This window comes from Paenibacillus sp. FSL R10-2736, assembly GCF_038000245.1.
In the GTDB taxonomy this organism is placed as follows: Bacteria; Bacillota; Bacilli; order Paenibacillales; family Paenibacillaceae; genus Paenibacillus_AQ; species Paenibacillus_AQ phytohabitans.
Genome location: NZ_JBBOBN010000002.1, coordinates 1,148,560 through 1,263,902, shown reverse-complemented (window position 1 = coordinate 1,263,902; position 115,343 = coordinate 1,148,560). Strand labels below are relative to the sequence as shown.

At 52.9% G+C, this 115,343-nt stretch carries 94 protein-coding genes, 2 tRNA genes, 4 rRNA genes and 3 riboswitches; of the genes, 21 read left to right on the top strand and 79 right to left on the bottom strand.

Features of this window, described 5'->3' with window-relative positions; translation table 11 throughout:
- Positions 1–44 precede the first annotated feature (44 nt).
- The gene (locus NSQ73_RS33625; RefSeq protein ID WP_052421655.1) at positions 45–1,298 is read right to left on the bottom strand and encodes an MFS transporter; all 1,254 of its coding nucleotides are present in this window, start codon (positions 1,296–1,298) and stop codon (positions 45–47) included.
- Between the two features lie 485 nt (positions 1,299–1,783).
- The gene (locus NSQ73_RS33620) at positions 1,784–3,925 is read right to left on the bottom strand and encodes a DNA topoisomerase III (RefSeq protein ID WP_340990504.1); all 2,142 of its coding nucleotides are present in this window, start codon (positions 3,923–3,925) and stop codon (positions 1,784–1,786) included.
- Between the two features lie 126 nt (positions 3,926–4,051).
- On the opposite strand from NSQ73_RS33620, the gene NSQ73_RS33615 reads away from it, so the two are divergent.
- Positions 4,052–4,501, top strand: a complete 450-nt coding sequence (locus NSQ73_RS33615) for an SAM-dependent methyltransferase (RefSeq protein WP_340990503.1) — start codon at positions 4,052–4,054, stop codon at positions 4,499–4,501.
- A gap of 21 nt (positions 4,502–4,522) precedes the next feature.
- Positions 4,523–5,428, top strand: coding sequence for an AraC family transcriptional regulator (locus NSQ73_RS33610; protein ID WP_340990501.1), 906 nt, complete (start codon positions 4,523–4,525; stop codon positions 5,426–5,428).
- Between the two features lie 73 nt (positions 5,429–5,501).
- Here NSQ73_RS33610 and NSQ73_RS33605 read toward each other — a convergent pair whose 3' ends face one another.
- The 20 genes from NSQ73_RS33605 to NSQ73_RS33510 form a co-directional block, all read right to left on the bottom strand.
- Complete coding sequence (locus NSQ73_RS33605; protein WP_340990499.1) at positions 5,502–6,638, bottom strand: DUF4179 domain-containing protein; 1,137 nt, start codon at positions 6,636–6,638, stop codon at positions 5,502–5,504.
- Positions 6,613–7,206 (bottom strand): RNA polymerase sigma factor, encoded by a 594-nt coding sequence (locus NSQ73_RS33600; protein ID WP_340990729.1) that lies wholly within the window; start codon positions 7,204–7,206, stop codon positions 6,613–6,615. The genes NSQ73_RS33605 and NSQ73_RS33600 overlap by 26 nt, the downstream gene beginning before the upstream one ends.
- Before the next feature lie 153 nt (positions 7,207–7,359).
- Positions 7,360–8,106 (bottom strand): acyl-[acyl-carrier-protein] thioesterase, encoded by a 747-nt coding sequence (locus NSQ73_RS33595; protein WP_340990498.1) that lies wholly within the window; start codon positions 8,104–8,106, stop codon positions 7,360–7,362.
- A 275-nt stretch (positions 8,107–8,381) separates the two neighbouring features.
- Positions 8,382–8,498 (bottom strand): 5S ribosomal RNA (rrf, locus tag NSQ73_RS33590).
- 78 nt (positions 8,499–8,576) lie between these two features.
- A 23S ribosomal RNA gene (locus NSQ73_RS33585) occupies positions 8,577–11,507 on the bottom strand.
- A 200-nt stretch (positions 11,508–11,707) separates the two neighbouring features.
- Positions 11,708–11,783: transfer RNA gene (locus NSQ73_RS33580), tRNA-Ala, on the bottom strand.
- Between the two features lie 29 nt (positions 11,784–11,812).
- Positions 11,813–11,889, bottom strand: a tRNA-Ile gene (locus tag NSQ73_RS33575).
- A 44-nt stretch (positions 11,890–11,933) separates the two neighbouring features.
- Positions 11,934–12,050 (bottom strand): 5S ribosomal RNA (gene rrf, locus NSQ73_RS33570).
- Between the two features lie 125 nt (positions 12,051–12,175).
- A 16S ribosomal RNA gene (locus NSQ73_RS33565) occupies positions 12,176–13,733 on the bottom strand.
- The 16S, 23S and 5S rRNA genes sit together here with 2 tRNA genes alongside, the layout of an rRNA operon.
- 366 nt (positions 13,734–14,099) lie before the next feature.
- Positions 14,100–14,891 carry a transglutaminase-like domain-containing protein gene (locus NSQ73_RS33560; RefSeq protein WP_246354543.1) on the bottom strand — a complete coding sequence of 264 codons (792 nt, stop codon included), beginning with the start codon at positions 14,889–14,891 and terminating at the stop codon, positions 14,100–14,102.
- 32 nt (positions 14,892–14,923) lie between these two features.
- A riboswitch (cyclic di-GMP riboswitch) is annotated at positions 14,924–15,004 on the bottom strand.
- 73 nt (positions 15,005–15,077) lie between these two features.
- Positions 15,078–15,158: riboswitch (cyclic di-GMP riboswitch) on the bottom strand.
- A gap of 127 nt (positions 15,159–15,285) precedes the next feature.
- Entirely contained in the window at positions 15,286–15,939 is a 654-nt protein-coding gene (locus NSQ73_RS33555; protein WP_042133377.1) for a class D sortase, read from the bottom strand.
- A gap of 72 nt (positions 15,940–16,011) precedes the next feature.
- Positions 16,012–16,416: a GtrA family protein gene (locus NSQ73_RS33550; RefSeq protein ID WP_340990496.1), complete on the bottom strand. Its 405-nt coding sequence runs from the start codon at positions 16,414–16,416 to the stop codon at positions 16,012–16,014.
- A complete protein-coding gene (locus tag NSQ73_RS33545; RefSeq protein ID WP_081956361.1) occupies positions 16,406–17,383 on the bottom strand; it encodes a glycosyltransferase family 2 protein in 978 nt (325 codons plus the stop codon). The genes NSQ73_RS33550 and NSQ73_RS33545 overlap by 11 nt, the downstream gene beginning before the upstream one ends.
- Before the next feature lie 81 nt (positions 17,384–17,464).
- Complete coding sequence (locus NSQ73_RS33540) at positions 17,465–21,304, bottom strand: phospholipid carrier-dependent glycosyltransferase (RefSeq protein WP_340990494.1); 3,840 nt, start codon at positions 21,302–21,304, stop codon at positions 17,465–17,467.
- Positions 21,301–23,295, bottom strand: a complete 1,995-nt coding sequence (locus tag NSQ73_RS33535) for a hypothetical protein (RefSeq protein ID WP_340990492.1) — start codon at positions 23,293–23,295, stop codon at positions 21,301–21,303. Before NSQ73_RS33535 ends, NSQ73_RS33540 begins: the two co-directional genes overlap by 4 nt.
- A gap of 291 nt (positions 23,296–23,586) precedes the next feature.
- Positions 23,587–24,987, bottom strand: coding sequence for an NCS2 family permease (locus tag NSQ73_RS33530; protein WP_340990490.1), 1,401 nt, complete (start codon positions 24,985–24,987; stop codon positions 23,587–23,589).
- A 124-nt stretch (positions 24,988–25,111) separates the two neighbouring features.
- A riboswitch (purine riboswitch) is annotated at positions 25,112–25,211 on the bottom strand.
- A gap of 381 nt (positions 25,212–25,592) precedes the next feature.
- Positions 25,593–27,131 (bottom strand): glutamine-hydrolyzing GMP synthase, encoded by a 1,539-nt coding sequence (gene guaA, locus NSQ73_RS33525; protein WP_171719925.1) that lies wholly within the window; start codon positions 27,129–27,131, stop codon positions 25,593–25,595.
- 693 nt (positions 27,132–27,824) lie between these two features.
- Complete coding sequence (locus NSQ73_RS33520; protein WP_340990486.1) at positions 27,825–30,422, bottom strand: DUF4129 domain-containing transglutaminase family protein; 2,598 nt, start codon at positions 30,420–30,422, stop codon at positions 27,825–27,827.
- A gap of 28 nt (positions 30,423–30,450) precedes the next feature.
- On the bottom strand, positions 30,451–31,950 hold the full coding sequence (locus NSQ73_RS33515; RefSeq protein WP_340990484.1) for a DUF58 domain-containing protein: 1,500 nt from the start codon (positions 31,948–31,950) through the stop codon (positions 30,451–30,453).
- A 158-nt stretch (positions 31,951–32,108) separates the two neighbouring features.
- Positions 32,109–33,530 (bottom strand): polysaccharide deacetylase, encoded by a 1,422-nt coding sequence (locus tag NSQ73_RS33510; protein WP_340990482.1) that lies wholly within the window; start codon positions 33,528–33,530, stop codon positions 32,109–32,111.
- 109 nt (positions 33,531–33,639) lie between these two features.
- Between NSQ73_RS33510 and NSQ73_RS33505 the strand changes: the two genes are divergently transcribed.
- Positions 33,640–34,332 carry a DedA family protein gene (locus tag NSQ73_RS33505; protein ID WP_340990480.1) on the top strand — a complete coding sequence of 231 codons (693 nt, stop codon included), beginning with the start codon at positions 33,640–33,642 and terminating at the stop codon, positions 34,330–34,332.
- 13 nt (positions 34,333–34,345) lie between these two features.
- On the opposite strand, the gene NSQ73_RS33500 is transcribed toward NSQ73_RS33505, so the two are convergent.
- Positions 34,346–35,623, bottom strand: a complete 1,278-nt coding sequence (locus NSQ73_RS33500) for an MFS transporter (protein ID WP_340990479.1) — start codon at positions 35,621–35,623, stop codon at positions 34,346–34,348.
- 133 nt (positions 35,624–35,756) lie between these two features.
- On the opposite strand from NSQ73_RS33500, the gene NSQ73_RS33495 reads away from it, so the two are divergent.
- Complete coding sequence (locus NSQ73_RS33495) at positions 35,757–36,740, top strand: helix-turn-helix transcriptional regulator (protein ID WP_340990478.1); 984 nt, start codon at positions 35,757–35,759, stop codon at positions 36,738–36,740.
- A 119-nt stretch (positions 36,741–36,859) separates the two neighbouring features.
- A complete protein-coding gene (locus tag NSQ73_RS33490) occupies positions 36,860–37,156 on the top strand; it encodes a zinc ribbon domain-containing protein (protein WP_340990477.1) in 297 nt (98 codons plus the stop codon).
- 91 nt (positions 37,157–37,247) lie between these two features.
- Here the strand turns inward: NSQ73_RS33490 and NSQ73_RS33485 are convergent, their stop codons facing one another.
- Together NSQ73_RS33485 and NSQ73_RS33480 are read right to left on the bottom strand one after the other, a co-directional pair.
- Positions 37,248–38,780: a DHA2 family efflux MFS transporter permease subunit gene (locus NSQ73_RS33485; protein WP_340990475.1), complete on the bottom strand. Its 1,533-nt coding sequence runs from the start codon at positions 38,778–38,780 to the stop codon at positions 37,248–37,250.
- Positions 38,777–39,229 (bottom strand): MarR family winged helix-turn-helix transcriptional regulator, encoded by a 453-nt coding sequence (locus tag NSQ73_RS33480; RefSeq protein WP_039310060.1) that lies wholly within the window; start codon positions 39,227–39,229, stop codon positions 38,777–38,779. Before NSQ73_RS33480 ends, NSQ73_RS33485 begins: the two co-directional genes overlap by 4 nt.
- 209 nt (positions 39,230–39,438) lie before the next feature.
- On the opposite strand from NSQ73_RS33480, the gene NSQ73_RS33475 reads away from it, so the two are divergent.
- Positions 39,439–40,128, top strand: coding sequence for a DinB family protein (locus NSQ73_RS33475; protein ID WP_340990473.1), 690 nt, complete (start codon positions 39,439–39,441; stop codon positions 40,126–40,128).
- 384 nt (positions 40,129–40,512) lie between these two features.
- Here the strand turns inward: NSQ73_RS33475 and NSQ73_RS33470 are convergent, their stop codons facing one another.
- Both NSQ73_RS33470 and bcp read right to left on the bottom strand, forming a co-directional pair.
- Positions 40,513–44,799 carry an acyl-CoA dehydratase activase-related protein gene (locus NSQ73_RS33470; protein ID WP_340990472.1) on the bottom strand — a complete coding sequence of 1,429 codons (4,287 nt, stop codon included), beginning with the start codon at positions 44,797–44,799 and terminating at the stop codon, positions 40,513–40,515.
- 120 nt (positions 44,800–44,919) lie between these two features.
- Positions 44,920–45,381, bottom strand: a complete 462-nt coding sequence (gene bcp / locus NSQ73_RS33465) for a thioredoxin-dependent thiol peroxidase (protein ID WP_340990470.1) — start codon at positions 45,379–45,381, stop codon at positions 44,920–44,922.
- A 102-nt stretch (positions 45,382–45,483) separates the two neighbouring features.
- On the opposite strand from bcp, the gene NSQ73_RS33460 reads away from it, so the two are divergent.
- Positions 45,484–46,542, top strand: coding sequence for an LCP family protein (locus NSQ73_RS33460; protein ID WP_340990469.1), 1,059 nt, complete (start codon positions 45,484–45,486; stop codon positions 46,540–46,542).
- Between the two features lie 105 nt (positions 46,543–46,647).
- The gene (locus NSQ73_RS33455; protein WP_340990468.1) at positions 46,648–47,973 is read left to right on the top strand and encodes a glutamate-1-semialdehyde 2,1-aminomutase; all 1,326 of its coding nucleotides are present in this window, start codon (positions 46,648–46,650) and stop codon (positions 47,971–47,973) included.
- Positions 47,974–48,045: 72 nt separating this feature from the next.
- On the opposite strand, the gene NSQ73_RS33450 is transcribed toward NSQ73_RS33455, so the two are convergent.
- The 10 genes from NSQ73_RS33450 to NSQ73_RS33405 form a co-directional block, all read right to left on the bottom strand.
- Positions 48,046–48,663 (bottom strand): hypothetical protein, encoded by a 618-nt coding sequence (locus NSQ73_RS33450; RefSeq protein WP_340990466.1) that lies wholly within the window; start codon positions 48,661–48,663, stop codon positions 48,046–48,048.
- Positions 48,664–48,695: 32 nt separating this feature from the next.
- Positions 48,696–48,947 carry a hypothetical protein gene (locus NSQ73_RS33445; RefSeq protein ID WP_340990464.1) on the bottom strand — a complete coding sequence of 84 codons (252 nt, stop codon included), beginning with the start codon at positions 48,945–48,947 and terminating at the stop codon, positions 48,696–48,698.
- On the bottom strand, positions 48,947–49,513 hold the full coding sequence (def, locus tag NSQ73_RS33440; protein WP_042140716.1) for a peptide deformylase: 567 nt from the start codon (positions 49,511–49,513) through the stop codon (positions 48,947–48,949). Before def ends, NSQ73_RS33445 begins: the two co-directional genes overlap by 1 nt.
- A gap of 105 nt (positions 49,514–49,618) precedes the next feature.
- Positions 49,619–50,911 (bottom strand): stalk domain-containing protein, encoded by a 1,293-nt coding sequence (locus tag NSQ73_RS33435; RefSeq protein ID WP_340990463.1) that lies wholly within the window; start codon positions 50,909–50,911, stop codon positions 49,619–49,621.
- 106 nt (positions 50,912–51,017) lie between these two features.
- Complete coding sequence (locus tag NSQ73_RS33430; RefSeq protein WP_340990461.1) at positions 51,018–51,308, bottom strand: hypothetical protein; 291 nt, start codon at positions 51,306–51,308, stop codon at positions 51,018–51,020.
- A 15-nt stretch (positions 51,309–51,323) separates the two neighbouring features.
- Positions 51,324–52,211, bottom strand: a complete 888-nt coding sequence (locus NSQ73_RS33425) for an inositol monophosphatase family protein (RefSeq protein WP_336101134.1) — start codon at positions 52,209–52,211, stop codon at positions 51,324–51,326.
- A 165-nt stretch (positions 52,212–52,376) separates the two neighbouring features.
- Complete coding sequence (gene uvsE, locus NSQ73_RS33420) at positions 52,377–53,384, bottom strand: UV DNA damage repair endonuclease UvsE (RefSeq protein ID WP_076246268.1); 1,008 nt, start codon at positions 53,382–53,384, stop codon at positions 52,377–52,379.
- On the bottom strand, positions 53,381–53,698 hold the full coding sequence (locus tag NSQ73_RS33415; RefSeq protein WP_039308646.1) for a hypothetical protein: 318 nt from the start codon (positions 53,696–53,698) through the stop codon (positions 53,381–53,383). Before NSQ73_RS33415 ends, uvsE begins: the two co-directional genes overlap by 4 nt.
- Positions 53,699–53,745: 47 nt before the next feature.
- Positions 53,746–54,837, bottom strand: a complete 1,092-nt coding sequence (locus tag NSQ73_RS33410; RefSeq protein WP_340990460.1) for a D-alanine--D-alanine ligase — start codon at positions 54,835–54,837, stop codon at positions 53,746–53,748.
- Between the two features lie 19 nt (positions 54,838–54,856).
- On the bottom strand, positions 54,857–55,885 hold the full coding sequence (locus tag NSQ73_RS33405) for an amidase domain-containing protein (RefSeq protein WP_340990459.1): 1,029 nt from the start codon (positions 55,883–55,885) through the stop codon (positions 54,857–54,859).
- Positions 55,886–56,328: 443 nt separating this feature from the next.
- Here NSQ73_RS33405 and acnA point away from each other — a divergent pair, with 443 nt between their 5' ends.
- On the top strand, positions 56,329–59,073 hold the full coding sequence (gene acnA / locus NSQ73_RS33400; RefSeq protein ID WP_340990457.1) for an aconitate hydratase AcnA: 2,745 nt from the start codon (positions 56,329–56,331) through the stop codon (positions 59,071–59,073).
- A 115-nt stretch (positions 59,074–59,188) separates the two neighbouring features.
- Here the strand turns inward: acnA and NSQ73_RS33395 are convergent, their stop codons facing one another.
- The 3 genes from NSQ73_RS33395 to NSQ73_RS33385 form a co-directional block, all read right to left on the bottom strand.
- Positions 59,189–60,223, bottom strand: coding sequence for an ABC transporter substrate-binding protein (locus NSQ73_RS33395; RefSeq protein WP_340990455.1), 1,035 nt, complete (start codon positions 60,221–60,223; stop codon positions 59,189–59,191).
- 200 nt (positions 60,224–60,423) lie between these two features.
- A complete protein-coding gene (locus tag NSQ73_RS33390) occupies positions 60,424–62,640 on the bottom strand; it encodes a helix-turn-helix transcriptional regulator (protein WP_340990454.1) in 2,217 nt (738 codons plus the stop codon).
- A gap of 168 nt (positions 62,641–62,808) precedes the next feature.
- Positions 62,809–63,558, bottom strand: a complete 750-nt coding sequence (locus NSQ73_RS33385) for an IclR family transcriptional regulator (RefSeq protein ID WP_042133334.1) — start codon at positions 63,556–63,558, stop codon at positions 62,809–62,811.
- A gap of 348 nt (positions 63,559–63,906) precedes the next feature.
- On the opposite strand from NSQ73_RS33385, the gene NSQ73_RS33380 reads away from it, so the two are divergent.
- Positions 63,907–64,902 carry an alpha/beta hydrolase gene (locus tag NSQ73_RS33380; RefSeq protein ID WP_042140714.1) on the top strand — a complete coding sequence of 332 codons (996 nt, stop codon included), beginning with the start codon at positions 63,907–63,909 and terminating at the stop codon, positions 64,900–64,902.
- Positions 64,903–65,106: 204 nt separating this feature from the next.
- On the top strand, positions 65,107–66,300 hold the full coding sequence (locus NSQ73_RS33375; RefSeq protein ID WP_340990453.1) for a Fe-Mn family superoxide dismutase: 1,194 nt from the start codon (positions 65,107–65,109) through the stop codon (positions 66,298–66,300).
- Between the two features lie 87 nt (positions 66,301–66,387).
- Here NSQ73_RS33375 and folE read toward each other — a convergent pair whose 3' ends face one another.
- The 6 genes from folE to NSQ73_RS33350 all read right to left on the bottom strand — a co-directional run bounded on the left by folE (position 66,388) and on the right by NSQ73_RS33350 (position 70,450).
- Positions 66,388–66,981 carry a GTP cyclohydrolase I FolE gene (gene folE, locus NSQ73_RS33370; RefSeq protein WP_039308661.1) on the bottom strand — a complete coding sequence of 198 codons (594 nt, stop codon included), beginning with the start codon at positions 66,979–66,981 and terminating at the stop codon, positions 66,388–66,390.
- Positions 66,982–67,035: 54 nt separating this feature from the next.
- Entirely contained in the window at positions 67,036–67,287 is a 252-nt protein-coding gene (locus NSQ73_RS33365) for a YneF family protein (RefSeq protein ID WP_039308663.1), read from the bottom strand.
- A 106-nt stretch (positions 67,288–67,393) separates the two neighbouring features.
- Complete coding sequence (locus tag NSQ73_RS35030; protein WP_445669715.1) at positions 67,394–67,972, bottom strand: methylated-DNA--[protein]-cysteine S-methyltransferase; 579 nt, start codon at positions 67,970–67,972, stop codon at positions 67,394–67,396.
- Positions 67,972–69,165: a tRNA epoxyqueuosine(34) reductase QueG gene (queG, locus tag NSQ73_RS33360; RefSeq protein WP_445669714.1), complete on the bottom strand. Its 1,194-nt coding sequence runs from the start codon at positions 69,163–69,165 to the stop codon at positions 67,972–67,974. The genes NSQ73_RS35030 and queG overlap by 1 nt, the downstream gene beginning before the upstream one ends.
- Positions 69,166–69,203: 38 nt before the next feature.
- The gene (lepB, locus tag NSQ73_RS33355; protein WP_171715683.1) at positions 69,204–69,821 is read right to left on the bottom strand and encodes a signal peptidase I; all 618 of its coding nucleotides are present in this window, start codon (positions 69,819–69,821) and stop codon (positions 69,204–69,206) included.
- 209 nt (positions 69,822–70,030) lie between these two features.
- Positions 70,031–70,450: a GNAT family N-acetyltransferase gene (locus tag NSQ73_RS33350; protein ID WP_039308670.1), complete on the bottom strand. Its 420-nt coding sequence runs from the start codon at positions 70,448–70,450 to the stop codon at positions 70,031–70,033.
- Between the two features lie 480 nt (positions 70,451–70,930).
- Between NSQ73_RS33350 and NSQ73_RS33345 the strand changes: the two genes are divergently transcribed.
- On the top strand, positions 70,931–71,539 hold the full coding sequence (locus NSQ73_RS33345; protein WP_039308673.1) for a superoxide dismutase: 609 nt from the start codon (positions 70,931–70,933) through the stop codon (positions 71,537–71,539).
- 141 nt (positions 71,540–71,680) lie between these two features.
- On the opposite strand, the gene NSQ73_RS33340 is transcribed toward NSQ73_RS33345, so the two are convergent.
- From NSQ73_RS33340 to acpS, 3 genes are all read right to left on the bottom strand, one after another.
- On the bottom strand, positions 71,681–71,947 hold the full coding sequence (locus NSQ73_RS33340; protein ID WP_340990450.1) for a hypothetical protein: 267 nt from the start codon (positions 71,945–71,947) through the stop codon (positions 71,681–71,683).
- Positions 71,948–72,278: 331 nt separating this feature from the next.
- The gene (gene mutY / locus NSQ73_RS33335; protein WP_340990728.1) at positions 72,279–73,736 is read right to left on the bottom strand and encodes an A/G-specific adenine glycosylase; all 1,458 of its coding nucleotides are present in this window, start codon (positions 73,734–73,736) and stop codon (positions 72,279–72,281) included.
- 134 nt (positions 73,737–73,870) lie between these two features.
- Positions 73,871–74,263, bottom strand: coding sequence for a holo-ACP synthase (gene acpS, locus NSQ73_RS33330; RefSeq protein WP_340990449.1), 393 nt, complete (start codon positions 74,261–74,263; stop codon positions 73,871–73,873).
- A 165-nt stretch (positions 74,264–74,428) separates the two neighbouring features.
- Here acpS and NSQ73_RS33325 point away from each other — a divergent pair, with 165 nt between their 5' ends.
- The gene (locus NSQ73_RS33325; protein ID WP_340990448.1) at positions 74,429–75,247 is read left to right on the top strand and encodes an alpha/beta hydrolase family protein; all 819 of its coding nucleotides are present in this window, start codon (positions 74,429–74,431) and stop codon (positions 75,245–75,247) included.
- A gap of 112 nt (positions 75,248–75,359) precedes the next feature.
- On the opposite strand, the gene nadE is transcribed toward NSQ73_RS33325, so the two are convergent.
- The 3 genes from nadE to NSQ73_RS33310 all read right to left on the bottom strand — a co-directional run bounded on the left by nadE (position 75,360) and on the right by NSQ73_RS33310 (position 78,450).
- A complete protein-coding gene (nadE, locus tag NSQ73_RS33320; RefSeq protein WP_039309932.1) occupies positions 75,360–76,169 on the bottom strand; it encodes an ammonia-dependent NAD(+) synthetase in 810 nt (269 codons plus the stop codon).
- 125 nt (positions 76,170–76,294) lie between these two features.
- Entirely contained in the window at positions 76,295–76,729 is a 435-nt protein-coding gene (locus tag NSQ73_RS33315) for a BrxA/BrxB family bacilliredoxin (protein ID WP_039309930.1), read from the bottom strand.
- A 176-nt stretch (positions 76,730–76,905) separates the two neighbouring features.
- Positions 76,906–78,450, bottom strand: a complete 1,545-nt coding sequence (locus NSQ73_RS33310) for an ATP-binding protein (protein WP_340990447.1) — start codon at positions 78,448–78,450, stop codon at positions 76,906–76,908.
- A gap of 337 nt (positions 78,451–78,787) precedes the next feature.
- Between NSQ73_RS33310 and NSQ73_RS33305 the strand changes: the two genes are divergently transcribed.
- Positions 78,788–80,056 (top strand): BaiN/RdsA family NAD(P)/FAD-dependent oxidoreductase, encoded by a 1,269-nt coding sequence (locus NSQ73_RS33305; protein ID WP_340990446.1) that lies wholly within the window; start codon positions 78,788–78,790, stop codon positions 80,054–80,056.
- A gap of 79 nt (positions 80,057–80,135) precedes the next feature.
- Here NSQ73_RS33305 and NSQ73_RS33300 read toward each other — a convergent pair whose 3' ends face one another.
- Together NSQ73_RS33300 and NSQ73_RS33295 are read right to left on the bottom strand one after the other, a co-directional pair.
- Positions 80,136–81,404 carry an ABC transporter permease gene (locus NSQ73_RS33300; RefSeq protein ID WP_340990445.1) on the bottom strand — a complete coding sequence of 423 codons (1,269 nt, stop codon included), beginning with the start codon at positions 81,402–81,404 and terminating at the stop codon, positions 80,136–80,138.
- A complete protein-coding gene (locus NSQ73_RS33295; protein WP_340990444.1) occupies positions 81,383–82,126 on the bottom strand; it encodes an ABC transporter ATP-binding protein in 744 nt (247 codons plus the stop codon). The genes NSQ73_RS33300 and NSQ73_RS33295 overlap by 22 nt, the downstream gene beginning before the upstream one ends.
- 401 nt (positions 82,127–82,527) lie before the next feature.
- Between NSQ73_RS33295 and NSQ73_RS33290 the strand changes: the two genes are divergently transcribed.
- Positions 82,528–82,995: a MarR family winged helix-turn-helix transcriptional regulator gene (locus NSQ73_RS33290; protein WP_039309924.1), complete on the top strand. Its 468-nt coding sequence runs from the start codon at positions 82,528–82,530 to the stop codon at positions 82,993–82,995.
- A gap of 125 nt (positions 82,996–83,120) precedes the next feature.
- On the opposite strand, the gene NSQ73_RS33285 is transcribed toward NSQ73_RS33290, so the two are convergent.
- From NSQ73_RS33285 to NSQ73_RS33275, 3 genes are all read right to left on the bottom strand, one after another.
- On the bottom strand, positions 83,121–84,626 hold the full coding sequence (locus NSQ73_RS33285; RefSeq protein ID WP_340990443.1) for an MDR family MFS transporter: 1,506 nt from the start codon (positions 84,624–84,626) through the stop codon (positions 83,121–83,123).
- Between the two features lie 26 nt (positions 84,627–84,652).
- The gene (locus NSQ73_RS33280; RefSeq protein ID WP_171715677.1) at positions 84,653–85,213 is read right to left on the bottom strand and encodes a GNAT family N-acetyltransferase; all 561 of its coding nucleotides are present in this window, start codon (positions 85,211–85,213) and stop codon (positions 84,653–84,655) included.
- A 177-nt stretch (positions 85,214–85,390) separates the two neighbouring features.
- A complete protein-coding gene (locus NSQ73_RS33275) occupies positions 85,391–85,690 on the bottom strand; it encodes a hypothetical protein (RefSeq protein WP_039309934.1) in 300 nt (99 codons plus the stop codon).
- 221 nt (positions 85,691–85,911) lie between these two features.
- Between NSQ73_RS33275 and NSQ73_RS33270 the strand changes: the two genes are divergently transcribed.
- Positions 85,912–86,391: a GAF domain-containing protein gene (locus NSQ73_RS33270; RefSeq protein ID WP_039309920.1), complete on the top strand. Its 480-nt coding sequence runs from the start codon at positions 85,912–85,914 to the stop codon at positions 86,389–86,391.
- A 146-nt stretch (positions 86,392–86,537) separates the two neighbouring features.
- On the opposite strand, the gene NSQ73_RS33265 is transcribed toward NSQ73_RS33270, so the two are convergent.
- From NSQ73_RS33265 to NSQ73_RS33255, 3 genes are all read right to left on the bottom strand, one after another.
- Positions 86,538–88,970: a glycogen/starch/alpha-glucan phosphorylase gene (locus NSQ73_RS33265; protein ID WP_171715676.1), complete on the bottom strand. Its 2,433-nt coding sequence runs from the start codon at positions 88,968–88,970 to the stop codon at positions 86,538–86,540.
- A gap of 105 nt (positions 88,971–89,075) precedes the next feature.
- Complete coding sequence (gene glgD / locus NSQ73_RS33260; RefSeq protein ID WP_171715675.1) at positions 89,076–90,179, bottom strand: glucose-1-phosphate adenylyltransferase subunit GlgD; 1,104 nt, start codon at positions 90,177–90,179, stop codon at positions 89,076–89,078.
- A gap of 22 nt (positions 90,180–90,201) precedes the next feature.
- A complete protein-coding gene (locus NSQ73_RS33255) occupies positions 90,202–91,365 on the bottom strand; it encodes a glucose-1-phosphate adenylyltransferase (RefSeq protein ID WP_171715674.1) in 1,164 nt (387 codons plus the stop codon).
- Between the two features lie 481 nt (positions 91,366–91,846).
- Between NSQ73_RS33255 and NSQ73_RS33250 the strand changes: the two genes are divergently transcribed.
- The 3 genes from NSQ73_RS33250 (at position 91,847) to NSQ73_RS33240 (ending at position 94,950) form a co-directional block, all read left to right on the top strand.
- A complete protein-coding gene (locus NSQ73_RS33250) occupies positions 91,847–92,533 on the top strand; it encodes a response regulator transcription factor (protein WP_039309913.1) in 687 nt (228 codons plus the stop codon).
- Positions 92,530–94,158 carry a sensor histidine kinase gene (locus NSQ73_RS33245; RefSeq protein WP_340990440.1) on the top strand — a complete coding sequence of 543 codons (1,629 nt, stop codon included), beginning with the start codon at positions 92,530–92,532 and terminating at the stop codon, positions 94,156–94,158. Before NSQ73_RS33250 ends, NSQ73_RS33245 begins: the two co-directional genes overlap by 4 nt.
- A gap of 225 nt (positions 94,159–94,383) precedes the next feature.
- Positions 94,384–94,950, top strand: a complete 567-nt coding sequence (locus NSQ73_RS33240; protein WP_340990439.1) for an FAD-dependent oxidoreductase — start codon at positions 94,384–94,386, stop codon at positions 94,948–94,950.
- Positions 94,951–95,522: 572 nt separating this feature from the next.
- Here the strand turns inward: NSQ73_RS33240 and NSQ73_RS33235 are convergent.
- The 10 genes from NSQ73_RS33235 to NSQ73_RS33190 form a co-directional block, all read right to left on the bottom strand.
- Entirely contained in the window at positions 95,523–96,506 is a 984-nt protein-coding gene (locus NSQ73_RS33235; protein ID WP_340990437.1) for a glycosyltransferase family 2 protein, read from the bottom strand.
- Between the two features lie 30 nt (positions 96,507–96,536).
- A complete protein-coding gene (locus NSQ73_RS33230; RefSeq protein ID WP_340990435.1) occupies positions 96,537–98,615 on the bottom strand; it encodes a glycosyltransferase family 39 protein in 2,079 nt (692 codons plus the stop codon).
- 261 nt (positions 98,616–98,876) lie between these two features.
- Positions 98,877–99,422: a DUF1697 domain-containing protein gene (locus NSQ73_RS33225; RefSeq protein ID WP_042133295.1), complete on the bottom strand. Its 546-nt coding sequence runs from the start codon at positions 99,420–99,422 to the stop codon at positions 98,877–98,879.
- A 28-nt stretch (positions 99,423–99,450) separates the two neighbouring features.
- Positions 99,451–100,266 (bottom strand): phosphotransferase family protein, encoded by an 816-nt coding sequence (locus NSQ73_RS33220; protein WP_042133294.1) that lies wholly within the window; start codon positions 100,264–100,266, stop codon positions 99,451–99,453.
- A 17-nt stretch (positions 100,267–100,283) separates the two neighbouring features.
- Positions 100,284–100,580, bottom strand: a complete 297-nt coding sequence (locus tag NSQ73_RS33215) for an antibiotic biosynthesis monooxygenase family protein (protein ID WP_039306615.1) — start codon at positions 100,578–100,580, stop codon at positions 100,284–100,286.
- Between the two features lie 15 nt (positions 100,581–100,595).
- Positions 100,596–101,216: a hypothetical protein gene (locus tag NSQ73_RS33210; protein ID WP_076246237.1), complete on the bottom strand. Its 621-nt coding sequence runs from the start codon at positions 101,214–101,216 to the stop codon at positions 100,596–100,598.
- Positions 101,217–101,340: 124 nt separating this feature from the next.
- Complete coding sequence (locus NSQ73_RS33205; protein WP_340990433.1) at positions 101,341–102,435, bottom strand: GerAB/ArcD/ProY family transporter; 1,095 nt, start codon at positions 102,433–102,435, stop codon at positions 101,341–101,343.
- 26 nt (positions 102,436–102,461) lie between these two features.
- Positions 102,462–102,665 (bottom strand): hypothetical protein, encoded by a 204-nt coding sequence (locus NSQ73_RS33200; protein ID WP_076246233.1) that lies wholly within the window; start codon positions 102,663–102,665, stop codon positions 102,462–102,464.
- 2 nt (positions 102,666–102,667) lie between these two features.
- Positions 102,668–103,822, bottom strand: a complete 1,155-nt coding sequence (locus NSQ73_RS33195) for a Ger(x)C family spore germination protein (protein WP_340990431.1) — start codon at positions 103,820–103,822, stop codon at positions 102,668–102,670.
- A complete protein-coding gene (locus NSQ73_RS33190; RefSeq protein ID WP_340990430.1) occupies positions 103,819–105,366 on the bottom strand; it encodes a spore germination protein in 1,548 nt (515 codons plus the stop codon). Before NSQ73_RS33190 ends, NSQ73_RS33195 begins: the two co-directional genes overlap by 4 nt.
- A 282-nt stretch (positions 105,367–105,648) precedes the next feature.
- Here NSQ73_RS33190 and NSQ73_RS33185 point away from each other — a divergent pair, with 282 nt between their 5' ends.
- Complete coding sequence (locus NSQ73_RS33185; RefSeq protein ID WP_340990429.1) at positions 105,649–106,041, top strand: MGMT family protein; 393 nt, start codon at positions 105,649–105,651, stop codon at positions 106,039–106,041.
- On the opposite strand, the gene NSQ73_RS33180 is transcribed toward NSQ73_RS33185, so the two are convergent.
- From NSQ73_RS33180 to NSQ73_RS33140, 9 genes are all read right to left on the bottom strand, one after another.
- Positions 106,017–106,718: a DUF1361 domain-containing protein gene (locus tag NSQ73_RS33180; RefSeq protein ID WP_042133288.1), complete on the bottom strand. Its 702-nt coding sequence runs from the start codon at positions 106,716–106,718 to the stop codon at positions 106,017–106,019. The two genes, NSQ73_RS33185 and NSQ73_RS33180, sit on opposite strands and share 25 nt — an antisense overlap.
- Before the next feature lie 215 nt (positions 106,719–106,933).
- Positions 106,934–108,712, bottom strand: coding sequence for a SulP family inorganic anion transporter (locus tag NSQ73_RS33175; RefSeq protein ID WP_340990727.1), 1,779 nt, complete (start codon positions 108,710–108,712; stop codon positions 106,934–106,936).
- Between the two features lie 108 nt (positions 108,713–108,820).
- Positions 108,821–109,147, bottom strand: coding sequence for an ArsR/SmtB family transcription factor (locus NSQ73_RS33170; protein ID WP_039306638.1), 327 nt, complete (start codon positions 109,145–109,147; stop codon positions 108,821–108,823).
- A 112-nt stretch (positions 109,148–109,259) separates the two neighbouring features.
- Complete coding sequence (locus tag NSQ73_RS33165) at positions 109,260–109,637, bottom strand: hypothetical protein (protein ID WP_340990428.1); 378 nt, start codon at positions 109,635–109,637, stop codon at positions 109,260–109,262.
- 65 nt (positions 109,638–109,702) lie between these two features.
- Positions 109,703–111,331 (bottom strand): phospholipase D-like domain-containing protein, encoded by a 1,629-nt coding sequence (locus tag NSQ73_RS33160; RefSeq protein ID WP_340990427.1) that lies wholly within the window; start codon positions 111,329–111,331, stop codon positions 109,703–109,705.
- A 242-nt stretch (positions 111,332–111,573) separates the two neighbouring features.
- Complete coding sequence (locus NSQ73_RS33155) at positions 111,574–112,761, bottom strand: pyridoxal phosphate-dependent aminotransferase (protein ID WP_340990426.1); 1,188 nt, start codon at positions 112,759–112,761, stop codon at positions 111,574–111,576.
- A 27-nt stretch (positions 112,762–112,788) separates the two neighbouring features.
- The gene (locus NSQ73_RS33150; protein WP_076246217.1) at positions 112,789–113,085 is read right to left on the bottom strand and encodes a putative quinol monooxygenase; all 297 of its coding nucleotides are present in this window, start codon (positions 113,083–113,085) and stop codon (positions 112,789–112,791) included.
- A gap of 58 nt (positions 113,086–113,143) precedes the next feature.
- Positions 113,144–113,779, bottom strand: coding sequence for a nitroreductase family protein (locus NSQ73_RS33145; RefSeq protein WP_171719688.1), 636 nt, complete (start codon positions 113,777–113,779; stop codon positions 113,144–113,146).
- Positions 113,780–113,818: 39 nt separating this feature from the next.
- Entirely contained in the window at positions 113,819–114,247 is a 429-nt protein-coding gene (locus NSQ73_RS33140) for a MarR family winged helix-turn-helix transcriptional regulator (protein ID WP_171719687.1), read from the bottom strand.
- Positions 114,248–114,356: 109 nt separating this feature from the next.
- Here NSQ73_RS33140 and NSQ73_RS33135 point away from each other — a divergent pair, with 109 nt between their 5' ends.
- Positions 114,357–115,136, top strand: a complete 780-nt coding sequence (locus NSQ73_RS33135; protein WP_340990423.1) for a carbon-nitrogen family hydrolase — start codon at positions 114,357–114,359, stop codon at positions 115,134–115,136.
- Positions 115,137–115,343: the final 207 nt, after the last annotated feature.

The following is a 115,343-nucleotide window of genomic DNA, read 5'->3' as shown; positions in this document are numbered from 1 at the left end:
GATCACTCAGGTACTTTGCGGGGACCCCTTCTATTACAATAAACCTAACCCTGCCTGCCAAGTATCCGCCGCTCTTGTCTGCTCCCTGTGCCCGGTTCCCCGGCCTCTCTGATCCATAGCCAGGACAACACTGCAGCAAGCAGCGCCGCAATTCCGCCAAGCCAGAAACCGCCGGTCAGTCCATACGCCGCACTCATCCATCCTGCAACAAATGGTCCCCCTGACATCCCTATGGCATACACCGCCTGATAGAAGCCCATAGCCGTTGCCCGTTTGAACGGAGCGACTCCCGACACCGATTTACCCAGCAGCAGCGGGAAAATAAGACCCTGCATGAAGCCGTTCCCAATCTGCGTTGCACAGAGAGCGGCTAGAGTAGGCATAGAGGGAATCAGCAGCGTGAATACCGCACTCCCGGCAAAACCCAGCATTAACGTTCCCCGGTCCCCAAGCCATTTGCCGAATAGACGTGAGCCGTACAGTGTGGCAATCGCATGCGGCAGCATGAAAGCCAGCGTCAGCCAGCCGAGACTTTCTTTGCTCGCTCCAATATCCAGCGCCTGATTCGGCGTATAGCCGAACATCGTAATGAACAGTACACAATGCGCCAGCACGGACAAAAGCGAGACCTTGACCAGCAGCGGTTCCCGGACTACTCCGGCAAGATCTTTTATCTGAATCGCATTCCGCTTCTCCTGCTTCTGTTCAGGCAGACGTAGTGCAAGCAGCAGCGCTGCCGCCGCCACAATCCCGCCGATAATAAACGGAGTGTTCCAGCCCCAGTGATCGACCATATAGCCGCTGATCATCATACTGGTCAATTGGGCAATAACCGTTGTGAACTGCAGCATGCCCATCGCTTTACCAGCCTCTTCTTTCGGAAAATACCCCGCGAACATCACCGAGTACACGACCCACGCGGAGGCCGCAATCCCTGAGACGGCACGTGCAGCCAGCGCCCAGCCCGGATGAGCACCAGCCAGGAACAGCAGACAGCTTGCTCCGCTGGCGATCAGCCCCAGATAAATAAACGGCCGCCGCCGGTTAAGATAATCCGAACCGATTCCGATCGGCAACCGGAACAAGATCTGCATCAGGCCGTATACGCCCAGCACCGCTCCAACCATGACATAAGAAGCTCCCAGATGCTCCACATACGGAGACAACACAGGCACATAGATATAAGAAGAGAACCAGAACATAAAGACAATCACCAAAAAGAAAAACCGGCTGCCCCCCCTCTTGCCTGAGCCTTGTACCGATTGAATTTGATCCTCTTGTTGCTTAGCCGCCGCCACTTCATCACCCGCTCCACTATATTTGCCGGAACCCTAATAACCCTGTCCAGCTTCAATCTTCTAAGTAAAACATATCTGCCGCCCCTTGGACAGCCTTCGTAAAGTAACATTACACTTAATCTTCTGTCATACACCAGCCAGCTCCGCGATTTCCATAAACACAACAAAACCACCGGATGCTCCGGCAGTCTTGTTGTTCTCGAGGCATTCCCTCTCTGGAAGGGAAATTAACTTCTATATAACAGAGCTTAGAATAAACGTGCTGCTCTTACGTTAACTAGTCTTACGCTTGTATCTTCGTTTGTATCTTTGCTTTTATCTTCGTTGTATCTTCGTTTGTATCTTGGCTTGCATCTTCGTTGTATTTTGTTTTTGTCTTCGTTATATCTTTGTTTTTATCTTTGTTTTTATCTTCGTTGTATCTCCGCTCGTTTTTTGCCACTTACTTCATCTAATGCACTGTTGCCCTTACACTTTAGGCTATTTTATTTCCCCTTCTGCTTGGCTTCCATCGCTGCCTTCAGCAATTCACCAAGGTTAGAGCCGCCGGCGCTTTCCGGCTTGCTGTACTGCTGGACCAGTTTCTGCTGTTCACGTTTGTTGATATGCTTGTGGTCCTTATCCATCGTCTCCGTAATCCCGCAGCCGAGGCACTGCACATACATCCCTGCCTTGCCTTCCTTAAGCTCCATCTTCTTATGGCACTGCGGACAGCGGCGGTTCGACAGCTGCTTCTCCCCTGCCCGGGTATAGCCGCAGTCCTCTTTGGGGCAGACCAGCAGCTTGCCGCGTTTGGTCTTCTTCTCCAGCATTCTTGTCCCGCATTCCGGACAATGGCTATTAGAGACATTATGCGGCTTGTATTCCGCTGCGCTATTCTTGACTCCGGACACCAGCTCCTGTGCCATACTGCGGATGCCCTGCAGAAAAGGCTCCGGACGCCCTTGCCCGCGCGCGATCTTCTCCAGCTCCGCTTCCCATCGTGCTGTCAGCTCCGGAGTGCGCAGCTGTCCTGAGACCAGTCCGATCAGCTGCTTGCCTTTGCCGGTCGGATGCAGCAGATTACCCTGCCGCTCAATCGTATCCGAGCTGACCAGCTTCTCGATGATATCCGCACGGGTTGCCGGTGTTCCCAGCCCGTACTTCTCCATCTGCGTCAGCAGCGAAGCTTCATTATAACGCTTCGGCGGCTGCGTCCGGCCGGGTTTGATGATGCAGCGCTCAATCTTCACACTGTCACCTTCACGCAGCTCCGGCAGCTTCACACTGCCCGCTGCCGGTTCGTCAGCTAAGCTCTCCTCATCCTCATCCGAACTCATATCCCCGCCATAGACTTCGCGCCAACCCGCGTCCTTAACCGTAGTGCCTTTAACCTGGAACGTTTCTCCCTCCACGCTCACCGTTACAGCCACTGCATCATAACGTGCCGGAGGATAGAACAGGCTGATGAACCGCCGTACAATCAGATCATACAGCTTCCGTTCTTCCGCACTTAACAGATTAAGCAATACCGTCTGCTCTGTTGGAATAATTGCGTGATGGTCACTGACCTTACTGTCGTCAACAATCCGTTTCGTAACCGGCAGCGGTTTGCGCAGTAGCGGTCTAGCTAGGGCCGCATACGGTCCGACTGCTACGCTGTCCAATCTTTCTTTTAGCGTACCCGTCATATCGGCAGTCAGGTAGCGGCTGTCCGTACGCGGATAAGTAACCAGCTTATGCTGTTCATACAGCTTTTGCAGCAGGCTTGAGGTTTGTTTGGCCGAGAAGCCAAATTTACGGTTTGCATCCCGCTGCAGCTCTGTCAGATCATAGGCCAGCGGATGGGGTTCACTTTTCTCGCTTTTGTGCACCTTGGTAATCCGTCCACTGCGGCCGGTCAGCTTCTCCTTCAGGATACCCGTCTTGTCTCTGTCAAAAATCCGGCCGTCCCCGCCCTGCGCACGCCATCCTGCCTGGAAATTGCCGAAATCAGCAGTCAGCAGATCGTATTCCTGGGAACGGAAGCCTGTAATTTCATTCTCCCGGTCCATAATCATGCCAAGCGTAGGTGTCTGTACACGTCCTGCCGAGAGCGGCGCACCGAACTTACAGGTTAAGGCGCGCGTAATGTTCAGCCCGATCATCCAATCCGCCTCTGCACGGCAGCGGGCAGACTCATACAACCGGTCGAAGTCCTTGCCCGGACGAAGCGCGGCGAAGCCTTCCTTAATCGCCTTATCCGTCTGCGAGGAGATCCACAGCCGCTTGAACGGCTTCTTCCAGCCAGCCATATTCATGATCCAGCGTGCCAGCAGCTCCCCCTCACGCGCAGCATCCGTCGCAACGATCAGCTCCTCAATATCCTGCCGTTTCATCAGCTGCTGTACCGCTTTGTATTGCTGGCTGGTCTCCCGCAGCACCTTCAGCTTGGCCTTCTCCGGAAGAATCGGCAAATCCTCCAATGCCCAGGTAGCATATTTATTGTTATAGTCCTCAGGCTCAGCCAGGCCAACCAGATGACCCAGAGCCCAGGTAACCACATATTTCGGACCTTCCATATAGCTCTTTTGCTTATTTCCGCAGCCCAGCACCCGGGCAATCTCCCGGGCAACCGATGGCTTCTCCGCCAGTACCAGTACCTTCATAATTCTCTCCCCTCCATATCAACAACCTATTATACCACGGGATAAAAGACAGCAAATATCATCAGGCTGATTTCATTTCATTCAGATAGACTAGAATTATTCCCCAGCCGAAAGGAGTCACAGCCAATGCTCACAACAGAACCGTATAATGTTATATCAGTAGGTGTAGTATCCGTATCCGGATCACAGCACAACCTGCGTCTCGAGATTAAACCGCAATACAGACCTGCCTTGAAGGGGCTGGCTGATTTCAGCCACTGCCAGATTCTCTGGTGGATTCATGAATTTGCAGACGATGCCTTCCGGCGTACTACGCAGATTGAGCCTCCATATGAGGCTCCGGTAACTGGTGTATTTGCCACACGTTCTCCCGTACGCCCTAATCCCATTGGCCTTTCTGTGGCCGGAATTGTGTCCGTTGATGTTGAACAGGGAATTGTTGAGGTTACCGGACTGGATGCCTATCCAGGAACGCCTGTGCTCGATATGAAAGCCTATTTTCCTGCTACCGACCGTGTCCGCCATGTCAGAGTTCCTGTATGGGCTGCCTCCTGGGGGGAGTGGGCTCTAGAGTAAATTAGTACGAGGAGAGAGCTCATGACTAACTGCAAGCTTATTCTGCAAGCGATTGAGTACATTGAATCCAATCTGAAGCAACCATTGTCTGTCCTGACCCTCTCCAGAGTGAGCGGTTACTCGCTGTATCATTTTATCCGGCTGTTCCAGGGGGTTACCGGGCTGACACCCGGCGACTATATCGCAAGACGTCGAATTTCCGAGGCTGCACGTGAGATTCTGAGAAGTTCCTGGCGCACCTTTCAGGATATTTCGCTGGATTATTCTTTTAATGATTATGAGACCTTCACCCGTGCCTTCAAAAGATTGCTCCATACCACCCCCACCCGTATCCGCCAAAAATCAAATCCGGATATCCCTATGCTGCTCCATCCTATTCAAAGCAGGGATCTGCCGCACTGGACCGGCCATAATACAGCAGCTCCAGAGATTATTGCGCTCGGGGAAATCAGGCTCCAGGGACCATTTATTACGGTTAACAACGATCATTCCATTATTGGAGCAGCTTGGGAACAGCTATTCAGCAGTATCTCCTCTATACCCGAACGTAAGCTTCCGGAGAGGTATTATCAGCTTGGTTATTGGCCGGATAACTATGAGGATAGCGGCATCTCTTTTCTCTGTGCCTGTGAGTTGAACGCATCATCGCCTTTACCATCCGGCACTACATTTCGGGCAAACAGAGGACAAGCAGATAGCAATCTTCCCGTCCACATCCTGCCACCAGCGCGTTATCTTAAATTTCTGCATAAAGGTCCCTCAGCAGAAGTCTCCGCTACATACAAATATATATATGGCGTATTTCTGCCCGGAACTGATTATCGCCTAAACCTCACTTATGAATTTGAATATTACGGTGCAGGTTATCTTGGCCCGGATAATCCGGACTCGGTAAGTGAGATCTATATTCCGTTAACGCTGCTATAATTACACAGAAATCCGCACCTGCTATGCAGATGCGGACAAGTAAACTTCTCATTTTACGAATTATTTCTCTGCCTTAAGGAATCACTATAGTGGTCTCAAGTTCTTTATAATAAGTTTTTACCCGTTCACCATTAGCATCCAGCAAAAGATTCAGCTCACTATCAAACGTACATGTATACGGTCTGACCGTAATCGTCTTGGGAATTTGCGGGAAGGTATTGTACAGATTATCCAGAATAGGATGCTGAACTGCTTTGGCCATGGCATACCCCATCTGCCGGGGATTGATCACATTGCCGGCATCATCCACAAGCTCATAGAATACTTCGGTAGGCGCATATTCTCCTGTCTGCTCCGCCGAGGCAGGCACTTCCCCTTCACTGGTTACGATCAATCTTAGGGTAGCAGGCGTAATGTCCAGACTCTTCACTGTGTAATGGAAGGAGCCTTTGCTTGCCCCCTGACCTGGAGTAAGATTAATTACTCCCTCCGTTACTTTTTTCACCGTTACCTGGAACTCAAACGGCTCTGCGATCTGAGCAACCGGCACACTGATATTCACCTTGAATTCGTCTCCCAAAGCTGCGGTGTTCCGCAGTTCATTCAGCTCCAACAGAAGGGTTTGGGGTTGTCCCTCTACGTCACCTGTAGAAGAGGAGCCGAAGCTGATGGGCTCACCTGACACCTGAGTAACCACAGGCAGCCCCAGTAGCCCTTTGGTCGACTGATCAAAGTCATGTGTTTTGAAATCAGTAATCTCCGCCAGAACCCGTTCATCCATGATTCCTGCTCTCTCAAATCCAATGGCTAGCCGGGTACCGTCATAAAATACTTCTGTAACACTTAAAGTAACTCCATCCTTTGTAACGCTCATGTTAGGTGAAGTAGTCAAGCCCTTTTCCGCCGCCAATTTCAAACCCGGGTTCTCGGTGTGCTTGAAAATACTGCTGAATACGGGGAATTGACTCAATGTATCGGCCCATACAGGGGAGATGAATCCTGCTGTTACTGTACCTAACCCGATCATTACGGCCACACATGCGGCTGCTAATGTCTTTTTAATCAATTTGCTGCCTCCTTTGATCTCCATATGCTCAATACGGTTCATAATTTGCTCATTGTAACTGTCCACAGGAAGCTGAACCTTTCCGATGCTGCTGCGAATCTGCTCCATCATTTGCTTCTCAGTTTGATTCTGCCACTTCTCCACGAGTGCATCCTCCTTCGTTCGCTTTTTGCTGGATCAGTTTTCTCCGGAGCCGTTCATACTTCTTGCGGAGAGCGGCAGAACTGCTCCCGGTTATCTGTGCAATTTCTTCGAAACTATATTGTTCAACTACACGAAGAATTAACAACCCTCGCTCTTCCGGATTAAGAGTGCCAAACAGTTTGTCCACAGGCGAATCGTCTGGGAATCCTGAATAATCCCGTACCAGCTGTAATTTATAAAGTGACAACAATCTGCTGCGGCGTTTACGTCTGCGAAGCTGGTCCAGGCAATGATGATACGCTACCTTATATAACCAGGCTGAAAAAGAGACACGCTTCTCATAATGCCTAAGCTCTTGATACACCTTTACGAATATGTCCTGCACAGCATCCTCTGCTTCTTCACGGCTTCTTAATATATAATTGCAATATGTGTAGATCTGCCGCTCATATGCAGTAATTAACGTTGTAAAGGCTTGCCGTTCACCTGCACGCACCTTATTAATCGCTTCTTCAATCATATTTGGATTCACTTGGCCCCCGGGGTTGCCTTGCTCCAAAAGAATCACCTCCATTTTCCTTTTACACCTGTATAACGAATGCCAACTGCTTATTTGTGACATCCCTGGAATTAGCTTTATATACGAAAAAAAGGCAGTTCTCTGAAAACAGAGTGGCTGCCATGAGAAGAAACTACATTTAAGACTGTTGTTGTTAAAAGTTTATCTCTCAAACCTTAGACATGCTTCAAAAAACACTCTGCCCCCGCCTTGACCGCGTACATAGACACCTTCTTCAGTCCATGAAGACCGTAAGATGCTAATGTCCTCGCCATACTGGGCTTCCTGCGCATAGGTTATGTGAAGACCGCTGAGCTCAAGCTCTTCCCATTCCTCCAGGGTTAGCGCATCGCAGCATAAATCTACATACCTTGCATTGTTCAGGTGCCCGTTGTTATCGAGCCCGCTATACCTTACTTGATAGCGATAGGCTTCCTGCAGAGAAAGATCAGCGGGAATCACTACTTTGTCCGGGAGGCTTCCTACCGAATCCTCCAGATAAGGCTCTACAGCAATGGGAATGGCTGAAGGACGAAGGATCTTCCGCTTATCCATATCCACCAGCGCCCAGATCGAGCGTGCCGCCGCCAGTTCTTCAGCATTACTATCAAAAATCCGATAATCCCGCTGCCAGAGCGCTCCTTTGTTTCCTTTACTCCAGGTACGCACTTTAAGAAGCTCGTTAGGCGACGGTAAACGTCGAAGATCCAGATCGAGTGTGATAACCATCCAGCCCATTCTTGCATTAAGCATTGTATCAATACTTAGACCCAGGCTGCTTACAGCCGAATCCGCAGCACGCTGCATAATATCAAGAAGAAAAGAGAGCTTGCCTCTTGACCGAAAATCAGTGTCACTTGCATGAACCATAAATTCCTCTGTCCACAAAAGGTTGCCGTGCTTGTCCATAACTTTACGCTCCTTTACGCATCCATCCACAATTCCCTCTGTTGTATCCACATTATCTAATACGATATCCACATGAATTGGGGAGTACTTGTTAAAAAATATAATCTATCCACATGTGTATAAGTTTTCATTTCTTTCTATTTGCCGCCGAATTATACACAAGCTATGCACAAAATGCACAAGCAGTACCAGAAATAGGGCCATAAGTAATTGTAATACTATTCTCTATAGGACACAAAAAAGCCATTGTCGATTGCTCAACAATGGCTTCATGTGCTTGGCGGCGTCCTACTCTCCCAGGACCCTTCGGTCCAAGTACCATCGGCGCTGGAGGGCTTAACGGTCGTGTTCGGGATGGGTACGCGTGGAACCCCTCCGCTATCGCCACCAAACGGGCATTTACAGCGTAAATGCTTCAGGAATTTGATTCCTGAAAACTGAATCCGAAACGAATCTGCGTTGTTCGAAAGTTGGATAAGCCCTCGACCGATTAGTATTGGTCAGCTCCATGCATTGCTGCACTTCCACCTCCAACCTATCTACCTCGTCGTCTTCAAGGGGTCTTACTAATTGGGAAATCTCATCTTGAGGGGGGCTTCACGCTTAGATGCTTTCAGCGCTTATCCCGTCCGTACGTAGCTACTCAGCCATGCTCCTGGCGGAACAACTGATGCACCAGCGGTACGTCCATCCCGGTCCTCTCGTACTAAGGACAGCTCCTCTCAAATTTCCTGCGCCCACGACAGATAGGGACCGAACTGTCTCACGACGTTCTGAACCCAGCTCGCGTACCGCTTTAATGGGCGAACAGCCCAACCCTTGGGACCTACTTCAGCCCCAGGATGCGATGAGCCGACATCGAGGTGCCAAACCTCCCCGTCGATGTGGACTCTTGGGGGAGATAAGCCTGTTATCCCCAGGGTAGCTTTTATCCGTTGAGCGATGGCCCTTCCATGCGGTACCACCGGATCACTAAGTCCGACTTTCGTCCCTGCTCGACTTGTAGGTCTCGCAGTCAAGCTCCCTTATGCCTTTGCACTCTGCGAATGATTTCCAACCATTCTGAGGGAACCTTTGAACGCCTCCGTTACTCTTTAGGAGGCGACCGCCCCAGTCAAACTGCCCGCCTGACACGGTCCCCGTACCCGGTAAGGGCACTAGGTTAGAACCTAGATACGATCAGGGTGGTATCCCAACGGCGCCTCCGCAGAAGCTTGCGCTCCTGCCTCAACGGCTCCCACCTATCCTGTACAGATCGTACCCAAATTCAATATCAAGCTGCAGTAAAGCTCCATGGGGTCTTTCCGTCTTGTCGCGGGTAACCTGCATCTTCACAGGTATTAAAATTTCACCGGATCTCTCGTTGAGACAGCGCCCAAGTCGTTACGCCATTCGTGCGGGTCAGAATTTACCTGACAAGGAATTTCGCTACCTTAGGACCGTTATAGTTACGGCCGCCGTTTACTGGGGCTTCGGTTCACAGCTTCGGGTTTAACCCCTAACCACTCCCCTTAACCTTCCAGCACCGGGCAGGCGTCAGCCCGTATACTTCGCCTTGCGGCTTCGCACAGACCTGTGTTTTTGCTAAACAGTCGCTTGGGCCTTTTCACTGCGGCCCCCTCGGGCTATTCACCCTACCGAGGCACCTCTTCTCCCGAAGTTACGAGGTCATTTTGCCGAGTTCCTTAACGAGAGTTCTTCCGCGCGCCTTAGAATTCTCTTCTCGCCTACCTGTGTCGGTTTGCGGTACGGGCACCTTCTCCTGGCTAGAGGCTTTTCTTGGCAGTGTGAGATCATGACCTTCGCTACTACAATTTTCGCTCCCCATCACAGCCCAGCCTTAATGATGTGCGGATTTGCCTACACATCAGCCTCACTGCTTAGACGGACACATCCATCAGTCCGCGTCACTACCCTCCTGCGTCACCCCATCGCTCATAGCGGATTACGGTGGTACAGTAATTTCAAACTGTTGTCCTTCGACTACGCCTTTCGGCCTCGCCTTAGGTCCCGACTTACCCTGAGCGGACGAGCCTTCCTCAGGAAACCTTGGGCTTTCGGCGGATCAGATTCTCACTGATCTTTTCGTTACTCATACCGGCATTCTCACTTGTATGCTGTCCAGCGCTCCTTACGGTACACCTTCAACCTACATACAACGCTCCCCTACCCCAGATACAAAGTATCTAGCCATAGCTTCGGTGGTGTGTTTAGCCCCGTTACATTTTCGGCGCAGAGTCACTCGACCAGTGAGCTATTACGCACTCTTTCAATGGTGGCTGCTTCTAAGCCAACATCCTGGTTGTCTGTGCAACTCCACATCCTTTCCCACTTAACACACACTTGGGGACCTTAGCTGATGGTCTGGGCTGTTTCCCTTTTGACAATGGATCTTAGCACTCACTGTCTGACTCCCGGCAAGAAGTTAATGGCATTCGGAGTTTGACTGAGCTTGGTAACCCTTGCGGGCCCCGCACCCAATCAGTGCTCTACCTCCACCACTCCATTCACCGAGGCTAGCCCTAAAGCTATTTCGGGGAGAACCAGCTATCTCCGAGTTCGATTGGAATTTCTCCGCTACCCCCACCTCATCCCCGCATTTTTCAACATGCGTGGGTTCGGGCCTCCAGTGCGTGTTACCGCACCTTCACCCTGGACAGGGGTAGATCACACGGTTTCGGGTCTACGTCCACATACTCAATCGCCCTATTCAGACTCGCTTTCGCTGCGGCTCCGGCTTCTCACCTTAACCTTGCATGTTAAACGTAACTCGCCGGTTCATTCTACAAAAGGCACGCCATCACCCAGTAATAGGGCTCTGACTTTTTGTAAGCACACGGTTTCAGGTTCTATTTCACTCCCCTTCCGGGGTGCTTTTCACCTTTCCCTCACGGTACTGTTTCACTATCGGTCGCCAGGTAGTATTTAGCCTTAGCAGATGGTCCTGCTGGATTCATACGGGGTTTCACGTGCCCCGCACTACTCGGGATCCGTCTCGGAGAGAACACAGTTTAGGCTACAGGGCTTTTACCTCTATCGCGGGCCTTTCCAGACCTCTTCGCCTACCATATTCCTTTGTAACTCCATGTGAGACGTCCCACAACCCCAAGGGGCAAGCCCCTTGGTTTAGGCTGTTCCGCGTTCGCTCGCCGCTACTGACGGAATCACTATTGTTTTCTCTTCCTCAGGGTACTTAGATGTTTCAGTTCCCCTGGTCTGCCTCTACATTTCCTATGTATTCAGAAATGAGTAACTGCGAATTACCACAGCTGGGTTTCCCCATTCGGACACCCCCGGATCAAAGCTTGCTTACAGCTCCCCGAGGCAGTTTCGTTGTTCGCCACGTCCTTCGTCGGCTCCTGGCGCCTAGGCATCCTCCGTGTGCTCTTATTAGCTTAACCACAATTTTCTCCGCAGGAGAAATATTGAACATTGAATTGCTTCAAAGCCCGTTATTTCCTGACGAATGAATTGTATCAACTAATAACTATTTCAACTTGCTTACACAAGTTTCAGCTAAAAGATGTTCTAAAACGCAAATTCGTTTCGGTATCCAGTTTTCAAGGATCAAGTTCTTGCATATAATCTTGTAAAGAAGTATTGGTGGAGCCAAGCGGGATCGAACCGCTGACCTCCTGCTTGCAAGGCAGGCGCTCTCCCAGCTGAGCTATGGCCCCATATAGGTATTCAATTCTAAAATGTTATATGGTGGGCCTTGGTGGACTCGAACCACCGACCTCACCCTTATCAGAGGTGCGCTCTAACCAACTGAGCTAAAAGCCCATATAACAGATAACATTGTGAATCAACCAATAAATTGATTGTTCGCTTGGCGGCGTCCTACTCTCCCAGGACCCTTCGGTCCAAGTACCATCGGCGCTGGAGGGCTTAACGGTCGTGTTCGGGATGGGTACGTGTGGAACCCCTCCGCTATCGCCACCAAACGCATACGAAAGAGACTTGCTCTTTCAAAACTGAACACGAGTGAGTGTCCGAACCCGAAGGTTCTATTGTGGAAGCTTTAGCTTCCGATTTGAATGTCACCGTTGCAGGTGACGATTCTCCATAGAAAGGAGGTGATCCAGCCGCACCTTCCGATACGGCTACCTTGTTACGACTTCACCCCAATCATCTACCCCACCTTCGGCGGCTGGCTCCCTTGCGGGTTACCCCACCGACTTCGGGTGTTGTAAACTCTCGTGGTGTGACGGGCGGTGTGTACAAGACCCGGGAACGTATTCACCGCGGCATGCTGATCCGCGATTACTAGCAATTCCGACTTCATGCAGGCGAGTTGCAGCCTGCAATCCGAACTGAGACCGGCTTTGCTGGGATTGGCTCCACCTCGCGGTTTCGCTTCCCGTTGTACCGGCCATTGTAGTACGTGTGTAGCCCAGGTCATAAGGGGCATGATGATTTGACGTCATCCCCACCTTCCTCCGGTTTGTCACCGGCAGTCACTCTAGAGTGCCCAGCTTAACCTGCTGGCAACTAAAGTCAAGGGTTGCGCTCGTTGCGGGACTTAACCCAACATCTCACGACACGAGCTGACGACAACCATGCACCACCTGTCTCCGATGCTCCGAAGAGGGGCACTATCTCTAATGCTTTCATCGGGATGTCAAGACCTGGTAAGGTTCTTCGCGTTGCTTCGAATTAAACCACATACTCCACTGCTTGTGCGGGTCCCCGTCAATTCCTTTGAGTTTCAGTCTTGCGACCGTACTCCCCAGGCGGAGTGCTTACTGTGTTAACTTCGGCACCAAGGGTATCGAAACCCCTAACACCTAGCACTCATCGTTTACGGCGTGGACTACCAGGGTATCTAATCCTGTTTGCTCCCCACGCTTTCGCGCCTCAGCGTCAGTTACAGCCCAGAAAGTCGCCTTCGCCACTGGTGTTCCTCCACATATCTACGCATTTCACCGCTACACGTGGAATTCCACTTTCCTCTTCTGTACTCAAGTCACCCAGTTTCCAGTGCGACCCCAGGTTGAGCCCAAGGTTTAAACACCAGACTTAAATGACCGCCTGCGCGCGCTTTACGCCCAATAATTCCGGACAACGCTTGCCCCCTACGTATTACCGCGGCTGCTGGCACGTAGTTAGCCGGGGCTTTCTTCTCAGGTACCGTCACTCCGGCAGCAGTTACTCTACCGGACGTTCTTCCCTGGCAACAGAGCTTTACGATCCGAAAACCTTCATCACTCACGCGGCATTGCTCCGTCAGGCTTTCGCCCATTGCGGAAGATTCCCTACTGCTGCCTCCCGTAGGAGTCTGGGCCGTGTCTCAGTCCCAGTGTGGCCGTTCACCCTCTCAGGTCGGCTACGCATCGTCGCCTTGGTGAGCCGTTACCCCACCAACTAGCTAATGCGCCGCAGGCCCATCCCCAAGTGGCAGATTGCTCCGCCTTTCATTCTCTCTTCAGGAGAGGAAAGAAATTATCCGGTATTAGCTACCGTTTCCGGTAGTTATCCCAGTCTTGAGGGCAGGTTGCCTACGTGTTACTCACCCGTCCGCCGCTAAGTAAGAATGGAAGCAAGCTTCCATTCTTACTCCGCTCGACTTGCATGTATTAGGCATGCCGCCAGCGTTCGTCCTGAGCCAGGATCAAACTCTCCAAATTGTATTTAGAAAGAGCGATTGCTCATTTTGAAACATCTGACGAGAATTGTTATATTCTCTAATTTGGATCTCACCGAAGTGATTTCCGATACTCACTCGTTGTTCAGTTTTCAAAGATCAAGCTCGTTGTCAGCGGCGCTTACCGCGTCACCAGCAACTCTTATAATATATCACGTTCATTCGAGTAATGCAAGCTTTATTTTGAAATCACTTATTTAAGTCATTTCTTATTAAGTTTGCCGCTCCAACAACGCTTATTTATAATACCCTATCTCTCTACCAAAAAGCAACCTTTTCCAAAATAAAAATAACCCGCTTAGTTACTAAGCGGGTTATCCTCAATGAAACTATGAATGCATCTGTGCTCTTAGTAGAACTTAGCTGCAGTATATTTACTTGCCACTTTAACCAGATCTGCTGTTTTGCTGTTCTTGGCAAGTCCAGCATCAACTGTAGTATCAATAGTTACCCATTTGCCATTAAGGAACACTTCATTCCAAGCGTGGTAAGAAGTCACATAACTTGTGTTACCCATAACCAGTTTGGTAGGAATGCCTTCACTGCGAAGCATAGTAGCGAACAAGGAAGCGTAATCGTAGCAGATCCCCTTCTTGGTAGCCAAGGTGCTGTCGTTGTTAGGGATGTAATCTGTAGTAACACTGGAAGCCAGGGAATAATCATATTTCACATTGGCTACGATATAATTATAGATAGCCTTCACTTTGTCTTCATCTGATGTCAAACCTTGTGTAAGCTGTGTTGCTTTCAGAACTGCTTTATCGGAAGAACTCCATTTAACATTCTGTACGGAGCTCAGATATACGGCGTTGGCGTTGCTCAGGCTAAGATCTACCGTCTCGGAAGAGATTACTTTGTATTTGTTGCCGGTAGTGTTCTCAAGTACGGAAACCTTGTATGAACCGTTACCTTGTTGAAGCGGGAATGTTTCAGTTGGTTTGGAAGTGTATAAGTTGTAGGTGTAGCTGTTATTATCTTTGGTGATCATCAGCTTAATCTTCTTATCCTTAGGAACATTATAAGAAACTCCGATAACACCCTGATCAAGTTGACCTATGTTCAACCAGCTTGCATCCGCATTAGCAGCTTGAGCTGTACCTGTCTGCACCGACGTAACCACTACGAATAGTGTAACCAACATTAAATAGAACTTCTTCATTGGATAAAACCCCTTTCGGTAGCTGGCTGCCATCCTTACGGGAAGGCCCTTTAGCTTTGCGTCCCTACCTTTCGATAGGTTTGCCGTTATCGTATAAGCTTTATCTGTCCTTGCTTCTACCATAAAATGCTAGATTCACAATAAGAACAAACAAAAAAAGCCTCTTCATTCGGTAGCTGGCTGCCATCCTTACGGGAAGGCCCTCTAGCTTTGCGTCCCTACCTTTCGATAGGTTTGCCGTTTATCGTGTATTAGCTTTGTATAGTTATATCTTACCATATCTATTTCTATTATCAAGACCTAAATCACTAGATTTCCGCGAAAACAAATAAAAATTTTAAGTATTTTAAGTTTTTCCGTCATTATTCTACAAACATCACGATAACTTTGCGTGAATGATAAGTCTATGCGTTGGATTCACCAGCGGATCACAAGTAATGAGTGTTAGAATCTTGTCATCCTTATTCCCTTTCAATACGGATACATCGGTTGGTTCCACAATAGTCACATCATAAACTACATAATTGTATGCCTGCTTGCCGGTTGTAACGGAAATAGTGTCCCCGACTCCAACTTCATTCAATCTGTTGAATAGCCTTCCCGTAGTTCTTGATCTATGCGCTGCAATTGCAGCATTCCCAGCAGAGCCAAGCGGAGCCGTCTCCTTCATATGCGCAGCAGCATGCTTCATATTCGCCTTGGTGGCGCCTTCCAGCACAGGCAGCTTCAGATCTATTTTGTCGATTTCGATGATTGCCATCACCTTGCCTCCGACTTCAATCTCAGGCGCAGCAGAGGGTTCTGGCTCTTCCGCAGCCGACTCATCCGCCAGCAGCTGGGTTACTTCCGCGTAAGGCTTACTTAGATCAGCACTGGCCGGAGCTGACGCAGACGGAACGATTTCACTGTAGGCCTGTTCAGCCTCTTCCAGCAGCTTTTGCTGCTGACGGTCATTGTACCATTCGCTTCCTTTGGGATAGAGCATAATCAGTACCCCGGCAAGTATAATCAAATAGGATAATTTCCGCATGACAATCGCCTCCGTAATATAGAATAGATGTTACCCTCCCGGAAAAAATTAAGAAGCAATGCTTCTTAATTTTCAGAATACCCATTTCCGGCTTCCGAAGAAATTAATGATCACCGTAACAAATGTGACCAGCACTTTGGCGATCAACACTTGAATACCAAGGGAATCGGTCAATATATGAATCAGCAGCACCGATATACCAAGCACCACCAGGTTCAGCACGATAAACCTAACCAGCTGCATCCGGTCGAAGCCCTCTTTATTACCTCTGTCCCGGTCGCGAAAGGTCACCTTTTTGTTCCAGAAGAAGCTGTTGGCCGTACCGGCGCTATAGGAAATAATCTGCGCAGGGGTGTTGATCATCCCAAGGGAATGCAGCAGTGTGAATACAGCAAAGTCAATCAGTGTATTCAGCAGGCCTACCGCATTGAATTTCAGGAACTGGATGAACCCCGCACTCCATCTCTTATCTGGCATAATCGCTTTCCTTCCGCGTGTCTTCTATTTCCGCATCCGGATAGCCTTTGGTCTCACGTACAATATAGAGCGGTCTGTCCTTCGACTCATCATAGATCCGTCCGATATACTCACCAATTACCCCCAGCAGCATCAGTACAATCCCGTTGAAGAGCAGGTTCACGCCGACTATAGATGCCCATCCGGGTACGGTCCAGGAGGTAAAGATTTTTTGGAACAATACCAGGAATAGATAGATGAAGCTGGAAAAGGACAGAAAGAATCCGATATAAGATGCGATTTTGAGCGGTTTGTGGGAAAAGGAGGTGATGCCGTCGAGCGCAAACCGGATCATTTTCTTGAGCGGATATTTCGTTTCCCCGGCAAAGCGCTCCTCCCGCACATATTCTACCATGGTCTGCCGGAAGCCTACCCAGCTTACCAGACCCCGGACATACCGGTTCTTCTCCTTCAGACCGCGCAGCACATCACAGACTTTACGGTCGATCAGCCGGAAGTCCCCGGTATCGGTAGGGATTTCAACACTGGTCATACTGCTGAGCAGGCGGTAAAAGATCTTAGCGGTGACTTTCTTGAATAAAGTCTCCCCGTGACGCTTCAACCGCTTGGCATACACGACTTCGTAGCCCTCTTTCCACTTCGCAATCATCTGCAGAATAACCTCAGGAGGATCTTGGAGGTCTGCGTCAATCACCACGACTGCCTGGCCTTCGGCATAATCCATACCAGCCGTAATCGCCACCTGGTGGCCGAAATTACGGGAGAAGTCGATCAGCTTGACATGCTCATCCCGGCTGCTGATCTCGCGCATGATCTCCGCCGTGCGGTCCCGGCTGCCGTCATTGACGAAAACCAGTTCATAGGAATCGCCGCAACCATCCATTACTTTTTTGAGCCGCTCATAGGTTACCTGAATGACTTCCTCCTCATTGAACATGGGGACAATTACACTGTATCTGGCTTTCACCTTAGTTCCTCCTATAAGTTTCTACGAGATACCCCGCAATAAAACTGTCTTCTGAAACATGTGCCTTCTTAAATAGTGCCCCTAGAATACCCAGGAAGGGAACCAGCGCAGTACAGTATTGATATAACTGCTGTTAACCTGCATTCCGGATAACACCGGATAGAACATTACAAACAGGATGGCTGCAGCAGCCACATAGGCATACCGCAGGTATTTGGCGTCGCCGAATCTGCTGTCAAGCAGCTTCAGGATATAGACAACCGACAGAATCATAAACGGCACCATCGCAAAATAATGGTACAGGAACGTCTCACGCGGCACAAGCATCCACGGAACATACTGTGAGAAGAACCCGATCCAGATCATGTACAGATTCTTGTCCCGGCGTTTCACGGTAAGCCACACGGCTGCCAGCATAGCGAAGATTCCTGTCCACCAGATGAGGGGATTCCCCATGGTCACGATACTGCTGGCCTTGCCTTCCGGCAATCCTTCACCGCCGCTGAAGAACCATACCGGACGTTTCATGAACGGCCACTCCCACCAGGAGGAGGCGAACGGATGCGTTGCTACAAGCTGGCTGTGATAGTTGTACATATTTTTCTGGGCATCAATCAGTCCCTTAATGGTGAAGCCTTCTGCTGAAGCAGAGAGCGCCGGGACAAAGGACAGACTATAGATGATAACCGGGATCGCAATGAAGAATATGATGCAGCTGGCCAATGTGATGATGGTGTTCTTCCAGAAGGATTGGTCCGCTGTCCGGCAGGCAGCTTTGAGCTCCTGACCGGTCAGCTTGCCTTCAGCCAGCAGACGGCCTGCGGCCTTATACTCCCTATACCGCTCAAACAGCGCCAGCGCCAGCATCACCGCAAGTCCTGCTCCACCGTAGAGAACAATCCACTTAGAGGCCACTCCGATTCCGAAGAACAGTCCGGACCAGAAAAGCGGAACCAGCGTTGTGCGCAGCGGCATACGGTAGAAGTTCATCGTATAATACCGCTGCATGAAATAGAACATCAGCATAATGAAGAATACGCCGTATACATCAATCGTTGAAATGCGTGTCTGGGTGAAATGCATGAAGTCCAGCGCGAACAGTCCGGCTGCTAATGCAGCATAGGTAGTCTTCCGGAACAGCCGCATCGCCATGATATAGATCAGCGGCAGCATCGCAATGCCGAACAGGGTGCCGATGATACGCCAGCCGAACGGATTGACGCCAAACAGCTCCATGCCTGCACCGATCAGCAGCTTGCCAAGCGGCGGGTGCGTATTCTCATAAGGGACAATATCATGATAATGTTCATAAGCGGTCCGTGCATGATAGATTTCATCGAAATACGTACTGTTCATGAAATTCGAGTTCTCCGGGATCATGGACTGCTCATCGAACAGATTGGCTGGCGTCCCTCTTTTGGGAGCCGCAGCGGCATCCGGTGTAACACCGGCAATTTGCAGAGGCGTCTTCGGTGCCTCCTTGTCATAGAACGCCACTTCGTTCAGGGTGAAGCCCGGAGAGGTGACTGTCAGCTTGACGTATCTTGCCGATACGTTCAGCGGCTGGCTTTTCCAAATGAAGACATTGCCGACATCCTCGCTCACATCAAGCGGGCTGCTCCAATTATCCGGCGTCTGGCTGAACTCCAGCTGAAACTTGCCTGTGCCGACACCGCCGAAGATATTTACCCGCTCCAGCTGGTGGGCCTGCCCCAGATCCACATAGAAGCTCTCGCCGCTGGCGGCAGGCTCCCACAGGGTCTCAGGCGACTTGGTATCCCCCAGATGATAAAGCGCAAGCGCTCCATAGAGTACCGTGATCGCGATCATCCAGATCCAGTCTTTGCGCTGCAGCTTCAGCGGGGAACGACGTTCTTGCTTGGCAAGGGGCTGAATCCCCTCTGCAAGCCGCATATCTGCTTCAAATGCAGCCTGCGTTGAAACAGGCTCTGGCAGGTGCTTTGTTGCTTTGCGGATATATACATCGTACCCAACATACAGCAGATATAATGCCAGAACTACGGTAGTAATCGCTGTAACCAGGACAATTCCGTCTGTCGGCGGATTGCTGCCGGTATTGAGATAGGCCAGCGTATAGCCTACATTAATATATTGAGTCAGCGAGAATCCGAGAAACAGTGTCAGGAAACGCCGGTCCTTGCTCTCAATGAAGGTGAATAGAGACAGGAGCAGAACAGGATACAGGTAGCGTTCATGCATTTTGGTGCCAAATACAAAGACAACCGTGATCAGCACCATGCCGAGGAAATACGATTTAGAAAGATCCTTGCGGTCCTTGGTATTGAAGGAATAATAAGCTGCAAGAGCTACCGCTACAAGTATGAAAATAAAGCCCCATATGCGGTAAGGTATGCCGAGCCAGGTGACATCAAGCGCTGACCACATCGGATCCGTCAAAGCATAAAGATTGAATGCATTAACTGTAGAATACGGATAAGAAGATAAAGTGCTCTTATATAAATCAATCACTCCGGCAAAACCGCCGTTATTCCAGAAGAACGGGGCTGCGAGCAGAGCAAATATTCCCAGTCCGTAGACAGCGCCCAGAGCAAGCTGCTTCCAGGCGCGGTGATGATAGAAGGCAAAGATCAGGACCGGTGTGAAAATCAGCGCCTGCGGTTTGATCAGTGTGGCAATGGCGAAAAAGATCGCTGCGCGTACAAAGGTTCTATCCACTACTCCCATTATGCTGAGCAGCAGGAAGATGAGGAAGAAGGAGTCTGCTTGTCCCCACGCTGCAGAGTCCATCAGCACTGCCGGGTTAAACAGGAACAGCATCATCAGCCCGATCGCAAGTCCGGATCCGATCTTGGCACGCGCGCCTTTGTAGATGATCCAGCCGAGCACGAGGTCGGAGATGATGGCCGGCAGCTTATATAGCACAGTCTCTGCGCCTGATCCGCCCGCAAAATTAAACAATCCGCGGAGCAGACTCAGCAGGTACAGTACATATAAGTAGCCTGGGGGGTAATCCGCGAAATAGCCTTCTTCATAGAACTTGCCCGGACCAAGGTCAGTCAGGCGATGGCTCCAAGCCATGAATGTATTCATATCATTCTGATAGCCCTGCGCAGTCAGCCCAATCCAGATCCGCAGAATGAACGCTACCCCAAACAGGACATACAGCCAGCGTGTATAGATCACGTCCTGCTGGTTCAGCAGGCGTTTACTGCTGAAGGCTCTGTGATATAAAAGAGCAAAGAACACACTGAATACTGCCGATATCAGCAGCAGCTTGGCAGGTGACACCTTATGCGGTGTTTCTGCCGGCTGGCTCCCGCCGCCCGCATCCGCCCCGGCCGCCGGCGCCCCGCTGTCCAGCGATACAATGTTCGCGCCTTCCGGAGCTGCATCCAGCTGTTCTACGGACAGATCATCGAAATAGGCCTTGCCCTGAATCAGGTTGGCATATCCGCCCAGGGCAGCACCTATCCCGATCTCGGTCTGCTCTTTGCCGGTCTGGCCGATGAACTCGAGATACTGCCATTCGCCGGCTGTATCCTGGGTGGCGGGATAACCGCCGCCAATCCCGACCGGGAATATATTAGCACCCATTCCCCCGCCTGCTGTACTGACTATTTTGACATAACCCGAGATCTTATAGTAGCTGTCCGGCGAAACGGCAACCGTCTGTACCCACTTCAGGTGATTGGGTTCAAGGTTCTCAATGACTGCCGCTTTGCTGCCGGAGTGAACATCCTCGGACTGAACGGACAGCAGACCGGAGGCATCGCCCGAGATCCACATATCTTTGCTCCAGCTGGCAGGCGCACCGTCCTCCCCATCCTCAAAACCCGGATTCTGCAGTAAATTCCCCTCAGCATAAACGTTTGTTACAGGAAGAATAAATAATAAGAGCATCAGTATAACGGTTGCCGCCGCGCGTGTATTCTTGGTCATCGTTCCACCCTCACCTCGTCAATGTTAATCCAGCCGTTACCGCCGGTTATGTAAACTTCTGCCTGCATCCCCTGCTCCAGCGTGACCGCAGGAAGTGTAACCTGATGATAATCTTCCCCTGCCTGCAGTTCGGCTTCTGCCAGCACAGTGCCGGCTGCACGGATTCCGATCTTCCCGCCGCCGCTGCCGCCTGCACTAACCATGGCGGATAGCTTGTAGTCACCGGCTGCCGCGGCAAAAACCTGTGACACGCTTCTGTCAGCTCCCGCATCAAGATAAGCCAGCCTAGTTCCGGCGTAAGGCGTATTGTCAGCCACTCCCGTTCCCGCAGAGAATATCCAGCCCGAAGTCCCTTCTTCAAACCCCCCGTTTCTAAATTCAGCAGCGGGAGTCTCCGGAGCTGCCGGAAGCCCGTCCGCTTTGTCATTAGTTAGCATTACACTGTAGTTGGCGAAACGCTTAACTGTATATTCTGCACTTGCCGCAGGAAGCGGAGAGCTATTCCCAAAGATATATGCGGCATTTGCAGGCACCATGTTCAAATCGTCAAATCTGTATCTCCCAAAGGAGGATACACGCTGGAAAGCTTCACCCGGATTGGCGTAAACGGCGGAATCCTTGAAGTCTTGCGGATTGATCCGCTCATAGAACAGCACATAAATGTAGGGCATATTCACATTATTGGTAATATAGATTTCTCCCGGGCTGTGTTCGGAGGCATACTGCACCGCCTCACCGAAAGAATCATAAAAAGCCGGTCCGATCCGGCCGGGGAACTCACGGAAATAATCATTAGAGAACAGGACAAAAAATATTGTAAACACTGCAGCGGCCAATACGGCAGCTCCCTTGACTCTCCCCGCAAGCCACACAAATCCGGCGCTTACCAGCATGATGAACGGATAAAAAATAATATTGATCCGGTTGATGTTTACACTTGTAATAAACGCCATCAGCACGGCAATCAGGAACCAGAGCAGCAAGACTCCATACCCTGCGTTCTCCCGCCGCCTGGTCCACCACGAATGTATAAGGACAACCAGCCCCAGCAGCGCAAAGGGCAGCGCGATCGGGTACGCATAGCCATAAGGAGAAATTGAATTCCATGGCAAGCCGTCAGTCCCGCTAAGCATAAGCTTGCTGAATGCACTGAAGTTATCCGCAGCCGCCCTCCCCAGCTGTCCGCTGAACACGGATGAGATCTCCTCCACACGCGGCATCGTAAGCCTGGGAATAGTGAACAATGGAGTGGCTATGTCCTGCATGGAGTAACGGTTAATAACAATAAATAATAGTATAGGCAGTGCCATGACTGCAAACAGCAGGGCATTCCATACGAGAGTCCTGAGCTTAAGCATCTTGCTATACAATAGAAGCATTGCCGTACCAAGTGCAAATAACGGGACAAAAAAGTAAGCTGTTCCATAGGCATACAGCGAGAGGGCCAGCATGCCGGTAAACGCATAAAACCATCTCGGATTGTCGAAGGATCTTAGCAGAAGGTACACAGCTATCAGAATCATCGTGGGAAACAGATTCGATTCCAGCGCCCACCTGGACATCATAATATGCCAGGGATTGATTGCAATAAAGAACATGGCAGCGATTCCTGCTCCGGATGAGGCGGACAGCCGTTTCATAATCAGGTAGAAGAAAATCATGGCAAGCAAGCCCATGACCAGACTGAGTGCCCGCACAGACAGCGGCGTCAGGCCGAACAGCAGAATAAACGGCATGGACAAGTAGGCATACAGCGCATTCTGTCCGCTGCCCCAGGCGATAAGATGAACAGGCAGATGTACACCATTGCGGTCCATCCCGTAGTGAAGAATGGCGTAGGCATCATAGCCGATAGATGCTTCGTCCTGGTTCAGTCCCGGAGGAATAGAATTTATGTATATGATACGAACGATTGCCCCCAGCAGAAACAATAGGTACGGCCAGGGATTGTTAATGCAGGACTTGTAAGCTCTCGTAAGTAAGCCGGACAACGTTTATCACCTCTTCAACAATATAATCTAAATACTGGATGAAGAAAAGGGTAAAGCAGAGGTTAACCCCAGCTGCAGCCTCCTTATGAGGGATTCTCCAGTGAAACCTATACATTTCTATAACAAGTAGAAACGGCTTTGCCGTCCTTTTATAAGGACGGTACCGTTTCAGCGAGAAATAGAAGGATAATTGATAGCGTGAAGCAAATAAATTCTTATATTTTTATAAAAAAAACGGCCCCTTCATATTAATGAAGGAACCGTGTACTTAAAGACGGATGTCGTTCTCTCTTAGCCTTGGCTGCCGATCAGAACATAACGCAGAATAATCAGAACAGCCAATACCCACATCATCCAGTGGATATCATATTTCTTCTTGCCAGCCACATTCGCTACGCAAGCCAGAATCACATAAGTGACAATCCCGAACGAAATACCGTTAGCGATGTTGTAAGTGAAAGGCATAATAACAAAGGTCAGGAAGGCCGGGATCGCCAGGACCATGTCCTGGAAATCAATGTCGCGGATGGATTGAGCCATCAGGACACCGACAATAATCAGTGCAGCGGCTGTTGCAGGGCCGGGAATAAGCGCTACAATCGGAGCTAGGAACAATGCTAGCAGGAAGCACACACCTGTAGTTACTGCAGTCAGACCCGTACGTCCGCCTTCAGCTACACCGGCAGCACTCTCAACATAAGCAGTGGTTGTGGAAGTACCCAGCATCGCACCACCAGCAACGGCTACTGCATCTACAAACATGGCGTTACCAACACGTCTTTTGCCTTCTTCAGCATCCTTCATGATTCCCGCACGTTCAGCAGTACCTACAAGTGTACCGAAGGTATCAAACAATTCTACAAACGTAAAGGTAGCAATTGCGGAAACGATACCGGTGTGCATAATGCCTTCCCAGTCAAATTCCCAGAAGTTGAGTTGCGTGAAGTCCGGAATCCAATGGGCTTGTGAATCATTAATGGAACTGAAATCTACAGCGCCCATCAGGATCGCAGCCAGCGTAGTACCCAGAATACCGAACAGGATTGCGCCGCGTACGCGCAGCACCATCAGGATGGAGATCAGCAGCAGGCCGATAATTACGAGTTGAACATCGGTGTTCTCCAGGCTGCCCATATGAATTACAGTTTCGAAGGAAAGAACATCCGTGAATTTATTAGCGGCAATGTCATTACCGGCTTCAACGCCGATCGTCATCAATCCGCTGTTCTTCAGGCCGATAATGGTGATGAACATCCCGATACCGACCGTGATGGCATGCTTCAGGCTGTCAGGAATTGCAGTGAGCAATATTTGCCGGACCCGGGTAACGGTCAGCAGGATGAAGATGATACCGGAGATAAATACCGCAGTAAGACCCATTTGCCAGGTAAACTCATGTTCGGTGGTTGCCGAAGACAACACTACGGAAGCAAAATATGCATTAAGGCCCATACCAGGTGCCAGAGCTACCGGGAAGTTAATGAATAATCCCATGGCAATTGTGAAAATACCTGCTGCAAGTGCTGTAGCCAGGAATACGGAATACCAGCCCATATCAATGCGGCCAAAGGCAGTCAGGGTATTGGGATTAACCGATAGGATATAAGCCATTGCCATAAACGTGGTCAAACCGGCCATGATCTCTGTGCGTACTGTGGTGCCGTTCTCTTTCAACTTGAAAAAGCGATTCAAATTGTTCTCCCCCTAAGGTGTATGTTATGCCATCACAGCAACAGAAAAGCCGGCATCTGGGAAGACACCGGCCCGAAAAAAGAGATTCTTGCCCGGCATATCCGGTGTTAACCGGAATTCCAGGTAAGCTGCTCTTCTTAATCGTAGCCAGGTCATTACGGTGACCTCGTAGAGACTTCCAGGCCAATCCCCGGAATTATACGAATATGTATTTGCTGTAGCGCTTTATCATTTTAGGTGTATATGACATGAGTTGTCAATGGTAAATACGAACATTAAGCGTAAGGTTTATACAATTGTTCGTAAATCGAACATTTTCATGACAAATTTCGCTTGGTACAGGGATGATCCGCCAAACATCGCGGTATAAACGCGGACGGTACTGTACTTAAGCCAGGTTATACACGTATGATGGAGCGCTAAGCGGGATAGCCGGGTGGCATCATTTTCTGTGTATAGCATTTGACTGTCCTTCCGTTTGTATGCAGGACAGAAAAGAGAAGATTCTCAAATAGAAACGGCTTGCCCTTATATCAGCAAAAAAGCCGGAAACGCCAATGAAGGCGTTCCGGCTCCGGAATTTGATAGTCAGCTGTTACTGAGGCCTATTCCCACTCAATCGTTGCAGGCGGCTTCGAAGTAATGTCGTACACGATACGGTTGACGTTATCGACTTCGTTGACGATGCGCACGGAGATTTTCTCCAGAATATCCCACGGAATACGCGCCCAGTCTGCGGTCATTCCATCTACGGAAGTTACTGCGCGAATACCTACGGTATAGGAATACGTACGCTCGTCGCCCATAACGCCAACACTCTTCATGTTAGGCAATGCGGTGAAATACTGCCAGATTTCACGGTCGAGACCGGCTTTGGCAATCTCTTCACGCAGGATAAAGTCCGAATCACGAACAATAGTCAGCTTCTCTTCGGTTACTTCACCCAGTACACGGATGGCCAGCCCCGGACCCGGGAAAGGCTGACGCCAAACGATGGCATGCGGCATGCCGAGCTCCTCACCCAGCTTGCGGACCTCATCCTTGAACAGGGTGTTCAGCGGCTCGATCAGACTGAATTTCATATCTTCAGGCAACCCGCCTACATTATGGTGGGACTTAATCGTCTGAGCCGTTGCTGTACCGCTCTCCACGATATCTGTATACAGCGTGCCTTGCGCCAGGAATGAGAAATCACCCAGCTTGGCCGATTCTTCGTCGAAGCAATAAATGAATTCATTACCGATGATCTTACGTTTCTGTTCGGGATCGGAAACACCGGCCAGCTTGCCGAGGAAGCGGTCACGGGCATCGATTTTGACCACATGGATATCGAATTTGCCGACAAAAGTCTCCATAACGCTCTCCGCTTCACCTTTGCGCAAAAGGCCATGGTCAATGAACATACAAGTCAGCTGGTCGCCGATGGCACGGTGAATCAGCATAGCCACAACAGAGGAATCTACACCGCCGCTGAGTGCGCAGAGCACTTTTTTGTCGCCGACTTTGTCGCGGATATCCTTAATGGCATCGTCAATAAACGACTCCATCGTCCATTTGCCCTCGCAGCCGCAGACCTCATACAGGAAGTTCGAAATCATCTCATTCCCGTTCACAGAGTGGCGCACCTCAGGATGGAACTGTACGGCGAAGAATTTGCGTGCATCGTTGCTCATAGCTGCGATTGGAGCGCTCTCTGTCCCGGCATCCAGCTTAAAGCCTTCCGGAAGCTCCACGACATGGTCCCCGTGGCTCATCCATACTGTCTGATTGCTCTCAAGACCTGCTGCAAGCACGGACCCTGGCGAGAATTCCACATCCGCTTTGCCGTATTCCCGCTTGGATGCGCGCTCTACCTTGCCGCCCTGCTGCTGGGCCATCAGTTGCATCCCGTAACAGATTCCGAAGATCGGAAGTCCGAGTTCATAAATCGCCGGATCTACATGTGGTGCATCCTCAGCGTACACACTGCTTGGCCCGCCTGAGAAAACAATCCCTTTTGGCGACAGTGCCTTAATCTTCTCCATTGGTGTATTGTACGGCAGAAGCTCGCTGTATACCCCCAGGTCCCGAATTCTGCGCGCGATAAGCTGGTTATACTGTCCCCCGAAATCCAGAACAACGATAATTTCATTTGGCTTGTTCATTACTTGCCTCCCTTGATTATTGGATTCATTATACTCATGGTTAATTCTCAGCGTCAAGGAAAGGAGACGTCTTGTCTTCGGGGATTTCTCCCATATGTGACGGGGTCTGGGGCGATTTAGGGGGCCTGTAAAGGCAGTATCCAGATCTTGGAATTCGTATCCGCTTCCACGTTTGCATGCTGGGGAAAAGTGTGACGCTACCGCTGCTAACAAGTGATTTCCTCTTTCAGGAATGCCGTCATATGCTGAACAGAACAGAGGGCTAGCCGGCGGGCGACACCGGGGAAGTTACTATGAACTAACTAATACGCCGGAAAACCAACTAATACGCCGGAGCTATACTTTTGCAGCCCTCCAGGGTCACGCTGTACTCTCCGGGGCGCCGCACAGCAGCAAAGTGAGCTCACTTAAGTTCCCCTGTAAAGAAAGGGCTAAATGTTGTAAGTATTACAACATGGATTCATGAATACTAGGGGATTCGTAACAATTGTTGTATGAAATGCAGGAATTGATGCGCTTAGCCGCCTGATTACGGGGAAATGCTGCTTTTTATACAACAATTTCTGATTAGGCTCGTTATTATGAGGAGATTGTTGTATTTCGTGCAGGATTTCCGTTGGCATCCAAGTTCAGCTTAAATATTGATGTAAATGAAAAGGCGCTCGCTGCATTAGCAGTGAACGTCTTTTCATCTTATCGGGTCAGACGGAATGTAATCGTCAAACATCTGGCAATGAACGCGGCAGCGTCATTGGCTTCCGCATCCTTGGCAGGAGCACCGGAGCGCAAGGGCTGCGGGAGCGGTACGGCTGCGCCGGAGCGCAGGGGATGCGGGTCCGCGACGGCTGCGCCGCGGCACGGCGATTGCGGGTCCGCGACGGCTGCGCCGCGGCACAGCGATTGCGGGTCCGCGACGGCTGCGCTGGAGCGCAGGGGATGCGGGTCCGCGACGGAGGCGCCGGGGCGCGGGGATTGCGGGTCCGCGACGGCTGCGCTGGAGCGCAAGGGCTGCGGGAGCGGCACGGCTGCGCTGGAGCGCAGGGGATGCGGGTCCGCGACGGCTGCGCCGCGGCACGGCGATTGCGGGTCCGCGACGGCTGCGCCCCGGCGCGGGGGCTGCGCGCGGGCGGCAAGCCCGCCCGCGCATCCGCTGTACGCCAGGGTTTCCCACTGGCGTACGAAGTCCCGGACGGCGGCGCGCAGCCGCCCGTCCTCAATGGCCAGGGAGTCTGCATACTCCCTGGCGGTAACCCCGGGCAGCGGCGGCCCATACCGCGCCGCCAGCCCGTGCCAGGCCAGAGCGGCGGCGCGAAGCTGCCGCTCACGGCTTAATCTGCCGGCGCGGTGCACCGCCGGCAGCAGGGCCAGGCAACGCCGCCAGCGGATGGCGGCGGCCAGCCCCAGCGCCGCAGCGGCAAGCGGCGCCGGAGCCGTGCCGCCCGCCTGCGGCAGGGCGGCGGACAGAGCGTCCGCGAGCTGCACAGCGGACATGCGGGCTCCCGGCGGCGCGGATGCAGCCGCCGGATTCGTCTCCGCCGCGCCTGCGGCAGCGGCGGAGGCAGCAGGCGTGGGGTCGAAGGGGACCCAGCCGGCGCCGGGGAAATAGACCTCGACCCAGGCGTGGGCATCGCCTCCAGTCACATTGTAGAGCTGCGGCATGGAGCCGGCCACAAGCGTCCCCGGGCCGTAGCCCTGGACGTAACGGGCCGGAATGCCGCTGCTGCGCAGCAGGACCGTCATCGCCGTGGCGAAATGCACGCAGTAGCCCTGCCGGGTCCCGAAGAGGAAATCGTCGGCGAAATCGGCACCGGACGGCGGCACTCGGGTCTGCAGGGTGTAGGTGTAGCCGGTTTGCAAATAATCTGCAACCGCAGCAGCGGCATCATAACGGTTAGCCGCAGCAGCGGTAAGCTGCTCTGCCAGAAGCTTCACCCGCTCCGGCACGGCTGCGGGGAGCTGCAAATACAGATTGCTCACCCGCTCAGGATCAATCCCCTGCAGCTTGCGCAGCACAGCCGGATCACTCTCCGGAAGCACGGACTTCACCGTATATTCCGTTAACTTGGCAGAGCCGGAAATCTCCGGAAGCCGGAAGCTGCTCTTCTCGCCATTCGCAAGCACATAACCAAGCTGGCTCCCATCGGCCAGCCGGATATTCTGTACATCGACTGCCGTGCCGGCGCTGAAGAGAGGAAGCCCGCCGGATGAAGGCTTGGCGAACTGAATCCGCTGAATGAGCGGCGCTGGCCCGGCCGCTTCCGGCTCCGCAACCGGGAGGCTCGTTAAATTAAGCGGTTCATAGGACACCCCGCTTCTGATCCAGCGGCGGCCGTCATAATAAGCTACGCTTTCTCCCCGCCAGTAGGACGGACGGGCAGCCGTTACGCTAAAGACGGCCTCTCTGCTGGGCGACAAGGGCATTCCCAGCTCCCCGTCTCCCGCACTGTAACCGGTGCTGGCCGCCTGAGGTCCGGCAGATTCTCCGGGCCTTTGCGTTTCCGCCCAATTCTCCAGCTTGTTTAGAACCGGCTGCAGTGTAATGGGGACCACAGGCCGGGCACCAAGTCCCTGCCCGCCTATCCAGGCTGCCACCGTCACGGCCACCGCTGTAGAGAACGCCCATATTCCCCAGCGGGCGTAAGGAAGAGCATGGCTTCCTGTCCGCTCCTGCAGACGGAGCAGTCCGCTTAATGACCGCATCCAGAGAATCAGCCCCGCTGAGACCAGTACATCACCGGACGTATCGACAGCATAGACCATATCTAGCGCCAGCAGATATACCAGGGTTACACCTGTAAATAAGGTGATACTTCCCCTGTAAAGAGCCAACTGCTGGACAGATGACACTAACAGGCCCCAGCCAAGCACCAGAATCAGCAGCCGGCTGTTCTCACTTAAGGCAGAAATCCGGCCTGACAGGAGCAGGAGGGCATCCTCACGGATGTCTGCTGCATAGAGCCGCAGCCAAGCTGCTCCCTCCTGTTCCGCGCACAGGTAGAACCAGGTCAGGAAGATCAGGAGGAACTGCCCGCAGGCCTGCAGAAGGCGGGGGAGCTGAATACATCCCCATAACAGCAGTCCGGCAGCCGAGAGCATCAGGAGCTTCAGAAGCTCGGCGGTATCCGCCGATGCGGCCAGCCGCTTGAGCGGCAGCAGCCACAGGGTGAACATCCCCATAATAGCCAAAGAGAACAGCCCGCGATAATACAGGGGACTGCTCTCCCTTTTATCGGCGAAGCTGTTCTCCGTACTTTCCGCTTCCGGCTGCCGGCTGCCCCCTGGAGAATTCACAGGGCCCCCTAAGTCTGCTGGAGTAACCCTAATGCGATGTCGGTTGGCCCGGATATCCATAATACTCCGCCCCCTTGTACCCTTGTGCAGGAGAGACATCGTTCAGACAATGGATCCGCGCACCCAGCCGCATCAGACTTCCGGCTATAGTGCCCGATGTACGCTGCTTGCCGCCGGAACCAGGGCTATACTTAACAGCCGGATAACTCTCTACAGGCTCAGGGAATCCTTCCCTGGCCTCCTTGGTTCCGGTTGAACTCCGTACCGGATCTTCCGCCGGTCCTCCCCCCGGAGAGGGCTGATCCCAGACATAGTACAGCTCGACCTTAATTCCCTGGACCAAAAAGCGGGCAAGCGTCCGGGCAGACTCTTCTTCAAGCCGGCCGGTAATGACAGACACCGTCATGCCGGGAATCCAGCCCCGCGAAGCATCCTCCAGCAGCCGGCTGAGACTCTGTGAGCCGGATGGGGATATTTCCGTCAGCAGGTCTTGTACCCTGCCGGGGATTTGACCCAGGCCTTCATGTCTGGCCATCCCTTCCGGCCAGCCGCCGCTGAAGAGCTGCAGGTAACTGCTGGAACGTTCGGCAGAGAGCAGCAGTCCCATTGCCGCCGACACCGCCCGTTCAAAAGCAGGCATAACCGTTCCGCGCTGCCCGCGCGATACCAAGGCACCGTAAGGAACCTCATAATCCTCCGGAGAGTTCGCAAGCACGATACAGGTCATTTGCCCGGCTTCCCGTTCAGGTACTCTGCTCTGCAGGGTTCCCTTGCGTGCGCTGTTCTTCCAGTGAATCCGGCTGAGCGGATCACCGGGAGCATAGTCACGGATATCCGCTGCTTCTGCACTGCCCTGCTTCCCCCGTCCGGGAAGCATCCGGTCTCCCGGCATTACACGGTTATCCGGCAAGCTGCCGGCCAGATACAGCGCCTTCGGGAGCACCTTGAAGCTCTCCTTGCCGCCCGGCTGACAGCCGCCTGTGAACAAACCAGGCAGATCCCCCCAGGTGACACCGCAGCCGTAAAGCTGGTGGACCCCTCTGGGAACAGACTTCAGTTCATACGAATAAGTGAAGGAGCGCCGGAATCCGGGAAACAGCAGCTCCTGATGGCTGCCTTCACTCCAGTAATCGGCAACAACTATCCACGGAAGCGGGATCTTGGAGACAAAGCTGATCTGTACCTTAACGGTAACGGTATCCCCGGCCGACGGGCGTGCGGGAGTTATTGTGCGGAGAACGGCTACCCGCCGTGGACCGCAGAGATGCATAAGCAGCCCGCCGGACATTACAATTATGCCAGCCGTCAGAAGCAGCAGCAGTGATTCTCCGCCCCGCCACAGATATAACCCTAAGACTGCTGCGGTTAAAAGCAGCATCCGCGCCCACTCCTGTACAGTGCTGCGGACACGCCGGCGGGACAGGAACGCAGCCGCAGATTTCCCGGAACTATCCCGCTTTCCATGCTCATATTTGATCTGATCTATCAATGATGAAGAGGACAAGGATGACACCCTTCCTTCGGTCATAGACTAGCTCCCAGCCTGCCCGCAATTTCACTGGCTATTCGGCTTCCGGGAGCCTATTACTATCTATTCTTCCCATCAAAAAGGGTGCCCAGACATTCAGCGAATTCTTTTTAGCCCCGACTCTCCCGGCTATTTATATCAACGGCTGACGCATCGGTTCAAAATGCCTTCACTCTGCGCTCTTCTGCATTTACACTGGCCGCAAGCGGCGGATGCCCTGTGGCATCGAGCAAATCCCGCAGGGATACCCATAGGGAAGAGCCAATGAGCTGTATCTCTGCTGTCTTGAGCTCCACCGCTCCGTCCGGCTGGACGACCTCTATCTGCTGTTTCTTTGAATTTACAGTCACTGTCCGCCCATTCCAGCTTACCTGTCCGCTGCGGGTAGCCTTATCCCAGCCGACTTGCCCGCCAAGCCGCTCCACGGCGGTACGGAGAGGCACGAAATATTGCCCGTTTCTAAGGTTGTACTCTCCAGGCTTCAGGATGGTTTCCAGCCTCCCTACCTCCAAAGCAAGCGGTTTGCTGGGTGCAAACAGTTCAGCATTCGGAACAATATTCGCCGAGATCCAGGCTTTGGACGGCTTCACCCGCTGCAGTGCCGCTGCCTGAGCAGACACTCTGAACTGTACCGGCTCACTCTGCGCATTAAGTAAGCCGAATTCATAACCGGCGGCTTTGTAGCGTTCAATAATGGCCGGCAGCGCCTTGGCACTCTGCTCATGACCCGACCCGTCATGCAGCAGCAGGATAACACTCCCGGAGTCCAGATCAGCAACCGAATGCTGAAGGATCTCTGCGGCAGGCACTCCCCGGCGGCTGGAGTCTCCGCTGTCTACGGTCCAGTCCATCACCTCATAGCCCGCCTGCTTCAGCAGATAAAAATAAGTATTGTCAAAATGGCCAAAGGTGCCTCCCGGTGCACGGACCAGCTGCGGACGAACCCCTGTAATGCCTCTGACCGTTTCCTCTGTCTGTTTGATCTGACGCCAGAACTCCGTGAATCCGCTATAGAGATCATGATAATTATGATTATAGGTATGATTGCCGATGGCATGCCCCTGCTCCCAGATGGCATTGACCAGCTCGGGGCGGCTGGCAGCTTGCTCTCCCAGCACGAAGAAGGTAGCCTTCACTCCCTGCTCCTGCAATATCTGGAGCACTCGGGGAGTAACCGCACTTGGCCCGTCATCGAATGTAAGGTAGACGACCCGTGTTGCCTTGCTGTGCTTAGCTTCCTGATTAGAGTTGCCCGCAGCGGCGGATACTTTCTGTAGGGTAGTAGCCTGCGGATCGGTGGCCGGTGTATAAGCTGAACCCCCTGAACCGGGGGGCTGCAGCGGCGCTGCTTCCGCATTCTTGACTGCAGCCGGCGGCAAATCTTGCACCTGGACTTCCGGAGGATTATTCTTAGAGAGTAAAGATGCTGCACTGCCTGCTTCAGCCTGCAGGGAGAATGTCCTCCATGAAGCCAGGGATTGCCCCTTGCCCCCAAGGGCTGACATACTTAGAAGCACTGCCATAACAAGCAACCCGCGGATCATAAACCGGCGGATACGATTTTCCCGGCTTTCCTTCATCTTCTCTACCTCCAGCATTCTATTGGCGCTTTCACGCCATTTGGTAGATTGTATGAAGACAAGCTTCAAAATAGAATCAGGCGCGCAGCCTTCGGAGAGTGATGAATGTATGGAAATGCTGAAATGGATACAGGAATTGTTCGCCAGCTATGGATATAGCGTATTGTTCTTTGGGCTTTTGCTGGAATTCATTGCTCTGCCTTTTCCCGGAGAGACTACCATGGCCTTCGCCGGGTTTCTGTCCTATACCGGGAGGCTGGATTTCTTCACGCTGGTTATCGTAGCTTTTGCAGGGACCACAGTTGGCATGACCATTACTTATTTCATTGGGCTTAGGGCCGGGCTGCCCTTCATCCAGCGTTACGGCAAATGGTTCATGTTCTCTCCGGCCAAGCTGGAAAAGACCCAGCGCTGGTTCGAGCGGTACGGCAGCGTGCTGATCTCAATCGGCTACTTCGTTCCGGGCGTCCGCCATTTCACCGGCTACTTCGCCGGTATTATCTCACTGCCTTTCCGCAAATTTGCAATGTACGCCTATGGCGGCGCCTTGTTCTGGGTACTGCTATTCCTGGGTATCGGCAAAATCTTCGGACCGCAGTGGATGGGCATTTTCCACTTAATCGAAACCTATGCCCTCTGGATTGCCCTCTTTGCCGCAGCCATTGCTGCGCTGATTGTGATGTACCGTTACCGGAATGCCATCCTTCTCCGGCTGTCCCGGCGCAAATCCGCTGCTCCGCTGGAGACGAAGGTCAAAGTCAAGGTCAAGGTCAAGGTCAAAGAAACCTCCAAAAGCCGCTGATTCTTTCAGATTATTAAGGCTGGGACTCCCTGTACCGCTTATTCCATTTGCTGCGCAGCAGGTAATAACCTCCCAGCAACAGCGCAATCGCAGCAAAACCCGCCCCGCCCGCGAATCCCAGCATTCTGGGCTCCACATAATCAAGCAGCCAGCCTGCCCCTAGCATGGACAGGCCCAGCAACGTTCCGCTTACTGCCGCCAGCAGGCCGAATACGGCCGGCTGCAGCGCAGGCGGCGTTTCCCTCATCACCAGCGTATCCAGACAGGCATTGCCAATCCCTCCGGCCAACGATAACAGAATGTACAGCAGAAATGCTGCAGCGAAATGACCGCTGCTGCTAATCATCATGAGCAGAATGCCCTCGAGCAGCAGACCGCCAAGCGCTACCGCTAAGAGCCTTTTGCGGAATAAACGCCCGGCAAAGAAACTCAGGCTGAGCCCGATGCCAAGCGCTGCGTAGAACGCCCCCACCCCGCTGTCTCCGGCATGAAATACCTGCACAGCATATACGCTGATCAGCACATTATCCCAGCCATTGATTACCGGCACCAGTAATTCATAGCAGAGCACAATCTGCAGTGCCAGACTGCCTCCAAGGACTGTGCGCAGCGCCTGCCGCCGTGTCCTTTTGGCAGACAAGCCTAAGGTATGGTTTCCGCCTTCAGCATGCGGTGTTGACTCCCGGCCTGCATCTCCGGCAAGTGCCTGCTTGGGATAATGAATCCCCCTTATAAGCAGTCCGGCCGCCAGGAACGACACAGCATTCATAACAAAGGCCATGTCCGGACCGAAATACAGCGAGACAATCCCTCCTGTAAAGGCGCCAAGAATCAGTACGCAGCCGTTCAAAAGCTGTTCCAGGCCGTTGATCCGCAGCAAATCCTCCGGCGCTGCCAGCAGAGGAATGGAAGATTTGCGCACCGGACTATAGATGGCTTCACCCGCTGCCATCACAAAGCTGCCGGTATACACCAGCCACAGCATATGCTCCCCGTCTACCCAGAGCAAGGACAAGGCTACGGGGACACGCAGGAAATCCACAGCCATCATGATTGTTGTGCGCGGCAGTCTGCCAGCCAGTAACCCTCCAAGCGGTGCCATGAACAGATAAGGCAGCACCCGCACGCCAAGCGATATCCCTACGGCCATACCCGACCCGGTCAAATGAAGAACCAGGGCCAGCATAGCAATACTGCTGAAGCGGTCGCCGATACCGTTGATTAACCCGGCTGCAAACAGCCTTTGATAGCCTTTATTGCGTCCCGCAAGTGATCCTGCATTTGTGCTCATAACATTAGCCTCTCATTAAATTATATAAATATCTAATTAGATGATAATATAATATTGAATTTGGAGCAATGCTTTATTTCAGACAATTTGCTAAGCTTAGATCATTAACCTGAAAGAAAGCAGGTGCATTTCTGTGAAAATAGACCGTCTCCTCTCCATTGTCATTCTGCTGCTGAACCGGCCGCTGATTCAGGCCAAGGAGCTGGCCGATATGTTCGAAGTCTCCGTACGCACCATCTACCGCGATATAGACAGCATTAATACCGCAGGTATTCCCGTCGTCACATATCAGGGGTCCGGGGGCGGTATCGGCCTCATGCAAGGCTACCGGCTGGACCGCAATGTGCTGTCCGAGCGTGAGCTGGCCGATATCTTCGGCGCACTGCAAAGCGTCTCCTCTTATGGCGGTGAAGGGCACCAGCTGTTAATGGAGAAAATCAGCAGTGTAATCCCCCCTTCCCAGACAGCTGCCTTCCGCAGCAAGACCACCCAGATGATCGTTGATCTCTCCCCTTGGGGGCTGATGGGCCCGTTGGAGGAGCGGATCAGCCTTCTTAAAGAGGCACTGGAGGAGAATACCGTCATCTCCTTCGAATATATCTCGGCCGAAGGCCGGGCAAGTACGCGTACCGTTGAACCCTACACCCTTGTACTCAAGGGACAAAGCTGGTACTTATACGGTTTCTGCACAGAACGCCGGGATTTCCGGCTCTTCAAGCTGCTGCGGATGAAAGCGCTGGTGAAGGAGAAGCGGCACTATACCCGCCAGGATATTCCGCTGAAGGAGCTGCCCTGGACGGACGGCTGGAAAGAACCGCAGAATATCCAGCCGATCCGGCTGCAATTTGCACCGGAAGGCAGGCATCTTGCGGAAGAGTATTTCGACTCCGAGGAGCTGCAGCAGGATGACCGCGGCGGGTACACCCTTACCGTCCATTATCCTGAGAATGATTGGCTGTTCGGTTTCCTGCTAAGCTTCGGAACCGTGCTGGAGGTGCTTGAGCCGGAACATATCCGCCGGAGAATAGGCGAGCTGGCCGGAGGCGTTGCTGCCAAATACGCCTCCAGCCTCCCGCAGCCACAGCCGGCACACCCTGCTGAACAAAGAAGGGGATAGTATCTTTTTTCCATAACCCGCACATGAACCTGAATCTATGCTGTCAGGTTTGCCGGCTTATACTGGACAGGAAGAGGCGGCAAACACCGCCTGAACCAGAACCCTGAGGAGTGTACAATATGGAAACGGCGTCAACGAAACAAACGGAGGGCTTGTTCTGCCAAAGCTGCGGAATGCCGGTTAACGAAACTGAGCTGCAGGGCAGCGACAAGGAAGGCAACAAAACGGGGGAGTATTGCATCTACTGTTATGAGCATGGTGAATTCAAGCAGCCGGATATCACTCTGCAGGAGATGACCGATCTCTGTGCGGGGTACTTGGTGGAGGAAGGGATGGATGAAGCTGCCGCCCGCCAGATGCTGGGGTATTCCCTGCCGCAGTTGAAGCGCTGGAGCACGGGAGCCGGGATTAGCTGAGGCTGTAAACGGACAACAAAAGGACTACCCGGCAAAACCGTTACGGCTTTGCGGATAGTCCTTTTGTTGAAATTATAGCCTGTTCATACAACTAAGCTCTTTGCGATTTCACCTTGTTAGGCTGCGGCTGTACTGCATCCTCTTCTTCCGTCTTCAGGAAATCCGGCTGCGGAGAAGTCTTTCTGATGAACAACGCCAGCACCAGGGCAAGAACTGTCACCCAGGTAGCTACAGTGAACGCATGAGTAATCCCGTTAATCGTCGCTTCCTGCGTAAGCTTAAGCATCGCCGCCTTATCGGTCTGCGATACCGCACCGCTTGTCAGTGCATCGGTAATGTTGCTCTTCGTACGGTTGGTCATCAGGCTGACGAACAGCGCCATACCCAGTGCACCGCCTACGGTCCGCAGGGTGTTGGACATTGCCGTACCGTGCGAAGCCAAACGCTGCGGCAGCTGATTCAGGCCGGCAGTTACGATTGGCATCATCAGCATGGACATCCCGAACATCCGCGCAGTATAAGTCAGGATCAGATGTGTATAGGTTGTACTGTCACTGATCTGGCTGAATTCCCAGGTCGTAATGGCTGTGATGGCAAGGCCGATAACCGCAAGCCATCTTGCGCCGATTTTATCAAATATAATTCCGGTAATCGGAGACATAATACCCATCAGGATCGCACCCGGCAGCAGCATCAGTCCGGATTCCATAGGTGTAAATCCGCGGATCGTCTGCAGATAAATCGGCAGCAGGATCATACCTGCGTACATAGCCATAGTCACAATAATGTTAATTACCGTAGTGAGTGAATACATGTTGTAGCGGAAAATGCGGAATTCAAGCAGCGGCTTATCCGCTGTAAGCTCACGCCATACGAACAGCCCCAGGGAAACAATACCCAGGATCAGACAGAGGATAACTGTGGTGCTGCCCCAGCCGTCCGTTCCGGCGTCACTGAAGCCATACAGCAAGCCGCCAAAGCCCAGGGTCGAAAGAACCACACCCGGCTTATCCAGCTTCGGAGAAGTCAGTTTGCCTACATTCTGCATCGTCTTCATGCCAAGCAGCATCGAGAAGATCGCCAGCGGAAGCACGATGTAGAACAGCACGCGCCAGGAGTAGTTCTGAACCACCCAACCGGACAAGGTTGGTCCGACTGCCGGAGCAAAAATCATCGCAACCGCCATAAGTCCCATGGCCTTGCCGCGTTCTTCAATCGGGAAGATGCGCAGGAACACAATGTTCATCAGCGGCATCAGAATCCCGGCACCTACCGCCTGGATAACTCTGCCGACCATAATCATTTCAAAGCCTGATCCTATTGCACAAACCAGTGTACCTATGGAAAATAGCATCATCGCCGTCGTAAAGAGCTGGCGGGTCGTAAATTTCTCTACCAGATAAGCACTGATTGGCACCAGTACACCATTAACCAGCATGAACCCTGTAGTCAGCCATTGTGCCGTGTTGGCGGCGATCTTCAGGTCCTCCATCATTTTGGGCAGCGCCACATTCATCAGTGTCTGATTCAGCAGCGCCACGAAGGCGCCGATCAGGAGCGCTGCGATAATCGGACCTCTGCGGATCGTCTTGGACGATGCAGCGTCAGCAGTAATTGTACTCATAGCTTCTTTTTGTCTCTCCCTTGTTCTAGAATTTTGATGATTTCACCATGCAACCGCAGCAGTTCTCCGGCATCCTCAGCAGGTATATTAGCCAGTGGCTGCAGATACCTGCGCAGAGACTGTTTGCTTAACTCCCGGATCTCCTTGCCCTTATCGGTCATCGCCAGCTTAAATATACGTCTGTCGCTCTGCGAGCGTTCTCTGGTAATCAGTCCAGCCTTCACCATCCGGTCCACCACTCCGCTTGCCGCGCTGTTGCCAAGATGCAGCAGATCTGCAAGCTCAGTGATACCGATATCGGGATGTGCCGATAACTTACGCAATACCATTAGCTGGGTGGATGTAATCTTCAGCTCTTCTGCGTCCTTCCACAAAAGCTGCTGGAAATTATGGTTGATGCAGCGGAAAGAGGACAGAATATCGTCCAATTGCTTTTCCTTTTCCTCCAACCTCAATCCCTCCAATCGCCCAATATGAAATAATACTTCGCATACGAACTATTTTACTATTTACCTATTTATTCGTCAATAACTTGCAGAAATTTTCTGAAAAAGTAATTATTCTTTCACTCCTACCGGGATGCCACCGGCAAAAGTTTGCGTTTATTGTGGACTTCCCGGGTCCAAAATATGAATTACACGGAAAGCGGGAAAAACAAATGAGTCTGGAGCAACAACGTAAGAGCTGGAGCGGGGACCATAAGCTTTTGTCGGGGATCATCGTAAAGCCTGAAGCGCATGCTGAAGCTGCCGCTTTATTCCTGAGGCTGCATTCAGCCCTGTATGCTGCAGACATAAGCAGCGGGGAACAGCCTAGTTTCGAGGATTCCTTATGGAACAATCTGTTAGAGTCTACTTTGCGCAGCTATCCTGTTCATACGCCCGGCAGCCGTAATTCTATAGTCTGGCATATATGGCACAGCGCGCGGATCGAGGACATCACCATGAACATCCTTGGTGCAGACCGTGCGCAGGTGCTTCATTCAGAACACTATGCAGAGAGCCTGCAGACCCCTTTCATCCACTCCGGTAATGGAATGAGTGATCAGGAAGTGGCTGCATTCAGTGCAGAGGTGAATATCGGGGCATTAGCGGCATACCGGCGTGCTGTAGCAATCAGAACACGCTCCATCATTCCCGCTGTGCAGCCGGGGCAATTCGGGCGCAAAGCCACTCCGGCGCAGTTCAGCAGGGTGCTGGAGGAAAAAGCCGTCCTGGAAACCGAGCAGTGGCTACTCGATTACTGGGGCGGCAAGACCCTTGCCGGACTGGTGCTGATGCCTGCCACACGGCATAATTTCGTCCATCTTAACAAAGCGATGCGCGTGAAGCAGAAGCTGCAGAAGTGAGCTATATTAACCGCACTTAAGGCAACAACCATTCAAATTACGGTCAGTCGCTGCGGACTGGCGGAATACGTCAATGCCTTACACTTGATTCTTTAGCGGCAGAATGGAGACTTCTTAGGAAGCTCTGTAGACATAAATGTTGTACGTTTCGCAACCTTGATTCATGGATTGCAGGGTGATCGGGAGGATTGTTGTATGAAATGCAAGAATAATCCTGCTGAGCTGCTTGAAAAAGGTGAAATGCTGCCTTTTATACAACAATTCTGGTTTTGGGCCGATTGAAGGAGGGAATTGTTGTATTATGGGCAGGAATCGAAAAAGAGCGGGCCGGAGATTAATCCGGTCCGCTCTTTGGCATATGCAGGGCTTACAGCATCACTGAACTTATATCCCGCAGCCCACAGTGCCAGTTAAAGTAGGCTGCAGCCGTGCGATTTCCTCTGCTGACGGTTGTTTGCAGCTCGCAAGCCCGCTGGCAATTGACATCATCAGCTTGATCCGGTTAGCCTGGTTCACGACACTGACCCCGGCATCATAGTCGATGGCAACGATATTCGCGCCCGGATACAGCTCCTTCAGTCCTTTAATCATGCCCCGGCCGGTAATATGATTCGGCAGGCAGGCAAATGGCTGAATACAGGCGATATTGTTCACGCCATTATCGAGCAGATCCATCATCTCCGCTGTCAGGAACCAGCCTTCGCCCATCTGGTTGCCTACAGAGACCAGACGGCTTGCTTTCTCGGCCAGCCCATAAATATTCTCCCGGCCTTTGGCCAGTCCGGCTTGCTCCAGCGCCACTTTGACCGGCTTGCGGTAAATCTCTAGATACGAGATCAGCATGGGATTAATATATCCCAGCCGTTTGCTTTTGCCGAATTGCTCGGCTTTGTAGATCGGATTATAGACACAATAGAAAATGAAGTCCAGGAAATCCGGCATTACAGCCTCTCCGCCTTCTGCCTCAATCATATCGATAATGCGGTTATTGGCGTCCGGATGGAATTTGATCAGTATTTCACCGACAATGCCCACCTTCGGCTTCACTGCCGGGTTAACCGCAAGCCGTGAGAACTCAGCGACGATCTCACGGCACAGCCGCTTGTACTCACGGAACGAGAAGTTCGACAGACTTTTTTTGCAGCGCTCCATACCGCTGCGGAATAAGGCCCCGGCGCTTCCCGGAACGGTCTCATACGGTCTGAAGCGGTGCAGGAGACGCATCATCAGATCACCGTAGCAGGCCGCAGCAATCAGGCGGTTCGCCAGCTTCAGGCTGATCCGGAAGCCCGGCTGATTCTCCATGCCGGATGCATTCAGTGAAATAACCGGAATCTGCCCCAGATTCGAATCCTTCAGTGCCTTACGCAGCAGGGAGATGTAATTGGTCGCCCGGCAGCCGCCGCCGGTCTGTGACATTATTACGGCAGTCCGGTCCGGATCGTATTCCCCGCTCTTCAGCGCGGACAGCATCTGCCCGATGGTTACAATCGCCGGATAACAGGCATCATTGTTCACGTACCTTAGACCTTCCTCGGTCTCCTGCGGTCCGGTTGATTCCAGGATCTTCAGACGATAGCCCGTGTCATTGAACACCCGTTCAAACAGCTCGAAATGGATTGGTGACATCTGCGGAGCCAGAATGGTATAGGTTTCCTTCATTTCCTTCGTGAATGGCACATTCGCCTGCGTCTTGTACAGCAGCTGAGGCTGCACATCACCCTGCTCCCGCTCACGCATAGCTGCCAGCAGGGAACGCAGACGGATACGTGCGGCCCCCAGATTGCTGATCTCATCAATCTTAATCAGCGTATAGACCTTATTGTGACGTTCCATAATCTCCTGAACGGCATCGCAGGTGATCGCATCAATACCACAGCCAAAGGAAGTCAGCTGGACAAGCTCCAGATCGTTTCTTCCCGCAGCCAGCCGGGCCGCACGGTACATCCGCGCATGGTAGGTCCATTGGTTGACTACGCCTACGTCTCCTTCACTGTGGTCCAGATGGCAGACCGAATCCTCGGTCAGCACCGCAAGACCCATGCCGGTGATCATATCGGCAATACCGTGGTTGATCTCCGGATCAGCGTGGTACGGATGTCCGCAGAGCAGAATCCCCTTCGTCCCTGTCTCCGTAAGGAAGACCAGCGTTTCTTCACCCTTCGTACGCACATCATTCTTCGCCTGATCGGCTTCCGCAAGTCCCGCCTGTACAGCTGCAGCGATCTCCTCCTTGGGAATATCGGCAAAGGTCTTCACCAGCACCCGCGTCAGCGCCGGAATATCATCGAAGGTCAGGAACGGACTGACTAGAGGAACCCCCTGCTCCTTCAACCCATCCATATTGTTGCGGATTACCTCTGGATAAGAGGCAACCACCGGGCAATTGAAATGATTCTGGGCGGCTTCATCCTCCTTCTTCTCAAAGACAACCGCAGGATAGAAGATGAAGTCGACGCCTTTGCCGATCAGACTCTGCACATGCCCGTGAGCCATTTTGGCCGGATAACAGATGGATTCCGACGGAATGGTATCCATTCCGCTCTCATACAGCTTCTTGGTGGACTTCGGCGACAGTACAGTCCGGTAGCGCAGAGAGGTGAAGAAGGTATGCCAGAACGGATAATTCTCGAACATATTCATCGTCCGTGGAATTCCGACCGTGCCCCGTACCGCCGCTTCTTCAGGCAATCCCTCATAGTCGAAGAAACGTTCATATTTATACTGCATCAGATTCGGCAGCGTATTCTTCTCTTTCTTGCCGCCTGCCCCGCGCTCGCAGCGGTTCCCGGTCACGTGGAAGCTCTTGTCCGGGAAGCGGCTGATGGTCAGCGCGCAGTTATTGGCACAGCGGCTGCAGCGGCCGGGAGAGACTGAGTATTGGAATGTCTCCAGCTCTTCAGGTCCCAGAATAGTGCTAATCCCTTCCGGGCCAGCCTGTTCTTTGGCAATCAGCGCACAGCCGTAGGCGCCCATAACGCCGGCAATATCAGGTCTGACCACGGTTCTCCCGGTCAGCTGCTCGAAGGCCCGCAGTACGGCTTCATTGTAGAAAGTGCCGCCCTGAACAATAATGTTGCGGCCCAAATCCTCAGGATTGCGGATTTTGATTACCTTTTGCAGGGCATTCTTGATAACTGAATAGGCAAGTCCGGCCGAGAGATCCGCCAGAGACGCGCCTTCCTTCTGTACCTGCTTCACCTTGGAATTCATAAACACAGTGCAGCGGGAACCGAGATTCACTGGCTTGACGGATTCGAGCGCCGATTGCGCGAACTCCTCAATGCCAAGCTCAAGCGCGGAAGCGAAGCTCTCCAGGAAGGAGCCGCAGCCTGCCGAGCAGGCTTCATTCAGCATCAGGCTGTCGATGGCGCCGCCGCGGATCTTGATGCACTTCATATCCTGGCCGCCGATATCGAGGATAAAGTCTACTTCCGGCATGAATTTGGAGGCCGCTTTATAATGCGCTACCGTCTCCACTTCGCCGCCGTCTGTCCGCAGTGCGGCCTTGACCAATCCCTCGCCGTAACCGGTAGCATAAGCTCCGGCGATGTAGCAGCCCTCCGGCAGAATCCGGTAGATTTCCTTCAGCGCATCCGTAACAGACTGCAGCGGATTGCCTTTATTGCTTCCATAGGAAGTGTATAGAATCTCATCCGCCGACCCGGTAATCACCAGCTTTGTCGTTGTAGAGCCGGCATCAATGCCGAGATAAATAGGTCCGCGATAGGCGGATAGCTCGGAACGCGGTGCTGTCGCTTGGCCGTGGCGGAGTCTGAACTGCGCCAAATCATCCGGAGTCTCAAACAGCGGTGCCAGCTCGGCATCCTCCGCACGGTCCAGCGAGAAGTCCACGGAAGCAATCCGCGAGATCCAGCTAGACAGCGGCAGGAACAGGGGATCCGACTGCGCAAGCGCCGAACCGATCGCTACAAAATATTGTGAATGCTCCGGGAACAGTATGTCGCCTTCCTTAAGTCCCAGCGTATCCGCAAAACGGTCGCGGAGTGCAGACAAGAACGTCAGCGGTCCGCCCAGAAAAGCCACACGGCCGCGGATCGGCCGTCCGCAGGCAAGTCCGCTGATCGTCTGGTTCACAATGCTCTGGAAGATGGAGGCCGCCACATCCTCGCGGCGTGCCCCTTCATTAAGCAGCGGCTGCACATCACTCTTGGCAAATACCCCGCAGCGTGAAGCGATTGGATAGATCCGTTCATGCTTCACTGCAAGCTCATTGAGCCCGCCGGGATCGGTCTGCAGCAGCGAGGCCATCTGATCGATGAACGCTCCGGTACCGCCAGCACAGGCGGTATTCATCCGCTGCTCAATGCCGCCGCTTAGATAGATAATCTTGGCATCTTCACCGCCAAGCTCAATCGCTGTATCACATTGCGGAATCCGTTCGCTGATCGCCTTGGTGCAGGCTATGACCTCCTGGACAAAAGGAATCTCCCCCAGTTTGGATAATGATAAACCGGAGGAGCCGCTTACAGTGAGTGCTGCTTCGCTATCCGGGAACCGGTCCTGTACATCGGACAGGAGAGATAGCGCTGCTTTTTTTATATCGCTGAAATGACGCACATAATCTTGATAAATAATTGTATCCCGTTCCATAACAACCAATTTGGCCGTAGTTGATCCGACGTCAAGCCCAATACGCAGTATTTTCATGCCATCCCCCATGCCTTGCTCCAAATTTGAAGTAATATGAGGCAACTATATCATGAGAGAGGCTGACCAAAGCTGTTAAAAAAGTAACAGACAAATACAATTAACTCCTAGCATACTTAGTTATTTCACGATTTGTTCTAATGCTGCCTCCACATGGCCCTTGACCCGGACTTTTCTCCATTCCGCGATCAGAATTCCTCCTTCGTCAATCAGGAAGGTGGAGCGGACAATGCCCATAAATTCTTTGCCGTAGAGCTTCTTCAGCTGCCATACTCCGAATAATTCGCTTACCTTATGCTCCTCATCGGACAGCAGGGGAAATGGCAAACCGTTCTTCGCGATAAATTTGCCGTGTGAGGCGAGATTATCGGGGCTGATTCCCAGCAGAACCGCTCCATGGGCTGTAACCCTGTCATGGGCATCACGGAAATCGCAGGCTTCCTGCGTGCAGGCGGGTGTCATATTCTTGGGATAGAAGTAGAGCAGGACTTTCCTGCCGCGATACTGGCTTAAGCTGATTTCCTGCCCTGTGGAAGCGGGGAGCGTGAAGTCCGGAACCGCTTGTCCAAGCTTGATATTCATTTAATGTTCACTCCTTATGGATATGGCTGATGATTCGGAAATTGCGTGTATTCCCAAAAGAAATTATAATGTAGAGAATGTGAACCGGAAAGGAAGAACGAAATGCCGCCAAGAAAGAACCGGCACGCAAAAGCCGGCAAATCAAAAAAGAAGACATTGCTCTGGACTCTGGCAATCATACTCCTTCTAATTATCGGAGGTCTGGTTTATTATTTCACTGCAATCTACAACCAGCTCGACAACCTGCACAAGACAGGTGAAGATTCTCCGTTTGTCAATGTACCAACAGCCTCGGCGGAAACTGTTCAGCCCCCCGAATGGGAAGGTACAGAGCCTGTGAACATCCTGCTTATGGGTGTCGATGCGCGCGGGGTGAAGAAAGGCGAGGTTCCACGTTCCGATACCATGCTGGTTGCCTCATTAGACCCGGTCAAGAAAAAATTCTATGTCTTCTCCATTCTTCGCGATACTTATATCCCTATCCCTGACCACGGGACACAGCGGATCAATGCTGCAATTACCTATGGACCCAATACGGCGATGCAGACGGTAAGTGACCTGCTCGGCATCCCGATTCAATATTATGTGTATACCGATTTCCAGGGCTTCATGAAGCTTGTAGATGCCGTTGGCGGTGTCGACTATGAGGTTGAGAAAGACATGCACTATACTTCCAAAGCGGACGGGCCTGAGTTCGATATTGATCTCAAAAAAGGCTTCCAGCACCTGGATGGCAATATGGCGCTGCAGTACGTGCGCTTCCGCCATGACGCCACTTCCGATTTCACCCGGACGGAACGTCAGCGCGGATTCCTCAAGGCCGTGGCGGACAAGGTGATCAGTACCACTTCTATTATTAAGCTGCCCACGATTCTGTCAGAGGTTACGCCTTATATTGATACCAATCTTACCTTAAGTGATATGTGGAAGCTGGGGAGCGTCGGCTATGACAGCTCCATGGGCGGCAGTGCGCAAATCCCGCCGATGGAGCTGATCAGAGAGAAAACCACCAAGGATGGCTCCCAGGTCATCGGCTTCACCAGTGATGAAGATCTGAAGCAGTTCGTGCAGGATACAGTCACTGCGCCTGATCCTACTCCGACTCCTGAGGCAGAGGCTTCCCCGGGCAGCAGCCCTTCCGCTACACCGGGATCTAACTAGAATACAATATAACCATGCTTGGCACACAGGGGCGGGCGGACAGCGGGATACACCGCCAGTTCGCCCTTTCCCTTGCGCCTCCGGCATACGAAAGGATGTTATTCCATGAACCGCAGCACATCAGAACATTTATACCAGGAAGCTCTGCAGCATATCGTCGGAGGCGTCAACAGCCCCTCCCGTTCCTTCAAGGCCGTAGGCGGCGGTGCTCCCGTATTCATGAAACGCGCCGGAGGCTCCCGCTTCTGGGACGAGGACGGCAATGAATATATTGATTATCTGGCCGCCTATGGCCCGATCATTACCGGACATGCCCACCCGCATATCACCGCTGCCATTACACAGGCTGCACAGAATGGGCTGCTCTATGGCACACCAACCCAGCTTGAAATCAGGCTGGCCAAAATGCTGAAGGAAGCTATCCCCTCCATGGACAAGGTACGTTTCGTCAACTCTGGTACAGAAGCCGTTATGACGACCATCCGCGTGGCCCGTGCCTACACGAAGCGCAGCAAGATCATCAAGTTCGCCGGCTGTTACCATGGCCACTCCGACCTGGTGCTTGTAGCTGCAGGCTCTGGACCGTCTACGCTGGGCATCCCGGACAGTGCAGGCGTTCCGGCCAGCATCGCCCAGGAAGTCATCACTGTACCCTTCAATGATCTGGACGGGCTACGCGCGGCGCTTAAGCAGTGGGGCGAAGATGTGGCCGCCGTTATGGTCGAGCCGATTGTCGGCAACTTCGGCATGGTTATGCCGCATCCCGGTTTCCTCGAAGGCCTGTGCAAGCTGACGCATGAGAACGGCTCACTTGTCATTTACGATGAGGTCATCACCGCGTTCCGTTTCCATTACGGCTCCACCCAGACCTATGCAGGTCTTGCGGGCCATGAGGATATCATTCCCGATCTGACCGCGCTGGGCAAAATCATCGGCGGCGGGCTGCCTATCGGCGCTTACGGCGGACGTAAGCATGTCATGGAGCAGGTCGCTCCGCTGGGTCCGGCATATCAGGCCGGAACGATGGCTGGCAACCCAGCCTCGATCTCGGCAGGGATTGCCTGCCTTGAGGTGCTGAGTGCCGAGGGTGTCTATGACGAGATGGAACGGCTCGCTATCCGCCTGACCGCAGGGCTGCAGGAATCTGCCGGACGGCACGGCATTCCACTGACCATCAACCGGATACGCGGTGCATTCTCTACGCATTTCTGCAACCATCCGATTACCAATTACGATGAAGCGCAGGATACCGACGGTGAAATGTTCGCCAGCTTCTTCCGCCATATGCTGAACCGCGGCATTAATCTGGCGCCTTCCAAATATGAAGCGTGGTTCCTGACCACTGCCCATACGGACGCCGACATCGATATTACGCTGGAGGCAGCAGAGGCCTCGTTCGCGGCCATGGCAGCGGAGCAGCAACAGCTGTAAGAAACTCTAGATAAAGAGGCTGGCCCCAATGGGGCCAGCCTCTTTTCACACCCAATATACCGTGCAGCTTCCTTAGAAATCAATCTGCTTGTCCAGAGTGACTACCTTATGGCGCGGACGTCTAAGTCCTCTGCCGTCAGGGACCAGTGAGAATTCAATGGAATCCAGCGCTTCCGGGAGCGGGGGCCAAATTAAAAACCGCATCTCTACCTGGGCACCGCCGCCACGGCCACCATGCATCTGCACCTCATATTCAGCCTCTCCCAGAATTGCGAGTGTAAGAGGGGCTTCGATGCTGACGCTTTCTACGGCCGCTGTCAGGCACTTGATCTCAACCGAAAGAATACTCAGGTTCTCATATTGCATAGAATGAGTGAGAGCATATTCGAAATCCCCATCCCGTGTTGTCTTCATGATCGGAAGCACTCCGCGCAATTCACCCGGCTCTTCCCAAAAGTGGCGTCTGGGCACCGATTCATTCAAGCTGCCCAGTACAAGCGATATTTCAGAAAGCTCCAGCCCCAGTTCAGCAGACCATTGCTGTATCATCTCCGGATCCGGAAACAGCTGTTTCCCTTCCGCGACCGACTTCCTCTGCTGTACTAATCTTAGAATCTGCTCATCAATCTGCTTCGCTTCATCGTTGTATACATTCTGCAAGCCTCTTATGGCTATTCTGTTCCACTCCAAACCGCTTCACTCCCGATTTCAGATTGAAATGATCAGCTCCCGCCGCTCTTGCGCTGTCCATATATGAACAGCGCAGCAACCGCGAGCGGAGTCACCAGCCTTACAGCGAGCGGCATACTGCCTCCCGCAATAGCGACAACCACATAACTTACAACGATGGCCGCTTCCGCCATGATGTGCTTGTGGAATGTACCTTTTCTAATCCTGTAGACAAAAACCAGCGCAATGACTAGCGCCAATCCTGTATATAGAAGGGTTAGCGGCAATCCTTGAATATCCATCATTACCCCTTGCTCTTCTGTTCATACAGGCTGCGGATTTCCACATCCTGCGGAAGCTTGAACGGATTCTGCTGATTGATCCGGTCATAGAACATGATCCCGTCCAGATGATCCATCTCATGCTGAATCACGATCGCCTGATAACCCTTGAATTTCTGGGTAATCACCTGACCGTTCAGATCAAATCCCCGAACCTTCACGGTTTCATACCGCGGCACAAAGCCGTGTACAGGCCGGTCCACGGACAGGCAGCCTTCGCTCTCCGGTAAATACACCATCGCCAGAGAATGGCTGATGATCTTGGGGTTCACCCAGGTATACTCTACATTCTTGCCGTTATCGTCCTTCAGGCACATCACGAACATCCGCTTCTTCAGCCCCACCTGATTGGCGGATAAGCCTACCCCTGAACGGAGCTTATGTTTGGCAGACATTTCGGCATCCTGGCTGTTCTTCAGGAACTGCATCATACACTTCAGCGCCTCGCGGTCTTCCTCCTGCAACGGCAGCTGCACGGGTTCTGCTACCGCACGGAGTACGGGATCCCCTTCACGCACGATATCATCCATCGTGATTATATATCCGGCATTATATTTTGTACTAGACAACTGCGTTCATCCACCTTTGCCTTACGGGCCTGATTTTATTATGCAATATTGATATATTATGCTGGATTATGGATTAATGAAAGCTGTCCGCAGCTTGCTGCTGTAATTCACATCGAAGCCAAGCCCGGTAGCGAGCGCGGCGAGCGGCAGGTACGTTTTATCCTCTTTGCCGACCTTTTGCAGGAATGCCGGGGTATCAATCGCTACATCCGTTCCGTTCACCTTAATCGTCTTCGAACCAATCGTAATTACCACGGTTCTTCCGCCGTAAATAATCGTCGCGCTGGAGGTTTTGTTATCCCATTTACCAGTTGCGCCTACCGCATTCAGAATGTCCTTCAGCGCCAGGAAATTCTGTCCATTCTTCAGAATGGGCTTATTGGGAGTGTTAAGCGTGGTCCCATTCACTACAATTGACATCGGTGCGGAGGCTGAAGTCATCACTGCAGCTGCCGGATTAAGGTATTCCCCCCACTGCAGCTCTGCGAACACCGTGGCGATCCGTTCATAGCCCAGCTGCGTCGGATGGAAGTCTGCCGCTCCAGCCCCGATAATATGGGTGAGCGATCCCTCTACACCGGCAAACTTGGCGGCTACATGGGCTACCTTTACAGGTGCTCCCGCCTGGTTCAGGGTAGCTGCAATATTCTCGGCGGCTACTGTAAACTGTGCAGCGGCACTCATCAGCTTGTCATACGAAGCACCCAGGGCAATTCTGGGAGCAGGCTGATATTGATCGGCCAGCAGAATCGTTGCCAAGGGATTCACGGCCCGGATATTGTCCAGTGCCGATTTCACATTGCTGCTGTACGCCGCGAGGCGTTCCGCAAGCTGGGCTGTGAAGTCAGCCTCCGTTAGTGTCTTAACATTCAGAAACAGACTGCTGACATCATTACCGCCTATAGTGAGCGTAATCAAATCCGCTGCAGCAAGCTCCGTTCTAATCTGCGGCGTCATAGCGGCAAACTGGGCGATGCGCGGATCAGGCAGCCCCGGCTGGATTGCCTCTGCCGTAGTTGCGATGCCGTCTTTGATGGATGCGGTATACTGAAGCAATCCGGATGTCTTCAGACCTAATATACCGTAATTGCTTAACGTGCTTCTGCCGTGATACCAGCCCTGCTCCAGTAATCTCTCGGCATATCCGTACGGCTTCACACTGGAATCAGTCATCCCCGGCTCATATCCGGCAGTAATGGAATCTCCAAGTGCCACGATGCGAAAGACATCCTGCTCCGAGTCCGGCGTAACGGCTGCTGCAGCGGCACCGGCAGGGCCTGCATGCACATTAATTAATACAGCGAACAGCAGCAGCCCGCTAGTTCCGGCTGATATGAATCTTCTCCATGTCTTCAGCATCGTATTCCCCCTAAATTAGTATAATTCCATTCTAACACCCAGCCACGCTGCGCAAAAGAGCGGTTTCCCGATTGTTCGGAAAACCGCTCCTGAGGCCCGCTGCGGCTTACTGCTCTCCGCTGCCGGATTCTGTAGAATTCTTATGGCCGCCCGCGCTATACGGGCCGCTGATTTGTTCAGAACGCTGCACATATTTATCATACCGGCTGTCCAATTCGTAAGCGATTTTGCGGTATCGGCGCGTTTCTTCAACTATAGGATCAAGCGTAGTCTGTATCCGGATCTCATACTTGGGCGAAATCTGGCGGATTTCCTTGGCCTGCCGGTCATCCGGCTCCATCTCGCCATCCTCCAGAAGCTCACTCAGTCTGCGCTCCAGATCATCATTGTCACTCATGGCAATGCCGCCTCCTTACTGCTTCTTGAATCCCGTGGCATCAGCTGCCTGCAGGGAGTTCACCAGATAATCATGTATCCGTCCATTACTCGCCACCACATGGCGTGTACTGATATCGTAGGGATTGCCCTGGGTATCAGTGACTTTCCCGCCGGATTCCAGCACCAGCAGCACGCCTGCCGCACAGTCCCACGGACTCAGGCCCACTTCCCAGTAGCCGTCCACCCGGCCTGCCGCAACATACGCCAGGTGCAGCGCTGCCGAGCCGCCGGCGCGAACGCCGCGCACCTGCGGCAGAATCTGCTGCAGTCCGGCCATATTGGCAGGCTGGGCGAATACCCGGTCCGGCGGAAAGCCCATGGCAATCAGACTGCTTCCAGGCTCCGTCTCCGCTGACACGGCGGTAGGAATCCCGTGCATATACGCACCCTTGCCCTTCTCGGCAACGAACATTTCGTCACGGATCGGATCATAAATAACACCGACTGTCAGCTCCCCCTTAACGACGAGGGCTATTGAGACACAGTAGAAAGGAAAGCCGTGTACGAAATTGGTAGTCCCGTCAATAGGATCAACGATCCACAAATACTCATGCTCCCGCGCTTCATCCAGGGCGGCAGTCAGCGCGTCCGCTCCCGGCTGAACGCCTTCCTCCCCAAGGATGGCATGGTCGGGATAATGGGTCAGGATCAGCCGGCGGATCATTTGCTCCACACCTTTATCGACCTCTGTAACCAGATCCTGGGCGGATGTCTTGCTGCCCAGCTCCTTCACCTGGCCTTGTCTGCTCTTGATCCATTCCCCCGCTTTGGCTGCAGCATTAATTGCCGCCGCCGTATGTCCCTTGCTTGTAACTACATAGGGTTCCCGTTCATTTCGGTTATCAGGACTTACAGGACTCATCTCTTCACTCCGCTTTCTTTGAGCATGATCGTTCTCCCATGGAACGCTGTTACGCGCAGGACGTCAAATTGCTGCTCAACTTTCATTCAACGTACCCTATTTCCGCCCACTTATCAAGTTAATACTGGCACCGTAATAAGGCCTAATCCCCTTGTTTGTTGCCTGTTATGCTTGTATATTCACGCTGGCTCCGTTTAGTACCGTAATTCCGTTCCCGCCCTGTGCAAGCTCCTTCATGGCCTCCATCAGGCCAAACAAGGCTCCGTCCTTGAGCTTCGCTTCGATCATGACATCCACTGCCGGGGTATCTGCGGCGATCCGCTTCAGAAAAGCAAACAGCGGAGCCGGCTCCACACCGTCGGCATGGCTCCGCGGATCGGACGGGCTGCGCGGGCTGGAGACATGAATCTTCGGTGGCAGTACTTCCCCGGGCAGGACATCCTTCCGGGCCAGACTGCTTGTCCATGTCTTCTGGATCTCCGGCCACAGCTCCCAGGGAAGCTCGCCTTCGTTGTTGACCCATTGATGATGGATATCCAGCACCATCGGCAGTCCGAGGCTCCGGCTAACCTCCAGTGTCTCCACCGCATTGAACGTCTTGTCGTCATTCTCCAGCGTCATCCGTTCCCGGAGTGCAAGCGGAAGCGCGGAGCATTGCTCACAGAAACGCGCCGCAGACAGAGGCTTGTCCCCATAAGCACCGCCAATGTGGATATTGCTCTTGGCGGTTGCCGGCAGCCCCATGGCCTCAAGCATATCGGCATGATGCTGCAGGTCGCGGATCGAGCTTGCGAGCACCTCGGGACGCGGAGTGCTCAGAACCGTGAAATGGTCCGGATGAAAGCTGACCCGCATGCCGTGCTTCTTCACATAAGTGCCCACCTCAGCGAACTCCTCCGCCAGTGCGGACAGCGGATGCCAATCCGCCAGATCAGGATGGGTCGCCAGCGGAATCAGCTTGGAGGTCAGGCGGTAGACCATAATATCCGAGCCTGCATTATGCTTCAGCAGGCGGAGTGTATTATGCAGATTGATCCGTGCGATTGATTCCAGCTTACGCAATCCGGCTTCCCGGTCGCCCAGCTTGTTAAAGCTTGCCATAGTCATTGTCTTAGAGGGTGAGCAGTCCGGGATGACAGTAGACATGGCGACATAGCCGAAGCGGACAATCATCCTTCTTCTCCGAAGAACATTTCGTAGGCAAGGGCCGTCTGTACCCGCGACTCTTCCTCATTCAGCTTGCGTACCAGATCCATCTCCACAGCTGTAACCTCATTGCCCTGGAAGTTGATTTCAGCAATGGAAGCAGAAATTTTGACGATCGCTACAGCAACATTCTCCGGATTGTAGGCGATGACCTTCTGGCCGGTCGGGTATACACGGAAGCCCTGCTTCACCATTTTGGTTCGTCCGTACTCCAGCAGCTCATATAGCTCCTGTTCATTCTTGAATTTGCACACTGAATTGAATTCTGATTGAAACCCCATGCTTCTCTCTCCTTCCCGGCCGGAATGCTCCCGCCGATCACCATATGTTATTCGTTATCGTACTTAAGCCCTTGTCTGAACTGGTACCGCTCCAGCGCCAGCCCGATCATCCGGTCCAGCAGCACCTGGTAGGACACGCCGGTCTCGCGCCACAGCAGAGGATACATGCTGAACGGGGTGAAGCCGGGCATTGTATTCACTTCATTAATGAGAATTTTGCCGTCAGACTTCCGCAGGAAGAAATCTGCCCGGGTAATGCCGCTGCCCTCAATGGCCTTGAAAGCCAGCAGTGCCGATTCGCGCAGGCGGTCTGCCACCTCGGGATCGACAGGTGCCGGGATCAGCATCTGCGATTTGCCGTCCGTGTATTTGGCCGCATAATCATAATATTCGCCGGAAGAGACGATTTCACCCGGAACTGAGGCTTCTGGCTCTTCATTGCCAAGTACGGCAACTTCTACCTCACGGGCATCGATGAATTCCTCGATGATGACCTTGGTATCATAACGGAAGGCGTAATCAACAGCCTTGATCAGACCTTCTTTGTCGGCTGCTTTGGAGATGCCTACGCTGGAGCCAAGGTTGGCCGGTTTCACGAATACCGGATACCCCAGCTTATCCTCTACACCAACGATCAGCTCATGGCTTTTGCTTTTCCAGTTAGCAGCATTGAAATAACAATATTCACATTGCTCGAGCCCTGCCTCGCCGAACAGCTTCTTCATGACAACCTTATCCATACCTGCCGATGAAGCCAGCACACCTGCGCCAATGTACGGAATATTCGCCATTTCGAACAGCCCCTGGATGGTACCGTCTTCCCCGTTCGTGCCATGCAGCAGCGGGAACATCACATCCACAATGGAATCTCCGCCGCCGAGTCCGCTGAACAACGCGTTCAGGGCCATCCCCATATCACCGGAAGCTCCGGACAGCTTAAGCTCTTCAATTCCGCTGAATGGAGCCTCCAGGGCTGCCCCTACCTTCCACACTCCCTGTTTGGAAATGTAGAACGGAATAATTTCATATTTATCGTAGTCAAAAGCGTTCATAACCGCATAAGCCGTCTGGAGCGATACCTCATGCTCTCCGGATTTGCCGCCGTACACCAGTCCTACGGTCAATTTAGCGTTCCCCATGCCCTAACCTCTTTCTGAATTATAAGTAGTCATTAATATGAAAAAAACGGTAGGCCGTGCGGTCCGTCCAGGCGTAGGAATCCTTGTAATCCCAGAAGCGGTGGCGGCTGCTGACTGTCCGGGCGTTCACCAGCGGCATGCCTCCCGCATCAAAGGCGGTAACAATCGTGCTGTGCTGGTAATGTCCGTTGCCGTCCCAGTCGTATTGGATCACATCGCCTAACATCAGCTGCTCCGGCCGCTCGACAACTTCAGCGCGCAGACCGCTGCTGCGGCTGCCGCTCAAATAACGCTGCAGACTGTCCGAGACCGCCCAGCTGAAGCTCCACCATTCCTGTGCTCCATTGTAGCCCTTGTACCACCAGCCCGTTTCTCTTTTACCAGTATAGTTGATAGGTGCTCCCCCTGCAAAGAGACATTGGGAGACATAATTGGTGCAGTCCACCTCGAAAATCTCGAACTCCGGATTGCCGTCCTTCCACCAGCGGTCGGCATATGCCGCCGCCTCTTCACGGTGGTAGCGGACCTCTCTTGCGCTGCTCACTCCGCGCAGGACCCTGCGGTTCAGCAGCGGCTGGGACGGCCGTGGTGCAGGCAGCACCTCCCCCCACTGCGACAGCCGCAGGGCAGGCTCAGTCTCCACCACTTTGCGCACAGCATTCCGCTCGGGAACACTGCGCTCCACGTTGACTATCTCCCAGTCTCCACCCTTCCGCACAAAGGTCAGCCGCTCGGACTCAATCACATCCTCGCGGTGCGTCATTCCGCCCTTCTCATAATAGAATGCGCTGTGCAGCGCCACATCGGCGACCACCTCGGCGGGATTCTGCCGCACGGTACGCAGCGTCCTGACGCCTGTTTCCCCGCGCAGCGGAGTGATCCCCCGCCGGCTGTACCACTGCGCAATACGGCGGAAGCGTATTCGCTGTTCGTCCAGGAACCGCGGATCCTTGATTGTGGTTTGGCGCGGTTCAATTCCAGGTGCAACCCGCCCCTTGTTCAGCTGATCCACATAGACATAGAGACTTTTCTTCCACTGCTGCTCCATTCATTCTCCGCCCTTTCGTTCAAATATAAGAATTTATAGGCTCCGGCACTATAAATTATCCTTCTATTTCTCGCTGAAGCTGTGCTGTCCTTTTGAAGGGCGCCTGCCGTTTCCCTTTGCCATTTTGGCTGCTGTCCTATGTAGTCCTATGTATATGAAGGATTGCCTGCCGCTATACAGGACGGGAACGATTTAACTACAATTGAATCCGGGAGACCATCCGCTCCAGGCATGGCTGGAAATATGAAGAAACGGCTTTGCAGCATGTAGCATATAAATTTCTGAATAAACGGCATTTTCGCTTAATTTACCGCAGTTTCAACCTCTTACAAACCTTCCATGAAGAAGGAAAAAAAACTTTACTCCCCTCTTTGCAACCGTTATACTTAGAGTATAGGAATTATGAAATGTAGTTTCACCAGATGAAACGAGGAGGCGCATATATGCCAAGCAAGGACCATTTCTCACTGGCTAAGAACCTGGAATCAGGCGGCAAAACTTATCGCTACTATCACTTGAACTCGCTGGAAGAACAAGGCGCGGGCGACATTTCATCCCTGCCATTCTCCATTAAGGTATTACTTGAAGCTGCTGTCCGCCAGTATGACGGACGGGCGATTACAGAAGAGCATGTGAAGCAGCTGGCCGGCTGGTCCGGCGGCATCGACCGTAATAAAGAAATCCCTTTCATCCCGGCCCGGATTGTATTGCAGGACTTCACCGGCGTACCGGTAGTCGTTGATCTTGCCGCTATGCGCGACACCGTCAAGAAAGCCGGCGGCGACCCTAAGAAGATTAATCCGCTTGTGCCGGTTGACCTGGTTATTGACCACTCGGTTATGGTCGATGCCTTCGGAACTGCCGACGCACTGGAATATAATATGAACATTGAATTCGAGCGTAACGAGGAGCGCTACCGCTTCCTGCGCTGGGCGCAGACTGCCTTTAACAACTTCCGCGCAGTTCCCCCGGCAACAGGGATTGTGCATCAGGTTAACCTGGAGTATCTGGCTTCTGTAGCCACTACCAAGACTATTGACGGCGAAACGGTCGTATACCCGGATTCCCTGGTCGGAACCGACTCGCACACCACAATGATTAACGGCCTTGGCGTGGTCGGCTGGGGTGTAGGCGGGATTGAAGCGGAAGCAGGCATGCTCGGACAGCCGCTTTATTTCGTGACACCGGATGTCGTGGGCTTCAAGCTGACCGGCAGTCTGATGGAAGGCGCCACTGCTACCGACCTGGCCCTGACCGTTACCCAAATGCTGCGCAAGAAAGGCGTTGTCGGCAAATTTGTCGAATTCTACGGTCCTGGTCTGGCTAATATCAGTCTGGCGGACCGTGCAACCGTAGCCAATATGGCACCTGAATATGGGGCTACGATCGGCTTCTTCCCGGTAGACGACGAGACGCTGGCCTATCTGCGCAGCACCGGACGCCCGGATGAGCTGGTTGAGCTTGTAGGCGATTACTACAAAGCGCAGGGGATGTTCCGCACCGCAAGTACGCCGGACCCTCAGTTCAGCGATATCATCGAGCTGGATCTTGCCTCTGTAGTGCCCAGCCTGGCCGGACCGAAACGTCCGCAGGACCGGGTCGAGCTGACCCACATGAAAGAGAACTTTGAAGGAATCATCCGCACACCTGTCGACAAGGGCGGCTACGGCCTCAGTGATGAGAAGATTGCCGAAGTAGTGGAAGTGCAGCACAAGAACGGCAGCACCAGCAAGCTCAGCACAGGAGCTGTTGTAATTGCCGCCATTACCAGCTGTACGAATACCTCCAACCCAAGCGTTATGCTGGGAGCAGGACTGCTCGCCAAGAAGGCTGTGGAACGCGGACTGACCAAACCCGGTTATGTCAAAAGCAGCCTGACGCCCGGATCGCTGGTCGTTACGGAATATCTGCAAAAGGCCGATCTCCTGAAGCCGCTGGAAGCGCTGGGCTTCTATCTGGCCGGATACGGCTGCGCCACCTGTATCGGCAACTCCGGCCCGCTGCCGGATGAAGTCAGCCAGGCCATTACAGAACATGATATGACCGTTGCCGCTGTTATATCCGGCAACCGTAATTTCGAGGGCCGCGTACATGCCCAGGTCAAAGCCAACTATCTGGCTTCACCGCCGCTTGTGGTAGCCTATGCGCTCGCTGGTACCGTTAATATTGACCTGAAGACGGAGCCGCTGGGTTACGATCCGCAGGGCGAGCCTGTCTTCCTGGCCGATATCTGGCCTACTACTGCAGAGATCCGCGAAGCTATAGGACTCTCGCTCAGTCCGGAAATGTTCCGCAGCAAATATGAGAATGTCTTCACGGCTAATGAGCGCTGGAATTCCATTCCGGTACCGGAAGGCGAATTGTATGAATGGGATGATAATTCCACTTACATCCAGAATCCGCCATTCTTCGAGCATCTGGCAGACGGTATCGGCGACATCAAGGATATCCGCAGCTCACGTGTTCTGGCGCTGCTGGCCGATTCCGTCACCACCGACCATATCTCACCAGCCGGGAATATCTCCACCTCCGGTCCGGCCGGAGAATATCTGCGTAACCATGGCGTAGAACGTGCGGACTTCAACTCCTACGGCTCGCGCCGCGGGAACCATGAAGTGATGATGCGCGGTACCTTCGCCAACATCCGGATCCGCAACGCCGTTGCTCCGGGAACAGAAGGCGGGGTAACCACCTTCCTGCCGAGCGACGAGGTGATGTCGATCTATGACGCATCCATGCTGTACCAGTCGGCCGGCCAGAACCTGATCGTCATTGCCGGCAAGGAATACGGTACCGGCAGCTCGCGTGACTGGGCCGCCAAGGGCACGCTGCTGCTGGGAGTCAAAGCCGTCATCGCCGAGAGCTTCGAGCGGATTCACCGCAGCAATCTCGTCGGCATGGGCGTACTGCCGCTGCAGTTCCAGGAAGGCCATGGCTGGAGCAGCATGGGCCTGACCGGACGTGAGACCTTCGACATTACCGGTCTCGACAACTACGTACTTCCCGGTCAGGAGCTGACCGTCACCGCCACACGCGAAGACGGAACCCAGTTCGACTTCCCGGTCATTGCCCGGCTCGACAGCACCGTTGACATCGATTACTACCGCAACGGCGGTATCCTGCAGACGGTGCTCCGCCAGATGCTGGCTGATGCCACAGCTTCGGAAACGGCTCTGCCGGTAGAATAATTGTATACACAGGCTTAAATATTACAAAAGCTGCGCTGGTATCAGATATTGATCTGACACCGGCGCAGCTTTTTATATGCAGATTTGCAGATAGCTTCATTATTTCAATAATGGATTATTTCACGGACAGCAGGCTTGTTGTGATGAAATCCAGCTGTGCCTCCAGGGACACCGGATCATTATAAGTGTCTGCATCCGGGTTAAGCTGGAATACGTTGCCTGCTTTGACCGCAGGCAGGCCTGACCAAAGCGGATTGTCATATACAATCTTAGGATCTGTTGTATCCCCTGACCATGGACAAGTGAAGATAATATCACCGGCAAAGTCCGGGAGCTTCTCCAGAGAGATGGAGGCCCAGCCCGTACCGCTGTCAATTGCCTCTTTCTGGGCCTCTGCCGGAGCCTTCAAGCCGAATTCCCCATACAGAATTTCGCCGCCGCGTCCATAGTTATGACCAAATACAAACAATCCCTTGGCGTATGGATTCAGGATGGATACAGTTCTGTCACCCACGGCAGCCTGTACCTGCGGCTTCAGTTCAGCAATCTTCGCTTCCCACTGATCTACCCAGGCTTTGGCTTCATCATTCTTGTTCGTTAGCTTACCGAAGTCCATCATCTGGTCCTTATAGTTCTTGGAGCCGTATTGAATCTGCACCACCGGAGCGATCTCCTTCAGCTTGTCGATGCCTTCCGTGCCGGTGTATACAATAATCAGATCAGGATCTAAGGCAAGGATGTTCTCCGGTGTTACATCATTGCTGAGCGACTCCACGCCATCGAGCATTCCGGCAAGATATGGATTACCCATTGCCCCCTCCATGGCGCCTACCGGCTTAACGCCTAATGCCAGGAAATAACCCGTGTAGAACGCAGTGGTATCAACGATTCGCTGCGGATTCTTGGGTACTTGAACTTCTCCTACACTGTCTTGGAAAGTGACCATTTCTACATCAGCGGTTGAATCCGTACTGCCAGCTGTTGCAGCAGGAGCCGCCGTAGAAGAGGCCGCAGGAGAAGCTGCGGAGCCATCAGCTGCTGCAGCGGAATTGTTTGCAGAGTTATTAGCGGACTGGCCGCAAGCTGCCAGCAGCAGAGCCAGAGCCAAGGTGAAAACGATAAGCACCAGACTTTTATTAGAATGTCGCAAAATAATCCCCCTATGTATGTGATATTGATAATCATTATCAGTTAAAATATAACACAGCTCTTTCTCTCTGACAACTTCATTTTGTTAAATTTTAAAATTGTGCACCTGCCCTCCTGCTGCATATAAACGCAAAAAACCCCCTTTCAGCCGAAAGGGGATGGATATCCATATGGAGCAAAGCAGTTAAACCCGGCGTATGATCAGATCTCGATGCGCTCAGAGTCGAGTATTCTTTTATAGACCAGAGCAATGATCTGTGAACGGTCCGTTACATTCATTTTGGTGAAAATACGGCTTAGATGATTCTTAACGGTATGCTCGCTGATAAATAAGGCACTGGCAATTTCCTTATTCGTCTTGCCCAGAATGATCAATTCAAGCACTTCCTCTTCACGCGGCGAGATTCCCCATTCTTCCTTAGGTGTCTTCAGTGCAGCGCTGTTCAGCAGCTTGACCGCCGAAACCGTTCTCCTCATTGGCTGCGCATCCGAGCGGCTGCGCAGAAACGATTGAAGGGCTGATTGCGGCTCACTGTCAATCCCCCCGGTAATATAATCATCCGTACTGTAGCGGGAGGGGTCCAGCCATTCCAGCTCCGGTTCCGCAAGCTGATCCCTATCCGCATGTTTGCCGGTATGATGAAGCACAAGTGCCAGCAGCTGTGCGGGCAAGGAAACCGACGGCTTATCCATCTCGAAATAGAAGGAAGCCAATTGATCCACCTGCTTCAGCAGAGCTATCTCTTCCTGATAGAAGCCGTATCCCTGCAGAAAATCAAGTTTGAACGGAGCCAGCAGACAGGCGTTTCTCATCCGTTCCGCTTCCCGTTCCGGCAGACCAGTGTAGCGGGCAAGCTCATGCGCCATTGAAGAGGCTTCCAGTGACAAGCGCTGCAGCTCAGGATTGGTGCTCCCCAGATAATCCCGGGTATGCTGGAGGAACACCCCCGCCTGCTTATTAAGCCTGTTATCCTTCTCGATGAGCCGGATGGACGTGCTGGCCAGACTGGCCAGGCAGCTGGCGAATGTCAGCCATTCCTCTGCTTCACTGCGGCGTCTGAAGCCTACCGCCAGAATTCCTTTGAATACCTTCTCGGCAATCAGCGGACATTCCAGCAGCACCTGCTCCTCGGCATCCTCGTTGATAATAGCAGAGGAGAGAAAGGCTTGCGGCGAATACCGGTCCTCAATCTCCTGGACATACTGGGCAGCCGCCTCCGGGCTCCAGCCCTTCGCATGATGGCTGCCTCCCGCTGCCTCCTCAAAGTAGACGAGTACAGATGAAGGATAGAACGGCATCCCCATAATGATATCGAGCAGTTGAATGCCCAGCTCCTGCGATGATGTAGTCTGCGGCAGCAGGCACGCGGCCTCTTTAAGCCTCAGTGTAGCATCATTACGCAGGGTTTCGCGCTGCCGCAGCTTCTCCCCCCGTGAGGATAGCCCAAGCAGAGAAGCAACCATCTGGTCCTGCTGGGCGTGGTCCTGTAGCTGGCGGATTTCACCAAAGCCCACAGCCAGCAGCAGCGCTTTTTTGCCGCTGTGAATCTGAACCGGATAACATGACAAATACTCCGGCTGCGTAATTCCGCGCTGGGTGAAGAATAACGACCTCGGATCTTTGGCAACGCCCTGCCAGTGCCGGGGCTCCCTGCCGAGAACAGCTTGTCCCAGAAATCCGTCCCCCTGCTGGAACTCGGCATTCATCAACAGATTCGCTTCTTTGCCGGCGGAATATTTCACCTTATACCTGCCTGCCTCTTCCTCTTTGGCAAAAGCATATAAATCGGCATCCGAGAACCTTCCTGCCATTTGCTGCAAAACATCCTCAATCTTCAGAAAGTCTGTTTCCAGATTGGAGAGCAGCTGTGAAACCACCATGCCGCTTCTCTGCGCCAGGGGTTTGAGTACACCGCCCGCCAGTAATTTAGACAGTATGTTTCCAAGAACGGCCAGTTTGCCCCTGATTATGCCGATACGCTCCCGGCTAAGCTCAGGCATGGCAAGCAGTTCAGTCCGTAACTCATCATAGTGGGGGTGAATCCTCATTTTGGCCTCAAACGCCTGCAGTACAAGCTCCCGGGTCCCTTCTTCCATGTATAGGCCCGACCACAAATAATAAGTCTGTCCATACTCGGGAACCAGCGGACTGACCACATACTTTAGCCCTGGAACCCATTCTTCCAATACAGCAGGATGCGATAAGGGGCCCAGTCTGAGCAAAGCCGGCTCGAAAGGGCGCTGCGTCTCCTGCAAAGAACTGAACATTTTCTGATAGAATATTCCGTAAAGCGTTGGACGGGTTATTACATTCCCTGCCTGATCCGTAAGCACAATAGCCTGACTCGTGACAGAACCGAACGTATCCTGGAGCTCTTGAATTTCTCCCATCAGTGAATCGGGTATTACAGCTTTCATCCCATCACCTCATGCTCTGGATTACATTTCATATCTTTTAATAATTGTAACTAATATTTTTTAATAATAGTTCATTTTAACTAGATATACAATGGAACTGACAGGCCTGGTTAGCCTCTATTTACTAAAATTACCCCTTAATCACGGCATATAACGGGCGCCGCCGTTTCAGCCCATCATCAGCCCCATTTCAGCCGCAGCTTCACCCAGAATCACTGCATAGTCCTCCAGCGTCTCCCGCGAAAGCCGGCTGACCGGACCTGAAAGAGAGAGCGCTGCAACCACTCCCCCGGCACGCCCGGTGATAGGCACCGCCACTGCAGCCGCACCCGGTTCGCGTTCCTCGAAGCTGGTGGCATACCCGCAGCGGGTGATTTCCTTGAGTTGCTCCAGATACTGGCTCCGGTCTACAGCTTCCGGCCATGCCGGGTCGGCCAGCAGCCGGACCTGCACTTCCGGCGGCGCGTAAGCGGCCAGCACCTTGCTCGATGCGCCTACAGAGAGAGGCAGCCTTGCACCGATCTGTGCCACCCGGCGGATTGCCTGCCGGCTCTGCACGGCCTGGATACGCACGCGCTCCAGATTGTCGCGCAAATAGAGGCTGACCGTCTCTCCCAGACGGTCACGCAGCCGTTCCATCGCCGGCAGCAGCAGTACCGCCGGTTCATTCAGGGTCGGCAAATGCGTAGACAGCTCCCAGATGCGAATCCCGAGCCGGTATTTCTCCGTGCCCTCATCGCGCTGCAGGAAGCCCTTCTCCTCAAGCGTAGTCAGCAGGCGGTGCACCGTACTTTTATGCAGGCCAATCTTGGCGGAAATCTCCGTCAGACTGAGGTCATAATCATTATCCTGAGTGAAGCAGAGCAATATATCCAGCGCACGTTCCACGGCGCGTACAGTCAGTTTCCGGTCTTCCACCCTGTTCTCCCCCTCATGTGTTTCACCTCTTGAAACCCGGTTACATTATTCTTCAGATACATTCTATCTTAGTGCAAAGGTCCGAAAAAAGTCCAGCATATTCACTGTACGGTAAAGACTGGGCCGCAGTTTACAGTTACATTACAAAACCGCTGAATTCATTGACTTTGTAAGGGCATAACCATACGATTAAATATATGAAGTATTTCTGCTAATCAAACTTAAGTTCATGCTTCCGAAGCAGTTTTGCTGCGAAGTAGTCTCACAGGAAGCGGATGTTCCACAAAACTTTTAGGAGGGGACCTTATGGATCTGGCAACAAGTCACCCCGGCTCGCCGGTCTCCCGTATGCCTAACGAGGATAAGCCTAATTCCATACCTATTATTTCACTGCGGATGATACGCGTTAAGCATATTGTCGTAGCTCTGCTGTTATCTGTGTTCTTCTTCTTTTTATTCTGCTTCATCGCCCTGCACGGCTATATAGCCTGGGTGCTCTCGAATCCTACTGTAGCGCCCCTCTACTCTAACCCTTATCTTGCCAAAGGGCTGGCGTATGAGGAGATCACCTTTCCGGCAAAGGACGGCAGCCGTATTATGCAGGGTTGGTATATTCCTTCAGAGGGAGCCAAGAAGACCATTGTCTTCAGCCATGGCTACGGTGCTAACCGAGAGGAAAGCTGGGTTCCTATGTACGACCTGGCCCATTATGCGCACAGCCTGAAATTCAATGTGGTCATGTTTGATTACGGCTTCGCCTCCAAGGTCAATAAAGATATCGCTACCGGCGGCAAAAAAGAATCCCAGCAGCTTCTTGGGGCGATCGAATATGCCAAGGACAAGGGTGCAAACGAAATCGTAGTCTGGGGCTTCTCCATGGGTGCTGGTACCGCGCTGCAGGCGGGTCTCGTAACCAAAGACGTGGATGCGATGATTCTGGACAGCACCTTCCTGCTGGAGCCGGATACACTCTATCACAATATCAAGCAGAATATAGATCTTCCCCGCCAGCCTTCACTGGAGATTATGGAGCTGTTGTTCCCGGTACTGAACGGTACAGGGCTGAATCAGATTCCCTATTCCAAGGTGAAATCCGAGGACTATCCGTTCCCGGTACTCTTCATGCACGGTACTATGGACGAGAAGGCACCTTATCCGATTGCCGAAGAACTGGCCGCGAACCAGACCAACCCGTACTCCGACTCATGGATTGTGGAGGACAGTCATCATGAGCTGCTGTTCCGCGAGCATCCGCGCGAGTATCTGCGCCGTGTCTCAGCATTTCTCGGCAATGTCCAGCTGGCCCGCATCAGCGGGGACAACGGAAGTCAGGCCAGCAAGTAACCACAAGTAGAAACAGCAGCGTTCCTATATCTTATATTAAATTGAATAAGCATGCGCAAATGTATTTCCTTATACATTCTGCGCATGCTTTTTTGAGGTATGCTCACCATAGTGCCTTAGGCCACAACGAATACCGTTACATAAGCAGACTCTACCGGTCATATAATGAAGCGTTGAAAATTCAGGACGGGGGGACTGCATGCTATGCAATATGTATCAGGTGCGCCGCTGCCAGTGCACATTCTAGGGGAAATTGCCTTCTGGAAAAAACAGGAGAAGGAACACGCCGAGGTTCTTATCCAGCTTACTCCAAACCTGGAGGAGCCTTATGTCAAGCTGCTCCAGGAATGGACGGTTGTCTTCCTGGCTACGGAGCAGGCGGCGTGTCAACTGCTCGGAAGCCAACAGGCTCCGGCCTTCGGCGGTCCGGGAAGCCTTGCCGCCGAAACAGAGCTGCTGCTTCATACAGCCTGCAGCCAATCCAGTGAATTCATCCGCCAGCTGAAGGCTATGGGGGAGGCTAGCCAGGCCATGAGCGCCTCCCCTCTGGCCGGGGTCGTAGTGAAGCATTTTATCTGCGAATCGGAGTATTTCCTTGCCGTGCTTACGGCTCTCACCGCCCCGGAGTATGATGCCGGTGCCGGAATGATGCGGCAGAACCCAATAGAGCAGGATGAACCGGCTGCTGTGCCTGCGGCCTCTCTAAATGAAGAACCTCCCCAGGAAACGGCGGCCTGGACGGCTCCTCTGTGGGAAGCCCGTGAATTGGGGCCGGTCCCGATCGGCGGTCATACACTGCCCCCGCTCCCTTATGCTTATAATGCGCTGGAGCCCTACATTGACGAGAAGACGATGATTATTCATCACGACAAGCACCACCAGAGCTATGTAGACGGACTCAATAAAGCAGAGATTAAATTGGCGGAAGCCCGGAAGAGCAACGATTATGATCTCGTTAAACACTGGGAACGGGAGCTTGCCTTTAACGGGGCTGGCCATTATCTGCACACGATCTTCTGGAACGTCATGTCCCCGCAGGGCGGAGGCCGGCCATCCGGAGCACTGCTGGATGCCATTATACGGAGCTTCGGAAGCTACGATGCCTTCAAGGCCCAGTTCACTGAAGCGGCCAATAAAGTGGAGGGCGGCGGATGGGCCATCTTGGTCTGGAGCCCGCGCAGCCGCAGGCTGGAGATTCTGACTGCTGAGAAGCATCAGAATCTGTCCCAGTGGGATGTTGTCCCGCTGCTGGCGCTGGATGTATGGGAGCATGCCTATTATCTCAAGCATCAGAACAACCGCGCAGATTATATCCAGGACTGGTGGAATGTCGTGAATTGGCCTTACGTAGCCGAGCGGTACAGTGCCGCCCGCAAGCTGGTCTGGCAGCCTTTTTGAGGTCTTTCCCCAAAAAAGCCCGGCGGCCACTCGAAAGTGGCCGCCGGGCTTTGCCTTGCACAAGTCAGGGAATATTAGTCCCGCGTACTATTCTTTGATCAGAGCAAGAAACTCGGCCCGGGCAGCAGCATCCTCACGGAAAGTGCCCCGGGTTGCCATGGTTACTGTCTTGCTGCCGGGCTTCTTCACACCCCGGGCACACATGCACAGATGCTCTCCTTCGACAACCACCATGACACCGTGCGGATTCAGCACCTCGGTCATGATGTCGGCGATCTGGGCAGTAATGCGCTCCTGCACCTGCAGGCGGCGGCTGACCGCTTCCACGAGCCGGGCCAGCTTACTCAGTCCGGCAATCCGCCCGCTGGGGACATAGCCAATATGCACTTTGCCGAAGAAAGGAGCCATGTGATGCTCGCACTGGCTGTAGTAGACAATATCCTTCACAATGACAAGCTCTTCATGAGACTCGTCGAAAGTTACGCCCAGCGCCTCGCGCGGATCAATCGAATAACCGCCAAATATCTCTTCATACATCCGCGTGACTCTAGCCGGTGTTTCCAGCAGGCCTTCGCGGCTGGTATCTTCACCAATCAGTTCTAATATTTTCTCTACATGATATTCGATTTGCTCACGGTTTACAGAAACCTTCCCGTTCATGTACTCCTTGATGCTCCCCATGAAATCTCCCCCTTCCGCACCCGCAGCTGATTCTTATCTATTTCCCTATCCTGATTATTTCTTCTTGCGGGCCTGTCCTTTGGCTGCCGCAGGAGCACGCCCCGGCTGATTGCCGTTCTTCATCATCTGCTGGGCACGCTGCATCTGCTTTCCGTTCAGGTTATATCCCATTTGCTTGGCAACCTTCTGCAGCATTTCAGGATCATTCTGCATCGTTGTCATTTGTCTGCGCAGATAATAGACACCGATAAAGAATCCGCCGATCAGACCTACAACAAGCATAATAATAGGCAATGCAATATTCATCTGTAATCCACCTTTGTACTCTATTGTCTGGCAATGCCCCTATTTAAGGCACGCGAATCTATCATAGCATTTCAACAACTGGACAGCAATTGGCAAATCCCGTGATTCAGAAGAGATAGTTGCCGCTTAAGCCGGGCCCTGCCTGCTCCGCTTCCAACTGCAGAAGGCGGCTTTTGATTCCCAGACCTCCGGCATAACCGACAAGTGCGCCTCCGGCTCCTATAATCCGGTGGCAGGGTACAATGACCGGAACCGGGTTGCGGTTATTGGCCCCGCCAACAGCACGTACAGCCTGCGGATTGCCGATCATGACCGCAATATCCTTATAAGAGGCGGACTCCCCGTAAGGCACGCTGAGCAGAGCTTCCCATACCTGGCGCTGAAAATCCGTTCCCCGCATATCCAGCGGCACACTGAAGCTCTGCAGCTCCCCGGAGAAATACGCTGCAAGCTGCCGCTCCGCCTCGGACATGCTCCCGGCATCCGCATAAATCTGTGCAGCGGGACCCAGCTGCGTCTTCACCCAGCCTGCAATAGTGTCCGAGTTCGCATCATAGGTGCCGAACTTGATCATGCATAGTCCGGAAGCTGTCGCGCATAGCGTCAACGGGCCAATGATTGAATCGATCTCCTTATAATAGAGCGAAGCTTCCGCCCCTTCGCTGCTCTCTGGACGGTGATTCATTATTCTTCCGCCCCCTTCTGCCCCAGCAGCTTGTCCTGTGCCCGGCTTAGCATTCCGCGCACCGTAACGTCCTCTTCCTTCTGCAGTGCCTGTTCCACGGCTGTGAGGGCTTCACTGCCGCCGATGCGGCTTAGGGCCCAGGCGGCAGTCCCGCGCATCTCCGGCCGCGGCTCCTGCAGCAGAATCTCGGTCAGCTTCGGCACGGCAGAAGCTTCCTTGAAATTGCCAAGCGCGATAACCGCATTGCGCTGGATAGGCTTTTTGCCCCGCCATGCAGCTGAGCTGCTGCCGAATTTCTCCTTGAACTCACGGTTGCTGAGATCCAGGATCGGCATCAGCAGCGGCTTCACGATCTCCGGATCAGGCAGCAGCTGCGGGCGGTGATTCCAGTTCTTGCCGCGGTTATGCGGACAGACAATCTGGCAGGTATCGCAGCCGTACAGCCGGTTCCCGATCTTGGTCATGTAGTCCTCACTGAGGAACCCCTTGGTCTGTGTCAGGTAGGAAATGCAAGCCTGGGCGTTGAGTTGTCCCGGACCGACCAGCGCGCCGGTGGGGCAGGCGTCGATGCATTTCGTACAGTCCCCGCAGCCTTCCTGCACCGGCTGATCCGGAGGCAGCGGTATATTCGTCACCATTTCCCCGAGATAGATCCACGATCCCCATTTGGGGGAGATAATCGCGCAGTTTTTGCCGCTGAACCCGATGCCCGCCCGCTCCGCAACCGCCCGGTCAACAAGAGCTCCCGTATCCACCATACTCTCCAGTACGGCATCCGGAACACGCTCGCGGATGAAGTTCTCCAGCTTCGCCAGCGCTTCACGGAGTACATGATGATAGTCCTGCCCCCACGATGCCCTGGCCAGTATGCCTCTGCGTGCTCCGGGCTCGGACTTGGGCGGGTCCTCCATTTTGGAGGGATAGGCTACAGCGATTGCAATAATAGAGAGCGGCTGCTCTCCCGACTGCAGCGCCGGAACCGTCCGCTTGTCCAGATCCGGCTCCTCGAAGCCCGAGTCGTACCCGTTGTCCCTATGTTCCTGAAGAATATTTTTTAAATATAAAAACGGCTCTGCGGTGGTGAACCCGATATCGTCAATACCGAGCGCCGGCGCAGCAGCCTTGATTGCAGCCTTGAGATCCTCCCACTTGGAAGGCGGCGGAGCATAAGGTGACTGGAAGTTAGAATTCATTTCCGCCTCTCCTTTATTATTATGTCTATACTAATCCCTTACAGGACTCTCATCTTAGCTACAGGCCACCAGATCAGGGATGCCTTCCCCACGATGCTCTCCTGTGCAACGGCGCCGAAATAACGGCTGTCCTTGCTGGCCCCGGCATGGCGGTTATCCCCCATTACAAAGTAGGTGCCGTCCTCCACAGTCAGCTGACTGAAATCCGGGTCTTGAATGGCCGTATCAATATAAGGCTCATCCACTACTTTACCATTAACATATAGCTGCTGGTCCTGAACTTCCACGATATCACCGGGGATACCAATAATCCGCTTAACCAGGTACTCCTTACGGTCCGGCCCTGTACTGGGGTCATGCAGAACTACAATATCGCCCCGGCCCGGATTCCCGAAGCTCAGTGCAATCTTATTAATAATCAGCTTTTCCCCTTCATAGAGGGTCGGCTGCATGGATTGGCCAATCACAGTAGACACATTGAACACAAAAATATTAAGCAGTGACATTATCGCGAATACAATCCCCGCAGTGATGATCCACTCCCGCATATCCTTAAGCCAAATTCTTCTCGATTCGCGCTTGGATTTGTTATGGGTAACGGATCTGTATCGTTGTTTGCGGCTCCGCATGAATTCTTCTTCAAGCTCCCGGTTCATAGGCCACCTACTTGCTTCGATTGGGTTTATAAGTCCATAACAATAGAAAAGCATATCTTCCGCCCATTTGCAATGCAATGGACACTGGGAAGATATGCTTTAGTATAATGAAACAGACTATGCAGGTGTGACCTTACTCTAAAGTACAGGCTGCATTAGTTCTCTACTCTACCAATTGTTTCCGCTTACAGCACCGTTTCAAAAAATAATTACCCGACAATGCTCAGCTTGCGTACAGATTTGAAGATCTGGTCCTCACCATAACCCATGGCCTCATACAGCGGCAGTGCGAAGGAATTATGCTCATCAACGGCTACATAAATACCGCTGACCTTGCGTGCCTGGAATCTGTGTTCCATCGCCGATACGAGACTCTTGCCGACTCCTCTGCGGCGGTATTCAGGATGGACGGCAATGCGGAAATAACAGCCGTGGTTCTTCTCAATCGTACCAATCAGTGCGCCGATGATTTCTCCTTCATCCTCTGCAACTACAATGAGATCTGAATCCCATGAAAGCTGCCTGGAGAAGGGCTCGATCGTGCTCTCGAAACATTCTTCCGATAATGCGGTCTGCAGCAATTCAGTCACTGGAGTAACGTCGCTTAATTGAAAGGAACGAACGTGCATACTTAAAAGTCTCCCTTTTCTATGGCTTAGAATTTTACAAAAAGAAGGAGTTTCCATAACAGTGTAAAGAGGAAAAAAGCATCAAAAACCGAGGAATACCTGCTTTTAAATCTATTAAAGCACACTTTTCTCGCGATATCATCAATTTTCTTTTGAAAGCGCTTGATATGAAGCGTTTTCATTGAATATAGTTTCATTTTTTCTTGATTAAGGAAATTATCGCAGTGCAAACACTCTCTCTTAAGGAGTTTTATAACTTTAACATACCCTTAACATTTGTAGTGAGCTATGGATGAAAAAATACTTTATAAACACTAATGTTTGTTTAATGTTGCATTATTGTTCCAGATACGGTTTAATAATAAGTATCTCAACGGATATATAACCTATAAGCCACATCGGAAATAAGGGGTTTTGACGTCAAGACCGCCAAAATTCTTTATCTATACAAATTCTAATATACTCAGGAGGGATTTTTCCATGGCATTTCAATTACCGGCACTTCCTTATCCAAACAACGCTCTTGAACCACACATCGACGCTTTGACGATGGAGATTCATCACGACAGGCACCATAACACTTATGTGACGAACCTGAACGCCGCACTGGAAAAAGCACCTGAACTGCAAGACAAGAGCATCGATGAGCTGCTGACTGACCTGAACGCTGTACCTGAAGCTATCCGCACTGCTGTTCGCAACAACGGAGGCGGACATGCTAACCACACCTTGTTCTGGGAAGTTATCGGACCGAACGGCGGAGGCGCACCAACTGGCGCTCTGGCTGCTGCAATTGACAGCGAACTGGGCGGATTCGATAAATTCAAGGAAGACTTCGCTACTGCAGCTACTACACGCTTCGGCAGCGGCTGGGCCTGGCTCGTCGTGAAAGACGGCAAGCTTGCTGTGACCAGCACTCCTAACCAGGACAACCCGGTCAGCGAAGGCGCAACTCCAATCCTCGGCCTCGATGTATGGGAGCATGCTTACTACCTGAACTACCAGAACAAACGTCCTGACTACATCAAGGCGTTCTGGAACGTAGTGAACTGGGAAGAAGTCGGCAAACGTTACGAAAGCGCAAAATAAAGAACTGCGGCGTGTAAGCCGCAGCATCACGGTATAAGAAAAACCGGGAGCACCCTTGTGGGTGGCTCCCTGTTTTTTGTGCTGGGAATACGGAGGAACAGGCACCCGCGGGGCACATTCCTGCGAATGTAGGTATATGTCTTAGTGCGATGCGCTATCCCTTCGGGTACATGCCTGATAAGTAGAAATTCCCTTTAATTTCCATATACCGCCCACTTTCGGCGGAATTAGAGGGGTTTTTCCCTTTAATTTCACCATACCACCCACTTTCGGCGGAATTAGAGGGATTTTTCCCTTTAATTTCACCATATCGCCCACTTTCGGCGGAATTAGAGGGATTTTTCCCTTTAATTTCACCATATCGCCCACTTTCGGCGGAATTAGAGGGATTTTTCCCTTTGATTTCACTATATCGCCCACTTTTGGTGGAATTAGAGAAATTGCACATTTAATTATACGATGTCGTCCGCGCAGAACAGGATAGGTGGATAAACGGCAGCTAATTTATCTGATTTCACCTTCGAGGACGAATTCCGAATAATTAGAGAAAATCAAATGCTCTTTGTTCACTTGTTCTCCGGGATGACGCACAAGGAATGGAGCTTCCTCCGGGTTATACCCGTCCGCAATAACTGGCCTGGCCAAACTGTCTTCCTTAACCTCAGAAGCGGAGTTGCCAGACCAAACGGTTTGCCGGTACTCCCGGTTATAGCTAGCAACACTGCATAGCCGAGCCGGATTACACGGCGCCCCCCTCCTGCTCATCAAAATAAGCGTTGAGCAGCTTGAGGAACACATTGGGAAAGGCGTAATTCGCCATGTCGCTGCGGTTGATCCAGCGTACTGCGCCTGCATCCTCCGCTGTTCCGCTTCCGTCCGCGAAGCGCTCGACGGGCCCGCTGCCATCGGCGAATAAATCGGCGGGAACGGACGCGGTGAGCCCGGCGTTGTACATGCCTTGGCTGGTGGCGGAGCGATCACCGGCACCAGCCGCACTGGCGGCGGCATAGTCTGCAGCGGCAGCCGGATCAGCCGGGCCGGTGGCAGCCCCGGCAGCCCCGGGTGCTGCGCCGATGGCTGCAGCATCAGCACTGGCAGCGCCGTTCCCGGCCGCTGCGCTGTACAAGGCCCGCCCTTCCGCAGCCAGCGGCAGGGCCGGGGCCTCTTCTTCCCTGCAGCGGTACACCTGCAGGGTCCAGACAATATGGCTGAATGTATGCTCCGCAGCCATCCAGTGCCCTTCAGGCCGGGCGAAGATCCCGGCCTGAAGCAGGGACCGGCGCAGCCGGTCCTGCGCTGCCGCCTCAGGCAGCAGCGCAGCGGAAGCGCCGCCCTCAGCAGGCGGCGCCGGCCAGTGCGGCAGCTCCCACATGCGGGCCAGGAGCCCGCTGGATGGCCGTTGCCGGATGAGTACCCGGCCCGCGTGCCCGCCGCGGCCCTCTATCAGCGCTGCCAGCCGCTCTTCCGGGCGCGGCGGCTTGGCCTTGGTCTTGACGGGCAGCGAGGTCTCGCAGCCCGCGAGGCGCGCCGAGCAGTGCTCCATCACCGGGCACGGCAGACAGCGCGGTGATTTCGGCGTGCAGATCAGCGCGCCAAGCTCCATCAGCGCCTGATTGAAGTGCGAGGCTTCCCCTTCGGGAATCAGCTCTGCCGCCAGGCGCTCCATTTTGACGCGGGTGGGGCCTTTGGCGATATCATCCTCAATCAGGAAGTATCGCGACAGCACCCGCATGACATTGCCGTCCACAGCGGGCTCCGGCCGGTTGAAGGCAATGCTGAGAATAGCTCCGGCCGTATAAGGCCCCACTCCCTTAAGCCCGAATACCGCATCGCGGTCATTGGGAACCTGCCCGCCATACTCTTCCTTCACCTGCTTCGCGGCATGCTGCAGATTCCGGGCGCGTGAATAGTAGCCAAGCCCCTCCCAGCACTTCAGAACATCCTCCTCCGGGGCATCGGCCAGTGACTCCACCGTAGGGAACCGCTCAATGAACCGGTTGAAATAAGGAATGACCGTATCGACTCTTGTCTGCTGAAGCATAATCTCCGAAATCCAGATGTAATAAGGATTGCGGTGACGCCGCCACGGCAGATCCCGCTTCTGCCCATGGTACCACTCCAGCAAATTACGGCTGAAATAGGACTTGGCTTCCTGCTGCTCGTCCTGCTGCTCGTCCTGCTGCTCATTTGTAGTCATCATTAATCTCCTTGCTTCTATATTGAATGTATCTATATTCCGCGATAAGCAGCTCGTCCTCTTATTGCGTAAAGTTTACCCGTATAAATACCGCTCTGCGAAGCCGCAGGCAGGATCCGGCACTCCGCAGCAGCTTAGTTTACCTGCTCCACTACGGCAAAAGCTGAAGCCAGATCCCCGCTGTGTGTAATGGCCAGATGGATGATATGGCGGCCGCCCGGCAGAAGCAGCCGGTCCCAGGCTGCTTCCGACAGTGAAACAACCGGTTTGCCCTGGCTGTCCGGCAGAATTTCTATATCCTGAAATCCCACCTTCGCGCCGATTCCGCAGCCCAGCGCCTTCACTACTGCCTCCTTGGCGGCAAAACGCCCCGCAGCGAATTCTGCCGCCTTACCCTTCCGCCCTGCGGCTAGCTCAAGCTCACGCTCTGTAAGAGTGCGCTGCAGAAATCCGGTTGCTTGTCCGCTTGACAGCAGAGCCGTAATCCGGCGGATTTCCAGCACATCATTTCCGATTCCATAAATCACTATATCCACTCCTTTGCTGGACAGGCAATATGCAATTACTGTAAAAAACCGCCCTATCTTTACCTGCTTTAATAATGGTATGATCTTCATAACATTATTCATAAACATTATCAATAATACAACCTTCAAATCCGTTTCAGATTATATAGAGAGGGGATTTACCCGATGACCCGTAATTTCCAATTGCCCGCAGGAGAAGATGCTGTACTCCGCTGCTCGCATTTCCCCGCCCGGGATAAGGCTAAGAGCCTGATTGTTATCGCCCACGGTTACAAGGGGTTTAAGGATTGGGGGATGTTTCCTTATGCTGCGGCAGCCCTCAGCCAGGAGCATGAGGTCATAACCTTCAACTTCTCACATGCCGGAATCGGCGAAGATCTGCAGAATTTCACGGAGCTTGAGAAGTTCGCCCGCAATACCTATACCCGTGAGATCAAGGATATGGAGATCCTGCTCTCTTATCTCAGCCAGCACCACAAATTCGGCAGCCTGCCGTTATTCCTGCTGGGCCACAGCCGAGGCGGCGGAGACAGCCTGCTGTATGCGCTGGACCATCCGGGAGAGATCACCGGAGTGATCTCCTGGAACGGCATTACCAACCTCGACCTGTTCACGGAGGAACAGAAGATTGAGATGAAGCGCAGCGGCCGGACCCATGTGCTTAATGGCCGGACCGGCCAGCAAATGCCGCTGGATGCCGTGTTGCTGGAGGACCTGGAACAGCATGCCGGTCGCTACAACCTGCTGGAACGGATGACAACAGCCAGCTTCCCGGCGGTTCTTATTCAGGGAAGCCAGGACAGTGAACGGCTGCGCCGGGGATCAGAGCGATTAACGGAGCTCCGCCCGGATATCCGCTGGGTGCAGATTCCCGGCGGCAATCACACCTTCGGAACCGTGCACCCGTTCGAAGGAGCTACCCCGCAGCTGGAGGAGGCAATATCCGCCTCCCTGGAGTTTATTAACCATATCCTGGCCGGCTAAGCTTACAAGTTAGGCAGCGCCTCTCCAGCTAATACTTATGAAAGTCAGAACCGCCGGGAATTCTGCGAAATGACTGCAGCTTCTCCGGCGGTTCTTTTATACTTCTGACTGCTTATATTCCAGGGATTGCATCCCGTTTATGCCCCGTTCTGCGGTAGTAGGCTTCAAGCTTCCCGGCGACCTCGGGAGACACCGCTTTGCCCTCCAGATAGTCACTGTTGTCATCATAGGTGATCCCCAGCTCGGTTTCATCCGTCTGGCCCGGCCAGAGGCCGGCTGTCGGTGCTTTGGTCACGATATCGGCCGGTACCCCAATCGCCGCAGCCAACTGCCGCACCTGCCGTTTATTCAGTGAAGACAGCGGTGTAATATCAACCGCACCATCGCCCCATTTGGTATAGAAGCCGGTGATGGCTTCAGAGGCATGGTCTGTTCCTACTACCAGAAGATTGTTCTCGAAGGCCAGTGCATACTGCATAACCATCCGCGTTCTCGCCTTCACATTTCCTTTGCCCTGATGGGTGATGTGGCGGTGCTGCCCCAGTGCCTTCAGGCTATGCTCTACCTCCAGCGCGATCTCGTTTACAGCTTCTTCAATATTCGTCTCCACCGTATGCGTCAGCTCAAACGCCTTGGCTACCGCGTAACTGTGCTCAATATCCTCCTGCTCGCCGTAAGGCTGGAAAACACCGAGTGTAATATACTCTTTGCCTTCCTCTGCCGTCAGCTCGTCCGTAGCCTGTTTGCATAGACCCGCAGCCACTGCACTGTCCACGCCTCCGCTGATCGCAATCAGCAGCCCCCTGGCACCCGCCTGCAGCGCATATGCTTTCAGGAAATCCACACGTTTGCGCACTTCCGCTCCGGTATCAATCACCGGCTTGACTCCCAAGGCCTTAATAATCTCTTCCTGCATTCCCAATTCACACACCCCTTTTCTTATAACTTGATCTGTCCGATGGGACTCAGGTGCCTATATGTTCAGAAAAAATCCCGCATGAGCCTAGCCTCCGGCTGATGCGGGAATATCCCTTACAGAAAATATGCTTACTGGCACAGACGATTGAAAACTTCCTTCAGCTCAGCAGCAATTTCAGCAGCCGAACGGTCTTCAACGCCGTGACGTTCGATGAAATGAACAAGCTCGCCGTCCTTCATCAAGGCAATGGATGGTGAAGATGGCGGGTACGGAGCAAAATACTCACGCGCCTTGGCTGTAGCTTCCTTCTCCTGGCCGGCAAATACCGTGAACAGGTGGTCGGGGAGAATTTCGTTCTGCAGCGCCTGGGCTACACCTGGACGGCATTGGCCGGCGGCACAACCGCAAACGGAGTTAACAACCACAAGCGAAGTTCCCTTAACGGCTGGAAGAGTTGCTTCAACTTCATCCGGAGTCAGCAGCTCCTGAAATCCGATACTCGTCAGATCATCGCGCATAGGCTGAATGGAATCCTTCATATATTGATTAAAAGACATGGACATTTCTCTGCACTCTCCTTTACCCTTAGAATAGTTGTCAGAACCCGGATAACGTCGCCGCGTTACTGCACTACTTGCTAACTTTATTATACATACATACTCTGTGAAAGCAAGAGAAGCAGCCTGCCTTCAAGCCGTTATCCGGCAGCGCTATATGCCATAGCTTGAGCCTTGAATCCCTAAGAATAGACTTCAATCTCCGCGGGTTCCTCCTTGGGCTCAAAAGGGATCGTAACGATGACCGAGGTGCCTTTTCCCTCTTCGGATTCCACATGAATGGTTCCGTTGTGCCGCTCGGCGATACTCAGGCAAAGCGACAGTCCAAGTCCTGTACCCTGGCTTTTGGTTGTGAAGAACGGGGCAAACAATTGCTTCAGCTGGCTCTGCGGGATGCCGCTTCCCGTATCCGTGATGATCAGCTGAGCAGTATCTTCATGCTCACAGGTTTCCAGCGTCAACACCCCTTTGGCCTCCATTGCCTCCATTCCGTTGCGGGCCAGATTGAGTATCAGCTGCTTGATCTCCCTGACGTTCAGCCGCAGCAGCGGCAGAGACGGGCTAAGCTTCAATTCAACGCTCTGTCCGCGAAGATTGGCATCCGCCCAGATCAGGGGGGTAAGCTCCTCCATAATGAGATGCAGCTGCACCATTTCCTTGTCCGATACACGGCTCTGGGCCAGCGACAGGAAGTCATTGATGATACTGTTGGCCCGGTCCAGCTCCTCCATTACAATATGGTAATAGGAATGCAGGTCCTCCGGACTCTTTTCCCGCATCAGCTGCAGGAATCCGCGCACTACCGCCATCGGGTTGCGGATCTCGTGGGTAATTCCGGCCGCCATCTGCCCGACCAGTGTCAGGCGTTCAACATTATCAAGCTCGCTGCGGATTTTCTCCTCTTCCGTAAGATCCTGTATAATCATGACAAGGCCGCCCGGAATACCGGACTCATGCTGTAACGGCGCCGTGAAGATATGATAGGTCATGGAATCATATTTGATTTTGGTATTGGCACGCTGCCTGTTCAGCAGGATCCCCCGTAAGTGTTCATAGATTTCCTGATCCATGCTGTGGCCGAAGACCCTGTCTGCCGGCTGGGATAATATCATCTCTCTGGTCAGATGGGGGCAATGACGCTGAATCAGGCTGAGCATGTATTCATTCAGCTCCGTCACATATCCGTTGTCATCAAACGACATAATATTCAGCGGCACCACATTAGTAATCTGCTGAAGCTTCTCCGATTCCCACTGGAATCTCTCGGAGATACCTTTCATCCGTTCCTTGACCTGCAGCCTGTCCCAGGCCGTTTCAATATATACAATAAACAGTCCGCCCAAAATAACAGCCGTTAATAAATACACCCCTACCAGAATCGCATCCGTGGGGGGTGTGTTGAAGATGCTTTGTCCCTGCATCTTAGGTACAATTACAATAAACAGCATACTGGGAAACAGAGTCCCCCATAGCATGCAGACCTTTTGGATTAATGAGGCACTCTTGAAGGGCTTTGCCATACCAAACAACAGCGGATACAGCAGTACCCCCGTATTTAATATGAGATGATCAAATCCTGAAGGAACCGAGAATAGTACAGTGCAAAAGATGAAATACATTGCCAGGTAAGCCCCTGAACGAAAAGTCCCGTACAAGATCCCTATATACGCCGGAAGGATAGCCAGATTCAGATACACTACTCCGAACATTGTAGTCGACAAGGCCATACACAATGTAACCCCGAGTGCACAGCATATTATCAGAAAAGTCTGGTCATCCGGAAATCTGCGGTTTCTGCGTGTGAAATGGCCCTGGTCCAACCGCCACTGAAACAGAAACAGGAAGGTGCACGCAGCCGATATTTGCAATAAAATATCCTTAACCGCATGAATAATTGCAATCACTCCCCAATTTGGACAAAATACCCTTTCCCCTTAGATTAAAGCACAACCGCGCACTCCTGACAACGATAATCACGTCAAGCCTCCCCGGGTCTGGCTACACTCCGGCCGGAATGGTATGATGCCGTTAGCAGAGTGCTGCAACATGTAAAGGAGCAGAGTTATGAGTAACTATGATGTAATTGTCATCGGAGGCGGCCCGTCCGGATTAATGGCCTGCGTAGCGGCAGCCGGACACGGGGCGGCTGTATTATTAATTGATAAGGGTGCCAAGCTTGGCCGGAAGCTGGGCATCTCAGGCGGCGGACGCTGCAATGTTACCAATATCAAGGAAACTGCGGAGCTGATCGCCCATATCCCGGGCAACGGCCGTTTTTTATACAGCTCATTCGATCATTTCAACAACCGGGATATTATTGAGTTCTTCGAAGCCCTCGGTATCGCTCTGAAGGAAGAGGACAACGGTCGGATGTTCCCTGTATCGGACAAGGCTGCAAGTGTTGTCTCCGCGCTGGTTGGCAAAGTGCGCAGTCTTGGCGTACAGATTATGACAGACAGTCCGGTGCGCGAGGTTATCTATGAGAACGGTGCGGCCACGGGCGTACGTCTGGAATCGGGAAAAGCCTTCAGCGCCGGGGCCGTTATTATCGCTAGCGGCGGCAAATCCGTGCCGCAGACCGGCTCTACCGGTGACGGCTATCCGTGGGCCGCTGCTGCCGGACATACGATCACGGAGCTGTTCCCGACAGAGGTGCCGATCCTTTCAAGGGAGGAATGGATTAAATCTGGTGAGCTGCAGGGCTTATCCCTGCGTGACGTGAGTCTTACGGTCTGGAATCCCAAGGGCAAGAAGGTGATCTCCCACCGCGGAGATATGATCTTCACTCATTTCGGGCTGTCCGGCCCGATCGCCTTGCGCTGCAGCCAGTTCCTGCGCCAGGTTCAGAAGAAATCAGGTACAGATACCGTAGAGTTGTCTATCGACCTCTTCCCCGACCTGACTCTGCAAGAGGCAGAGAACCTGCTGCAGAATAAGCTGGAGCTGGAGCCCAAGAAGGCCATCCGCAATTCGCTGAAGGGCCTGCTGCCTGAGCGCCTGATTCCGCTGCTGCTGGCCAAAAGCGGACTGGACGGTGAGCTTACAGGTCATCACCTGCCGCGGACCGGTCTTCAGGCACTGGCTGCACTGCTGAAGCGGATGCCGGTACTGGTCTACGGAACGCGTTCCCTGGCAGAAGCTTTTGTGACTGGCGGAGGGGTGAATCTGAAGGAGATTGATCCGAGAACAATGGAATCGAAACTTACGCAGGGGCTGTATTTCTGCGGCGAGATTCTGGATATTCACGGATATACCGGAGGTTATAATATTACGGCCGCTTTCTCGACCGGATACACAGCCGGCAAACATGCGGCCGCACAGCCGCGCGGATAAGCAGCCGCTGCGGCTCCCGGGCTCATTCCTATAATTAAATAAGCCTTCCTCCAGGTTGCGGAGGAAGGCTTATTGTATGTTATCTGGCAAACCGCATGACACTGAATATACGGCCGATCCAGATGGCTGCCGCAGCGCCTACCGGTATAAAGAGCAGGAGCCCCCACCAGCCATACACGGGGATGCAGACAACGGCTGCACTGAGGACCGCAAACGGCATTAATAGAATCGGCATGGCCTTGGAACCGGCATCCGCCTTCTGCGCTTTGGTGAACGGCAGAATACCGATGTAGTCATCGCCGGAGAACAGCAGCCAGAAGGAAGAAAGCCAATACGCCATCAGTGTTGTCAGGATGGCAAACAGCAGCCACTTCAGAACGGCCGGCACAATAAAGATGGCCACAAGCGCCACGCCGGTAAACGACAAATACAGCTTGAAGTGGGCCGGATTGCGCAGCATCGCCTTGACCGCTGCCGCCGAGAAGCGGCTCTCCGGTTCCTTCGAGGCCAGCAGCGGCTGCGATTTGCGGAAGATCCACGGTTTATACCGTGTAGGCCGCGGCTTATCAAGTACTCCGCGCAGCAGAATGGCCGCAATCTTCATCCGCTGCTTGTAGTCTTCGCGCACATCGTTCATGAAGGTGCCGCGCAGCCGCAGGCGGGCCCTGAACACTATGGCTGCCATCACGGCGAATCCGCCAGCTGCAATGAACAGCAGGACGGGGCTGTCCTTCCAGAGGATTGCCAGACGCAGATAGACACCGCAGGGCACGGTGACAGCCGGAATCAGCCACAGCCAGCGGCGGAAGCCCTGCCGCTGCACCTTAACGAAATGGCCCAGCAGCTTAACGGACCAGCTGCAGGTTATCGTCAGCGCGAGCAGCCCGTAGGCCCCTGCCGCACTGACTCCGAAGCCCCTGATCAGAAACGGCAGCAGAATGGCAACGGCCGCCGCCATCTTCAGCGTGGTTACCGCAAGGCTGTAGACCATTCCCCGCAGGATAGTGGTGCTGATCCAGTTCTGCCGCTGTCTAAGAAACAGCGAGTCACCTTCCTGCAGCAGCAATACGATTCCTCCGGTAGCCAGCAGAATGGTCAGCAGCGCAGGTACGACCATATAGGGAACGGAGCTGATCCACGCCGGCATCTCCCCGTTCCAGTACCCATAGTAGAAGCGTCCGCCAAGCAAGCCTCCCGGGATAATAATATACAGCAGGACGGTCCAGTCCACAGCTGTACGGATAATAGTAGACTGCTCACGGAAGTGGGAAGCCAGCCGGCGCCGGAAAAGAGCAGCAGCTGTAGGAAACGCAAATGAATTCCTGCTCATGTTAATTCGTCGAAGCAATCAAACAACGACCCCTCCGGCAGCCCTGCATCTCCGCGTATGCCTTCCAATGTGCCCTCGGCAGCAATTCTGCCGCCGGAGATTAATATGAAGCTGTCACAGATCTTCTCCGCTGTATCCAGAACATGCGTAGACATCAGCACCCCGGCTCCACGCTCGCGCTCCGCCTCAAGCAGGCGCAGGAAATCCTTGGTTGCCCGGGGGTCAAGACCGATGAACGGCTCGTCCACGATATAGACATCGGGCTGGACCAGAAAGCCCAGCATCAGCATCATCTTCTGCTTCATGCCTTTGGAGAAGCCGGCAGGCAGATCATTGCGCACATTTTCCATACCAAACTGGGTCAGGAGCTTCTCCGCTGTGGACTCGAAGGTTTCATAGCTTAGTCCGTAGGCTGCGGCCGCGAGATCGAGATGCTCCCACAGCGTCAGATCTTCGTAGAATACCGGCTGCTCCGGCACATAGGCATAGGACTTGTTCTCGCCGCCCAGCTTCACCTTAGCCTTGGCATGCTTCAGCAGGCCGAGCAGGGTCTTGATCGTAGTGCTTTTGCCGGCCCCGTTGGGTCCGATTAATCCAAGCAGCTCGCCCTTACGCACCTGAAAGGAAATCCCTGAAATCCGTATATCTCCGGCTTCATAACCGGCTTCCTCAATAACAACATCAAGCACGATATCCTCATCGTCTTCACGCTCTTCGTAATAATTCGTAATCTGGTCCATACTCTCCATCTCCTAGGCAATTGTTCATAGTAATGCGATCATAACACCATAGACAGGTCTATGCTGCAAAAAATTTCACCACCGCTATCTGTCAGCGGCCTGGTCTCTATACCCCATTATACGAATTACCGGGGACAGACCTCAAACCCGCGCCGGATACCGCTATTCCCACCCCTGCGCTACAGCTTAGGTACGGATCATCATGTGAAAATCGTGTGAAATCCGCAGCAGCTATGCACCATCAAAAAATTGTTTGATTTTTAATAATTAAAAGTGTGCTTATTGTGACAAATGACATGTTCTTCATTCTTTGTTTGAAGTAATGTAAAGCTAGATCAAGAAAAGCAGTATTCCAAACCGTGCGGGGAAGCCTGTACGATTAACAATAGAGGTGGAGAAGCATGATACAATCTTATGAACGCGATACTCAATTGACACTGCATTTGTACCGGGTTTTTGCCAAGTCCTTCAAGAGCATTAACGAACACGCCGTTACCGGCAGCAAGATTGAAGGTTTCAATCCTACAGCCTTCGCCGTTATGGAGGTCCTCTATTATAAGGGGGCACAGCCTATCCAGCAGATCGGTGCCAAGCTGCTGCTGCAGAGCGGCAATGTTACTTACGTAATCGACAAACTGGAAGAACGCGGCTACCTGCAGCGCAAGCCCTGCCCGAGCGATCGGCGTGTGATTTTTGCCGAGTTGACTGTAGAAGGCGAACGCCTGATGAACGAGATGTACCCGAAGTATTCGGAACGCCTGCATCTGGCTTTCAGCGGACTGAGCGATGAAGAAAAGGAACAAATGATTATTCTTCTGAAGAAGATGGGCCTGCAGGCTGAGAAGCTCTCCCCTCTTCCACGCAAATAAGCGCAGTTGAGGCAGATGCAGTTGTGAATCTATTCACTAACCTGCATAATAGTAATGATAACAAAGCGGCAGCGCAATCCTGATGGATGCGCTGCCGCTTTGTTATGAATAAGCAGGCTTGAAGATTATGGCTTGGACGCGGTACTTCCCTCTTGAATGGTTGGCAGCCCTTTATTAAGCCCCGCAGAAATAACCAGGGAGGCCACAGCAAAGACCGCCATCACAATGAAGAGCGAGTGCAGGCCGCTCTCCAGCGCGCCGTGCAGACTGCCCCAGGCCTCAGCGGACAGGGTACTCCCGCTATGCGGGTTAAGCAGCTGATTGATATCAGCCCCTGTAGCAGCAGCCCCAGGCTGTTCCGCCAGCTTCCTGTCGATATTGTAGTTCAGCCAAGACCCGAAGATCGCCACCCCCACCGTCTGCCCGAGTGAACGGGTGAAGGTATTCAGGGCCGTTGACGCACCCCGCTGCTCATGCTGTACAGAGGATTGCGCGATAATCGTGAAGACTGTAGAGGCATAACCAAAACCTACGCCGCAGAACAGCATCAGAATCAATAGCAGCAGCTGGGACGAATCCCCGTTCATCAGAGTCAGCCCTACCGCTGCGACAACAATCAGCGACAGCCCCAGCATCCCTGTACGGCGGGTACCCGCGCGCAGAATCATTCTTCCGCCAGCGATGGAGCCGAGCATCCAGCCCACCGACATCGGGGCGAGCAGCAGGCCCGAGAGGGCCGCGCTTTTGCCGAAGACGCCCTGCACCCACAGCGGCACGTACGTAGACAGCCCGATAATCAAGGTGCTGACCAGCAGGTTAGCTCCTGTAGAGACAGCGATATTGCGGATAGAGAACAGCTCCAGCGGCAGCATTGGCTCGGGAGCACGGCGCTCCACGAACAGGAACACGGCCAGCAGCACAGCAGCCCCCGCTAAGATAGCCAGCAGCAGCGGAGAGTTCCATGCCAGACTCTGCCCGCCCGCCGTAAGACCAAAGAGCAGCGCTCCCATTCCTGCCGCGAACAGCAGCACTCCGGCCACATCGATTCTCGTCTTGCGCCGGACCTTCTCTTCCTTCAGATACCGCGAGATGAATATAATAGATAGCAGCCCAAAAGGCAGATTAAAGACAAACACCCAGCGCCAGCTCAAATAATCAACCACATACCCGCCAAGCAGCGGTCCTACGAGAGAGGAAATCCCCCATACCGAGCTGAGCAGCCCCTGAGTCTTCGCCCGTTCCTTAATGCTGTAGATATCCCCGATAATCGTAAAAGTCATAGGAATGAGCGCACCCGCACCGATCCCCTGTATCCCCCGGAAAATAATCAGCTGCTGCATGCTCTGCGAAATCCCGCATAACAGCGAGCCTGCCAGAAAGACCACGGCCCCGCCAATGAACACAGGCTTGCGGCCAATCAGATCACTTAACTTGCCAAAAATAGGCGTCGTAACCGCCATAGCCAGCAGATAAGCGGTAAATATCCAGCTGAGCCACTGCATGCCCTGAAAATCGCCGACAATGGCCGGTCCCGCCGGTCCTGTGACCGTCCCTTCGATTGCTGCCAGAAAAGTGGCCAGCAGTACTCCAATTAAAATTAATTTGCGTTCAGTTTCACCAGGTGACTTCAATCAATCCAAATCCTCTCTCTATGTTCTCAGCCCCGCACTTTCTCTCCTTGCAGCAAGGAATACATCCGTACATCCTGATAGCCGGAAGCCGTATGCCGGTACTGCCGCAGCAGACCTTCCTGCCGGAAGCCGAGCCTTGTAATCAGCTGCTCCGCCCGGATATTGTCAGGATGACATAAGGCTTCAATCCGGTTCAGCCCCATGCTGCCGAAGCCGAATTCCAGCATAAGCTCCAGCGCTTCCCGCATATACCCCTGACCCATGGCGGCAGGTGACAGCTCGAAACCGATCTCCCCCCGGTAAGCCCCCTCAAGCTGCCAGTGATTATAGCCGCAGCTTCCGATAACCTCTGCTTCCGGCCCCAGAATACTCCAGCGTATGCTTTCTTCTTCCCGGGCCATCTGTGCCAGCAGAGCAATCAGTGCTCCCGCTTCTTCTGCAGAGGACAAGAAAGGGGCATCCAGCCAGGGCGCAACCTGAGGATGGCACCAGATTCCGAACAGCGCTCCTGCATCTCCGGCAGCCATAGCCCGGAGCCGCACTCTCCGGCCGGTTAATTCCGGAATTACTCCGCCGCATATATACATCTTCCCGTCCCCTTTCATCCTAACAAGTATACATCAGATGTAAGCATTCCCTTAAGCGAAATCTGACATGAATCCGAACTCCACACTCCACACAAATAGCGCCTGCTCCGCGCGGCTTGCTTCCGCGCGATCAGACGCTGTACGTTTTCTGAACATGAATGGTTACTTGATGTAGAATTAACCCGATGTACCCGCTGCCTTAACCGGCTTAAGCACTTCGGTACACAGCACTCCCAGCTTGGCCTGAATCGCTTTGAATTCCTCTATTCCCGTTCCGGTAATGCTGTATGCCTCACCATGAGCCGTGAGAAAGTTCTCCTGGGTCAGCCGTTCCAGCTCCTGTTTCACTTCGCGTTCCGCTACCCGATATCCCAAATCCTCCAGCTCCGGCTGCATCTCCGTCAGTGTCAGATTCCTCTCATGTGCGAAATAAAGCATATGGATTCCTATAAACAAGTTCTGTACGTCGGCGCGCATATTCCACTCCTTCCGGCTATAAGCCTTCGGTATATTTATAAAAGCATTACCCTGCCCGGGGTTGCCGGAAACATCCGCCCGGAGACTATTCATACATCTTCCTGATCTTCCACTAACCGGATAATTCCGTTATTGCTTGACGTATTGCGCTCCGCTGTACTATCTTGTTAGTTAACAGTTATGGATTCATACTGACTCAAGGTACAGGAAGGTGATGCTTCATGTTTCAAGCCATGCCTTATGATGGCACCCGCAGCGAACGGTTCGAAGCCGTTCTAAGCCAGCTCGGGGCACTTATGGAGGGCGAGCCCAATGCTATCGCCAACTTATCCAATGCTTCGGCTCTGTTAAAGCTTTCTCTACCGGACACCAATTGGACCGGTTTCTATTTATTTGACGGCAAAGAGCTGGTTCTGGGCCCGTTCCAGGGACTTCCGGCATGCATCCGTATTCCGCTTGGCCGCGGCGTATGCGGAACAGCGGCTGCGGAACGCCGCACCCTTGTCGTAGGCGATGTCCATGCCTTTCCGGGGCATATTGCCTGTGATGCTGCCTCGAACAGCGAAATCGTAGTTCCGCTGGTTAAGGGGGATACCCTGTACGGCGTACTGGATATCGACAGCCCGCTCAAACACCGCTTCGACGACGAGGAACGCCGTTTCCTTGAACGGTTCGCAGCCATGGTATCCGAGGTGCTGTAATTCTCCTCCTCTCCATATGCCTTAGCATGAAGAAGCCGCTCCACTGCAGGAATGTCCTGCTGATGGAGCGGCTTCTTCATGTGCATGTGCAGAAATAGCTACAGGCTGAAGCTCCTGTTGCGGAGATTCAGCCTGTAGCTGACGCGTTATACCTTAACCGGATGGATATGCCAGATCTCGGAGGCATAGCGTGCGATCGTATTATCACTGGAGAATTTGCCGGAATGGCCGATGTTGATAATTGACTTCTTAAGCCATTCCTTCTGGTTGCGGTAGGCCAGGTCAATCTTGACATGGGTCTCCACATAGCTGGCGAAATCCTTGAGGACGAAGAACTCATCATTATTATCAAGCAGCGACTGGTAGAGCGTATCGAATTCCTGGGCATGAGCGCAGAACGGTCCAGGTACAATCAGCTGATCCAATACTTCCTTGACCCGGCCGTCGCCATTATAGATATCGCGGGCGTGGTAACCGCCGTACTGGTAGTAGTCCATGACCTGCTCTGCCCGGAGACCGAACAGGAACATGTTATTGTCCCCTACCATTTCGTGCATTTCCACGTTGGCTCCATCCATAGTTCCGACGGTCAGTGCACCGTTCATCATAAATTTCATGTTCCCGGTACCGGAGGCTTCTTTGCTCGCTGTAGAGATCTGCTCACTTACATCCGCTGCCGGAATAATCTTCTCCGCCAGCGATACCGAATAATTCTCCAGGAAGAAGATGCGGATCTTCCCGTTAATGTCCGGGTCCTTATTCACTACATCAGCCACCGTATTTATCAGCTTAATGATCCGCTTAGCCAGATGATAACTCGGGGCCGCCTTGGCACCGAAGATGAACGTACGCGGTACGATGTTCAGCGAAGGGTTGTCTTTGATCTGATTGTACAAATGCATAATGTGCAATACATTCAACAGCTGGCGCTTATACGCATGCAGCCGCTTCACCTGCACATCGAAGATAGAGTCGGGGTCCACCCGGACACCGTGCTTCCCGTAGATGTAGTCGGACAGATGCAGCTTGTTGCGGCGTTTGATCGCAGCCACCTGCTCCTGGAAGGAGGAATCCTCACTGTATTTGATGAGTCCGATCATCTCCTGCGGCTGATGAATCCAACGGGTGCCGATCGATTCGCTGATCAGTCCGGCAAGCTCCGGATTGGCATGCTGCAGCCACCGGCGGTGTGTGATGCCGTTAGTCTTATTATTGAAGCGGTGCGGATACATCTCATTGAACAGGCGCATCTCACGCTTTTGCAGAATTTCCGTATGCAGTGCCGCTACGCCGTTTACGCTGTGGCTGGCCACGATGGCGAGATGCGCCATCCGGACCTGATCATCATGAATGATGGCCATCTGATTGATCCGGTTCTGGTCCCCCGGATACTTGCTCATCAGCTCCCCGCAGAAGCGGGCATTGATCTCCTCAATAATCAGGAAGATGCGCGGAAGCAGCTCCTTGACCATGCCAAGCGGCCATTTCTCCAGCGCCTCACTCAGAATGGTATGATTCGTATAAGAGACCATCCGTGTCGTCATGTCCCAGGCCTGATCCCAGCCAATCCCGTGCACATCCATCAGTATACGCATCAGCTCAGGGATAACTAGTGTAGGATGCGTGTCGTTAATATGCAGGGCCACCTTATCAGGCAGGCTGTCGATCGGAGCCCCTGTCTTGGCGAAGGTACGCAGAATACTCTGCAGTCCTGCACTACACAGGAAATATTGCTGTTTCAGCCGGAGAAGCTTGCCTTCGTATTGTGAATCATCCGGATACAGGAACTCCGAGATGGATTCTACGGAGCGCTTATACTCCAGGAACTTGTGATAATCTGTCCCCCCCAGCGCACCGAATACTCTCGAAGGCTGCGTAATCGACTCTGCACTCCAGTTGCGCAGTGTATTCACATGCCTGCGGTCTGCCCCGATAACCGGAATGTCATACGGAACGGCCCTCACGGCTTCATAGTCCTTGTGCTCAAAGAACAGCTCATCATTCTCCCAGCGGGTATCCACATGTCCCCAGAAGTGCACTTCCACCTGTTTGTCCTCACGGCGGACTTCCCACACATTATCATTCTGCAGCCAGTAGTCCGGCAGCTCTACCTGATATCCGTCTACAATCTTCTGCTCGAACAGGCCGTATTTATAGCGGATGCCGCAGCCATGCCCTGCATATTGCAGTGAGGCGAGCGAATCCAGGAAACATGCGGCCAGGCGGCCCAGACCGCCATTGCCCAGCCCTGCATCCGCTTCAACCTCCTCGATATCCTGCAGGCAGAAGCCAAGCTCCGAGAGACCTTCACGGACAACCTCCAGCACACCCATATTCAGCAGGTTATTGCCCAGAAGCCTGCCGATCAGAAACTCCATGGAGAAATAATAGACCTGCTTATCTTGATCGATCTTGAACTTCTGATTGGTGTCCGCCCAGTTCTTGCCGGCATTCTCGCGGATCATATTACCGAGGATATTGTAAATATCGGCGTTCGAAGCTTCCTCCAGCGGTTTGCCTAATTTCCCGATGAGTTTCTCGCGGAACACTTGTTTGAAAGTCTCTTTATCGTTGAACAACAGCAGGTTCCTCCTAACAGATGCTTGTATTTGTGGAAAAATATTGCCTATTACAACACTGGATCAGAAGAACTGCCGCACTGCACAGTTCCCCTGATCCAGATATTATATCTTGCTGCTCTTGGCAATGACAAACGGACGCCTGCTGTCTCCGACGAGTATCCGGTCCTTGCTCAGATGCACGTCTTTGTCCATAATGACATTCTCAATTACGGCATTCTCTTCAATTACACATTTCTGCATGATTACAGAATTGATGATTTTGGCTCCCTTGCGAACCTGTACACCACGGAAGATTACACTGTTCTCCACGGTTCCGGCAATAATACAGCCGTTGGCTACCAGCGAATTGCTGACCGAGGCGCTGTCCAGATAACGGGTAGGGGCTTCATATTTAATCTTGGTCTGCACCGGACTCTCTTTGAACAGGCCGAAATAATTCTCCTGCTTCAGCAGCTCCAAGCTGTTCTTGTAGTAGCTCTCCAGCGAATTGATAACGGAATGATAGCCTTTGTATTCATAGGCGGCAATCTTGAACTTGTGGCGGTTCTTCTGAATGGCATCGCGGAAGAAATAACTTTCGCCATGGGCGATGCAATGCTCCACCTGCTCCAGGAACAGCTTCTTCTCCATAATAAAGATATCCAAATATACATTGGGATGATGCTTCTCATGGTGAATATTCGTTACAGTGTTGTCTTCATCGACCTCTACCCGCAGGCAGGGATCATGTTCCGGCTGCAGCTGATCGATCTGCTTGTAGACCATGGTCACATCTGCGCCCTGCTCCAGGTGGTACTGGTATACATCCTGCAGATCAACCGTATTAATGTGCTGGCTGCCGGAGAATACAATATATTTGGCAGACGCCCGTTTGAAGAAATCCAGATTGTTATGATAATGCTGCAGATCGCCAAGAGACGTGTCCGTAGGGTCATTCCAGTCCGGCGGCAATATGAACAACCCGCCGTGCTTGCGGTTCATGTCCCAGGATTTCCCGTCGCCGAGATGGTCCATCAGCGAGCGGTACTTGCGGCGGACGAACAGTCCCACGCTCTCCAGCTCCGCACGCATCATGTTGGATAAGACGAAATCGATCAGCCGGTAGCGGCTGGCGAACGGGACCGCTGCCCCGCAGCGGAAATAGGTCAATTCATTTAAATTATCCAGTTCATGGTCAAGATTGATTACGCCCATAAGCTCTTTCATCGGTATCCCCCGTCCTCTGTGGTTATATGGTTTTGGCTGCTACGGTTTTGTTTTTTTTGCTGCGTTTGTCAATCAGCAGAATTTCGTCCTCATTCTCCCGGTCGACGCCGATTTCCATATAATCCTCAATGACAGTGTTCTCACTGATGATGGCTTTGTGGATTCTTACATTCTTGCCGATCTTCACCTTAGGCATAATCACAGAATCCGTAATCACGCTGCCTTCGCCTACTTCTACCCCATAGAACAGTACCGAATGCTTAACCTCACCGTATACAATGCAGCCCTCGTTAATAATGCAGCTGGACACCTTGGCTCCCGGTGCAACATATTGCGCCGGCTGATTCGGATTACGGGTGAAGATTCTCCAGCTCGGATCATTCAGGTTCAGCGGAGGAGTGTCACTCAGGAGATCCATGTTCGCTTCCCACAGGCTGTCTACAGTACCGACATCTCTCCAGTAGCCTTCGAATGGATAAGCATACAGGGACTCCCCGTCATTCAGCATCAGCGGAATGATGTCCTTCCCGAAGTCATGGGATGAGCCGGCGTTCTCACCGTCCTCAAGCAGATGCTTGCGGAGAACATCCCATTTAAAAATATATACACCCATAGAAGCAAGTGTGCTCTTAGGTTTGGCAGGCTTCTCATCAAACTCATAAATCTTGAGATCGTCTTCCGTATTCAGTATGCCGAAGCGGCTCGCTTCCTCCAAGGGCACGTCAATGACCGAGATGGTGCAGTCGGCGTTCTTGGATTTGTGATACTGCAGCATAGCATGATAATCCATCTTGTAAATATGGTCACCGGACAGAATCAGTACATGCTCCGGATCAAATTGATCAACAAACTTAAGATTGCGGTAAATCGCATCAGCCGTGCCCCGGTACCAGCTGCTTCCATTCTCCCGCTCATGCGGCGGCAATACAAATACCCCGCCATCCTTGCGGTTCAAATCCCAGTCACTGCCGACTCCAATATACGAATGCAGCACCAGCGGTTCATACTGTGTCAGTACACCCACTGTGTCGATACCCGAATTCGAGCAATTACTTAAAGGGAAGTCGATGATGCGGTAGGTTCCTCCGAAATAAACAGCCGGTTTGGCAATCGATTTGGTTAATCCCTTCAATCTTTTTCCTTGGCCTCCCGCCAATAGCATGGCTACCATCTCTTTTTTCTTCATGGAAGAGCCTCCTTGACTTATGGGTAATGAAACATGTAATAAATAGGTTGAATGATTGGTGCGGTGTAGTGTAGATCCCACATTGAAACCCAAAAAGAAATGAAGCGGAAAGAAGCAAACCATAAGAAATGCATGTGACAGGAATGAATAAGATTTAAAACGGGGGAGAAAACAGAGAATCGGGACATGCTGCCGGTTTTGCAGAAAAAAAACGCTCAAAACCGGGACTGTATCCTTATTGTAAAGTGTTCTCTATTCGCCGTCAAAACCCTTTATTGTCCGCTTCAAAAACTTTTAATTTCTAACTATATTCCTTATTAATAACATTAATATTTCCGTATAATTAGATTAACCATTATGATTAACCATGAACGACAATTCTGAATCCAATCTTTGGCTCCAAAGACCTATTTTCAGCAAACGTTCAACGTATAGCGTCATACTATGGACACTATAATCACTGAATATGGAGGAACTGCTAATGAAAGCAGCGCAAGGCGTCCGATTGCTTCTGGTGGATGATGAGCCTCATATCCTCCAGTTTCTCGAACTGGGATTAATGAACGAAGGATTTGAAGTACAGACTGCGCCGGATGGTGCAGGTGCAATCGCTGCAGCCGCAGAGTTCAAGCCGCATGTCGTGATTCTCGACGTCATGATGCCCGGCATGGACGGCTTCGAGGTCGTCCGCTATCTCCGTTCAGAGGAGGCGGAGGTGGCCGTGATCATGCTTACCGCCAAGGATGAAGTGGATGACCGGGTTAAGGGCCTGTCTATCGGTGCGGATGATTATATGGTGAAGCCCTTCAGCTTCGACGAGCTGCTGGCCAGGATACAGGCCCGTCTGCGCAACCAGTTCCCGGGACTGCTCGGCGAGGTGCGCTGCGGCCCCTTCCGGATTGACGGCCGGCGCAAAGAAATCCGCCACAAGGAGGAGGTGCTGGAGCTCTCGCCCACAGAATATGAGCTGCTGCAATATCTGGTTATTAACCACGGGCTGGTGCTGAGTAAACCCATGATTCTGGACAAGGTGTGGGGATATGATTTCGGCGGCGAGGAGAACATTGTTGAGGTCTATATCCGTTCCCTCCGCGAGAAGCTCGGTGACAAGGATCACCGGATTATCCGCACCCTTCGCGGCGCGGGATACCGGGTGGACCTTGTATGATTGCCCGGACCCGGGGCTTCTTCAGCAAACTGCAGGCACCGCGATCCCTGCGCAAACAGCTGCTGGCCACCTCACTGTTAATCCTGTCCGTATTGCTGATTCTGATCGGCGTACTCCAGTATGCTCTGATGCGGAATTTCATCTACAGCAACCGCGCGGAGGCGATGGAAACCCAGATGCGCTCCGTGCCGCGCGAATTCTATTACATTAATCTTAATAATCCTGCGGGAAATGCAGCAGATCTAAACAACAGTGCGGGGGGCAATATTCCTGGCGGAGCTGTAAGCGGGACTATAAGCCCGGGCAACACGCTCCAAGGCGGAACTCCTGGCGGGGCTGGCAGCGCCGGGAATAACGCCAACATGAGCCCTGGCAACAAGCGGTTCTACGGAGACCGCCGCCCGCTGCTGCTTGATGCCCATACTACGATAGCCATATACAGCTCAGACGGCACCTTCAAGGATCTTCAGGAAGAAACCCTGTCTGCGTCAGCAGCACCAAGAATGAGCAACGGCGAATATAACACCCTGCTGAAGCAGGCATCGGATAAGGCTACCGGGAAATACAGGCTGATTACCGCAGCAGACGGCAACGAGCATCTGGCTGTCTTCATGAACCTTGGCAGACCGGGTGCTACTAAATTGTTGCTGCAAATGAGCGTAGAAACCGGCCCTCTGAGAGATGTGATTATGCAGCAGCTGCTTATTTTTGGCGCGTTATCGGTGGTCGCTCTGCTGGCCGGACTGTTCCTGTACTTACCCGCGCTGCGCAAAACGCTGATTCCCTTGTCAAATATGGGAGAATCCGCGCAAAGCATCGACGCCGGCAATCTGGATGTGCGCTTCCCTGTAGATCAGGGACAGCTTGAGGTCGACAAGCTCTCCCAGTCCTTCAACGGAATGCTGGAACGTCTGGAGATTTCTTTTCACAATGAACGTGAGGCCAAAGAACAGATGCGCCGGTTCGCGGCAGATGCATCCCATGAGCTAAGAACCCCGCTGACCTCAATATACGGATTCCTGGAGGTACTGCTCCGTGGGGCAGCCGATAACCGGGACCAGCTCTATAGCGCGCTCAACAGCATGCATGGAGAGGCCAAACGCATTAACAAACTGGTGGAGGATCTGCTGCTGCTCGCCCGTATGGATGGTGCTCCGCAGCTGCGGGTCAAGAATCTGCTGCTCGGTGAGATGATTGACGAGATGCAGCCGCAGCTGCTGGTGCTGGCCGGCAAACGGAAGGTAAACTTCGATATTTCTTATGGCGTACGCGGCCCTGTTGACCCTGACAAAATAAAGCAGGTTATTCTTAATCTATTCCATAACGCCGTGCAGCATACGGATGCGGAATCCGGAGCGGTACAAGTCTCGCTGCATGCCAGAGGAACAGTGGCTGTTCTGACTGTGAAGGACAACGGCTCCGGTATTGCTGCCGGACATCTCCCGCATGTCTTCGACCGGTTCTACCGCAGTGATTCATCCCGCACCAGAAAGTACGGCGGCTCGGGGCTCGGGTTATCCATTACCAAGTCTATCGTGGAGGCGCATCAAGGAGAGATTACTGTAACCAGCACTCCTGGTGAATTCACAATCTTCCAAGTCTCTCTCCCCTGCCTGCCGGATTAGCTAATGACCTGTAATTAACGATATAATAGTAAGCAGAAGAAATAGCTGTCCTCATTGAGCATGGCTAACAAAACTTAAGCCCATGCTTCCGGTGCGAGTTTTGTACGAAGTGAATTCACGGAAGCTGGGCTACAACAAAACTTAAGCCCACGCTTCCGATGCGAGTTTTGTACGAAGTGAATTCACGGAAGCTGGGCTACAACAAAACTTTTAGGAGGTTACATCATGTACGAAATCGCTATTATCGGCGCCGGCCCTGCCGGGGCTAGTGCCGCATTGTTCGCCGCCAAGGCGGGCAAAAAAACACTGCTGATTGACAATGACAAAGGCATGACCCGCAGAGGCTGGTATGAGAACTTTTACGGAATCAGCGAAATCGGCGGACCCGACCTCGTGGAGACCGGACATAAGCAGGCCGTGAAATTCGGAGCTGAACTCGTCGCCGAGCAGGCAACCGGACTGAGCGCAAGCGGTGAAGGTTTCGTAATCGAGACGGAGAGCGGAGCTGCTTACGAGGCCAAGCATGTTATTCTGGCTACAGGGGTTCTCACCGATCTGGCCGCCAAGGCCGGAGTGGAAACCAAGGATGGCACGGAGCCGAGAATCAAGACAGTTATTGCAGCTACTGCAGAAGGCAAAACCAACATTGACGGCATCTGGGCAGCAGGAACAGTTGCCGGTGTGAGTGTGCACGCTATCATTACTGCCGGAGACGGTGCCAAGGTTGCGGTTAATATTGTCAGTGAGCTGAACGGTGCGCGGTATGTTGATCACGACTTGCTGAAGGCTTAATTCACACAGACTAATAAGATTCCCATAAAAAATGCATAAACAACCCGCCTTTCATCATGAATGAGGGGCGGGTCATTTTTTTGTTGCGAGGGATAAGAAGCAGGCAACGTAACTGGGCTAATGTTGGCAGATAAATGCATCGAGGTCCGTAAGCTAAGAAAAAACATTTATAAGAGGAATAAGCACCACTATGCCCGTTGCAGCTTATCCAAACTGCGGATTGTTGTACTAAATGCAGGATTTCCAGCTCAGGAATCCCTCAAAGTAAATATTGCTGCAGAAAATACAACATTCCAGCGCCATCGAGGCTCCAGCGCGCTAAATTGTTGCATTTCGTGCAAGATTTCCGATTTTTCCGGGTAAATGTCTTTGGATTGTTGTATTTTATGCAGGATTTCTTGAGCCGGGCGCTATAACGGGGCGTTGAACCTAGGAGGCCTTTGGGGTTCGGGGGTTCGGGGGTTCGGGGGTCCAGGCGTTAACGATAATGCTCCAGGCCAGCCGCAGCAAAAAACTGCTCCGGACGATCACGGTTCGCTTGCCGTAATCGTAATCGCCCGCGCAGCCGTCCGTTATTTGTTGAGATGGGCTACTCTGTGCTTCTGTGCACTCTGCTGCTTCTTGCCGCCATAGAACTCCTGAACAATGTAGAGCGGACGTCCCTTAGACTCATCGTAAATCCGGCCGACATACTCGCCCAGCACGCCCAGCATGATCAGCACAAATCCGTTGAAGGTTAGCGTAATCCCGATCATCGACGCCCAGCCCTTAACGGACTCGTCCGTAAAGAGCGCCAGGTAGAGCACATACATAAGGTACAGAAAGCCGGATGCGGACAGCAGTGCTCCCAGATAGCCCGCCAGCTTCAGCGGTTTGTAGGAGAAGGAGGTGATACCGTCCAGTGACAGCTTAATCATGCGTTTCAGCGGATATTTGGTTTCGCCCGCCAGGCGTTCATCACGCTCATATTCAAGCGCCTTCTGGCGGAAGCCCACCCAGCTTACCAGTCCGCGGACGAAACGGTTTTTCTCCGGCAGACGTTTCAGCTCATCGCATACCTTGCGGTCAATCAGCCGGAAATCACCGGTATCAACCGGGATAGAGATATCTGTCGAATAACGGAGTATCCGGTAAAAGAGGGCTGCCGTCCATTTTTTGAACAGGGACTCCCCGTTTCGTTTGATACGCTTGGCGTAGACGACCTCGTAGCCTTTTTTCCACTCGGCAATCATATCCAGAATCAGTTCCGGGGGGTCCTGCAGATCCGCATCGATAATAACCACGGCATCTCCAAGCGCATAATCCATCCCTGCTGTAATAGCAATCTGATGGCCGAAATTACGGGACAGGTCAATCAGCTTCACACTTTCATCCCAGTAGCTGTACTCCTCGATCATCTGCGCACAGTTGTCCGTACTGCCGTCATTGACGAAGAGCAGCTCATAGGACTCCCCTGTTGCTCCCATTACTTTCTTGATCCGCCGGTACGTCTCCTGAATCACTTCCTCTTCATTGAACATCGGTATAATTATGGAATAGCGCACTTGGGTGCTCATGGGCAGCTCCTCCTCAAATGATGTAGTTACTTAGTCAAGCGTGACCTCGTATAATGTTCCGCCAGCGCCCCCTGATGTTCCCTGCCAGTCTGCGGACGGAATCTCCGTCCCGTTCTCAGTGATCCAGGATGTAATTTCCGAGCTGCCGCCTCCGCGCCCGCCGCCCATACCGCCGCTGCTGACCAGGAAGTATTTCACCTGGCCGCTCTCTACGAGCGCCTTCAAAGTATCTGTGGTATAGGGAACGTCTGATGCGTTGAATCCGTTAAGGATAACCACCGATTCGCCTTCGTCGATAATATAGGCACCTGCCGTTCCATAATCCATAGCTGCGAACAGGTATTTCTCACCGGTGTTGTTTTCTTTAAGATAGGCCAGCAGATTCTCATTAACTCCTGCAGCACTATTTCTGCCGCCCATGCCGCCAGCACCGCTGCTGTCCGGGCCCGCCGCCGGCGTCATGCTGTTATTGCCGTATACGATCGGCGTAAACGCCCAGTAGAGCGGACCGATCATCAGAACCAGAAGTCCCGTTACAGCAGCGGCATGCACCAAGGATTGCTTATTTGCGCTGGCTTTCAGCAGCCGCAGGATAAGCAGCACTACGGAAGCTGAAACACCCGCTGCCAGAACAACAATGGACCAGCCGCTGCCAATGGTATCATCATACGGATGGATGATATAAACCTCGAGCACCGTTGTTGCGAGTACCGCTGCCGGAAGCAGCCAGGACAGCCAGACCGCCCGTTCCTTGTAATAGCTCCAGAGCTGTGACCACCCTGCACCTGCCAGCGCCGCAACCGGCGGAGCCATCATGATCAGATAATACTGGTGGAAGAAGCCGGCGATGCTGAAGAAGCCCATGACCGGCACCAGCCAGGCGAGCCAGAACAAGGCCTCCTTATGCTTCCGGGTGAAGTTCTTCCGGCGCAGGCTGGCAAAAATTCCGATGCAGCCGAACAACACGAACGGCAGCAGCCAACTGGCTTGGCCGGATAACTCTGACTGGAACAGCCGCAGCGGACCGGCTGTACCGGTATTAAACATCCCGCCAGCGCCACCGCCGCCGTTCATTCCGCCCCGTCCGCCTTGGCCGCCGTCCCCGCCGCCCCAATCACCCGACTGACGTCCGCCTCCGCCCGTTCTGCCTCCTCTATCCTGCCCCTGCGTTCCGTCAGCCTGACCAGGAGCCGTTCCCCGGCCTCCGCCGTCTCCATTCAACGCCGGCATTTCACCGTCAAACTCCGGCATCTCCCCGTTCATTGCGGGCATTCCGCCGCCGCCAAAACCGCCGCCGCTTCCGGTGCCGCCCGTACTGCGGTCACCGGTTAAACGGGAAACCCCGTTATAGCCAAAAGCCAGATTAAGTACAGAGTTGGTGCCGCTGCTTCCGATATAAGGACGTTTGTCCGCCGGTATGGAATCAACAATTACCGCCCATGAGAGCGAAACCGCCAGCAGCACTGCGGTGCAGGCGGCCAGAATCCCGGTTTTCTTCTTCCAGTTGACCCTGGCCGCCAGAATATAGAAGAGATAGAATGCCGGAACAACCATATAGGCCTGCAGCATCTTCTCATTGAAGGCTACACCAATCAGCCCGAATGCAGCCAGTAAGCTGCCCATCCGACCGGTCCTGATGCCCCTGAACAGAAACCATGCCGCCAGCAGCAAAGTAAACACCAGCAGCGCATCAATATTGTTCGTGCGGCTCACTGCAGCTGCTACCGGTGTAGCCGCCATAGCCAGGGAAGCGAGCCTTGCAGCGGCTTTTCCAAAAGTAGGCTTCACCAGCAGATAGACGATCAAGACCGAACCTACACCGCCCAGTGCCTGCGGCAGAATGACACTCCAGCCATGCAGGCCAAAGATCAGCGCACTTAGGGTCTGCAGCCAGAACGTTACCGGCGGCTTATCGACAGTTACGGATCCGGCAGAGTCAAGTGAGGCGAAGAAGAAGTTATGGAAACTCTGCAGCATGCTCCCTACTGCCGTAGTGTAGTACGTATTGACATATTGATCATTCCAGATTCCATAGCCGTACAGAACTGCCGCCAGCAGCAGAATACCCAGCAAGACGGCGTCGGAACCCAGCCTTTTTAACCATTTCATAGATTCACCCGCTCCAATCCGTTCTTCTTGACATCCGGTAAGACGCCTTGTTGACCGGCCTTGTCTTTGTATAGGTGTATTATTGCATCCTTACCTTAACTCATAATGAATACTGGCTGAATGTTTGCTGAAACGGTACTGTATAAAAGGGAACGGCAAACACCCCCGCTTAGCCGTCCATGCTGCCTGAGCAGCACTCTAGAGAACGGATGCGGGGGTATACATAAAGCACACAGGGCAATATTCTTAAGCTAATCTTACCTACGGCTTGCGGGCTAGCGCCGTCACCTTACCGAGGGTATTCCAGTTGCGTGCGGTGAGATTCGTGCCCAGCAGCTTATCGAACTGCACTTTGAACAGCGGCGATTCGCTTACACTCACCTCATAGTAAGTGTACATTTCTTTGCCGATCACCCGTACCTGATCCGCTCCATCCTCATAGGGACGAACCTTCTCCAGCGCTTCAGCCGAAGGCTCGTCAGCCAGAAATGATACATACAGGCGTTTGAATTCCTCCGGCTCTGTCAGCGGGAACGGATTACCGGCAATGACCGCTTCCAGCTCCTCCACGGAACGGATGATCACAGGGACCTCGAAGCCGAAGGTCTCCCGGATACGCTGGCTGATCACTTCGGCAAGCCCTTCGCCGGAAGCCGCTTCACTCTCAAATACCACGTTGCCGCTCTGGATATACGTCCGTACATTCGCATACTGAAGCTCCCCGAACATCGCCTTAAGCTCCTGCATTCTGATCAACTTGTTGCCGCCGACATTAATTCCGCGCAGCAGTGCGATGTATGTATTCATAAGCTCACCTGCTTTCTCTATGAAATGGTTATCGGGCGGAAGGCAATGATCTCAAGCGCTTGCGGATTTCGCGGACCAGCTGCTCCTTCTCTGATACCGGAAGCCACTCCACCAGCCGTGCAGCCGCTACCGGCAGTATCCAGGCTTCAATGTCCGCCCGGGACACCCCTGATAGTCTCATATATTCACGGGTGTATTGGCTCGTCATCCGCTTTCTGGCGAAGCCTAAGAATACTTTGGTGAACAAAGAAGCATGTTTGGGCATGGCTCCTATACTGAACATGACTATGGACCGTGCAGCATCTGCTGCAGGATCTCCTGAAACGGCAGTCATCCAGTCGATAACCCACAGCTGCCCGTCCATCAGCACATTGTCCGGATGGAAATCACCATGACATAGCTTATTCCCGCCTGGAAGCAGCTCCAGCTGAGATAGAATAGGTGCCTTCTCTTCCATATTAAGCATGGGGGCAGCAATAACATTCTGCTTCAGCCGTTTTTTCTGTTCTCCGGCTTCACCCGGGCCTGCAAGCTGATGGAGGCTGTATTGCAGAGCCGCCATCTGCTTGGCGTAGCTGGCAATTAGCCACGGCTTCGCACCCATCAGCTTCAGCAGCGGGGAGCCATGAATCTGCTGAAACACAATGCCCTTTCTGCCCTCTTCCGCGGCAAGCTCAACCGGCCGCGGGGTACGCACTCCCTGTTCATAGGCATAGGTACTGATGTGGTATTCCCAGTCCACATGATGCTCCGGCACCTCATTCAGATAGAGCTTAAGAATCGTTCCTTCGCCATACTCCATAACTTCCGCAGTCCGGCCTTTACCGATTACTTTCCCCAACATACTGCGCTTCCTTTCCTCTAATCCAGAATGATACGGGTATAATGCTCAACTACAGGGAATGGGCTGTAATAATGATGCAGCAGCGCTTTCCACTTCTGATACTGGGCGGATTCTCTGAACCCCACCGTATGATCCTCCAGGCTGCGCCATCTGACAATCAGCAGATATTTATGGTCGTCCTCCATACAGTGCTGCAGCTCATGCCCCAAATAACCGTCAATCGAGGCAATCAGCGGGGATGCCTCCCTGAAGCTCTGCTCAAACTGCCGGGTCAATCCCGGCTTTACCTGCAGCATTGCCGCTTCTGTAATCATGCTCTCATCTCCCTCTTAAAGTGAATCGCGGAAAAACTCATGATAGAAATTAATAATGACCAGCAGCACGGCCAGTGACTCGTTGACACTGCCTACCTCCAAAGAATGGTTGGCATCATCAATCCTGTACACCCGCACCTGCTTCAGGCCGCTGAGCTCGGCAGAATGCTGCTCCGTGAACAGCGGATCACTCCCGCCGTAAATAATGCTTCCCCGGCTCTGCTTAATGTACGGGATACTTTCAGCAACAGGGGTGAGGAACAGATGGGAAACCTTCTCTCCTATTCCTGTCTCTGAAGCTACCTTGCCGGCGATCACTGTCCCCATGCTTTTGCTGATGAACAGCAGCTGCTCATACTCCGGAAGCGAAGCAAGCGCCACCTTGCATTCCTCTGCGACAATATCAATTTCTTCACGTTTGAAGGGCGCCCGTGCACTTTGGTATCCATATTCCAGCAGCAGCAGATCACAGCCGTATTCCCGGGCCAGCTTGCCCGCATACTCCAGCAACGGACGCTCGGCGGAATAATTCTGCCCCGGAAACACCACGGCCAGCGACTTGGAGCCTTGTGCCACATACTTATGTCTGACTTCCCTGCCCCAATGTGAGGACATTACGATGCTGGATACACTCATCTATTCTCACGCCTTTCGTTATCCTCTTCTACAACATGATTCTCTGCCTATCATTATAGCCAACTTCCGCGCAGGTTGAAAATAAATAGCCCCGCAACGCGGGGCTGTGGAGGGATGGCATAGCTCATATGGATTTGCTGCTCTTTCTGCGGGAGAGAATCTCTGCTGCAATCCACAGCATAATTGGAATAACCACCTGGAACGGGAGGGCATACACTTTGTAGATGTGATAAGCAAAATACTGCATTTCCATAATATCCTTATAGATGAAATCGGATAGATACACCATGATGAGCCCCATCTGGAGTACAACCGACCGGTAGCTCTTCAGCTTGAATAATTTGCTGACTCCATTACAGGTTACATACAGGCAGAGGCTGACTTTTATGAATAGCGCCGTGACAAATACGATGGCCGCCGAACCTTCAATGCGGGTCAGGAAATCACCAATGTTAATCCTGCTGACTGCCACATAAGACGGAAAATACAGGCTTGAAAGGATATCAGGCCCCAGCACCAGCAAATTGCGCAGCGTAACAAAGATAATGATGATCCCGGCAATCAGCGAACCGCTTACCAGCACCCGTGTGGCAGAGCCTTTGGCCGGAAGCACATTGAAGGCGCCCAGGAAGATCACAATTTCGGCAAAGGGAAACGTGAAGGAGCCTGCTGTATCTGCAAATACAGGACCCCATCCACTATCCAGCAGCGGCTTCATATGATGGTATTCGAACTTGGGAACAGAGAGCAGTTGTATGAGGACAATGACAATGAACGAGAATAGCAGCAGAAATTTGGCGCTTCTGCCGAGCACCTCCATCCCCGCATTCACAACCCAGATGCAGAGCAGTCCGATCATAAGCATCGGGGCAATCATTGGCGTGGAGGTTAAGGCCACCGTCTTGCTGAACTCCCCGAAATTACGCAGCACCAGCGCTCCCAGGTGAAGAGCATACCATATATACAGGCAGGAAAGCACCCGCCCGAAGACTGCTCCGAAGACAGCGATCAGCATATCGTACAGATCCTTGCCCGGAAAAAGCACATGGAGTCTCGCATAGATCAGCATGAGCGGTACAGCCAGCGATATCGCAAAAATGATAGCAATCCAGCTGCTGTTGCCGGACTGCCCTGATGTGCCCATGAACAGTGAACTGCCGCTGATAAATAACACAGCTATGCTGATGGACTGACCCGCCGGTATAATCTCTTTGCTCATGGAATTCCCACCTTCAGGAGTGTGCTCTAGTATAGCCTCTTAATTAAGTCTACAATCAGCGGGGACGGGCTGGGAATCTCCCAGTGCATCGACAGCGCGAAAGCCAGGGAGAAGGAGATCAGGTACAGCGTAGAACAGACAAAGAAATCCCGCTTCATGCCCCGCTTCAGCAGTCCGTAGGGATCAAAGATAGCTACAAACACATAGATCATCACAATGTAAATGACCATGACTAATCCCCCAGCCTAATCGCACGCGTTGTTTTGGCACTGCTCTGAATTTCGACTTTGGAGCTGACCGTCACATCCAGATCAGCGAATGCTTCGGGCCAGTGATCCTTGACCTTAGCCCAAATCTTGGGCTGATTCTCATGAACATTCTCGCCAAAGGCAAAAATATCGGCATCGTACTCCTGCTGGACTTTATGGATTAAGGCAAGAATATCTGCCTCCATACGCTCACTAGCCCTTTTCTCAATATCCTGAATGGTTTCTCCTTTCATGAAGCCCTCAACTGTCATGACTTCATCCAGTCCGGTTTGGGTCAGAGTTTCGATCTGCATCTGCAGCCTGCCTTCGGCCATCCGGGGCTTCAGTTTCGTTTGATTCGAAATAATCTCCAAGGAGTAGGACGGCGTTCCATGTTTATCCTCAATATCCAGCACACCGCCTGTTACTAAGTTTTTGACAAATAACATACTCTTCGTCTCATCTCCGTCCAGCTTACCCACCATTCTGTCCCTTACAAATACAGCAGTACCTTCCACACGTTCATTCTTCTGGTTATTTTTCACATGGATATTAACCATCGGCGCTACCGAATTATTCCCAAGGGTCTCCAGCTTGTCGATGAAATCCCAGATTTCCACAGTGGGTGCACTGCTGATATACTTCTCATCCCGCATCATCTGGGCTAATTCAAACGACATAATCGCTTGCGTCGTACTGTTCAGATTAAGAACCTCGCGGGCCGTCTTCTCTCCGGAGACGAAAATAAATACATCTGATCTTGTCTCCGTATCTCTGCTGTACCAGTCAATCGCTTTGATGAGCCCTTCTCTGGCAACCTCTTCGCTGACAATAATGGCTTTGGCATGGCTCCAGAACAGCTTTTTGCCGGTTATGGAGATGATATTGCGGACGATCTCAAACATCGTATCCCCGCTTAGACTAATCATCTTGAACCCTGCCTGCGTTTTATCCAGACCTCCGTTGGTATCAACCAGCTCCACAGTGAGGAGCAGCTTGCCGTCCGCCTTGTTCTTGTCGATCGCTACTCCTGCTACGATGGACATATCATCCACCTCGGTATAATTCCAGCACCCGGAAATGCTGAACAGCAGCAGCACAGAGACTAGCACGGACAGGACTCTGCGCAAGGTGCTCATGGCCGCTTCACCCGCTTATTAGAGGGCTTCCGCTTCATATTCCGCGCTCCGATCACTGCAGGCCGCAGATACATATCCCACCAGGGCGCACGGATTGCCGTGTCCTTAATATCCTGCGGCCTGATCGAGCCTACTCCGAGCATATAGGAGACTCCGAAGGAGCGCAGGCTCATCAGATGGATCACCAGACCCAGCAGCCCGAAGAAATATCCGTATATCCCCAGAAAAAAAGCGATAAACAGCAGGGCAAGCCTGACTATAATCAAAGGGCCTGTCAGCCTTGGATTCAGCAGTGTCGTTATTCCCGTCAGTCCTACCATGATAACCATTGGTGCACTGACAATCCGCGCATCTACTGCAGCCTGACCCAGCACCAGCGCCCCTACGATACTGACAGCCTGCCCTATTGAGGTCGGAATCCGCGCCCCCGCTTCACGCAGCACCTCGAAGATGGTCAGCATGAGCAGCGCCTCAACGATCGTAGGAAAGGGGACGGATTGCCTTGCGGTCGCAATGCTTAACAGCAGCAGCGTAGGAACCATTTCCTGCGCGTAGGTTACAAGTGCAACGTACCCGGCTGGAATACTAATTGACATGAAAGCTCCCAGCACTCTGAGCAGACGGTTGAAGGAAGCAAAATAATAATTGATATAGTAATCTTCACTGGCCTGGAAGTTCTCCACGAAAACATACGGCAGCGTCAAGGCAAACGGAGTACCTTCAATGAGCACAGCGATTCTGCCCTCCATGATTTTGCTCACCAGAGCATCCGGCCGTTCGGTATTGCCGATCGTCTCGAATGGGGAATAGGGCTCATCGCGGATAAGCTCAGCCAAATACCCCGTATCCAGGATGGAATCAATCTCCACCCGCTCCAGCCGGCTGTAGAGCTCTTTAAGAATATCGGGTGAAGCCAGGCTCTCCATGTAGCAGATGCAGGTCTGTGTCTTCGTACGCGTCCCGATGTCAGTGAACACAAATTTCAGATCGGAGTTCTGTACCCTGCGCCGGATAAGAGTGAGATTGACGAGCAGGGATTCGGTGAACCCCTCTCTGGGGCCCCGGACGGCTTTTTCCGTGGTAGGCTCTTCTATGGCCCTGGTCTCCCAGCCTTGGGCATTGATATTTAGGGCTCCTGCGTAGCCATCGAGCAGGAATACTGTTTTGCCGCTGACTACAGCACCAACCAGCTCCTCCAGTTTCGTGGACACCATAATGTCACTGATATTGATAACTTCCATGCGGATTTTTTCCATCAGCTCTGCAGGATTGCCGCTCTCTTCATCTGTGAATTCATAGGCCATGAACGGCTTGGTAATCCCATTCTGTATAAGATCACGGTCAATCATTCCATCCACGTAGATCAAGCCGCAGCGGATGGGCATGCTATGATTATTCTCAATCACACGAATTCTCAGGGTCCCATCGTTACTGAAAATCTTCCGGAACAGAGCCAGCGTATCATCCAGCGAAGGACTTAACGGCTGGGAAGATGATATTTTGCCGTCAGCTTCACTGTTTATTGCAGCATCCTCGCTCTTCACAGCAGTCACTCCTGTCACATTTCTATTGCTCTGATTATCCCCCGTCTCTCTAACTCCTATTCGCCATAATTATGCTGTAGAGGAAGAACTCAGGCTTAGGCAGCGCACAGCAAATAGCCCCTGTCTGTATAGACAGGGACTTGGCCGGGCGGGACCGGGAGAAGGACTATCAGGCTATCGCGGTTGCTCCTATCCCGGCAGATGCTCTATACGGCGCTTTATGTTATGGTTGTTCTAAGTACATACAGCGGATGATTCTGTTATAGACAAAGGAGCCTGTACATGACGCCATTCACCAAAAGAGTGATCACCATTATTCAGTCCATTCCGGAAGGAGCTGTCATGACCTATGGCGGAATTGCCCGCGCGGCCGGAAGTCCCAGGGGAGCCAGGCAGGTGGTGCGTATTCTGCACTCTATGAGCAGGAAGTACAAGCTGCCATGGCATAGGGTCATCAATTCCAAAGGAATGATCTCGCTCACCGAAGACGAATCCGGCTCACTGCAGCAGCTGTACCTGCTGGGTGAAGGGATTATTTTTGATGAGCGGGGTGTGATTGATCTTGAACGTTACCAGTATCACCCAGGACCCGGGTTGGAGCTGGAATTAGAGCTGGAGCCGGAGCAGGATTTCAACCCTGACCCTGAAGATCATCTTCTGCCGCCCTTCGAATAAGCTTTGCCGCTCCCGCTGGCAAGTCCGTTCAGCAGACAATAGAGCGTGGCATAAATCACCAGCAGCACAAAGGCTACGAATAAGCTGAAGAATACGGACTGCCGGTTCAGGCTGTCCTTAACCAGCTGGTACAGCTGGTGGCGGTCTGTCAGCACATCCCAGCTGTTCAGGCGGTAGACTCTGCCCAGCAGAACGCCATAACCGCCCATTACGCAGGCAAAGAGCACGAAGATCCAGGACAGCACCCCATTGGTTTTGCGGTAGATCACATGCTGGAACTGGTACAGGGAGAAGAATCCGGTCAGCCAGCCGCTCCAGGTGAACAAGAGCAGGGTGGTCAGATCGTACCAGTACCGGTTCTGGATTGTCCCGCCTACGATGTATTTGCTTTTGCGGATGGTTAAATGCACGAGGTCAGTCATAATATAAGGCGCATTCGGGAAAAAGAGCAGCCAGGCTATGCCAAGCGGCAGAATCAGCAGCCCCCCGATCTTCCGCTTATCCAGCTCATGCGCGGCCATGGAGAAGAAGAACGGCACCCAGGCCAGAAACAGATTCCAGAGCAGAAAGGCATAGAACGTATCAGTCTGCAGCGAAACTACGCGATATACGGCAAGTGTTGCCGCCGTCATTCCAGCCAGAAGTATAAATACCTTCGAATAATTCAGTTCCTTCATGAGGGAATAATCTCCTTACCTTGATATAGTCCAGTTATGTACACTCCGGCAAAATCCGGTTCGTTCTCTCTAATTGTACAAATATGGAACCGCTTAGTCCAATATTGTATGCGGCAACTATAAAAACAGCCCGGACGCGTGAATGTCCGGGCTGGAGCTGTTGCTATTGTTGCTATTAATGTTAAGTCCGGATCAGCAGGACCGGATTCCGGTCTCTATACCCCGCCGCTCAGCTTCCTGGCGACAGCCGGGGTGCGCCCTTTGAAGACTGCGCTGCGCGATGAGGCCTCATCAAGCCCTGAGAATGCGCTGCATTCTCTGAAAGCAGCATGCTTGCAGCCCAGGCACCGGCTGTAATCAATGCTTCCCAGCGCTTCATTGATCGCTTCCCCTGTATGATCATAGAACTGGGCAGCCCCGATTCTGTCATACAGACCTGTCTTCTTCAGCAGATCCAGCGGCTGGCTCTGGATACCGGAGATCATCAGTCTTCCGCCATCCGCGTGCAGCTGCTTCACCAGGCCAGCCAGATTGGCTTCACCGGTGGTGTCCATTAGTGGCACCTTCCCCATGCGCAGCAGAATGACCTTCGGCTGATCCGGCCCCAGTCCCGGCATGGTACTGTCGAAGCGGTAGGCGGCCCCGAAGAACAGCGGTCCTTCGACATTATAGATTCCGATCTGCGGACAATCGTGGCTGTCCGTCACCATATGTGCCTCAACCTTCACGGAGGAAGGGTCAGGCAGCACTTTGGAGACCATGTGTACTTCTCCCATCCGCTTCACGAAGAGTATCACCGCGAGCACCAGCCCCACCTCTACCGCCAGCGTCAGATCCGCAAAAACAGTCAGCAGGAAAGTAATGAACAGCACCAGTGAATCCCCCGTCTTCAGCTTAAGCAGGTGAAGGAATTCCTTGCGTTCACTCATGTTCCAGGCCACGACCATCAGGATCGGGGCCATCGCGGCCAGCGGAATGCTGGAAGCATAGGGAGCGAATAACAGCAGAATCAGAAACACAACAACGCCGTGAATGATACCGGAGAGCGGCGAAGCCGCACCGCTGCGGATATTGGTTGCCGTTCTGGCGATCGCCCCGGTCGCTGGTATTCCGCCGAACAACGGCGCAGCAATGTTGGCGATCCCCTGGCCGACCAGCTCGCGGTTGCTGTCATGGCGGCTGCCTGACATGCCATCGGCGACTACTGCGGACAGCAGCGACTCAATGGCGCCCAGCATCGCAATGATGAAGGCCGGGCGGATAAGCAGCCTGATCTTCTCCCAGGTAATGACCGGAAAGTGAAAGCTCGGCAGTGTATTCGGGATATCCCCGTAAGCTGAACCGATGGTAGTCACCTTGCCGGTGAAGAATAGAGCAGCAATGACCGTAGCGCAGAGCAGCCCGATTAGAGACCCGGGCACCTTCGGCGCAAAGCGCATGCCCAGCACTACGACAGCCAGACAAATCACCGCAGTCAGAATACTGTACAGATTGATTGTTGAGATATGGGCGCCGATCTCTTTCATATTGTCCAGGAAGCTCTCATGCCGCTCCATATCCCTTAGTCCGAGAAAGTTGGCGATCTGCCCGCTGAAGATAATAACGGCAATTCCTGCCGTGAACCCGATTGTCACCGGCTTCGGGATGAACTTGATCAGCACCCCGAGCCGCAGAACGCCCATCACCACGAGAATGACCCCGGCCATCATTCCGGCAATCAGCAGATTCTCGTACCCGTACTGCATGGCAATCGCGAATAAAATAGGAATAAACGCACCCGTAGGCCCGCCAATCTGAAACTTTGTACCGCCGAATAAGGAAATGAGAATACCGGCTACTATGGTCGTATAAATTCCGTACTCCGGTTTGACACCGGAGGCAATAGCAAATGCCATCCCCAAGGGGATGGCAATCACGCCGACGATCGTCCCTGAAATGATATCCTTACGCAGAGAAGCAATATTGTAGCCTTTAAAACGGCCCCACCCTGTCATCATTTAACCTTCTTTTCTTTGAATATCTGATTATTTGAATATAAGACTCACATTACTCCTGCCTGCCGTTCTTGTCAACGGGGTAATCCGCCCCCCGGGAAGCCGGGGTCATTCGCTGCGGATGCCTTCGAGCAGGGAGATGGTGTTCACAAGGTGATTGTCGAATATTTGTTTGGCTACAGCCAGAAGGTCTTTGATCAGAGGATCACGGAGGGCATAAATTACGGTGGTTCCTTCTTTGACACTGGCCACTACGTTCTTGGCACGGAGTACGGCCAGCTGCTGGGATACGGCAGAGCCTTCCGAGCCGAGGATCGCCTGCAGCTCATTCACATTCTTCTCGCCTTCGCTGAGCAGCTCCAGAATGCGGATCCGCATCGGATGAGCCAGCGCCTTGAAGAATTCCGTCTTAAATTGTTGAATATCGCTGTTCATGGGACTTCTGCTCCTCTTGCTATACTTTCTAATGTATATTATCTTAGCTCATTTAGCCGAAGGTGGCTACGCCGGAGCAGGAAATAGTTAGTCCGGCATACGCCCCGCAAGCTCAAGGATTGACAGGGTACAGCATGATCTCCCCGGTCCTGATCTCCACGAATCCGCCCAGCGCCATCGGTTCACCCAGACATTCGAACATGATTACATCGCGGCCAAGCCGCAGATAACCGGTCCCGTCTTCCTCTATATTCTCCAGTATACCGGTCAACATGACAACATTCCCGTCCATACGTATCTCACAACGGCCTCCGTGCGCTGGCACAATATCCACCCAGCGCATGAACAGTGGAGGCAGCTCAAATTCAGCCTCGCAGGTCTCCCCGGCAGTCACAGCGGCACCGCACCAGGTTCCTCTGCCCTCGCCGAATTCGGACGCGAAGAGTACCTCATTCTTCTTCAGGCTTGTCCCAAGTATGTTTATGTTCATCCTCATTAGCTCCATCTTCATATGTTATACCGCTCATTATACATGACATGGGGCCAGCAGACATATCAGGTGTAATTCTGCGTCGCCTTGTTCAGATACGTGCTGGGATGCAGCCAGGGATGTTTGAAGAATTCGTGCTTGTCGCGGATTTTACGGGATACCCCAAGATCATAATCAATCATCCGTTTCACCTTGTCTGCGAACGGCTCACTCTTAACCAGCATTCCCATTTCGAAATCATGGCAGGCGCTTCGTTCGTTGATATTATACGAGCCGTGGAATACAGCCCGCGCTCTGTGGTCATAAGTGATTTTCCAGTGGGAGAAGCGTTCTGTAAAGCTGTAGTCATAGAAGGACACCCCATTGCAGAAAGGAATGTACATATTGCTGCGCACCGCCGCCTTGTTCGTAGGATGATCATTGACCTCAAGCGGATTGCATATTGAGATATGGCGGGAACACTCCGGTCCAACTTCACCGAGCCGGTCCCAGAAAGCCTGGTCGATCAGATAAGGATTCACAATAATAGTCTCTTCGGCGGCATACGTAAGCAAATCCAGATAATACTGCTGAATCAGATTCACCGGATTTCCGGGAAAACTTAGAAAGAGCGTGCATTCTTCCCCGCCGAATTCATAGTTTGCCGCTGGGTGGTAGAACGGGTCTTCCACCTCAAAGTGATCTCCTCCAAGCAGAAGCCATCTGGCGTGAAAAGCCTCATTCAGCGGCCGGGCAGCCTCCCCTTGAATCCGGAAGCAGCCGTCATGCCACTCCTCTTCCCTGGAGGGAATCCCAAGCGGACGTCCGTCAATCTGTTCAGTTGCCGACTCCCGGATAGGCGTTGCAAAAGTATACTGGTCACCGATATTGAGACTTCCTATAATGGACGTTGTTCCGTCAATGACCATAAATTTACGGTGGTCGATCACATTCAGCCCGGTAATTTTGACATCCTCCTGCACCTTGTCCTGCAGAAAGAGGATACTCTCAGGGACGCCCTGAGACTTCAGTTCCTCACGCTTCACTGCCCATTCCGCAGCAGCGTAGCAGGAATGAAATGTATCCTTCAGCCGGGCTCCAGCCTGCTCAAGGACTGCTGCAATCTCGGAGAATCTTCCTACTTCAAGATTGCTTCCGTATCCCAAGGCGGTGACGGTGTAATTCACCAGCATCCGGACCTCTACTCCCCGCTGAAGCGCATGAAGCAGCTCCGAGGCGATCAGATTTCCCGAATGGTCATTGAAGAACAGCATCACGGACAGATGGATATAACGCTGTGCATTGCGGATCTCTTCCAGCAGCATCTCCAGGCACTGCGGCCCGTTCACATATGGATCCACCTTGTTATGCCCTGTAGTCTGCGGCGCCAGCGCTCTAAGCTTGCCGGAATCGAGGCCGGACACGGCTGATGCGAGCTGCTCAAGCAGCTCCGGGCTGAATCCGGGAAGCTCCTCCAGCTGCCGGACATCGGTGATCACACCCCCATGCTGTGCCTGCCGGTAAGCACGGACAGCAGCGCTGTCCAGAATAGGCTCAATAATAGAATCGGCGGCGTCCGTGTTCTTAGCGATAGTTCTTAAATAGCCGCCGGATATCCGGTAATTCACGTAATCCGCGAGATCCTGCCGAAGCCGTTCATCCCACTGCGCTGCAGGTAATTGCGGCAGTTGCTTGTTCCTATGTATATTTCCCATTCGATCCCCTCATCCCTTTCATTCCCCACTCTCTTCAGGTCCCGCCTGCGCGTTACAGCTCGTGTAAGGGTAAGCTTAGATACCCGGCACGCCTGTTTTATAAACGTTCCGCTTCTTAACAGTATTTTCTTCCGCCTCCCGCTGCGGGATGCCAAAGGGGAAACCCCGGCAGCCGTTAAGACTGCCGGGGTTTCCCCGTAGTGAGTGTGTATATTAGCTAGTTTAATAGGAGAGCTACATAATTATAGCCCGGAGGGCTGAAAAAGCTTCAGCGCGGCAATCCGCTCTACCGCTTCCGCAAGCCGGTCCTCCTCACTGACCAGCCCCACCCGCACATATCCTTCGCCATAGGCGCCGAACCCGATGCCTGGCGCTACCACCACATGAGCTTCGTCAAGCAGCAGGTCAGCGAAGCTCTGCGAGGTATAGCCTGCAGGAACCGGGAGCCAGGCGAAGAAGGAGCCGCGGGGGGCTTCCACTTCCCATCCGATGGTGCGCAGACCCTGAATCAGGACATTACGCCGCGCTTCATAGCGGGCCACATTCGCCTGTACCGGGGCCTGCGGGCCAAGTAATGCCGTTCTGGCTGCCTCCTGCACCGCGCCGAACAGGCTGACATACATATGATCCTGCAGCAGGTTAAGGCTCTCGATCACGCTGGCATTCCCTACGGCGAACGCGACGCGCCAGCCGGCCATATTGTAGGTTTTGGACAACGTATAGATTTCGATGCCATTCTCCTTCGCACCCGGGGTCTGGAGATAGCTCCGCGGCTTCTGCCCTTCATAACCAATGGCGGCGTAGGCAAAATCATGCACCACGCAAATGTTGTGATCCGATGCGAACTGCACCGTTTCCCTGAAGAAATCCGCGGTCGCCACAGCTCCCGTAGGATTATTCGGATAGTTCAGGAACATCAGCTTCGCCTTCGCGGCGGCTTCCGGGCTGATGCTGCCATAATCGGGCAAAAACCCGCGTTCTGCCGTCAGCGGCATCATCTCCATAACAGCCCGTGCCAGCTCAATCCCCGACCAATAGTCCGGATAACCGGGATCAGGCACCAGCGCCGTATCCCCCGGATTGAGCAGACACTGCACCACCTCAACCAGACCGGTCTTGCCGCCGAACAGAATGGCGACTTCACGTTCCGGTTCAAGCTCTACTCCATATTCCCGCAGGTAGAACTCGGCCACGGCTTCCTTGAGGTAGGTATGGCCGCGAAACGGCGGATATTTATGATTCAGAGGGTTCACTGCGGCCAGCTGGAGGGACTCCACGATATGGGCCGGTGTAGGCATGTCCGGATTGCCTTGCCCCAGATTGATTACGTCATGCCCTTCGGCAGCAACGGCTCCGGCTCTGGCGACAAGCGCGGCGAAGAATTGCCTGGGCAGAGATTTCAGCATTTGTGAAGGTTCAAAACGATTCACGGGCATGCTCCCCTCTTCAATCCGGAATTATTTGCTCAATTCTTCTGCGTTATACAGCTTAACATCCAGAGGTGCAGTCAGGAATTCTCCTGCTTTGGCGGCGAAGCCGGTGAAGTGCGGGCTTGTATTATGGGCGGCTACAGCCGCCTGGTCACGCCAGATTTCGACCATGATGTAGGTATTTCCGTCAGCTGTATGCTTATACAATTCATATGAGATGTTGCCTTCTTCTTCGTGGGTTGCGGCAACCAGGGTCTTCGCGACTTCAAGGAACTCCTGCTCACGTGCGGGATTTACCTGAAGCAATGCGTGGATAATAATCATTTAGTATTCCTCCTAAGTTTCTTGAATATTAACTCAATGGTCCAGTATTATCCAATATTTATTTCCACTGGGCAACAGTGTCAACCGGCAGACGGACGGATGCATAGCCTTCTTCAACCGCTTTGCCGATCGATATCAGCATGACCGGAATATAACGCTCTTTGTCCATATCAAACAATTCCGCAATCTGATCCTTCTCGAATCCGCCGATCGCGTTCGTGTCATAGCCATGGGCACGGGCTGCCAGCATTAATTGCATCGAGACCAGACCGGCATCAATCAATACCGTTTCTCTGTTCACGTCCGCAGGCAGCTTCGCGAAGTGGGCACCCAGAGAGGTCAGCTGTCTTTCTTTTACCTCAGCAGGCATCAGTCCGCGTTCTACAGCCGTTCCGTAGATTTCTTCAGCATAGTCGAAGTTGTTCAGATCACCGAATACGGCAATCATTGCTGCGGAGGTTTCTACCTGAAGCTGATTGAATTTGGCAATGGTGGCCAGCTTGGCTTTGGCTTCCTGGCTTTCGATGATAAGGAAACGCCAAGGCTGCATATTAACGGAGGAAGGGGCCAGAGTCGCTTCAGTAAGGATCTCTGTCATTTCCTCTTTGCTGATTTTGACGGAGGTATCGTATTTGCGGATTGAGCGGCGTCCTGTAATAATGCTTGTGAAATCATTGTTTCTGGTTGTGTTCATGAATAATAAGCTCCTTTATGGTTTGATTATAGGTGACGGCTACAGTAAATTAATATTATATTGCAGCCGGGTAAGCATCTCTGCGAGTACGGTGCGTTCCTGTTCATTGAACCCGGTAAGAAGCTCGCTGATGAAGCGGGTCTTCTCTTCCCGGTAGGAATTAATATGATCCCGGCCGTGATCGGTCAGAGAGACGAGGGTGACCCTGTTATCGGCAGGATTATTCCGGCGGGCAATCATTCCGCTGTCTTCAAGTCCTCTTAAGTGGCGGGTGACCGCGGCGGCATCGATATCGAGTGTCTTTTGCAGCGAAATCTGGCTGATCTCGGAGACTCGAAACAATTCCTGGAGAAGGCGGAACCGGGTGGGTGTAATGCCCGCACAGCGCTCGAACTTCGGGCTGATTCCCTTATGCAGCGCCTGCAGCAGCTCAAAGATTGTATCTTCATCGGGCAGATGTTCTGTCAAAATTAACCCCCTTACGCAAATATATTGTGCAAAACCTTTTTGACAAACCTTACTTTACACCGGAATCGTTGACCCGTCAACTAATAAAATTAAAGAGGAGTTTGCCCGTATGAAAATAGCCCTGATTCAGCTCGATATAGCATTTGGCAATCCGGAGGTGAATTATGCTGCGGCAGAACGCAAAATCCGCGATGCCGCCGCCGGTAACCCGGACTGCATAATCCTTCCTGAATTATGGACGACCGGCTACGATCTGACCCGGCTGGACGAGATCGCAGATCACGGGGGCCGCACTGCGGGGACCCTGATTTCCGGTCTGGCCCGGGAATACGGGATTAATATCGTCGCCGGCTCTGTCGCCGTGAGGCAGGATACCGGGATTACCAATAGCATGTTCGTCTTCGACCGTACCGGAGCACCCGCCGGGCAGTACAGCAAGCTGCATCTGTTCAAGCTGATGGATGAGCATCTCTACCTCCAGCCCGGGTCAGCCAAAGGACTGTTCAAGCTGGACGGCACCTTATGCGCCGGATTAATCTGCTATGATATCCGCTTTCCCGAATGGGTCCGTGTTCATATGGCAGAGGGCGCTGAAGTGCTGTTCGTCAGTGCAGAATGGCCGCTGCCCCGCTTATCCCACTGGCGGGCGCTGCTAATCAGCCGGGCGATTGAGAACCAGTGCTACGTGGTGGCCTGCAACCGCTCCGGTTCTGATCCGGCCAACATCTTCGGCGGCCATTCCATGATTATTGACCCTTGGGGAGAGATTGTGAGCGAGGCTTCCGGCAGCGAAGAGATTCTCAGCGGCGAGATCGACCTCGCCAGGGTGCGGGAAGTACGCGGGCAGATCCCGGTCTTCTCCGACCGGCGGCCGGAGCTGTATCTGTAGGGCAGATAAGACGCCCTCTCCAGGGATTCAGGGGCATTTCTGCTCCTCATTTCCGCCAAATGCCCGCTTCCCTCGAATTCAGGGGCACTTGTGCCCCTCATTTCCGCCAAATGTCCTTCCACTAACCAATTTAAAGGGATTTTTCCCTCTATTTACCTACAAATACCCTCCCACCACCAACTTAAAGGGATTTTTTCCTCTATCTAC

Bases quoted from the DNA above. Each gene is read 5' to 3' on its own strand.
- bcp (WP_340990470.1), bottom strand. From the start codon at position 45,381: ATGAATATCAAGCTTGGACAAGCGGTTCCGGACTTCACGCTCCCCGCT.
- NSQ73_RS33485 (WP_340990475.1), bottom strand. From the start codon at position 38,780: ATGAGTACAATTACTGCTGACGCTGCATCGTCCAAGACGATCCGCAGA.
- NSQ73_RS33445 (WP_340990464.1), bottom strand. From the start codon at position 48,947: ATGATGGATATTCAAGGATTGCCGCTAACCCTTCTATATACAGGATTG.
- NSQ73_RS33165 (WP_340990428.1), bottom strand. From the start codon at position 109,637: ATGAACATAAACATACTTGGGACAAGCCTGAAGAAGAATGAGGTACTC.
- NSQ73_RS33540 (WP_340990494.1), bottom strand. From the start codon at position 21,304: ATGACCAAGAATACACGCGCGGCGGCAACCGTTATACTGATGCTCTTA.
- NSQ73_RS33180 (WP_042133288.1), bottom strand. From the start codon at position 106,718: ATGAAGGAACTGAATTATTCGAAGGTATTTATACTTCTGGCTGGAATG.
- lepB (WP_171715683.1), bottom strand. From the start codon at position 69,821: ATGAACCGGGAGCTTGAAGAAGAATTCATGCGGAGCCGCAAACAACGA.
- NSQ73_RS33365 (WP_039308663.1), bottom strand. From the start codon at position 67,287: ATGAATATTGCATTGCCTATTATTATGCTTGTTGTAGGTCTGATCGGC.
- NSQ73_RS33375 (WP_340990453.1), top strand. From the start codon at position 65,107: ATGCAATATGTATCAGGTGCGCCGCTGCCAGTGCACATTCTAGGGGAA.
- NSQ73_RS33135 (WP_340990423.1), top strand. From the start codon at position 114,357: ATGAAAATAGCCCTGATTCAGCTCGATATAGCATTTGGCAATCCGGAG.
- NSQ73_RS33425 (WP_336101134.1), bottom strand. From the start codon at position 52,211: ATGAGTCCTGTAAGTCCTGATAACCGAAATGAACGGGAACCCTATGTA.
- NSQ73_RS33430 (WP_340990461.1), bottom strand. From the start codon at position 51,308: ATGAGTGACAATGATGATCTGGAGCGCAGACTGAGTGAGCTTCTGGAG.
- NSQ73_RS33270 (WP_039309920.1), top strand. From the start codon at position 85,912: ATGTTTCAAGCCATGCCTTATGATGGCACCCGCAGCGAACGGTTCGAA.
- NSQ73_RS33280 (WP_171715677.1), bottom strand. From the start codon at position 85,213: ATGTATATATGCGGCGGAGTAATTCCGGAATTAACCGGCCGGAGAGTG.
- folE (WP_039308661.1), bottom strand. From the start codon at position 66,981: ATGGGGAGCATCAAGGAGTACATGAACGGGAAGGTTTCTGTAAACCGT.
- NSQ73_RS33455 (WP_340990468.1), top strand. From the start codon at position 46,648: ATGAACCGCAGCACATCAGAACATTTATACCAGGAAGCTCTGCAGCAT.
- NSQ73_RS33500 (WP_340990479.1), bottom strand. From the start codon at position 35,623: ATGAGCACAAATGCAGGATCACTTGCGGGACGCAATAAAGGCTATCAA.
- NSQ73_RS33210 (WP_076246237.1), bottom strand. From the start codon at position 101,216: ATGAGTGTATCCAGCATCGTAATGTCCTCACATTGGGGCAGGGAAGTC.
- NSQ73_RS33150 (WP_076246217.1), bottom strand. From the start codon at position 113,085: ATGATTATTATCCACGCATTGCTTCAGGTAAATCCCGCACGTGAGCAG.
- NSQ73_RS33145 (WP_171719688.1), bottom strand. From the start codon at position 113,779: ATGAACACAACCAGAAACAATGATTTCACAAGCATTATTACAGGACGC.
- NSQ73_RS33230 (WP_340990435.1), bottom strand. From the start codon at position 98,615: ATGAAATGGTTAAAAAGGCTGGGTTCCGACGCCGTCTTGCTGGGTATT.
- NSQ73_RS33255 (WP_171715674.1), bottom strand. From the start codon at position 91,365: ATGAAGAAAAAAGAGATGGTAGCCATGCTATTGGCGGGAGGCCAAGGA.
- NSQ73_RS33505 (WP_340990480.1), top strand. From the start codon at position 33,640: ATGGAAATGCTGAAATGGATACAGGAATTGTTCGCCAGCTATGGATAT.
- NSQ73_RS33290 (WP_039309924.1), top strand. From the start codon at position 82,528: ATGATACAATCTTATGAACGCGATACTCAATTGACACTGCATTTGTAC.
- NSQ73_RS33275 (WP_039309934.1), bottom strand. From the start codon at position 85,690: ATGCGCGCCGACGTACAGAACTTGTTTATAGGAATCCATATGCTTTAT.
- NSQ73_RS33470 (WP_340990472.1), bottom strand. From the start codon at position 44,799: ATGAAAATACTGCGTATTGGGCTTGACGTCGGATCAACTACGGCCAAA.
- NSQ73_RS33185 (WP_340990429.1), top strand. From the start codon at position 105,649: ATGACGCCATTCACCAAAAGAGTGATCACCATTATTCAGTCCATTCCG.
- NSQ73_RS33405 (WP_340990459.1), bottom strand. From the start codon at position 55,885: ATGGAGCAGCAGTGGAAGAAAAGTCTCTATGTCTATGTGGATCAGCTG.
- NSQ73_RS33620 (WP_340990504.1), bottom strand. From the start codon at position 3,925: ATGAAGGTACTGGTACTGGCGGAGAAGCCATCGGTTGCCCGGGAGATT.
- NSQ73_RS33390 (WP_340990454.1), bottom strand. From the start codon at position 62,640: ATGAAAGCTGTAATACCCGATTCACTGATGGGAGAAATTCAAGAGCTC.
- NSQ73_RS33555 (WP_042133377.1), bottom strand. From the start codon at position 15,939: ATGCGGAAATTATCCTATTTGATTATACTTGCCGGGGTACTGATTATG.
- NSQ73_RS33350 (WP_039308670.1), bottom strand. From the start codon at position 70,450: ATGCACGTTCGTTCCTTTCAATTAAGCGACGTTACTCCAGTGACTGAA.
- NSQ73_RS33510 (WP_340990482.1), bottom strand. From the start codon at position 33,530: ATGAAGGAAAGCCGGGAAAATCGTATCCGCCGGTTTATGATCCGCGGG.
- NSQ73_RS33175 (WP_340990727.1), bottom strand. From the start codon at position 108,712: ATGACAGGGTGGGGCCGTTTTAAAGGCTACAATATTGCTTCTCTGCGT.
- NSQ73_RS33550 (WP_340990496.1), bottom strand. From the start codon at position 16,416: ATGCCAGATAAGAGATGGAGTGCGGGGTTCATCCAGTTCCTGAAATTC.
- NSQ73_RS33295 (WP_340990444.1), bottom strand. From the start codon at position 82,126: ATGGACCAGATTACGAATTATTACGAAGAGCGTGAAGACGATGAGGAT.
- NSQ73_RS33205 (WP_340990433.1), bottom strand. From the start codon at position 102,435: ATGAGCAAAGAGATTATACCGGCGGGTCAGTCCATCAGCATAGCTGTG.
- NSQ73_RS33475 (WP_340990473.1), top strand. From the start codon at position 39,439: ATGAGTCTGGAGCAACAACGTAAGAGCTGGAGCGGGGACCATAAGCTT.
- NSQ73_RS33595 (WP_340990498.1), bottom strand. From the start codon at position 8,106: ATGGACAAGCACGGCAACCTTTTGTGGACAGAGGAATTTATGGTTCAT.
- mutY (WP_340990728.1), bottom strand. From the start codon at position 73,736: ATGACTACAAATGAGCAGCAGGACGAGCAGCAGGACGAGCAGCAGGAA.
- def (WP_042140716.1), bottom strand. From the start codon at position 49,513: ATGGATGATATCGTGCGTGAAGGGGATCCCGTACTCCGTGCGGTAGCA.
- NSQ73_RS33250 (WP_039309913.1), top strand. From the start codon at position 91,847: ATGAAAGCAGCGCAAGGCGTCCGATTGCTTCTGGTGGATGATGAGCCT.
- NSQ73_RS33345 (WP_039308673.1), top strand. From the start codon at position 70,931: ATGGCATTTCAATTACCGGCACTTCCTTATCCAAACAACGCTCTTGAA.
- queG (WP_445669714.1), bottom strand. From the start codon at position 69,165: ATGAATTCTAACTTCCAGTCACCTTATGCTCCGCCGCCTTCCAAGTGG.
- NSQ73_RS33225 (WP_042133295.1), bottom strand. From the start codon at position 99,422: ATGAATACATACATCGCACTGCTGCGCGGAATTAATGTCGGCGGCAAC.
- NSQ73_RS33315 (WP_039309930.1), bottom strand. From the start codon at position 76,729: ATGTCCATGTCTTTTAATCAATATATGAAGGATTCCATTCAGCCTATG.
- NSQ73_RS33490 (WP_340990477.1), top strand. From the start codon at position 36,860: ATGGAAACGGCGTCAACGAAACAAACGGAGGGCTTGTTCTGCCAAAGC.
- NSQ73_RS33215 (WP_039306615.1), bottom strand. From the start codon at position 100,580: ATGATTACAGAAGCGGCAATGCTGCAGGTAAAGCCGGGATTGACCCGG.
- guaA (WP_171719925.1), bottom strand. From the start codon at position 27,131: ATGAACAAGCCAAATGAAATTATCGTTGTTCTGGATTTCGGGGGACAG.
- NSQ73_RS33195 (WP_340990431.1), bottom strand. From the start codon at position 103,822: ATGAGCACCTTGCGCAGAGTCCTGTCCGTGCTAGTCTCTGTGCTGCTG.
- NSQ73_RS33380 (WP_042140714.1), top strand. From the start codon at position 63,907: ATGCCTAACGAGGATAAGCCTAATTCCATACCTATTATTTCACTGCGG.
- NSQ73_RS33235 (WP_340990437.1), bottom strand. From the start codon at position 96,506: ATGAGCACCCAAGTGCGCTATTCCATAATTATACCGATGTTCAATGAA.
- glgD (WP_171715675.1), bottom strand. From the start codon at position 90,179: ATGAAAGAGCTTATGGGCGTAATCAATCTTGACCATGAACTGGATAAT.
- NSQ73_RS33325 (WP_340990448.1), top strand. From the start codon at position 74,429: ATGACCCGTAATTTCCAATTGCCCGCAGGAGAAGATGCTGTACTCCGC.
- NSQ73_RS33515 (WP_340990484.1), bottom strand. From the start codon at position 31,950: ATGACCGAAGGAAGGGTGTCATCCTTGTCCTCTTCATCATTGATAGAT.
- acnA (WP_340990457.1), top strand. From the start codon at position 56,329: ATGCCAAGCAAGGACCATTTCTCACTGGCTAAGAACCTGGAATCAGGC.
- NSQ73_RS33560 (WP_246354543.1), bottom strand. From the start codon at position 14,891: ATGTTGGTTACACTATTCGTAGTGGTTACGTCGGTGCAGACAGGTACA.
- NSQ73_RS33410 (WP_340990460.1), bottom strand. From the start codon at position 54,837: ATGGGGAACGCTAAATTGACCGTAGGACTGGTGTACGGCGGCAAATCC.
- NSQ73_RS33160 (WP_340990427.1), bottom strand. From the start codon at position 111,331: ATGGGAAATATACATAGGAACAAGCAACTGCCGCAATTACCTGCAGCG.
- NSQ73_RS33610 (WP_340990501.1), top strand. From the start codon at position 4,523: ATGACTAACTGCAAGCTTATTCTGCAAGCGATTGAGTACATTGAATCC.
- NSQ73_RS33435 (WP_340990463.1), bottom strand. From the start codon at position 50,911: ATGCTGAAGACATGGAGAAGATTCATATCAGCCGGAACTAGCGGGCTG.
- NSQ73_RS33170 (WP_039306638.1), bottom strand. From the start codon at position 109,147: ATGAACAGCGATATTCAACAATTTAAGACGGAATTCTTCAAGGCGCTG.
- NSQ73_RS33615 (WP_340990503.1), top strand. From the start codon at position 4,052: ATGCTCACAACAGAACCGTATAATGTTATATCAGTAGGTGTAGTATCC.
- uvsE (WP_076246268.1), bottom strand. From the start codon at position 53,384: ATGATTGTCCGCTTCGGCTATGTCGCCATGTCTACTGTCATCCCGGAC.
- NSQ73_RS33240 (WP_340990439.1), top strand. From the start codon at position 94,384: ATGTACGAAATCGCTATTATCGGCGCCGGCCCTGCCGGGGCTAGTGCC.
- NSQ73_RS33305 (WP_340990446.1), top strand. From the start codon at position 78,788: ATGAGTAACTATGATGTAATTGTCATCGGAGGCGGCCCGTCCGGATTA.
- NSQ73_RS33310 (WP_340990447.1), bottom strand. From the start codon at position 78,450: ATGGCCTTGTCGACTACAATGTTCGGAGTAGTGTATCTGAATCTGGCT.
- NSQ73_RS33460 (WP_340990469.1), top strand. From the start codon at position 45,484: ATGCCGCCAAGAAAGAACCGGCACGCAAAAGCCGGCAAATCAAAAAAG.
- NSQ73_RS33200 (WP_076246233.1), bottom strand. From the start codon at position 102,665: ATGGTCATTTACATTGTGATGATCTATGTGTTTGTAGCTATCTTTGAT.
- NSQ73_RS33245 (WP_340990440.1), top strand. From the start codon at position 92,530: ATGATTGCCCGGACCCGGGGCTTCTTCAGCAAACTGCAGGCACCGCGA.
- NSQ73_RS33220 (WP_042133294.1), bottom strand. From the start codon at position 100,266: ATGTTGGGGAAAGTAATCGGTAAAGGCCGGACTGCGGAAGTTATGGAG.
- NSQ73_RS35030 (WP_445669715.1), bottom strand. From the start codon at position 67,972: ATGAATCACCGTCCAGAGAGCAGCGAAGGGGCGGAAGCTTCGCTCTAT.
- NSQ73_RS33415 (WP_039308646.1), bottom strand. From the start codon at position 53,698: ATGGGGTTTCAATCAGAATTCAATTCAGTGTGCAAATTCAAGAATGAA.